Source organism: Paenibacillus sp. XY044 (genome assembly GCF_002257645.1).
Classification (GTDB): domain Bacteria; phylum Bacillota; class Bacilli; order Paenibacillales; family Paenibacillaceae; genus Paenibacillus_AQ.
This window is the reverse complement of record NZ_NQMO01000001.1, coordinates 57,000-172,342: the sequence shown is the minus strand read 5'-3', so window position 1 is coordinate 172,342 and position 115,343 is coordinate 57,000. Positions and strand designations below refer to the sequence as shown.

Below are 115,343 nucleotides of genomic sequence, written 5' to 3'. Positions count from 1 at the left end.
CGGCTCGCTGCTGGCTGCCATTTTTCTAAATTGAAAGTGCATATACATCACTCCAAACAAACAAAAATTATTATACCGATTTCCAGGGAACTTTGTCAATAGTTTCACCTTGACCTTACGTTTCCCCCTTATTGTGACTGAATGCCATTCGTTTTATGATATATTTTATAACAGCCGTTAACCACGGGTGCCCAAAATGAAACGATGGAGCTGAAGACCATGTCCGCAGTCGGCCTGATTGTCGAATATAATCCTTTACATAACGGTCACGTCCACCATTATACCAGAGCCAAGGAAGTAACGGGTGCCGAGCAGGCTGTCGCGGTGCTGAGCGGACCGTTCCTTCAGCGGGGGGAACCGGGGATCGTCAGCAAATACGCCCGCGCCGAAATGGCGCTGGCCATGGGCGCCGACCTGGTGATCGAGCTGCCGGTCGCATATGCCGTTCAGCCCGCCGAATGGTTTGCCTACGGAGCGGTTGCGCTGCTGAACGCCACCGGCATCGTCGACAGCGTCTGCTTCGGAACCGAAAGCGGAACGCTGGAGCTGCTGCAGCCGCTGGCGCACATGCTGGCGCATGAGAGCGAAGAGCTTCAAGGCCATATCGCCCACTATTTGGGCCAAGGGATGAGCTATCCTTCCGCCTACGCGGCGGCCGCCGAATCTTTGGCGGGAAGCGCCGGCTGGAAGGAGGGTATTCTCCAGCTGCTCCATAAGCCGAACCATACGCTCGGCCTGCATTATTTGATCGCGCTTGAGCGCATTGGCAGCCGCATGCGCCCGTACACCATTCCGCGCATCCATGCGGAATATCACGACGAGGTGCCGGGGCATAAGGCGATAGCCAGCGCCACCGCTGTGCGCCGCATGCTGCTCGGCCCGTCCCCCGAAGAGGCCGCGCCGTACGTGCCGGCCTCCACGCTCGCCATTTTGAAGCGGGAATTTGCCGCCGGGCGCGGGCCGATCACCTGGGAGTCGTTCCGTCAGCCGCTTCTGCACCTGCTGCTCACCACGCCTCCGGAGCAGCTCGCAGCCCTGCACGAGGTGACGGAAGGGCTGGAGCACCGCCTGAGCAGGCTTCTCCCGGCACTGACTAGCGTCGGTGTGGCAGGGCTGCTCGCCGCTTTAAAGACGAAGCGCTATACCCATACAAAGCTGCAGCGGATGCTGGTGCACATTTTGCTTCGGCATACCAAGGAGCAGCTTGCTCCTGCGCGTCTTGCGGAGGGTCCCGGCTATTTAAGGGTCCTGGGATTTAATAAGGCGGGACAGGCCCTGCTCAAGCAAATGAAAAAGACGGCCTCCTTACCCGTGGTAATGAAGCCGTCCTCCTTCGTCCATGATCAGCTTGATCTGGACCTTCGGGCGGCGGCAGCGTATGCGAACGCGTACGCTGCGCCGTCGCCGGACGATTGGTACCGCGACTATATGCAGCCGCCGGTCATGATTTAGCCTTCAGCTGGTTCATATAGTCCATCGCCTGCTCGAGGGTGCTGACCTGAACCAGCTTCATTTTTGTTTTAATTTGATCGGCTTTGGCTTTCGCCTCGTTATAGTTATCCTTCGGCACGAAGAAAATGTCCGCCTTCTCCCGGTCCGCCGCGACAATCTTATGCTGAACGCCTCCGATCGCGCCAACGGTTCCATTCTTGTCAATCGTGCCTGTGCCCGCAACACGGTATCCCTTGGTCAGATCGCCAGGCGTCAGCTGGTTCACGATTTCCATCGAGAACATGAGGCCGGCGGACGGCCCTCCGATACGCGTATCCTTGAACTTGACCTGATGGCCCGGGTCCTTGGTCTTGACCGTCTGCATCGTAGCAATGGTCACACCGAGTCCGGCCCGGGTGGCTCCCGTTTTCTGATCCTTGATTGGAATCAGCTTCAGCTTCTCTTCCAGCGGTTTGCCGCTCCGAAGCAGCTTGACGGTGACTTCATCCCCGACGCTCTTCGTTTTCAAAATGTCCGCGAGCAGCGTATTATCGGTGACGGGTTTGCCGTTGATTTCCTCAATGCGGTCCCCGGGCTGGAAGTATTTGTTGTTCACCGAGTCGTCCGGCGTCGAAAACACAAACAAGTACTCGGGAACGATGCTAAACGGCACCTTGGCTTCCCTGTAAGCAGCCTCCATGGCGGAGGATTGGGAATCGCTCATCATGTAGACCTGCTCCGCCGCATATTCATCCTCGCTCAAGTCCCCGAGTCTTGCCTGCTTCTTGTCAACCTCATCGTTCGGATTGAACACGGACATGACGAGCATAGCGATATTGGCGTAACTCGCAGCCACCGTCGTCATCATGAAGGTCCCGCGCTCCTCCGTATCCCCCTTGGCGATCGACAGCATCGGCTTCACCTCGTTGGCGCTTCCCGGCTGATAAATAATATATGGCGTCGGCATATAAACACACACGTACACCATGACCGCCACCACGAAAATGTACAGCAGAAGGCGCATGCCCTCTCTTCTGCGCGGCCGGTTCATATTGTTGCCTTCTTTCATTCCCATCCCTGCTCCCTGGTCTTATGGTTGTCTTCCCCGCATAGATTGGGTACTAGCTATGTTTACTCTTAAGAGGTGAAAATCATGAAAAAAACGACGCATCGTCCTTCTCCCAAAGCCATGACGCTTATACTGGGAACGTGCGCGGCCGCCCTTGTGGCCGGAATCGTCAGTTCTCCCGCCCCCGCGTTTCAGGCTTCCCTTCAAGGTCTGAACCTGTGGTGGAAAATCGTATTTCCCGGGCTCCTGCCTTTTCTCGTCCTGTCGGAAATTCTGATTGCGTATGGCTGGGTGAACGCCCTCGGCGCCTTTCTGGAGCCGCTGATGAAGAAGCTGTTCCGGCTGCCCGGCACCGGCGGATGGGTCATGGCCATGGGGCTGACGACCGGTTTTCCGGGCGGAGCCCAGGCGGTTCAGCAGCTTCATGCCCAGGGCAGCCTTCAGCCCGAAGAAGCGGGCAGGCTCGCGGCCTTATCCCACTTTTGCAATCCGGTGATGATACTCGTTGTCGTCGCTACCGGTCTGATGCACGATCCGGTCATGGGATACGGCTTGATCGCCGTTCACTGGATCGCCGGCATCCTGGCCTATATGACGGTCCAGCGGCGCGGTAAAGCGAAAGGGACCGACCCTGTGTCAGACAAGCCCCGTGAGCGGCTGAAAGGCAGACCTGCCTCCTTGTTCTCCCGCGTGCTTCATGCTGCGGAAGAAGCCCGCGCCAAAGACGGGCGCAGCTTCGGCCGGCTGCTGGGCGATTCCGTCACGCATGCCGTTCAAGTGCTGATGATGATCGGCGGCTACATCATTATTTTCTCCGTTATCATTCAAATTGTCAGCAGGATCACGACCGCTAAGCTTTCGATCCCGGATTACGCGTTGTCCGGCCTGTTCGAGGTCCATTTGGGAGCACGGGACATCAGCGCCGCTGCGTTTGCTTCCGGTGCGCTGCAATGGTCCCTTCTTTCCGCTCTCCTCGGATTCAGCGGCATCAGCGCCCTGATGCAATCGATTTCCCTGATCCGGAAAACCGGCGCTCCGATTGCGCCCATGGTCTGGACCCGGATTCTTCACGGCGTGTATGGCTTTGCGCTTACATGGTTGTCCTGGGCTCCGCTCGCCGCTTTATCGGGCCGGATTCATCCCGTTTATTCCGATAGCGGCCTAGCTAGCGGCAGCCGTGACCCGGTAGAGGACTTCTGGCTGCTGATGCCGCAGGTGCTGAAATGGCAAGGACTCCTTCTCGCCTCCATTCTAGGCGCTTTGGTCGTCCTTTTGATCATCGTTCCCCGGCGCTCCCGAACGGTCCGGCGTTAAAATTTGCTGCGCAGCGCCTTCTCCACTTCCGGCGGAACCAGGTCTGTCACGTCTCCATGATAGGCGGCGATCTCTTTGACGATGCTTGAGCTGAGATAGGAGTACTTCGGATTTGTCATCATAAAAACGGTCTCCGCCTCCGGGTTCAGCTTATGATTGGTCGACGCCATCTGCATCTCATATTCAAAATCGGTGACGGAGCGGATGCCGCGCATAATGGCCTGGGCATTTTTTTGCCGCACATAGTTGGCCGTCAGGTCACGGAAGCTGTCCACTTCGATATTCGGGATATGCCCGGTCACCTGCCGGATCAAATCCATTCGTTCCTCCACCGTAAACAGCGGGTTTTTGCTCCGGTTGTTGAGCACGGCAACGATCAGCACGTCGAACTGCTTCGCGGCACGCTGGATAATGTCGAGATGCCCCATGGTTACCGGATCGAAGCTGCCCGGATATACGGCAATGCGCTGCTTGTTATTTGTTTCACTCATCTTGCCCCTCCTGCCGCGGATCATCATCTGTCGAATCCGCTGTATGGTCTTCGTATCTATAGATGGATACGGCCGTTTCACCGTACACCGCATGCCGGATGCATGTAAATGAGCCAAACTCGGCAGGGTATTCGTACCCCGACTCATGCTCGAGCACCACGACCGCGCGCTGCCGCAGCATTTGCTTGTCCTGCAGATGGAGCATGAGCTCGTCCCCGTTTTTCATCCGGTAAGGCGGATCCAGAAAAACAGCGTCAAGGACCAGCCCCCGCTTTTCCAAAGCTTTCAGCGCACGAACCGCATCGTTCCGGTACACTTCCGCCTGTCCCTCCAGCTTGGTCGCTTTGAGGTTCGCCCGGATCGTCTCTATGCTCTTTGGATCCATGTCAACGAGCACCGCCCGTTCCATCCCCCGGCTGAGCGCCTCGATCGCCAGTCCTCCGGTGCCCGCAAATAAATCGAGAACGGTCCCTCCGTCAAAATAAGGTCCGATCATGCTGAAAATCGCTTCTTTGACCTTGTCGGTCGTCGGCCGGGTACCCATGCCCGGAACCGCCTTCAGCGGCCTGCCCTTTGCGCTTCCCGAAACTACTCTCACTTGCTTTTCACCCATTCTATCGATGAAACCGCGGTTTCACTTGATCTTGTCCATATTCCGCTTTTTTCGCCATCCTTATGAGGTCAAATCGCGACCTAATATCGCGACGGATATCGAATTTTGCGGAATACGCAATTATGACGATATCGTACCACAATCCCCGCAAGTTTGAAAAATGGTGCTTTAGGGATTTCTCATCTTTTTTGGAAAAGCAATGTATAAAAAACCTGTGCCTGGGAATGCTTAAATTATCGACATCAAACGAATGTCGTAGACAACCGCGGAGTAAGCTTACGTTTCCCCATAAGCTCTTCGTCCGGTTTCTCCTCTCCCATGAGGGCGTCCCGCAAGGGGCGCCCAATTTTATTTGACCCAAAGCGCTTATGAATTCCCTTATGGACCTTGACTGCATGTCCATATATTTAAAAAGCACCCCACAGACATATGAATCTGCAAGGGTGCTTATTATCGATAACATGTGAATCTGAAACGCGCTTAAGAATGCTCCCGGTTTCTGCCGCGAAGTCCAATCAATCCAAGCAGACCCAGAAGTCCAAGCCATCCCCAACCTGTGTTGTTGGTGGTGGTTGCTGCGTTGGCACGGATGCCGTTCGTCGTGTACCCGTTGGTACCGTAGGTGCCGTAAGTATTGTTCATACCGTTGGTGCCATAGGTTCCGTTCGTGCTGTTGGTACCATAGGTACCTGTCGTGTTGTATGTTCCTGTAGTTCCCGTCGTTCCGGTTGTTCCATTGACTGTACCGGTGCCATGACCATACGCGAAAGCGGGTACGGAGACACTCATGGAAATACAGGCTGTAAGCAGAGCTGCAGCGATACGCTTCTTCATCGTTTTCACCTCCAGTTATAAGACTTCAATCGTAAGTTTCCCAAATGGGATATCCCCTATGCAGTGTGCAGCCACTCATCTATTTCATCACAAGGAATCTTTTGGTGTTTTTATTGTTGGCAAAAAAAATGACCCTGCCACAGCGCTAGGCCGTCAGGGTCCATTCCGTACTATATATCAAAGGGGGTTATATATATAAATATACAAACCAATTGTGAATGAAACATTAAAACAGCATTATGCCAATATTAATTTTTGATGTCTGTTTGGTTACTGGTTCTGCGCCCATTTCACAGGGCATCTATCACGATTTTCGCCTTCCGGCATACGCTGTTTCCATATTTGAGAATGGGAGGCGTTAGAATGTCTTTTAATACCGGATAGGAACGCGCCCGCAAGCGACCGGTTTCTAATGCTCTGCTGACTGCCGGATGTTAATTTAGGCCGCAGGTCATGATCTGGAATTATTTGCATATGATTTTTACGTATCCTGATGTTGGCAATTTATAACCGGAGGTGTGTGTATGAAGCTCAGAAGCGTAGACAACACGATCGTCGCTCTGATTGGCATTTGGTTTATTATCGCTCCCTGGATTTTCGGATTCTCTGACGACAACGGCGCGTTGTGGACCAGCGTCATTATCGGTGCCGTGCAGCTGATTGCCTCTTTGTGGGCGTTCTCCAGTTCGGGTTGGGGCTCCTGGCAAAATTGGATTTCGCTTCTCGCCGGAGTTTGGTTCATCGTATTCCCTTTCGTTTATTCCGTAGATACAAGTGCATTATGGACCAGTATTATTCTTGGTGCCGTAACGGTGCTTCTCAATTTGATCACGATGGGCGCCAAGGAATAAGCACGAAGCAGGAATGGCGCCTATCAGCCGCATATTCGCAAGCGGAGTACGATAAGCAAGTTATCTTTTCTTCACTCTAAAAAATAGAAGCCAGATCAGCCAACACCAGGCACCATAAGCAATCGCTGCAGCCCAGAGCATTGTAAAGCGCAGGCTTGTCCCATCTAAGCGGGAAAACCTGCGCTTTTTCTTTTTCCGGAACAATCTCCTGAAAAATCCGGACAGTCACGGACGATATTTCTTTTCACTAGAGGATGAATCCTTGGTATGCTCTTTATCCTGCTCATCCTTCATATTTTCAGTTAAATCTTCCACGGGGATCGGATCCACGTTGCGTTCGCTTTCGTAGCGGTCGAACAAGCTTTTTCGGTCGGTGGCATACTGCTCCGGATGGTCCATGCCGGCATGCCTTTCGTTTTCATCACGATTCACAGGCTCCTGCCGATCCTTATACTCCTTCTCCATATTTCATCACCTCTTGGAGTACAAATACCCGGTCACCTGAAAATGAATCATGCGCACTAAAAAGAGGATGTGCAGAAGTTTACAGCCTGAAGAGAATCACCTGTCTCCGGCCTAATGCCAAACACAGGTGAGCAAAGTTTTATTTCTGTTGACGTTATATCCAGAAAGAACGGGTAATGATGACCAACAAAATAAAGAGGACCAGAATTGCACCTGTAGATGCGAAAGGATTTACGCCGTAGCCATAACCTCCAACGACTCCGCTCATTTCATTCCCTCCCTCCGGTTTTCATACTCTTAGGGTATGAAAGCCCGCTCCCGATGGTCTGGTCAAAGACCTATTTTTAAGGCGGGCCGACGCCTATTTTATTGGACGGTTACACCATCAGGGTTGCTTCTTGCCCGAGACATTCTGGGTGTATTTGAGCAGAATGCTGCCCAGCGTCCCGATATCGATCGGATCTTCGGCTTTCCAGTCGGGACTGATTCCCACCTGGTCGATGAGCCATTGTCTTCCCGACTCCTTCCATTGCGGAGTTCCTGTGCCGGTGTTTGGAGTCTGGTTGCTGTATGCTGCCATTATTTCCGCCTCGCTTCCTTTATACTCGTTCAGGTCGACGTCGCCGCTGATTCCCGGCACTTTGCCCTTGTTCGTATACTGGATAAATTCCCAGGCTTTCCAGCCTCCCTTGTCGGCGGGCGTGCCGCTGCTGAAATAGGCATACCACAGCGGGTAAACACCAAGCGACGAATCCAGATAAGAATCGATAAAGCTTGGAAACGTATAGATCATCAAAGTTCTGCCAGTCCGCTGCTTGAACAGGGTTCCCCAGGTGTTCACGATCTGGCTGATCCGCGCCTTGGTCTGGCCTTCCTTCGTTTCGATATCCAACACAAACGGCAGTTTAAACGCAGGCAGCCCCCCGGCACTTTCGATCACCTGAAGGAAATGATCCAATTCGTTCTTGACATCGTCCGGTGTGGCCGCGCGGGTAAAATGGTACGCCCCGACGAGAAGTCCCGCGGATCTGGCGTCCTGCGCGTTGGCCCGAAAGCGGTCGTCGACGATCCGGGATCCCTCCGTTGCTTTAAGAAAAGCAAATGAATATCCCGCGCCGCGGACCTTCTTCCAATCGATGATGCCCTGCCAATGCGACACATCAATGCCTTTGGCGTGCGTTGCGCTCCGGCTTTGCACTGACAACACCTCCATTCGTATTCCCTATGCGGCATATATGGCTGGATGTAAGGTTATTGTATCCATATGTTATCCTTGCACAAACGTATGGACAATCTAGACCCATTTGCAAAATGTACTCCAGCCCGGCCTTTCTCGCAAAAAAAAAAGAAGCTCGTCGAATCAGAGCTTCTTCCCCGAAATTTTATTGCTGAACCGATTCCGCCAAGGGTCGATCGGCTGTCAGCGTTTCCCTTGAGCGGCCTCGTTGATCCATGAGCCCGGATTCCCCGTGCTCGCGGTATTTCCTCATCCATACCTTTAACCGGCCGATGTCGGCGATGCCTAATGCGGCAGCCACTTCTTTCTTGGTCATCCCTTGAAGACGCATATGTACGGCCTTCCGTTTAGTATCCAGGCTGTATGAGCTAAAAACTTGCCCCTTTTTGGCCATCCGTATCACCTCAACCTATTTATCGGAAGGCAGGGCTACTTTTTCAATATTAAATTACCAGCTGAAGCCGACCCCTTTCAAAAATTCCCTGGCCAGCGTCATATGCCCGCGGGATCCCGGGTGAACTCGGTCCCAGTTCGTGGCCAGCGAAGACAGGTAGACATGCTCCGACAAGGCATCGAAAGCGGCCTGCGTGTCGACGTAGATGGCGTCGAATTCCGCGGCGACTTTTTGGACGACAGCGCCATACACGTCCATCGTAGCACGCATCGGATCGTTCACGTTCGGATCGAGGTAGTACGGAGTCATCAAGACGAGTCCCTTCAGCTTTGGCCGTGTTGCCTCAACTAGTTCCCGCAAGGTCGCTTCATATTCGTCCAAATACACATGCTGATCCGGATTCTGCGGGCGATCGAATTGACGCCACACATCGTTGGTTCCGATCATGATCGAGAGCCAGTCCGGCTTCAGGTCAAGCACGTCGCTCTCCCAGCGGTTCTTCAAATGGCGGACGGTATCCCCGCCGATCCCCGTATTCAGCACACGGATGTTGAGCTGCGGGTATACTGCGCTCAGCAGCGCGTCGACCTGTGCAACGTAGCCGCTGCCCAGTTGGCCGAAGCCGCCTTCCCCAACCGGCCGGACGCGGCCGCAATCCGTAATGGAATCTCCAATAAAGAGTAATGTATCATTTTGGCTCAGCTTCATCGCTTTAGTCCCTCTCCTTTTTGCGTTCAGGCAAGTGATATGTAGATAGCAGTTCGCTTAGCAGTTACTACCATTCTATCACAATGGCAGAGACCGTCTATACCGAAAAATCCCTTATTCTTTCAGCATCAGGAGCGGAGATATCCCTGTTTGACCGCGTCGTCGATCAAGTGTTGAACCAGCGAATACAGGTCCGGAAGATCCTCCTGTAAAAAAACGATCCGTGCTAGGACACGGTCCGCGGAAACTCCATGTTCCTGCCACGCTTTTCCCCCGGTAAAGTAATTGTGAAGCAGCGGCTGGATCCGGTCCATGGCTGCCGCATAACGCGATTCCAACGTTTCCCGCTGCTCGAATTCGAGCCACAGGGCCAGCATTTCATCCCGCTGATCCACGGGCAGAAGGCCGAAAATCCGCTTGGCCGCGACCATTTCCCGCTCGAATTTCCCTTCCTGGCCCTGCTCGTCATAAGCAAAGGTGTCCCCTGCGTCGATTTCAACCAAATCGTGCACGAGCAGCATTTTCATTACCCGAAGCAGGTTTACCTTCCGCTGATCCAAATGCTCCTCGAGCAGCCAGGCCATGAGCGTAATATGCCAGGTGTGCTCCGCATCATTTTCGTGCCGGGATTTGTCCATCAGGTATGACTGGCGGTAAATCGTCTTCAGCTTGTCGATTTCCCTGATAAATTCGATCTGCCGGTTCAAACGTTCATTCATGGCTAACTAACCTCCTATATGTTAGCACGAACATATCATATCCTGCAGCCGATGACAAAACGGGCACTAACTTGTTCAAGGGGAGATCCGGTAAACTCTTGCTTCATAAGGCCGCAGCCGGCCGGATTCCATTCCCTCTTCGGGATAGTTGGCGATGATCAGCTCCCGCTTCATGCCGACGTACCCGCCGCCCAGGTCAAAAACCACAGCCGACTCTGAGAAATTCAAAGCGACGAGCCAAATCATCTCGTCCAAAGTACGGGTATACGCATATATTTGCTCATGATCTTCCAGCAGGAGCCGGTAATCCCCGTACACCATCACGGGATTCTGCTTACGCAATGCGATCAGCCGCTGATAATAACGGAAAACCGAATCCGGATCGCTCATCGCCGCTTCCGCATTGATTTCCAGGTAATTGGGATTGACCTGGATCCACGGCGTGCCTGTCGTAAACCCGGCATTGGGCCCGGCGCTCCACTGCATCGGGGTTCTCGCATTGTCCCTTCCCTTGGTATGGATAGCTTCGATAATGGTTCCCGGATCCGCATTTCCCTGCGTGACCCGTTCCTCGTACATGTTTAGAATTTCAATGTCCCGATAGTCATCGATGCTGGAAAATTTGATATTCGTCATGCCCAGCTCCTCACCCTGATAAACGTAAGGCGTGCCTTTAAGGGTGTGCAGCAGGGTGGCCAGCATTTTGGCCGACTCAGCCCGGTATTTCCCGTCATTGCCAAACCTCGACACCATCCGAGGCTGGTCATGATTGTTGAGATACAAGCTGTTCCACCCGTCTTCCGCCAGGCCGGTCTGCCATTTATGCAGCACGTCACGCAGCTTCTGCAGCGTCCAAGGGACCACGGTCCATTTGTCACCGTCCCCTGCATCGACGTCCATGTGCTCAAATTGAAACACCATTTGCAATTCCCGTCTGTCTGTTCCGGTATATTTCAGGGCTTCATCCACCGAGACGCCCGGTGTCTCTCCAACCGTCATCACATCGTATTTCGACAGCACCTGCTCGTTCATCTCCCGCAAATACTCATGCACATGCAGCCCGTTCATAAAATAGGGGCTGCCGTCCCGAAGTCCAGCCTCCCCGTCGTCCGGAAGTCCCGGCGCCTTGGAAATCAGGTTAATGACGTCCATGCGGAAGCCATCCACCCCTTTATCCAGCCAAAAGGCCATCATATCGTACACCGAATGCCGGAGCTTCGGGTTGTCCCAATTCAGATCGGGCTGTTTCTTTGAAAACAGGTGTAAATAATACTCACCGGTCGTTTCGTCATACTTCCAGGCAGAGCCGCTGAAAAAGGACCTCCAGTTGTTCGGCGGTCTATTCTCGTCTTTGCCGGGGTGCCAGATGTAATATTCGCGATAGGGGTTGTCCCGGGATGAACGGGATTCCGCAAACCAGGCATGCTCATCCGAGGAATGGTTAACCACTAGATCCATAAGCAATTTCATTCCGCGCACGTGCAGGCCATCCAGCAGCTGCGTCCAATCGTGCATCGTACCAAATTCGTCCATAATGTCGAAGTAATCGCTGATATCGTAACCGTTATCGTCGTTCGGCGACTTGTAGACCGGAGAGAGCCATATGATGTCCACCCCCAGTTCCTGCAAATAATCCAGCTTCGACACGATTCCTTGAATATCGCCGACCCCGTCGCCGTTGCTGTCTTTAAAGCTGCGTGGATAGATCTGATAAACGACGGCTTCTTTCCACCATAGGCGTTCCATCTTTCGTCATCCTCCCAATTTGCGTTTATACCCCCATTGCCTTTTTCACGTTAACGGTAGGGGAATTCCATCCTTTTATGCTTACCCCAACCAGCGCGGACTATAACGAACGAACACAGCGTATAAACCTTTATTTTGCCGAAATTCATATGGAACAATTTAACAAAAGGGTTTATAGTACGATAGGGGTCTGCCTTATTAATAAGAAGTTCTATACGGACAGCAGCGAAAGGCGGTACAAAAATGGATTCATTGTTTAAAAAATTCAGCTTATGGATCGCTGCCGTCCTGTTAATGGTGGCGGCAGGGGCCACCCCTACTACAGCGGCGGCCGATTCCGGTTGGAATGTCAAGCTGGTGAGCGCTCAACTGGTTGAGAATGAACATGTCGGCAATGAATGGTATTTCAAGGCATCGGTAAACGGCAAGGAAGTGAAGGAAGACGGCTCCGTTACGCTCAAAAACGTGAGTTCGATCAACCTGTACGCCTATGCCGAAGAACAGGACAAGGTTCCCGATCGATCCGAGGCCAAAAAAACGGTTAAAGTCAGTACGCTGACAAAGAAAACTCAGCTCGTGGAGATGAAGGTGACGGTCACGGAAAACCGGGGCAGATACTCGGGGAACCAGGCCGTATGGAAATTCACCTTTCAAATTTCGAAAAAGTAATCCACTAGCTCGTACGGAGCCGATGGATTCGCAAGGAAAAAAACAGCGGTCCGTTTCCCCATGCTATAATAGAGTCACTATAATTCGAAGCATACGGGGTGTCATCAAGCGCTATGACGAATAAAGAAACGAGAAATATCGGCATTTTTGCCCATATTGATGCAGGTAAAACGACCACGACCGAGCATATGCTCTTTGAAAGCGGCACGATCCGCACGCTGGGCAGCGTGGATCAAGGAACGGCGCTGACCGATTCCCTCGAAGTCGAGCGGGAGCGGGGCATCTCCGTGCGTGCCGCGGCGACCACGCTCCAGTGGAATGGCATACATATCAATGTAATCGACACGCCGGGCCACGTCGATTTTCTATCCGAGGTGGAGCGGTCGATGCGCGTCATGGATGGAGCCATCCTCATCGTATCCGCCGCCGAGGGCGTTCAATCCCAGACGGAAACGGTGTGGCACGCGCTCAGATCCTTAAACATCCCGACGTTAATTTACGTGAATAAAATGGACCGGACCGGCGTATCGGCCGCGGCTGTCCTGGATGAAATCAAACGGCTTCTCTCCCCTCATGCCGTCCCGCTCCAAATTCCAGTAGGCGAAGCGGAGAATTTCGCTGGCATGCATCCCATTCTGGACCCGGTCAAGGATGGGGATCCGGAACGTACGGAGTATGTGCAGTTGGTGGAGGCTTGCGCAGATCTCGATGAAGATCTGCTCCTCCGGGTCATTGAAGGAGAGCCGATTTCACCGGAAGAGCTCCGGAGCATGCTCGTCCGGCTGACTCGGCAGGCCCGATTGTTCCCTGTACTCTTCGGCTCATCGCAGAAGGGAATCGGCATCCGGGAGCTGCTGGATCATGCGGTGGCGTATCTGCCCGGGCCAACCGGCGACAGCGAAGGCGAGCTGGCGGGCGTCGTGTTCAAAATCGAGCGGGACAAAACGATGGGACGCACCGCCTACGTCCGGCTCTATAACGGCATCCTAAAAAACAGGGACGCCGTTCGTAATCTGACGCAGGACGTGCAGGAGAAGGTGACCCAAATCCGGAAAATGGACGGACGTAAATTCGCGGATCTGGGGGAGCTGCATGCCGGGGATATCGCCGCGGTATACGGCCTGTCCCAATCGAAGATCGGCGATATTCTGGGCAGCAGCAAGCGCATCCCCCCTTCCCCTTCCATCGCGGTGCCATTGCTAACCGTTCAGGTGCAGGCCGAAGAAGAAGCGCGCTACCAGGACCTGGTGGAGGCGCTTCAGGAGCTGACGGATGAGGATCCGCTGCTCGATCTGCAGTGGCTGCCGAACGAGCGGGAGCTTCATCTTAAAGTGATGGGCTCCATTCAGCTCGAAATTTTGTCTAACCAGTTGGAGAGCCGCTTCGGCCTGAAGGTCCGGTTCGGCCAGCCTTCCGTTATTTATAAGGAAACGCCGAGCCGGATCGGCGAAGGCTTTATCGCTTATACGATGCCCAAGCCTTGCTGGGCCGTGCTCCGGTTCACGATTGAACCGCTCCCCCGCGGGAGCGGTCTCGTATACAGCGCACGGGTACGGAGCGAAGATTTGCTGACGAGCTACCAGAACGAGGTGGAGCGGCGCGTGCCGGAGGCACTGCAGCAGGGGCTTCTCGGATGGGAGGTCACGGACCTTAGGGTAACCCTGGTTGAAGGTGAACATCATGTGTGGCATACGCACCCGCTCGATTTTGTCGTCGCCACCCCGATGGGCATCATGAACGGCTTGGCCGCGACGGGCACGACCTTGCTGGAGCCGATGCTTCGGTTTCGGATCACCACCTCCGAGGAATACGGGGGCAAGATCCTCAGCGACCTGGTGCAGATGCGCGCGGAATTTGAACCGCCCTCCATCCTGCACGGACGCTTTATGGTCGAAGGCATGATCCCGGCGGCAACGTCGCTCGAATTTCCGGTGAAGCTCCGGTCCATGACCGGCGGCCGCGGCGTGATGGCGTCCTCTTTTGCCGGATATCAGGAAGCCCCGCAGGATACCGTCGCCACCCGTCAGAGACGGGGCGTAAATCCGCTGGATCAATCGAAATACATTCTAAGCGTACGCAGCGCACTGTCAAGCCAATAGCCCAAGGCTGCTCCTGCAGCCTAGCCCGGCTTTTTTGATAAAGGAGGCTTTATGTTTATTAAACTCGCCTTGTTTTTTATATTGGCCCGGCTTCTCGGAAACCCCTTCCTGGCCATTATTGTCCTGTTGGTCATCGTCTATTTGCTGGACCGAAAATTTGTCGGTATTTTCCCCAGCGTGACCAAACCTTTTAAACGGATGAGCCGGATCTCCAAGCTGAGATCCCACGTGACGATGAGCCCCAGCGACGTCTCCTCCAAGCATGAGCTCGCCCGCCTGCTGATCGAACGAAAAAAGTATGCCGAAGCGCTCAAACTGCTGGAATCCATCGAAACCCAATCCGAGGAGTCCGCCGAATATTGGGATGACCTCGGAACCGTCAAGCTCAAGCTTGGACGCACCCAGGAGGGCGAGCAGCACATTCTGCGCGCGCTTGAGCTGAACCCCCGGGTCAAATACGGTCGCCCCTATCTGAGGCTGGCGGATATTTATAAGAACACCGACCAGGCCAAAGCCGTGAGCTATGTGCAGGAGTTTCAGCAGATCCAAACTTCCTCCTGTGAAGGGTATTATTTGCTCGGGATGATGTACAAATCCCTGGGCCGGACCCAGGATGCCAAAGCGGCTTTTCAGGAGTCGATCGATCTGTACCGGGCACTGCCCAAGTACAAAAAACGCCAGGAACGGAAGTGGGCGGTCCTCAGCATGCTTCGCAAGTAAGCGTGCGCGGCGGCGGCATTCACCGTGCATCGCAGATAGGTGCGGGAAGCTGCGGTCTTTGGGCGTAAACCTACTAAGAGGTGCGGGAAGCTACGACCTATGGGCGTGTTTTGGGCCGCATAAACCCAACCTATGAGTGAAATAAAAAAACAGACCCGGCAAAACGGGTCTGTTTTTTTGCGCCTCATTGATCGAGTGGCTGGTGCAGATCACCATCAGGTGCAGATCCAATCCTGTCGGTCGAATAAGTGCAGTAGTGCATCTAATTGTGCTCAATTGGCTGACCTCATCGAAATAAATGTAATTACTACAGCTAATATCGCGGAAAAGTACATATTTAGATGAAAATAGATGTACGTTTGCAGCTATTTTTGAACATATGCTGAAGTTTAACGCGGGTTGCTTAAGCCAAAGGGCGGTATCCCAACGCGTTAAGCTGCTCCGCGATCACCCGATACCCCTTGCCGTTTGGATGCAGGTGGTCAATCGACAGCAGTTCCCTCTCCCTTCCCTGAAAAGAGCCGTAAATGTTGGCGACGCCCAGGTTTCCGCCGGTGAATCCGTTTAAAAAACGGTTGTACTGCTGTACCCAGTAACCTGCCTCCTCAACCAGCGGGTACGGGTTGTACAAGCCTACGACGCGGATAATGTACGGACTCTGGCCCCCGCCTTTTAATTGGTTGATCGTGCGAAGAATCCCGGACACATTCGTTTTGCACTGGCTCAGCGCTTGGTTAAAATGCTGGGAAGCCTTCGAGCCGAACGGTGCGCTTTTGGCTGCACGGATCAGATCGTTGCCCCCAATGGAGATCGTAATGATCTCTGCTTGCTTGATCGCCTGCCGTATCGCGCCATTCCGGTTTACGTGATCGTATAGGCCTGACGTCGTCAAACCGTTCACGCCAAAATTTTCGTGGGCTACAAAAGCTCTTACATGCTGTTCCGCCAGTCCCCGATACACTGGAACAAAACCGTTTCCCGGCAAGGCTCCAAACCCGACGGTCAATGAATCCCCTATCGCGGTGTATGAATACACCAAAGCCTTCGCCCCCCTTCTGACTCATAAGCTGTATACTGCAGTATATGTAACCGGGCCGGGGTGCGAAACGGGACCATGCGCGGGATTTTAGGTTTTCCGGGAAATAAGGCTAATAACTTTTCATGTCATTCGTTGTTCAGCAGGGCTTGAATAAATGCAATCATCGCCGGGTAGGGGTGATCCTTCTTCCGCAGCCACGCGCCCAGCAGCTCCTGTTGGTCCTGTACGTACCATCCAAGATACTTGTATAGAGCTTTGTCATAATCAGGATCGGAAGCCGCCTCCTTTTCCATATCGTCCACCATTCGCTCCCAATCATTTGACTCGTTTGAAGCAAGGTCCGGGTACAAAAGGGCTAATTGCTTAGTCGTTTTAAAGGAATGCTCACGGTACAGGCTCAGGGCAAGGTACTGCCCGACCCTTCGATGCGTAGGGTCTTTCTCCATCGACTCAGCCAATAATGCCTCTGCCTGAGTCAGATTTCCCTGTTTCATCATCGCCATCCCATGGGTCGACAGATCGGTATACCACGATTCTCCAGCCGCTGTTTCTTCATAAAGTTTGAAATAGGTATTGTACTCCTGCCAATCTTTTTTCTTATAATACTCATCCGTTAGTCTTGACAAATACCCGGGGGTCGGATGAAGCCGGACCATTTCCTTCAAATATGCCTCTTGCTGTTTTTCGGCGTTTTCTTGGTTGAAGGAAGCCGATGGGTTGGCGCGGTGTTCGGATACTTGTGCATCGATCAAGACAATCAGCATATGAAGACTGTGTGCATCGGCCGGATTTTCCTTATATGCCTGCTGATACTGTTTCATGGCCTGGTCCAGATTTCCCCCGAGGAGCACGCGGTCCGCCGTCGTCAGTTCTCTTTCCTTCAGATAAAAGAAAGGCAGGTTTCCGATCTTATCGCTCCCCACACGATATCCGTCACTTCGGGTCAGCAAATGACCATCCTTGTCATATGCATTTACAGTCCAGAAAAAGCGGTTATCCGGGTTGGAAAATCCGAGCAGGGACAACGGATCCGTTATCATCTTCCCGTCCTGGTCTGAATAGGAAGAAACACCACCGATCAGGTGATAGAGCTCCTCTGTCCTCACCGTTATTCGGGTCGTTTCAATCTTGGACTTTACCGGCTGGCTGAACGAACCGGAATGAATCCGCACCCCCAGGTTCACATCGTAATAATCGGCCTTCGGAACCGGCTCCCAAGCAAAGGTAATGCTATCATCCCGGACCGTCTTCTGGTTAACGGGAGATACCAATTCCAGCAGCGGCTGCAAAACGCAATCCCGGGAAATATCCTGAAGTCCGACATGGACCCAATCATTGGATTCCGTTGGCCAAGTCCATCCGCTGATCTGATCCAATTCGAGACCCAAATACAGCTGGTAACTTCCGGGAAGCACCCCTTTAAACGAATATTCCCCCTTCTCATTGGTCATCGTTTGGTACGGTTCGTCCTGCTGCAGGCTTCCCTGCAGCTGGTCCCGCGTCCGCAAAAAAACGCCCGCATAGGCGATCGGCGAACCATCGCTTCGCTTCAGCGTACCGGATACTTCCGGCAGCCGGTCCGAGCTTGATTCGGCAAGCTCTTGTAGTCCTTGCTTCAGCAGCTTCGGCTGGGCGGAGTTTACCGCCGATTGTTGTCCAGCTCCTTGGACCGAAGATTCCGCCTGTTTTTTTGTCTCCATTACATATTTCTGGATACTTTCATTTCCGCCCAAATATTTGGCCTGGAGCCAGCTGAACTTCTCTTCCATGATGGCATCTTGATTTTGCTTAAAATGGCGGGATAAGTCGGCACTAATCTGCCGAAAAAGTTCCATTTCTCCATGATCTGCCGCGACCTCGGCTTCTCTCAGCTTCACCCTCTGTGCGGCATACAGCTGTGTAGCAGGCAGCCGTTCTTCGGCACGTTTCAGGAGCTCGATCGCCTTTTCCCATTGGCCCGCTCCATCATAATAGTAAGACAGAAGTACAGCCGCCCCGGCCAAATCAAGGTTAGCTGGCCCAGACTCCACATATGCCTCTAAATAGGGGAACTTTTCATTCAGGGGGATCGGGGGCGTCTGCTCCTCTCCCTCAACCGTTACAGAGCTCCATTCCGAAGTCCCGGGCCCGACATACACGTCATAGCTGTTTGTTAACTCAGCCCCCTCTCTGCCGATCAGGTAATCGCGAATAAACGCCCATTTTTGTTCATCCTTCGATTCCCGAATCCGCTGAAAAACCTCTTGTTTGCTTAGAGTGCCCCCCGTCGCCTGATCAACAATGGGGAAGTTAGGGCTTTGGCGGGAAAAGGCCATCAAACTCCCCATCACAAGCAAGAGTAAGACGGCAGCGGACAAAATCAAGTGCTTAACTTTTATGGTCGCCTTCATGTCCATTCACCTTCCGCTCATATTCGTCTTTCCAGTAATAGCTTCCGCCTTCCTCGATCAGTTCATGGCGATGCTGCGGGGACCCGACTGGATGGATTTTAGGCTGGTCGACCACATGATATACGAACGCTGCAGCCAGAAGGAACAACGAGGCTGTTCCCAGCGGCACTAGCGGCAGTTCCAGTTCTTTATTCAAAAAAGCCCGCACCCGATCTCTCCAACTCCGGGGATGGGTCGCTCTCAACACTTCCGCAGCTTGGGTAAAATGAATTTCGGACAACTCCTGCTCCAAAGCCTGTTTAATCAAAAGCTGTTCTTGTTTCGGCATCAGGCTCCTCCTGTTCCAGCATTTGCTGTAATTGTTGGCGTCCGCGGGCTAATCGGGCCTTGACGGTATTTTCGCTAAGCTGCAGGGAACCGGCAATTTCGGACACGCTCATCTCGTTAAAATAGTAAAGCGTAATGCTCTCGCGGTAAATGTATTTCAGCTTGTGAATGGCTTGGCTCAGCCCCTCGTTTCTCCACTTTGTTAGCAGCTTCTCTTCCGGGCCGGGGATGGGCTGCCCGCCTATCATTTCCTCAATCCGCGGTGAGGGCGAAAAGCGGCCCCATGACCAGGCTCGCTGCTTCATTCTGCATCGGTTCACGACAATCCGGATCAGCCAACTTTTCAATTTGCCCTCATCCTGAAGCTGATTGATATGCCGAAAGGCTTGAATAAAACTGTCCTGAACCGCTTCCTCGGCATCATATCTGTCACGGAGCAGAAGAAATGCCGTTCGCAGCATCTCGTCACCGAATTGACGCATAATCCATTGAAGTGCCGCTTCATCTTTTTGCTTCAGTCTTCCGATTACGTCCAGAACGGCTACCTCCCCTCTACTATAAAGATGCATCCAAACCGGTTCAGGTTGCATAAAAAAGGAAAAATGTAAGTTAAACGTCTGTCGCAGTACACTCAAGGTACCTTCTTATAACGTCAAAAAACCGGTCCCTTCCGGGACCGGCTCCAATAGTTTAACCGGTATATAGTTTCACTCTTCTTCCTCTTCAACCTCGTATACGCAGCGGAAGCGTTCAACTCCCGGGAACAATTCACCCAAGCTGTGCACCTCGAATCCGATGCTCCGGTAAAAGTCAACTGCCTCCTCATCCGTCTCCGCTACGACTCGCGCGGGCTTTTCCTGCGCCAGGACCTCCAGGATCATGCCCCGTCCGTACCCAAGCCCCCGGTTTTCCGGGATGACCGCAATATGGCGGATCAACAAGGTATCGTCCATCTTCTCGAAGCCGACCAATCCGACTAAAATTTCTCCATCTTCGAAACCGTACAGCTGCCAAGCGTCGTTTGTTTCGTACTGCTGGATTGCCTGCTCAATCGACCGGTCATCAGGAAAAACCGCATAGGAGATGAGCTCCATCGTTTCCGGTTTGCGTATGTAATTCTTAATATTTAACAGCATGGGTTCTGCCTCCTGTAAGTTCACATTCACTGCCCTATCATGACAAAAAAGAATTCTGTTCCGTTACTGTACCTTGTCTACGTGTAAATTTCAACCGGATTGAAAAGTGCGGAGCGACTCTAATCAGAAGAACATCAAGCTGACGACCTCAGTCGGAACACTCGCCTGCTTCTTCATGCATCGCTCGAATCAGAACAGTATCATTTCCTTCCACACTGCCATGACAAATTTAAGCGAAAAAATAGCCCCGGTAGCCAGGGGGCCGTCGTGGGGCTTAATAGATCTTCTTAGATCTCTTGGATCATATTGGGCTTTCTTGGATCTTTTTAGATCTTCTTAAATATTAGCAGGCCATCCGCTATCCGAGCGGCGACATGAAGTTCAAAGCTGCACGCTCGCCGATTCTAGCGGATTTTCTGTGCGGCAAACGTGATCAGGGAACAGCGGAAGTCGATGCTGCGCCCATCCTTCACTTCCTCGATGCTTTGCGGTACCACCTGTTCGATCAAAATGTTCCACTCCCGGTAGTGCCGCTGAAGCAGCTTCATGGTGTCCTGCTGCGCCAAATTGAGCTCAATCAATCCCTTCCGGATCTCCCCGGTCACCCGGTCGACTTCCTCTACGTCCGTGCTCATCGTGATACAGTGGATTCCGCCGACCCGCGTTCCACGTTTCATCTGATCCAGCACCTTTTCCAGGGCGCTACGGGATGACGTATGCTCGAGTGCAGAGCATGCAATGATGTAATCGTAAGTATCCGCCTCGATGAGGTAATGCTCCACATCGGCTGCTTCAGATTCGACAAGCTCCTGCAAGTCAAATTCCGCCGCATTTTTCTTGAGCTTGGCAGCGGCATCCTCCAAAAGATCCACTCCGATCACCCGGCTCCGGGTTCCCCGCAAACGCTCGGCGACCGGGATCGTATTGCGTCCAATGCCGCAGCCGAGATCCAGCACCTGCGCATCCCGCCGATGCTGGAGCAGCCGTTCCAGCATTTCCATCACGACCGCCCCCGGTTGGGCCATCCAGGTCCCCTGTTCAAACAGATCGTTATCTTCATAAAAGCGCTGGTGATACTCCGCTTCCGAAGCTCTCGCTTCTTCAAAATGCTCCTTTGTCATATGCCAGCCTCCTTGGTTATCAAGCTACTAATAGAGATATACCCAAGGATGAAGCCAATGACCAGGCCGGCTGCCGATTTTCTTTTTAGTAAATGATGGCGTCACCCGTTAAAGGAAGTACTTCACTGCGATCACAACCAGCCCTAGAATCATTAAAAGCTGCCCGGTGATCCGCTTATCCGGGTCTCCTAGAAAGACGGCGACCCCGCCTACGATCAGACCGGCCGGTGGAAAAACCACCGTCGCCAATATTAGCAAAATGATCGTCACCGCGTTTGGTTTAAAATAAGCCGGATCTTCTTCCGGTTCTTCATAAGCCGGCACAGCGGGCTTTTTATAAACCGTCGTCCCGCAATATTTACACTTTCTCGCCCCCGGCTCGAGCAGTTCCCCGCACGCGGGGCAGGCGCCCTCTTCGCGTCCGAGCGATATACCTGCCCGCTTGTCGGCATCCGGAGTCCCGGTCACTTCGGCATTTTGCAATGAACTTCCACAGTGCACGCAAGTCCACGCCTGTTCCGTATTGGATTCCCCGCATTTCGGACAAATTTTTACGGCCAATTCTCATCCCCTCCACTTACGGGTATCTGATTTATGGATATATATCCTCATCATACCATATCGGCCATGAGGGACCAGGCTTCAGGGGATTGGCCGCTAAAGAGAAGCCCGAGAAGGTACCGTAAGTTATCACAAGGGGATTATGAGATTACCACACGTGTAATCCCGAAGGCACCTCAGGAAAATCACGGGATCCACGATGGCATCGAGACACCACGAAGGCACCTTCCAAGACACTAAGAAGGCGCCCTCAAGGCACCATGGAGGCATCTCCGAGGCACCTCCGAGGAAACACGAAAACACCACAAAGGCACCCCCATGCACCACGGAAACATCATGGGCATCAAGGGTGCCTTAGTGGAATATTGAGCAATAGCCTCGATTACTCTTCGAAGCGTTTCATGACGATCACTGCGTTATGGCCGCCAAAACCGAAAGAATTGGACATACCGATTCTTACCTCAGCCTTGCGCGCGGTGTTCGGGACATAATCCAGGTCGCAATCCGGGTCCGATTCCCGCAGATTGATCGTCGGCGGAATGACGCCCTCCAGAAGCATTTGAACCAAAGCGATCGCCTGGGCGCCGCCGGAAGCCCCGAACATGTGCCCGAGCATCGATTTGTTCGCTGTCACCGGCACGCGGTAAGCCGCTTCGCCGAACAAACGCTTGATAGCCTGCGTCTCGGACTTGTCTCCGACTTCCGTACTCGTGGCATGGGCGCTGACCACATCAACTTCCTCCGGGCGGACGCCGGCTTCCTGAAGGGCAAGCCTCATCGCATTATAGGCTCCGATGCCTTCCGGATGCGACGCAACGATGTGATAAGCGTCCGAAGTCGCCCCATACCCGGTTATCTCCGCATAAATACGGGCGTTCCGGCTGCGGGCGTGGGACAGCGACTCCAGCACCACGATGCCCGCGCCTTCGCCCATGACGAACCCGTCGCGTCCCGCATCGAACGGACGGCTTGCCAGCTTCGGATCCCCGTCCCATGCCGACAAGGCCGTGGCGTTGCCGAAGCTCGCCATCGAGATTTCGGAAATGGCCGCTTCCGCGCCGCCGGCGATCACGACGTCCGCCCCGCCGGAGCGGATCAGCCGGAACGCCTCACCGATGCTAGTATTGCCGATCGAACATGCCGTAACCGGCGACATCGTGGGGCCGGTAAAGCCGAACCGGATGCTGATCGTCGCCGCAGCCATGTTCGAGATCATCATCGGGACGAGCAGCGGGCTGACCCGCTCCGGCCCCCGTGAACGAAGAACATCCCCCTGCTCCATCAGCGTCCCGATGCCTCCGATGCCAGAGCCGACGTACACGCCCGTCCGCTCCTTATCCAAGCGGTCCATGTCCAGCTCCGCATCCTGCAGCGCGCTTTCGGCCGCCGCCAATGCAAACTGGCAGAAACGGTCCATCCGCCGGGCTTCCTTGCGGCCAAACCTTGCCTCCGCGTCAAAATCCCGCACGATGCCGGCGATGGAAGCCTTCATGTGGGAAGTATCAAACGAATCGATCCGGGATATTCCCGATTCGCCTCGAACCATGGCATTCCAAAAGTCGGGTACCGTACTGCCCAGCGGCGAAACCAACCCCATCCCTGTAACGACAACCTTTTCCATCTGGTATTCCTCCCAAACTCAAATTATGATATCATCTTTCCATAGCATTTATCCTATTACAAGTAATAGTTTATCCTAGTATAAAGAACACCATCATAAGGAGTACCCTCATAACCACTATGGGAGGGCTTACACAGGGATTTACAAAGGGACCTACAAAAATGGACCTAAAAAGCAACCTACAAAATGACCAAGCGGGATGACTTGGAAGTGAAAAACATATACAGGGTCATAACGGTTTTAACTTTGAAAAGAGGTGTGAGAACTGATGAATCAGCAGGCACGACTTAACGCGCTTTCCGCTTTTCTGAAAAACCAGCGGGCCAAACTGCAGCCGGAAGCGGTCGGACTGCCGCAGGGGACCCGCCGGCGGACGCCCGGACTCCGGCGGGAAGAAGTGGCACAGCTCGCGGGGGTCAGCAGCACCTGGTATACTTGGCTTGAACAGGGACGGGACATCAAAGTGTCCGCGTCGGTACTCGACTGCGTCGCGTCCGCGCTCAGGCTGACTGCGGACGAGCGGAAATATCTATTTTCGCTCGCCCTGGAGAGCGGCTCCGCTGCCGCCCCGATACAGCAGGAGCAGCCGCAGATCAGCCCGGCGCTGCAAAAAATCGTGGACGAGCTCCATTACTGTCCGACGATCATTTCGGATCGGCGCTGCCAAATTGTGGGCTGGAACGAAGCGGCCGCCCACGTGTTTCTCGACTTTACCCAGATTCCGCCCGAGGAGCGGAACCTGATCCGCCTCCTGTTTACCCGCAAGGAGCTGCGCAGGCTGGCGGTTAACTGGGAGCATTTTATTATGGGGTTTCTGTCGATCTTCCGTGCGTATTATGGGCAGTACGTCGATGACGAATGGTATGAGCAGTTTCTGCGGGAAATGGAGGATACGGATCCGGAATTTCTGACGCTGTGGAAGCAGAGCCAGGTCAGCTCGGCGCCGGAGGTGCTGATTGAGTTCAGACATGCCAAAGCCGGGAAAATGCTGTTCGATTTGACTTCGCTGCAGGTTCAAGGCCGCAGCGATTTGCGCTGCAGCATTTATACGCCGTGCGCCGGGTCGCCGACCGAAACCAAGCTGGAGCGTCTGATGCAGCGGACTGCAGGCGCTTAAGTGGTGCAGCCGCAAAGTTCTAAGCAGAATGACTATAATAATAGTCGGACACGCGTGGTTAATACACGAAAACGAATGACGAAATAGATGGGGATGAATACAGGATGGCTTTTGGAATTAATCGCAATGAATTGAACCGGTGGAAGGAGGCGGTCGGCCGGGGGGAAATCGCGTATTTGACGCACTACTGGCTGGACCCGCGTTTTCCCGGGATGACGACGGTCACCAAGGTCGGCTGCTCGGATTTGGGCCGGCTCGCCGACTGGTGCGTCAGCCACGGACTTTCCCCGAAGTATATACACAACCGCTCTCCTTTTCCCCATTTTGACCTGATCGGGCCAAAGCAGCGCGAAATTTTGCACACAGAAAAGCAGTTGGATCAGCTTGAACGGTTTCATCTGTAACCGCCAGGGACAGAGCGGCCGTTGGCATGATCTCTGTGAGGGCCGCATGTACAGCGGGCCTCACGCTTCACACTTCTGACTTCACACGATCATCCGATAAAATAAAGCCTTGCAAGCGATAACGGTCCACAAGACAGAGAAAAACAGCCGCTCCCGCCATTCCGGCGGGCAGCGGCTGTTTTTCTTGCGTCAGCACTTCTGCCTTACTTTTCCCGATTCCAAGCATTTATTGCGTGATGATTTCTTGAACCCGCCCGACCTGTCCGTCGGTCAACCTGACCTTGATACCGTGCGGATGCTGGGCGGAATTGGTCAGGATATCCTTCACGATGCCGCGCGTCCTTTTGCCTGTACGCTGATCCTGCTTCAGCACGATGTCCACTTCAAGGCCGGGACGGATGTTTGCGCGGAGCTGTCCGTTCATATGGCCCCACTCTCCTTGAATTTTCGCTCTGCCGACAATCCGAGCTTGCGCAGCAGCTGAATCGCCTGCTTCTTCTCTTCGCTGTCCAGATCTTCCACCGCGCGGACCAGAACCTCCTGATGCTGTGGAAAAATGCTCTGGAAGAAAGCTCGCCCCTCATCGGTCAGATCTGCGAATATGACCCGCCGGTCATCCGGCGACGCCTTGCGGACAAGCAGGTTCTTTTTCTGCAGCTTGTCCGCCACGTACGTAATATTCCCGCTGGATATCAGTACCTTCTCCCCGATTTTTTGCAGTGGTTGGGGCCCTTTGTGATATAGCAGATCCAGGACTCCGAATTCCGTTGAATTCAAACCGTGGCTTTGAATATCACGTATGGAGTGGGCAACTACTGAATTATAGGCGCGGGCAAGTACAATAAATAAATCCAGGGACAATTCATCGTTGCTAGTTTTTCCAGCCATGTAAAAACCTCCAAACGCGCTATCTTAATGCTAAGATAATCGAAAGACGCGATGATGTCAAACCTTTGTTCCTCTTTCTGTGCCGATCCGGCCCCGCCAAATGCTGGAGATTGTCCATCCGATCCACACGCCAAATGTATTCAGAATCACGTCATCCACGTCAAAGCTTCCTACCCGCAGCAGCATCTGCGCCCTTTCCACGATCAGGATGAACGAAACGAAGACCGCCGTTAGCACAAGCCACGACTGCAGCTTCTTGATCAGCAGCGGCAGCAGGAGGCCGAAAGGGACGAACACCGCCATATTGCCGAACAAATTGATGATCCATATTATCGGGGACATCGTCCAGCCATACTGAATGTACAGCCGGATCGTTCGCAAAGGAATCACATTATAATGAAAGGATGAACCCGGGCGCCGTCCGAATCCCAGGAACATCCAATAGAGGAGAAGAAGCGTATAACCGACGATCAACATGGTCAGCAGGCTCCGCCATTTAGCGGATAACACCGGTTGTTTCATGAATTGCGCCAGACCTACCGGTTCAGCGGACGCTCCATGATTTTAACCGTTCCGTCGCTGCCGGCGATCACCGCACGGTCCGCCATCCCGATGAACAGACCGTTGTCCACCACGCCCGGAATGTATAACAGCTGCTGATGCAGTTTGGCAGGATCGGTAATTTCCCCGAAGCGGCAATCGGCGATATAGTTTCCGTTGTCGGTGACGTACAGCTGGTCGTTATCGGTGCGCAGCTGCGGGCTGCATCCAAGCTTCTTCAGCGACCCCAGCGTCCATTCATGCGCAAACGGGATGATCTCCACCGGGAGGGGAAAAGCGCCCAGCGTATTTACTACTTTGTGCTCGTCGGCAATAATGATCAGCTGCTTGCTATGGTAGGCGACGATTTTTTCCCGGAGCAGCGCTCCGCCCCCGCCTTTAATCAGGCTCAGTTCCGGATTGACTTCGTCTGCACCGTCAATGGTCAGGTCCAGACCGTCCAATTGGTGAAAAGGCACCAGCGGAATCCCTTCCTCAGCCGCCAGCTTCTCCGAAGCCTTGGAGGTCGCCACGGCCTGTATGGTCATCCCTTCCCTGACGCGCTCACCGATTCTCTTGATCGCCCAGTAAGCGGTAGAGCCTGTCCCCAGACCGACGCGCATGCCGTCCTCAACGTATTCAACCGCTTTTTCCGCAGCCATTTTCTTCAGATTCATATTCCTCATCATCTCCTTGGTATAGTGGACGGGCCGATTCGGTTATGGACCTGCCCTTCAAGACTGGTATAATCATCATGGTACCGCAACAACTGCACATGGAGGTATAACAATGAGAACCGAAAACCAGGTTAAATCCAAAATGAACGAACTGCTGATGCAAAAAAAGCCGCTGCTCTCCCGCATCGAATCGGCTGAACCGGGCTCGCCGGTCCATTCCTCGCTGTCCGCCCAGCTGCTCCGCATCGAGGACATGCTGACCATGCTGGAATGGGTTTTAAACGAACCTACGGGCAGTTATCATATGTAGCCTAATCGCCAGACCGGTCGAATACATAAACGATGGAATCCGCCGCAGGCTCGTAGCCGATGTTCATGTAAATATGGTTGGACACCGGATTGCTGAGATCCGTGTACAGGCAGGCGAACTCGTACTCACCGTTCAAGAGCCGCCGGGTCAATTCGGCTACAGACGAACTTGCATAACCCCTGCCGCGCAGCCCACGAGGCGTGTAGACCAGCGTGACCACGATTCCGCGCTTGGTCGGGCGCGATTTTTGGACCATGGAGACAGGTTCCCCGTCATCCCAGATATAGATGGAAGACAAGGCGACTCCCCTCCTGGCGATCCGCTCCGCTTCCTCCTGCGGGATCGGCTCCAGCGCTTCGCGGCTGAAGTCCAGCACCCACTTTATGATGAGCGGAATATCATCCGGTCCCGCTTCCCTCAACTGTCCTTCGCTTTCAGAAATAGGGTTGACTTCCGTGCAGCGGTATATCCGCTGGTTCATCCCGACTTGGTAGGAAATGCCGGTCTTTTCGCGCCAAACCTCTGCAAACATTTGAGCGGTTGATGTCAGCCCGATAATGCTCGGGATCTGGGATACCTCACCCTGACGGATGATATAGTCCACCGCCTCGCCGCAGCAAGCCCGAAGCTGATCCGGTCCGCCGACTTCATCGCTTGCGTACAGAATCAGATGCGATAGCGTCTGGATGAGTACGAGCAGGGGCTGCTCTTCCTTCTGAACCGTTGCCAGAAACAGCCGGCTGCTGCCCTCACCATGCCGCGGAATACCTCCCTCTTCTTTCATGGTGTCCACCAATCGATACAGAATACCGAGCGGGAGATTGTTCAGCAGTTCATTCTCAAGCAGTACCGGCTCCGTATGCTCCAAAAATGCTTCCGGATCCTGAAATGGAACGACGTGCATGTGCCTTCACTCCTTCGCTTTTGGGTTGTATCCTTTGCCTTGGTTTAATCTGCCGATCAGCTCCACCACTTGAAGCGGCGAGGTGAAAACATAATCGGGGACCGGGAGAAGATCCTGACTCTGAACCGTTTCAAACCACATCGCACCGCCGATCCGAGTGCCTGCTGCCCGCCCGGCCGCCATATCGGCATGGCTGTCACCGATAAACAGCGTCTCCTCTGGCGCAACCCCAAGCACGGCCATTGCCCGGTCGATGCCTTCCCGGTCCGGCTTGGGCCGGATAAGCTCATCCCCGGCAAAGCCTACGGTAAAATAAGAACCCATGGCAAGCTTCGCCGAAGAGATGTCGAGCGACCTGCGGCTTTTGCCTGTGATGATACCCATCGAAATGGACATGTCCTGCAGCTGGTTCAGCATGCCGCGGATTTCCCCCGACAGGGAGAGCATCCGGTCGTGATATGCCTCATAGATCCGGTAATAGTCGTCAATGGCTTCCGGCAGTGACTCGTGGGAATTCAAAACCTGGCCGATAATGCCTTCCTCCGTCGGTCCAAACCAAGCCACGATCTCCTCGCGGCTGTACTCCTTCGCGGTGTGCTTTCGGAACACTTCCTGGAAAGCATAAAAAGACAATGGCAAAGTATCCGCCAGCGTCCCGTCGAAATCAAACAACACCGCCCGAATCGGCCGCTTTGTCACGTCATCCATTGACCAATCCCCCTGACGCGTTTAATTTTTGGTTCAAACGGGCGACAGCCTCGTTCTCCTCTTCACCGATGACCGCCTCCATGACAGGAGATGCCGCCTTGAGCCGGCCCTTCGCGAGCACGTCCGCCAGCTTGGTCTCCATGATGCCGGATGCTTCGTTCAGCTTCAGCTCCCTTTCTCCGGTTACCCTGCTTAAGTAAGCATACATCGTTCCTTGCGGATCCTCATACGAGATTCGATAGATCGGGGTGAAGCGGCTGCTCTCCTCTTCATCCAAACGGTTGGTCACATGCACCGTATAGGTGTAGTGAATCGGCCTGGGGCCGGGCTGCTTTTTCTGTTCCGCAATGATTCTGGAATTTTTCCAAGCGAGGACGCCCGCCCCGATCATGATGAGAATACCTATTCCGAATGCAATATACACGAACACTGCCCATTCACCTCTATTTCCTCGGTCTTACAGCTTCTTGAGCATATGAATGTCTTCCGGCTCCAGCTGGTACAGCTCCTCGTCCACTTCCTCGGTGATGTTCCCGCCATTGGCGCGGTAGAAACCGACCGCCGATTCCGTTTCCGTGGAAGATATGTATAAATAGCTTGCTCCGCGCTCCTTGGCCACGCGGCTCAGCTCGTTCATCATCCGGGTAGCCAGCCCTTGTCTCCGGTAAGACCGACTGACATACATCAGGTCTACCTGCAGCTGGTCTTGATTGCGGCCTCTGAACCGGTGTCCGAGCACGCCAAAGCCGGCAAGCACTTCGCCGTCGAACGCTCCGTATGCAGTGCCTCCTTGCTCTAATTCACGCCGAAAGCGGTCGATCGTTTCTTCCGTATGTTCCTCATCCCAGTTCGGACATTCATGTCCCATCGGAACCGTTTCGAGCTGACCGCCGTTCATTTTGTAAATCCGGTCGATCTGTTCGGACCGGTCGATTTGGCGGATCTTTTCCGCTTCGTTCACATGCATTTCCCGTATTACCATTGTGTCTGGATCCCCCTAAATCAATCGTACGTCAACTGCGGACCTTACTAGATTACCTCATTTTGGAAAGCCCGTCACGCCATAATAATCTCATTATACAAAAAAACAGCCCCCGGCAGAATCCGCCGGCGGGCTCAAGTAAGAAGAGATGTCTACACCTGTACATTACCCCGTGCCGTTAGGTCCAATCAGGGGCTGCTTCATCGTCAATCCGCGGCTCCCTGCACAGGCAGCTGCCTTGTGCGGTTGAACCGGAGCTGCGGAACGGCAATGCCGATAAAGATCAGAACAATACCGGCCCATTGCAGATAGCCGACATGTTCATGAACGAGCAGCACCGAAGCAATGACGGCGGCCGGCAGCTCCGCCGCTCCCAGGATGGCGCCGGTTCCCGTGCCTACCTTCGGCATGCCGATCGCGAAGAACAGCACCGGAATCAAAATGCCCAGCAGGCCTAGAATAACGCCGTATACCCACAGCCCTTCTCCTAGCGAACCGTCCCAGAGCAGCGACGGCGAAAAGACGGAGAGGACGATCACCCCGGAGCCGCTCGTGATCAACAGACTTTTGCTGATTGCGGGCACTTCGGTCCCGACCCGTCCGCTGGCAAATATATAGACGGCAAAGGACAGGGCTGCCATGAGACCATAGACGACGCCTGCCGGATCCAAGTTTGCAGGACTCTCAGAGATGACGCCGCCAGCCAGCAGCGTTCCGACAATCAGAAAACAGATCGACACGAGTTTGCTCCGTGCAGGAAACTTACGCTCCCATACCGCCTCGAGCAAAACGCCGATCCAGGTGAACTGGAACAGCAGCACGACCGCGATGGATGCGGGCAGCCGCTCCACCGCCCAGCCGTAAAAAATCGACGTTCCGCTCATAGGAATGCCGACGGCCAGCAGCGAAAGCCACTGCCTCCCTGCCACCCGCTTCCGGGACAGCAGGAGCATGAATATCAGCAAAAACGTCCAGCCGAAAACGTACTGGCCCCCCAGCATTTGCGGGACGGTAAAGCCGTCCTTCATCCCTACCTTCATGATCGAGGACAAGACGCCATAGCTGCAGGCGCCAACCAGTACAATAAGCGAAAATTTAAACTTGTTCAATGAATCCTATCTCCTTCCAGGTTCCTCCGGCAAAATAAAAACCCCCTGTCGCTAGGACAGGGGGCGAACGAAACCGCAGATATACGCCAGCCATAGGCTGCCGCAATCCGCGTTAAAATTCCGCCACTCCCGCGGCGCTCGGCACCGGGGAGTTTATACACATGCATCCGGGATAAATAACATAAGGTCTGAGCAGAGCTTGCCTGCTCTTCTACACGACATCTTAAAGCAAAGGCAGCGCATCCGTCAATGGAAATTGTGGGGGTCCGCCTAAGAACATCCGGCTGACCTCGGGTGGCGCAGCCATGAAGCCGAGCCGGCGGAACACGGACTCGGCCGGGTTTCCCTCCGTGACTCGGAGGCGGAGGAGCGGGTAACCCCGCTGGTTCAGGAGGGTCAGCGCCCTCTTCACCATCGCCGTGGCAATACCCCGGCGCGAATATCCCGGATGCACCATCAAAGAATCAACAAACGGCAATCCCTGCCGCATGGAGATCAGGCACACGCCGGTAAGCGCATGGGTCCGGCGGTCATAAACGAGCGAGGATGCGGCCGCAGTGTCCGTACTGCTCGCTCTCGCGCAGCGCTGAACCTGGGCGACATACTGCGAAAAGGATGCCTGCCTTCCGCGGAGGGCTTCCGTGCGCCTAGTAAGGCTCCTATGCAAAAACAGAGCGATTTCTGTGTCACTTCCGATCCGGATGGACCCGCCTTCCCGGTGCATAACCACCGAAGCCGTCTCGTACGCGTCATCCGGTTCCTGCTCAAACGACGAGGTAGGGCGCTGCATCCACCGGCGGCGTACCCCCGGCCAAAAGCCCGTTCCGGCCAGCAGTTCTGCCAGGTCCGGCAGCATACCGTACGCCGTAACGGGCCGCCCCCGATCCGACCAATGAAGCAGCGTGTCCGCCAGCTGCCGGACGATGCCTTCCCAGTCCGCGAATGGAGGTATAAAAAAGAGCTTCTCCAGCACATTCGGAGCAATCACCACCCCGCCGATTATTTCCTCGTCCCGGCAAATCCAGAACGGGTCGCTGCGCGGCGGGGGCATCGATCCGTCATCCCTAAAAAATCCGGTATACGCCGGATTGCTGTAAACGAAAAAGTAGCGATTCCAATCTGCCAGTTCCGCCTTAAGCAAAATCACCTGCCGCTCAAGCTCATAACGTTCCCTGCTCGCCGACCAAGACTCTACCCTCATCCGCTATACACCTCAAAATGCCGTCGGGTATACAAGGCTCCCTGTATCCCAAACTTTTTCACCGTCTCTCTTTATATAATATGGCTCGTCAGGAAAAACAGAATGGAAAAGAAAGAAATGAAGGCCAGCCCTGCTTATCTGGCCCGTCGTTCTTGGGTGCTAAGATCCCGGCTCATCAAATCAGCCATATAGTTCATCAGCGGTTCACGGAGATCGGCGCGCTGCAGGCCCATTTCCAAAATCGCGTACATGTACCCGAGCCTGTCGCCGATATCGAATCGCCGCCCGGCCAGCTCCAGTGCCAGTACACCCTCGCGACCGCAGACCTGGCGAAGCGCGTCCGTCAGCTGGTATTCGCCGCCGGTTCCCTTCTCCAGCGTCTGCAGCGCCGAGAAGACGGACGGCTTCAAAATATAGCGGCCCATGACCGCAATGTTGGTCGGCGCTGCCTGGGGAGCCGGTTTTTCGACCAGGTCCGTGACTTCGTAAATGCGGTCCTCATAGCCGTTATAAGAGATGATGCCGTATTTTCCGGTTTCGCTGCGGGCAACGGGCTGAACGCCGACGATCTGTTTCTCGAACTTCTCGTATACATGGATCATCTGCTTCAGCGCAGGGGGATCGGATACCATAATGTCGTCTCCCAGCAGCACCGCAAAGGGCTCGTTGTCGATAAACTGCTGCGCGCAGAGGATGGCATGGCCCAAACCCAGCGGTTCCTTCTGCCGGATAAAGTGAATGCTGGCCATATCGCTGATGCGCTCCACCTCTTTCAGCAGATCCCATTTCCCCTTGGCTTCCAGCTGCTGTTCGAGCTCCACAGAGCGGTCGAAGTGGTCCTCAATCGATTTTTTATTCCGTCCCGTCACGATGATGATACTCTCGATTCCGGCCGCGACCGCTTCTTCCACAATATACTGGATGGCCGGCTTATCGACGATGGGAAGCATTTCCTTCGGCTGTGCTTTCGTGGCGGGCAGGAATCGTGTGCCAAGACCCGCCGCCGGTATGACTGCTTTTCTGATTTTCATGGTCCCGCTCCTCTCCGAGCTGCTTGTTTTCTCCGCCCAACCCGACCACATCGTTCACGATGTACAGAGGCCGCTGCTTCACTTCGTCATAGATCCGCCCCAGATACTCACCGATCACGCCCAGAAAAATGAGGATGCAGCCGCTGAAAAACAGCTGAAAGGCAATCATCGACGACCAGCCCGGTATCGTGACGTCGGTAAAAAGCTTCTCGATCAGCACGATAACCAGATAGATGAATGCCGCCGCCGAGATGACTCCGCCGAGGATTCCCGCCGCCTTCAGCGGTTTGGAGGAGAACGAGGTGATGCCGTCCATGGACAGCTTCAGCATTTTTTTGAGCGGATACTTCGATTCGCCTGCATAACGTTCATCACGCACGTATTCAACGGCGGTCTGCTTGAATCCGACCCAGCTGACCAGCCCGCGGACATACCGGTTCTTCTCTGGCAGCCGCTTCATTTCGTCGCATACCTTGCGGTCGATCAGCCGGAAGTCCCCGGTATCGAGCGGAATGTCGATTTCGGTAAGCCTTTTGAGCACCCGATAGAACATGCTGGCGGTCTGCTTCTTGAAGAACGATTCGCCTTTGCGCTCCAGCCTTTTGGCGAAGACGACGTCATAGCCCTCCTTCCATTTGGCGATCATGTCCAGGATCAGCTCCGGAGGGTCCTGAAGGTCGGCGTCGATGACGATGACCGCGTCCCCCCGGGCATAATCCATCCCGGCCGTAATCGCGATTTGATGGCCGAAATTCCTGGCAAAATCGATCAGGACGACCGCGGGGTCGGTCCGGCTGAAGGAAGCAATGATCTCCGCCGTCCGATCACGGCTGCCGTCATTGACAAACAGCAGCTCATAAGGCGCTCCCGCCGTATCCATAACGGTCCGAAGGCGCCAGTACGTTTCCCGAATGACCTCCTCCTCGTTATAGACCGGAATGATGACGGAGTATTTGACTGGCTGTGCCCGCGTTTCTTCCCCCATGCTTATTCCCCTCCTGTCGTGTCCTTTATTTCGTACAGCGTTCCGCCGCCCATGCCACCAAAGCCGCCGCCTGGGAATCCACCGCCCGGGAATCCGCCACGGTTCATGCCGCCTGACATGCCGTCTTGTCCTCCGCCGAATCCGCTGCCGGGCTGATTCGTACCCGCCGTTCCGGAAGGCTTCCGCGGCGCCGAATCGGTTGAGACATCGCCAGCCTGCGCTTGACCGCTCTCATCGGAAGAGGTGGTGTCGTTCCACTCTTCCTCCGGCACTTCCGTTCCGTGCTCCTTGATCCATTCCGTGACATCCGAGCTGTCTCCCCGGCTCATTCCTCCCGACGAAACGAGGAAGAACTTGACTTGATGCTCTGCCACCAGCTTTTCCAGCTTGGCGACCGTCAGGATCGGGTCGGAGCCGGAGTACCCGCCCATGGCCATAACCGGTTTGCCCGTCTCGAGAATATAAGAGGCCGTGGACATCGCGTTGGAAGCGGCAAACAAATACTTCTCTCCGGTATTGTGCTTTGTGACGTAGTCCAGCAGCTGTTCATTGACGGTTTCGTTCATTCGTCCGAAACGGGATTCCCCCGGCCCGGCAGCCGGAAGCTGGCTCGACTGGCCGTAAATGATCGGGGTAGCGGACCAGTAAGCCGGAATGATCAGCAGGATCACCAGGCTGACTGCGGCTAGCGCGAGCTTCCGCCGGTCGCCGCTTCGCAGCGCCGCCAGCGCCACCGCCGCGGCCGCGCCCAGTATAATCACGAGAATCATCAGCCAGCTTCCGATTTGTTCCGTATACGAACGAAGGACAAACGCCTCAAAGGCTGCGGTTACCAGGACAGCCGCAGGCAGCAGCCAGGCGGTCCAGCCGGCCTTGTCGCGGTACATCGACCACATCGTTACCCAGCCGATGGCCACGAGCGCCGCAATCGGCGGTCCAAGCATGACCAGATAGTATTGGTGGAAAAATCCGGCGACGCTGAAGAAACCCATCACCGGGATCAACCAGGCCAGCCAGAACAGGCTCTCCTTCTGCCTGTCCGTCAGCGCCCTGCGCCAGCTCCATCCTGCCAGCAGCCCGATCACGCCGAAAGCGGCGAACGGAAGCATCCAGCTGGCCTGGCCCGACAGCTCGGTCTGGAAGAGACGGAAGACGCCGGGCGTGCCGGTGTTGAACATGCCGCCTCCACCTCCACCGCCGGGGAAGCCCTGCCCGTCCATCCGGCCGGCTCCCCGCCCGCTTCCGTCCCCGGAGTTTTGCCATCCGGCTCCGCTATTGCCTGCGGCCGAACTCTGTCCCTGGGCTTGGTTCTGCGAACCGTCCGGATCCGAAACCGGCGTCTGCCCCTGGCTGCCCGCAGCACCCGAGGTTTCACTGTCCTGTCCGTTCCCGGTGCCTTCATTCATGGAGCCGCCCGGGAAGCCCTGCCTCATTTCGTCCCGGTTAAAGCCGCCCGGCGCGCCGCCACCGGCTCCTCCGGGACTGCGGTCGCCGGTCAGGCGGGATACGCCGTTATAACCGAATGCCAGCTCCAGCACAGAGTTGGTCTGGCTGCTGCCGATATATGGCCGCTGATCCTCCGGAACCGAGTCCACGACGACGGCCCATGACACCGAAACGACCGCCAGGACGAGTGTCGCGCCTGCCAGCGTGACCCATTTTTTCTTCCAGTTCACTTTAAAAGCCAGCAGGTAAAACAGGTAAAATGCCGGAACGACCATGTACGCCTGCAGCATTTTGACGTTAAACCCGACGCCGATCATCGCGAATGCGCCCAGCACCCAGCCCGGCTGCGACCGCCGCACGGCGCGGAACAGCATCCATGTGCCGAGCAGCAGGGTGAACACCAGCAGGCTGTCCACGTTGTTCGTCCGGGCCACGGCCGCCGCAACGGGCGTGCACGCAAGCGTCACGGCTGCAATTCGGGCTGCAGCTAATCCGAATTTGGGCTTGACCAGGAAATAGATCAGGAGGGTCGAGCCTACGCCGGCTAGCGCCTGCGGAAGAATGACGCTCCAGCCGTGCAGGCCGAAGATAGACGCGCTGACCGTCTGCAGCCAGAACGCCACCGGCGGCTTATCGACCGTCACATAACCGCCCGGATCAAAGGATGCGTAGAAGAAATTGTGAAAGCTCTGCAGCATGCTTTTTACAGCCGCGGTGTAGTACGAATTGACGAACTTGTCCTCCCATATGCCGTAAAAATTAAAAAACGCCGATAATAGTGCCGCCAGGATCAGCACGATATCCAGCTTTCTCTTCGCTTGATTCACGCTCATCACGTTCCTCCTCTTCCTATCCGAAATAGGTTGTTTATCTTTTTATAGAGGCTATTATGGAAGGCGATTCTTAACCGAACCTTAAACTGGACCCCGGCATGGCAATTTAGCCCCCCAGAACCGGATCTCTGCTTTGCTGTGGATTCGGATGCTTTGCGTTTAACCAGGAAAGGATGAAAAAAAGGACCGCCCGAAGTATTCTGTACCTCGATACGGTCCTCTTTGTGAAGAAAGCTGTTCTATTTTTGCCCGCTTGCTATGTAATTTTTGATCTGATTCATATGATGGCGGTCATGCCCATAAAAATCGGCCAAATATTCGTCTACGGACAGCTTGCCGCTGCCGGTACTGTATTCGGCGGCATACTCTTCTTCCGGAATCCGCTTCAGCTCTCCGATGATCTGCTCCCGGCAGCGCACCGTCTGATCGATCAACTCCTGCCGTCCTTGGCTGCGCGCATACGCGGCCGCTTCCTGATTGAATTCATCAAACTCTACCTTTGGCATATCCATCGGTTCTTTGGCCGCCATCGGCCGGATCGCGTGCTCCAGGAAATGCTTGTCCCACAGCATGATATGCCCGATGATTTCCTGCGGCGACCACTTGCCCTCGGCAATCGCTCCCGTCCACTGATCTTCCGGAATATCCGCCAGTACCTTCACCTCATCGATCAATTCGCACATCGGCGCGAGTTTCTCCGGCATGTTGTTCATCCTCATCTCTCCCTACCCTAGTCAATGTATCATGGCGCTGGCCCTACCACTCTATGATACCTGCGAATAGCATATGAGACAAGAACAAACATTCGCTTTCTTCCATTATTTGAGCACTCTGTACCAATACGAGTAGACATGTCGATAGCCGAGCTTGTCGTATAACCGGCATGCCGCCTCATTGGCCTGAATGACTTGAAGAAACGACGAATGAGCCCCTTGCTCCCGGGCCCAGGCCTGCATGTGTTGGATCAGCTGAAATCCATAACCCCGCTGCCGGTAACCAGGGTGCGTCACGATATCGTACAGCCCCAGCCATCCATGCTGAATCACGCCGAGTCCGGCGGCTACCGTTTCATCCCCCTGCTGTAACAGAAAAAATCCCTGCCGAAGCGGTGTCGATGCCAGCGTCTGCGCGAGGACCGATTGCCCGCGATCCGATATTTCGTTCATGAGGGACATCTGCTCAAGCCAGCCGGCATCCAGCCGGTCCCTGAATACGACCAGAAGTCCCGGATCTGCCGCCGGCGGCGTCTCTCCCGCAAGATCAACAATTCGTACGCTGGATAGATCCACCTGAATGTACCCCCGCCCGTCGAGACGTTCATCCAGGTCGGACGGCATGACATAAGGAGTCATTTTGAAAATGGCCGACTGACCGGCATCTCGGTAAAACCGTTCGGCGGCAGCGATGCTGCCGTCCACATCGCAGCCCGGGTCCAGGTAGATCGGGCTGACCGAATTCGCCCGCTTTGTGTATCCGTCCGTATAACGAACCAGCCAACCGTTCATCAGAGCGGAATACTTGGCAGGCCACGAGTTGATCGTGATTTCCTCTAAAAACTTATACATGTATATCGCTCCTCTAGCTTATAATGAATAAATATACATGTTTATTTATAAATACTCAATATCCGAACAGCGCTTCATATTTCTCCGTCACCTCGCGGTACGCCTCCGGCGTCCCGATGTCATAGCTGGTACCCCGGGCACGGTAGGCGGCCATCTCCTTGCGTTGGCACAGCCACTGGGGGAAATATCCCGGGGCATCCGGCTGGTTTCCTTCATCCAGATATACGCTGATGAGGGGAATCGTGTCTTTGCGGTAAATATACACGGCGAGCACGCCGAGATTCGTCCGGGGTTGCGCCGGCTTTTCCTCGAAAGACAGGACCGTGTCCGCCTCATCGAGCTGGACGACGCCGACCCGCTGCAAGTCCTCAGTACGATCCATCGTCTGGACGAGGATGCAGTCGCGCTGCCGCTTGTGATAATAGTCGACATAATCCTGCAGGTCGAACGTAAAAACGTTGTCCCCGGCCACGACCAGAACGTCTTCTTCCATCCCCAAATCCTTCACTGCAAACCCCATGTCGCCGACTGCTCCGAGCCGGTTTCCTTCATGCGTGGAACCGTCGTCGAGTACGCGCACCGGTACGTGAAATTCGCGCGAGTCGGCCCATGCCCGAAACGCGGAGGCAAATCTGTGGTTGCTGACCAGTACGATTTCCGAAATCCCGCTGATCCGCTCCACTTTGCGGACGATATGGTCGAGAATGGTGCCTGGCCCCAGGGGGAGCAGGGCTTTGGGCACATCCCGCGTCAGCGGGTACAGCCTCGTGGCGTAGCCAGCCGCCAATATGAGTGCTTTCATCGTGACCTCCTTGATCAGTGTGCCTGCTCCCCCTAGTATAGCTTGATTTACAGCGGTAGGCTTCTTTTTCGGAAAATAATCGTGCCGGCGGCAAAGGCCGCCGCACCCAGGCCGGCCAGAACCGCAACGGACACCGGCCAATCCGCCGTTTTGCCGACGATCTCGCCGGGATCAAATAAGGAAAAGACCGAAATATGCCGCATCCAGCTGAGCTGCCCGCTGATTTTGCCGATCAGGTTCAGGCTAAAAAATCCGATGGTGATCACACCCGAGAGCGTCAGCGCCCGCTTCTCGTCATTGCAGCAGGCGGAAATCAAGTAAGAAATGCCTCCGATGCAGAAGAACAGCAGCAGGGCGCCTGCATTCAGCAGCACAAAGCCGGTGCCGTCAAAATCGGCCAGATCCCCGATAAACCAGGCGTACCCGGCGAATCCCGCCAGGGTCGTGACCGCGGCAATCAGCACCAGTCCGGTGAGCAGCACAGCTGCCTGGGTCAGCGCTACCTTCGTGCGGGTCGTGGGCGCCGACAGCAGGTACGCCATCGAGCCCTGGTCTACGAGCTTGGCGATCAGCTGCGTGGTCACCAGAATGCAAAAGATCGACAGAATCAGCAGGTACAGAAGGCCGTAATACTCGCCGGATATAAATGCGCCGATGCTCCCAAAGCCGTTTTCAAGGCCGAATGCCTTGCCCACGCCCTCCGGCATGGCATCGATCAGCGAATTCAAGCTGCCGCTGTTTTTGGCGATCCCCGGGTAAATCCAAAACATCAATAAGATATAAAAGGCCGATCCAACGGCATAGTTCATGAACATTTTCAGGTTAATCGCAAGCATTTGTCTATACAGCGGCATATTCATGGCGTTTGCCCCTCCCGGTCATAATAGTCCATAAAAATGTCCTCCAGGTTCTGCGTGAATATGTCGATGTTGCGGACGTTAAAGCGGGCGGTTTCCCGGATAAACCGGTCCACGTCTCCCTGAACGGCCACCCGCACGCGGTTGCCTTCCCGGGAATCGATCTTCAGACCGCATTTTATAAAATCGTCCAGCTCCTGCTCCGACTCGAACGTCACTTCGAACAGCTTGCGCTGCATCGATTGCAGCTCATGGATATCCTTGACCGCAATGATCACACCGTCCTTGATAATCGCCGCCCTGTCGCAGGTCCGTTCGATTTCCGGAAAATTATGCGAGGACATCAGGAAAGTCGTCCCCCTCGCCTTCTCCTCCAGCACGAGCTCGATGAACACCTTTTGCATGAGCGGATCCAGCCCTGAAGTCGGCTCATCCAGGATAATGACCTCCGGGCGGTGCATAAAGGCGGCAACGATCCCGACCTTCTGCTTCATCCCCTTGGACATTTTCCGGATCGGCGTCCGGACGTCAAACTGCAGCCGGCGGATGAGCTCGTCGCGCCAAGCCGAATCGACGCCGCCCTGCATGCCTGCCATAAAATCCAGAAACGCCTTGCCGGTCATCCCCTCGATAAACGCAATTTCGCCGGGAAGGTAGCCGATATATTTTTGAAAACGCCCCTGCTCCTTCCACGTGTCGAGACCACATACCTTCACGGATCCCTGATCCGGCTTCAAAAATCCCATGATATGCCGGATCGTCGTCGATTTGCCGGCTCCGTTCGGCCCCAGAAAACCGAATACCTCGCCGCGGCGGACCGAAAAGGTGACGTCCCGGATGCCCCTTCCGTTCGAAAAAATTTTGGTCACATGTTCAACGCTTAGCATGCCAGCGCCTCCAATGCACATATAAATTTATGAAATATTATCACTCTGATATTTCATAAACGGATCATACGCCTGCCGGTTTCCGGCGTCAATACATTTCATGAAATATTTTTATGTTATAATTTCATTAATTAAATCGAATGATCGGAAGTCCTTATCCTTCCTTTCATTCGATGAAGCCGATGACCTATTTTAAAATAGTTAGGATGGATCGAAAGAAATGAACGGATTTGAAAAGCGAGCGCTGCAAATCAAACAAAAAATCAAACATACGGTATTGGAAATGCTGGGCGAATGGGAACCCCGGCAGATCCGCATCAAGGACATCGCGGCCAGAGCGGAAGTGTCCCAGGTCACCATATACAACTATTTCGGCAGCAAGGAGGCGCTGCTTCGCGAAGTGTTCAAAGAATATGTCGCGATGCTGATGGAGGAATATGAAGGCGTCCTGAAGGGCGATGCGCCGCTGAAGGAAAAAATTGAATACATTATTTTTCAGAAAAGCCGCTTAAAACTGCCCTTTACCCCGTCCGTGCTCAAGCAGCTGATTGAAGCCGATCCGGAGATCAACCGGTTTATCCAGCAGCAGTATGAAGAAAGAGCGATTCCACTGATTACCGATTTTGTGCAGAAGGGCAAACAGCGGGGGGAGATTTCGGAGAAAGTGTCCGTCCAAATGGTTCTTCTCTATGTCGGCATGATGACGGAACAGTACGAAAAACTGCTGGATTTAGTCAATCAGAGCGAGGATCCTGAGGCGTTTACAGAAGAAATGATTCATGTGTTCTTTTATGGCATTTGTGGTCCGAAATACCAAAAATGATTAACAGCGTGCCCTTTTTGTGTTAATTTAGTGTTCGCGGTATGTAAAATCGGGTTTATCATGATTATACTTGTAAATACCAACGAACACTGTAAAGAACAGAAAGGAGCAGGTATGATCGACTTCCGTTCCACTTATTCCAGACCGAAAACGCCCTTTATCGCCGTTTTCGTCGTCCTGCTGCTCAAACTGCTGCTCCTGCGGTACTTTTTCTTCCATGATATTCTGTGGAGCCGGATTACCGCCGACGCAGCTGCGTTGCTGGTGCTGCTGGGCATCATTGAGCTGATCACCCCTGCGAAAGCAAAGGGATGGGTCTATTGGATTTTTAACGTTATTTTCTCGATTCTTATGTTTGCGTCGGCGCTGTATTTTCAGCATTTCAATTCGGTGCCGACTTATACGGCGCTGTTTGAGCTGAAGCAGGTGCTGCAGATTAAGGAAAGCGTCCAATCGACGATCGAGACGGTGAACTATTTATTTTTTGTCGACGTCGTGATCGTCGCTCTCCTGTGGCTGGTCGGCCGCTGGATACCGCTGCGGATTTCGCTGCGCACGCCGCTTCGCAAAGTCTGGCCGGCGGTCCTGTGCGTCATCGCCCTGATCGTCTCCGGGCTGTACATCAACGCCGACCGCTCGATCACCAATGAGCTAATGCAGGCGGAGCATCTTGGCTTCCTGGATTACCAGGTGGCCGCCGGGATCCGGGCCAGCCAGGAGAACAGCATTATCGCCTCGGGCAACCTGGACGAGACCGTGCAGAAGATCAATCAGGCCGAGCAATCTTATCCGTATGCCGAAAAAGGAGCCCCTAAAGACAAGCCGGCATCGTTCGGAGCGGCCAAGGGCAAGAACGTCATCGTCATTCAAATGGAGGCGTTCCAGAACTTCCCGATCCATTTGTCGACGGGAGGCCAGGAGCTGACGCCAGTCCTGAACCAGCTGGCTGACGGCGGCTTGTATTTTCCGCATGTCTTCCAGCAGATCGGACAAGGCAATACGTCGGACGCCGAATTTATGAGCAACACATCGATCTATCCGACGGGTAGCGTTGCGATGTCAAGCGGCTTCGGCGACCGGGAGCTCCCGAGCATGCCGCGTCTTTTGGAGCAGCTCGGTTATACGGCCGACACGTTTCACGTCAACGACGTGAAGTTCTGGGACCGTGATCAGCTCTACCCGGCGCTGAACTTTACGAATTATTACGACAAGAAGTCGTACAAGAACGATCACTTCAACGATTTCGGCGCTTCGGACGAAGAGCTGTACCGGGTCGGTCTGGACAAGCTGTCCGAACTGCATGACCAGGGCAAGCCGTTCTATGCCCAGTTCGTCACCGCATCCAGCCATTTTCCGTTCAAGGTGCCAGAGGACCGCAAGAAAATCAAGGTCCCTGATTCCATTCAGGGAACCCAGCTAGGCGACTACCTGACGGCAGTAAATTACACCGACTATGCGATCGGCACCCTGATCGACGGCCTCAAAGCGAAAGGCATGTGGGATGACACCGTGCTCGTCATCTACGGCGACCATTTCGGGCTTCAGCCGCAGGACAACGATCCGGCCGTCATCAAGCAGGCGCTCGGCATCACCTATGACCAGCGGGTCACCCGCTTCAACATCCCGTTGATCATGCATGTCCCTGGAAAACAAGGCAAGGTCGTCGACCAGGTCGGCGGTCAGCTGGACATTATGCCGACGCTTGCGAACCTGCTGGGCATTTCGCTCAAGGACAAGCGTTTCACCGCTTTTGGCCATGACCTGCTCAACATCGACCATAATGTCGTCGGCATGCGGTATTATCTGCCGACAGGCTCTTTCTTCAACAACGACATTTTGTTCGTGCCGGGCAAGGGCTTTGAAGATGGCACTGCCATCTCCCTGAAGACGATGCAGCCCGTCGCCGACTTCTCGAAATACCGCATAGATTACGACTATATTTTGAACCTGATGAAACTGTCGGACGAATACGTAAGGCTGCTTCCAAGACGGTAAAGGCCATTGGCAAAAAGCCGGCTTCTTCCATTCCATGCGGGAAGGGATAAGCCGGCTTTTTTTGTGTTTTTATCTTTTATTTTGAAGCAAAGCCCCTCCGGGACCACTTTCGGTCCAAGAAGGACTTGGTTAAAGCGACGGTTTAATTTGGGGCCGGCGAACCGCCTTCACCCGCCAGACTGATCAATACGCGCAAAATATCCGTTTTGGTTACCCGGCCAATCATGACGCTGTCTCCCTCGCCGGAAACGACGGGCAGGCAGTTCACCTGATGCTTTACCAGCTTGTCAGCCGCATCCAGCACCGTCTCCTCGGGCGTCAAGGCCGCCATGTGCGCCCGGCGGGTCATCGCCAGACCGACGGGAATCGTGCTCAAATCCGCATGCCCCATCGTCAGTTTCAGCACGTCCTTGCGGGAGACGACCCCTTTCAGCTCACCGGACTCGCCGGTCACCATCAGCGTTCCCGTATTCTCGCACAGCAGCTGCACCACGGCATCGTAGGCCGTCGCCTGCTCGGAGATGGTCACGGGGGCGCTGTATATATCCTTCACGTATATTTGCTGCAATCTTTGTTCAAACTCACCATGGGAGCTTGTCGTTTCGCCGGGAAAATACCCTACCTTCGGCTTGGCGTTGACCAAGCCCAGCATCGTGAGCAGGGACAGGTCCGCACGCAGGGTCGGGCGGCTGAGGCCGATCATCTCAGCGATCTGATCGCCTGTAACGGGAGCATGCTCCCGCACAAGTTCCACGATATCCAGCTGTCTCGGAGTTAGTTGAATGGGAATCCTCTCCTTTGAGAAAAATCATCTGAAGCTGCAATTTCATTGTTATACCTCAAGCAGCATGGTTTAAATAATTATTGTGTCATAAATCAGTTATGATACACACTATTATAAAATTTATTTTAACCGATAGCCATATCTTTTCATAATCGAAGGAGGAGGCAGTGACATGAAATTTTTCCTGGACACGGGCAACATCGACGAAATCAGACGGATCTCCCGCCTGGGACTGGTGGACGGGGTGACCACTAATCCGTCCCTGATCGCCAAGGAAGGCCGGGACTTCAAAGAGGTCATTCAGGAGATTTGCAGCATCGTCTCCGGCCCGGTCAGCGCCGAAGTCATCGGCACCAAAGCCGAGGACATGCTGAAGGAAGCGTACGAAATTGCTGAATGGGCACCGAACGTCGTCATCAAGGTGCCGATGACCGAAGACGGGCTGTATGCCTGTCATGAATTAACCAAAAAAGGCATAAAAACGAACGTGACGCTGATCTTTTCCGCCGCGCAGGGCCTGATGGCCGCGAAAGCCGGGGCTACGTACATCAGCCCGTTCATCGGACGCCTGGACGATATCGGCATTGAAGGCATGGAGCTGATTCGCGAGCTGAAGCAAATCCTCGTAAACTACGGCATGACGTCCGAAATTATCGCGGCCAGCATCCGGAATATCAAGCATGTGGAGGACGCGGCGATCGCCGGCGCCCATATCGCGACCATCCCCTGTTCGCTCCTGCCGACCCTGTGGAAGCATCCGCTGACCGACAGCGGAATCGAGCGCTTCCTGGCCGACTGGGAGAAAGTGCCGAAAGCGGCCAAGAGCCAGGCGAAGGCTGGCGAGTAAGTAAGCAGCACACGAATAATCTGCGAACAACCCGGCTGGGGTTTCCCGGCCGGGTTGTTTTTAATAGATGGGCCACAACGATCCGGTCTACGTCCGGCAGGTTATTCGGTGAGTCTCCCCCTGTTTCACCAGGACGGTAACAAATGCGATTTCCCGGCCGTCCGCAGTGATTTCCGTTCTCGGGGAGATCCGTTCGCCATTGTGATAAAAAGCCTCTGCGTTTCCTTGAAACGCTGCTTTCCAGGTAAAGTCCTGCCCTGCTTGAAGCGTGACGCAAGTCTCTTCTCCCCGCTCATGCCGAACCTGGATCGTTCGTCCAAGGACGGGAAGTTCCCCAATTTCCGCCCAAGCAAGCGAATCATCCAGCTGCGGCAGGGTGGAAATCTCATGGGCTCCGTCAGCAGCGATGCCCATCAAGCCCGTCGCAACGGCACCTACGACGCAGAAGGAAACCTCCGGGTATTCCCGGCGCTCGAGCGCAGGATCCACCAATTCCTTCAGTTCACGGAATGCTTGCTGGGCAAGGCCGTACCGGTAAAAAATATCCGGAAGGTAGGTTTTGCCCTCCACATTCGGAGCGCCGTTGGTGTCCAAATCGTGCAGCGCTTTTTGAAGCTGATCGGAGCGGGTGACAGCCCCGTAGTACAGCGGGAGAAAATTGCCTTCTGCACAGTACGGATCGGCGAAGGAGCGGTCCTGCAGCATCATGCCGTAAAAGCGCTGCCGGTTCTCGTTCCACCATGTGCTCCCATACATCCGCTCAAGCGAGTGTGCTTTCGCCGCGTACGTTTCGGAAGCCTGCGGATTCCCCGTCAGATCCGACATGCGTGCGGCGGCCCGGTAGGCGGCAATTTGCACGCCGACCATATCGCCGCCCGCCAAAGGATGCTGGCCGGCTTCATTATACGTCGCCAGTCCCCGGCGCCCGTATTCGGGATAATACTCCAAAACGCCGTCCCTGTCCCTGTCCCACGTGTCAACATAATCCGTCAGGGTTACTTCGTAAAAATGGCGCAGCACGGGATCCTCGATATAATCCCGGTCGCCCGTCCACAAAAACTGCCGCCAGGCCGTTTCAATCAGGTCGAAATTGGCGGGAAGGTTATACCAAAAGTCCTGATCATGGTCATAATCCACCGCAGCAGGCAGATTATCTTTCGTTATTTCCCAAAAGGTACACCAATCCCGCGATGACGCAATTTTCTCGGCAAAACGTTTAATCATGTTTTTCGTATGGGGGCTGAGCCCCAGAGCAGCAGCACCGGCGCTGTGGTGCATCACGTCCCGCATGCAGAACGCTTCCCTTTCGGGCAGGGCCGCCTCATACCATAATCCAACGGCATCCCCACCAAAATGGGCATATGCCAATGCCTGACGCTTCGCCCAGGCAAATCCCTCATTCAATGCATCGTCGTCGGACCTGAACGTCACCGCCCCTGCCTTGGCGCGGATATCATGCACGTCATTCATCCTGCTTCACTCCTTCTTCTAACTCTCTTTTGATCCGGAGAACGTCAGTCCTTCCATGAAGGCCTTTTGCGCGCTGAAGAACAAAATAATGCACGGCAGCGTAATCACGATGGCTGCTGCCATCAACAGATTTGTATCCGTGGAATACGTCCCCTGAAAGCCGGCCAGACCCAGCGTAAGCGTCTTCCAACGGTCGCTGTTGATATAGATCAACGGGCCCATGAAGTTGTTCCAGGCGCCCATAAACATCATGACCCCGACTCCCGTCAGAGCCGGCTTGGACAGCGGCAAAAAGATCGTCCGCCAAATTTTGAAATAACCGCAGCCGTCAATGACTGCCGCTTCCTCTAAACCCACAGGTAACCGCGAATAAAACTGGCGGAACAAAAAGATATAGAACGGCGAGCCGAAGAACGCCGGCACGATAAGCGGATACAAGGTATCCAGCATACCGAGCTTTTTAAATAAAATGAACTGCGGAATCATCGTAACTTCACCCGGCAGCAGCATGGTTGATAATACGAGCAGGAACAGAAACCCGCTTCCTTTAACCCTTAAACGGGCAAAAGCATAACCGACCAAAGAACAGGAAAACACGGTACCAATGATGGGAAGAACGGTGGTGATCAGCGTATTGACCAAATAGCGGCCAAAAGGGAACGCCGTCAACGCTTTCGCGTAATTTTCCCAGCGCCAGTGCTGCGGCCAAATGTTCATGCCGGAAACCGCGATTTCCTCCAGATTGCGGAGCGACGCGGAAATCATCCACACAAACGGATACAGGAACGCCGCTGCGCCCGCCAACAGCACCAGGTAAGCCAGCCACCGGATTCCGGGGGATTTACGCTTCTTTTTTACGGACACGGCGCTTCCTCCCTCCCACTTCATTTTCGTAATACACCCATAATGCGCTGCTGCGGAACACCAACAAGGTGAACAGCAAAATGATCACGAACAGCACCCAGGCCAACGCAGAGCCGTAGCCCATCTTGAACCACATGAACGCGTTTTGATACAAGTAATACGCATAGAACAGCAGCGAATTGTCCGGTCCTCCGTTGACAAGGAAGCCTTGAGTGAAGGTCTGGAACGCCCCGATCATGCTCGTGACGGCATTAAAGAACAGAATGGGCGAAATTTGCGGAAGCGTCACATGCCACAGCCTGCGAAGAACGGTTGCTCCGTCGATTTCGGCCTGCTCATAGAGCGATTGCGGAATATCCGACAATCCGGCCAAGTAAATGATCATATTGCCTCCGACCGTCCACAGGCTCATCAGGATGATGGCCGGCATCGACCAATGCGGATCGGACAGCCAGGCCGGACCGTGAATGCCCGCGAAACGCAGCACCGAATTGATCAGCCCAACGTTCGGGTTGAAAATCCAAATGAACAGCACCATTTGGGCAACCCCCTGCACGAGCGTGGGCAAATAATAAACGGTACGGAATACGTAAATGCCGCGCAGCTTCAAATTCATCAACAGGGCAATCCCGAAAGACAACACCACCTGGAGTGGAACACTGACCAACGTGTAGTAGAACGTCACGGCAAGCGATTTATAAAACATCGTATCCTTAAACAGCATTCGGTAATTGTCCGTCCCTGCCCACACCGGGTCGCTGACCACCTCCCACTGGGTAAAGCTGATATAGAAGGAGAAGACCATCGGCCCCAGCGTAAAGAGCAGGAAACCAATGACCCATACCGACACGAACATGTAAAAGCTGGCTGTCTTCATATGGATCACTTTTTTGCGTACCAGAAACCGCGTGATTAGAAAAAGAAGGGCATACACCACTGCCATGACGGTCAGGAACGGGAAGAGCGGCAGCAATGCCGCTGGAACCCCCATCCCCTGAAAGAAGTTATATATGAGTTCAATAAGTCCGTTCATAGGCTTTCTCCCATTATTTTTGTTTCAAAATATTGTCAATTTTCTCCGCTACCTGAGGGAACACTTCCTTCACATCTTTGCTGCCGATTCCGATGGGGGTTTGATCGTCGATCGCTTTCATTTCATTGCCGATCTCATTCGTCCGTTTTTGCGCTTCCTGCGGATGCTGTTTCTCGGACGCCAAAACAAAAGCTTTCAGGTTTTTGTCAGGATAAATTTGCTCGAACGCCCCGGTTGCGCTTGCCAAAACCGGTACTCCATACGCGCTTTTGTTGCCCCCTATAATTTTTTGCGCCTCCTCATCCTGGGTCAGATGCTGAATGAAGATCTTGGCTGCCTCAGCGTTTTTGCTGTCTTTGCTCAGAGCCAGGCCGTTCACCTCTTTGGAGCCACCGCCACCCGGGAAAGGAACGATATCCCAGTCAAAGCCTTTGACATCCGCCAGCTGCGGGATATACCATGGGCCAAAATCGGTGTACATGGCGATGCGCCCGCTCAGGAACCAGTTCATCATGTTCTGTCCCTGCTTCTCGTTGTCGCTCGGTACGATGCCTTCCTGCTTGGCGGCGACGATATACTCTCCGGCCTTAATTGCTTCCGGGGATCCCAGAAGGGATTGGGCGTGATCGTCGGAGTAAAACGTACCGCCGAACGAATAGATCAGATTCGGCAAATACAAGGGCTCCGAGCCGAAAACTTTGGAGCTGCCCTCACCGGTGGCCACCTTCTTGGCCATTTCATCGAACTGGTCCATTGTCATAGGCTCGGTTGGGCTGGGAAGAGGAATATTGTTTTTCTTGAAAAAATCGAGATTGATGGCCATGACCTTAGGTTTGATAATAAACGGCACGGCATAGGCCTTACCGTCGACTGACAGCGAATCCACCAGAGACGGCGAGCTGAAGGCCGACGGATCCACCTGCTGTTCCTGGAAAGCGCTTGCAAATCCGGGTAAATCCCCGCCCGAAATCAACATCACGTCAGGAGCCGTTCCTCCGGCAATCATGGTCTGCAGTTTCGTGAGATAATCCTGCTGAATCCATTGGCTCTCCACTTTAATATCGGGGTAGGACTTTTCAAAATCAGCAATCACTTGTTTGATGGCGTCGGCTTCCGTCTGCGCGCCCCAGTAAGCAAACGTAATCTTTCCTTTGGCGCCCGAGCCGGTGCTTTCGCCCGCGGCGCCGCCCTCGCTTTGCGTCGAATCCGCAGTTCCGGAGTTTCCGGAACATGCGGTCATTCCGATGACAACAAATAAAGATACTACGAACAACAGCCATTTTTTCATCGTTTAATGCCCCCTAACGATTGTTTGTGCGGCTGCGGCTCTTTCGCTCCCTCTGTCTGTCCTATTTCTGGACAGCCGTTTTGGGAAATCGGCCAGCGCCGCATGAGCTTCTTACGATTAACTTGGACGGAAGTACCACTTTAAGCGGAACCTCCCTGCCGCCAATCCTTTCCAGCAGCATTTTCACGGCGGTTTGACCCATCTGTTCGGTATAAATTTTGACCGTAGTCAGCGGCGGGTCCATATAAGCAGCCATCTCGATATCGTCAATCCCGACGAGCGCCACATCCATCGGCACTTTCACGCCCGCCTCCTTTAACGCTCTGCTTGCCGCGATGGCCATGGGATCCGATCCGATCAAGAAAGCTTCCGGCAGTTTCCCCTTTTTAATGGCGTCCTTCATCAGCTGATATCCGGACGACATGGAGAAATTGCTGCCGATATGGACATGCTCCGGCATATATAAGTTTTTATTTTTCATGTAAGCTTCAAAACTGCTTTGGCGCTGGTCGATGGAATCGATCCCCGTGCTGGAACCGAACCGGTTGATAAAATCGCGGGAGCTGATCAGACCGATTTTGGTATATCCAAGGCCTGTCAAGTGATCCAGCGCCGTCGTGGTCACTTTATTGAAATCGACAACGACGGAATCAAAGCGGTCCTCGTCCGGAGAATAATCCACGAACACGATATTTTGGATCCGGTTAAAGAACAAATTGTAAGGGTCAAATTCAAATTTGCCGATCACGATCAGGCCGTCGAGGCCGGACAGGCTTTCATAAGATTCATGATTGACCCAGCGGATCGTCCGGGTAATATGCAGCCCCATCTGGTTGAATTCCTTCTCGATTTGCATCCGGATGGACAAATAATATGGATCTTCACTTTCGAATTGTTCGGAACAAAAAGTAACCAGACCGATTTTGTAATCTTTTAACGGCATGGACTTGCTGACCGCACGTTTGGAAGCCATGTTATACTGCAGCTGTTCCGCGGCGGAAATGATTTTTCTTCTCGTTTCTTCCAGCACCGATAAAGACGGATCACCGTTTAACACGCGGGAAACCGTGGAAGGAGACACCCCTGCCAAACTTGCAACATCACGAATATTTGCCAACACCAATCACCTTTTCCGTTACATTTTTTGGGAAACACCCCTTACTGTTATTTTAGTACCTTACAGACCATTTGCCAAACGAAACGTCTTTTGTTTACTAAACAAAATCCTGAGATGTTTTTCGTTTTTCAATATAACAGAGAACATCGGCCTTGACAATACTCTAATAAAAAAACATGAAACCGTAGTTTCTAAGCTGCTTCAGTGCATAAGCGCATTCCACATGATACTGTTTGAATTTTGTTGTTTACTATACGTTTCGTAAATTCTATACTATTGTTGGAATGATACGACTAAATTCGGCTTGAATGCGCAGGAGGAGTTTATGAAAAATTTGATGAACGCTTCATCCCCGATCGTCACGTTTCATGATACGAGGCAATTTTTCGATGTCTCGCAGCACATCGAAATCGTGGAAGACAGCGTATGGCTGATTCATTTGAAGCTGCGGGCTGCAGCTGGAACACAGCCCCCCGCCTGTCGGCTGGAGTGGTCCCTGCCGGCCATAGATATCCACTCGATGTGGCACCCGGGAAGCGACCGGAACAAAGCTTTTCAGATCGACTGGGGCGAGGGATTTACATCAAGAAGTACCTCTTCGGCTCCCGTTGCCGCCCTGTTTAATGGGGAAGGAAGAAACCGGATAACCTTTGCGTTTACCGATGCGCTGAATCATTTGACGGTCAAGGCAGGGATTCACGAAGAGGATTCGACGTTCCTCTGCTCGATCACGCTGTTCGAAGAGCCGGTATTGATGAAGGGTGAGTATGAAGCCACACTTCGGATTGACCAGCGTGACGTTCCTTATTACGAGGCTCTGGAGGAGGTTGTCCAGTGGTGGGCTCGGCAGCCTGGAATGACGCCTTCCCCGCCTCCGGCGGAGGCGCTGGATCCTGTCTACTCCACCTGGTATGCCTATCATCAGGACATCACGGCAGATGCGCTGGAGGAGCAGGCCAGGCTGGCCAAAGAACTCGGATGCGATACGATCATCGTGGACGACGGCTGGCAAACCGAAGATAACAGCCGTGGGTATGCGTATACCGGAGACTGGGAGGTTTGCGCGGATAAATTCCCGGATATGGGGGCGCATGTCGCCGCCATTCAGGACCTGGGTATGAAGTACATGCTGTGGTACTCCGTCCCGTTTGTCGGAAAGCACAGCAAAGTATGGGACCAATTTGCGGACAAGCTCCTCGGCATCGACGACAATCTGAATGCCGGGATTCTGGACCCCCGAATTCCGGAAGTGCGGGAGTATTTGATCCGGGTATACGAGCAAGCGGTAACCAACTGGAACATTGACGGGCTCAAGCTCGATTTCGTGGACAGTTTCCGCCTCACGGCGGGCTTGCCAGGTGTGTCCGCTCACGGAAACGGTGGAGATTACGCGTCCGTCCCCGAGGCCGTCGACCGCCTGCTGTCCGACGTCATGGGCCGGCTCAAAGCGCTCAAGCCCGATATTCTGATCGAATTCCGTCAAACGTATATCGGGCCGCTTATGCGAACATACGGAAATATGTTCCGAGCGAATGATTGCCCGAACGATTTTATTCAGAACCGTGTCCGTACGCTGGATCTGCGTCTTCTTTCGGGCCACACGGCGGTCCATTCCGACATGATCATGTTCAATCCCCAGGATACGGCGGAAAATGCGGCGATGCAGATGATCCACGTCATGTTTGCCGTACCGCAAATTTCGGTTCGCTTGGACCGGATCGGAGACCGGCATCTGGCCATGCTCCGGTTTTGGGTCGGCTTTTGCCGCGATCACCGGGATGTGCTGCTGCATGGAAAACTCCAGCCATTTCATCCGGAACTGCTGTATCCTATAGTCACGGCCATCAGCAGGAACAAAACGATCATCGCCGTATACTCCGAGACCGTCGTAGAGCTGGATCACCCTTCCGAACGACTCATCATAGTAAATGGCACGCCAGGGAATCGATTGTACCTCCGTTTCTCCTGTTCATTCCCGGGAAGCTATGCGATGGAGATCAAAGACTGCTGCGGGCAAACCGTGCGCTCACAAACCGTAGAGCTGAATGAAGGTTTGCAAGAGTTGGTCGTCCCGTCGGCAGGAGTGGTCGGTTTGGTGCTGAATCCACTGCATATCGAGCTGGCATGATGAACAAAAAAGTGCTTGCTCCCAACTAAAAAAACCTCCCGCGAAAGCTGTTTTCCAGCCTTCGCGGGAGGTTTCGTCATATGCAAGTCAATGAATCTTCCTGCATTCTTAAATGGACGTCTACCCCGCAATGATCAGCTCGATCGATTTCTCCCGGAGCAGCGACACGTCCTTCTCATCGGCATGGCCGTCAGTGATCAGCACATCCACTTCGGACCAATCGGCCAGATGGGTAAACGCCTGCACGCCGATTTTGCTCGCATCGGCCAGGATGTACACGGACTTCGCTTGCCGGATCATCCGGTGCTTGACCATCGCCTGCAGCTCGTTCGATTCGCTGATCCCCCGGTCCAAATGCACGCCCTTGCAGGAAATAAACGCCTTATCCACATAATAGGATTCCAGGCCGCGTTCGGCGAGCGGGCCGACATAGGACAGCGAATGGGCTGCCAGCATGCCGCCCGTCGAAATGACCTCGATCTTCTCCTTCGAGGACAGCTCCAGGGCTACCTTGATGGAGTTGGTGACCACGGTCAAAGGAATGTCCGGCAGGATCGAAGCCATATACCACGCCGTCGAGCTGGCATCAAGGGCGATGCGGTCGCGCGGCTCGATCCGCCGCACCGCTTCTTCGGCAATCCGCTTCTTCTCGTCCTGATGGATGACCTCCCGCTCGAAATACGGGGTCTCCGCCTGGGTCTCCTTAACGCTAACGGCTCCGCCATGGCTCCGCCGCAGCTTGCCCTGCTGCTCCAGTCGGTCCAGATCACGGCGAATCGTCTCTTCGGTTACGCCGCACAGCTCGCTCAGCTCGGATACCCGGATGCTGCCGCGCTCATTGACCAGCCGCACGATGGTATCATAACGTTCCGCAACTAACATAGCTTCCCTCTTTCGTTCTATCGTACACCCATTATATAGATTTGCCTGTTCCCGGACAACGTGTCATCCACTTGCCCCCTATAAGCGGGGAGTCTCCGGATTCGGATTATCCGACAATCAAAGCGTAGGCGATCCCCGGTCCGTGAACGCCGATGGTCAGGTCGTTCTCGATGTCCGAAGAGCGGCTCGGCCCCGAGATGAAATGCACTCCTGCCGGCAGCCCACCCTCGGCGCTGAGGGGCAGGCGGCCCATAACCTCGCCGAGCCGCGTCTTCATGCGTTCCGCAGGAACGATGGCGATCAGCAGGTTGGGCAGGAGGGACACGGACCGGCCTTTCTCTGCCGAAGACGTGACCACCAGCGAGCCGGTATATGCCACGGCGTCGTCCACGAGCGCAATCCCCGCATCCGTATAGGCCGCAGCAGTTAGAGAGTCGTCCGCCTCCCGTCCGTTCCATACCCGATGCGCAAGCTCCGGCAAATGCTGTTCCAGCCGGAGCTCAGCCAACTCGGGGAGATCGTGGCGGATCGTGGACTGCGCCCCGTGCTCCTGCAGAATCCGGATCACGACACCGGACAAGTCCTCCCAGCCGGTAATGCGCTCGGTATGGCCGCCGGCGGCGCGCCAGTTCGCCATAAAGCGGTCGATCCGCTCTTCCTGAGTCAGCTCGTAGCGGTTCCAAAAATCCGGTGCGCCCCGATACGGGTGCTCCGGCTTGCGGGAATCCGCCGCGCCCCCATGCCCGAGGCGGCTGGCAATATGACCGATGAACCGCTTCTGCTGCTCACGCGATTCCTGCTCCATTTTCGCCAAAAATGACGGATCGGATGTGCTCATCGCTTCATCCCCCTTTCCTTCCGGCCCGCGACGATGCTTTCCATGCGGGACTTCATCGCCTCAGACATCGGCGGGAGGCTGGCCCCGACCTCGGCGTCCAGCTGCGGCCAGCGTTCCCGGAACGATCTGCTAGGCAGCGCCGGAATGTGCCGGTATGCCGTCCAACCCTTAAGCGGACCGATTTGGGAGCGGATATATCCGTCCCGGACCAGCAGCTTCTGGCCCGTCTGGCCGAGCTTCACCGCCTGCTTAAAGCGGCCGGAACTCTTCATCAGCATCTTGAAGCCCTTCATCGCCAGCTTCTCGCCGGCTGCGGTATACCCCCGCTCCACCTTCCGGTTGCGCAAATAGACGAGCATGTCGTGCAGCGGAATCTTGACCGGACAGGCTTCATAGCAGGCGCCGCATAGACTGGAGGCGTTCGCGATGTCCTGCCACTCCTCGGCATTCTTGTTCAGCGCCGGCGTCAGCACCGCGCCGATCGGCCCGCTGTACGTTCCGGGATACGAATGTCCCCCGATATGGCGGTACACCGGGCAGGCATTCAGACATGCCCCGCAGCGGATGCAGTTCAAGAGCTCCTGGAAATCCGGATCGCCGAGCTGCAGCGAGCGGCCGTTGTCGACGATGATCAGGTGCATCTCTTCCGGGCCGTCTCCATCCGCCGTCCGGCGCGGTCCGGTGATGCCCGACATGTACACGGTCAGCTTCTGGCCGGTCGCCGAGCGCGGCAGGAGCGTCGCCATCACTTCGAGGTCATCCCAGGTCGGAATAAGCCGCTCCATCCCCATCAGCGTAATTTGCGTTTTCGGTACCGTGCTCACCATGCGGGCGTTGCCCTCGTTTTCAAAAATGACGATCGATCCGCTCTCAGCAATCCCGAAGTTGGCCCCGGTTAACCCGATGTCGGCTTCCAGAAACTTGTCGCGGAGCTTACGCCTTGCGAATCCGGCCAATATTTTCGTGTCCGGCGCCAGCGTCTCTCCGGCTTCCTTCGACAGCAGCTCGGCGATTTGATAGCGGTTTTTATGAATGGCCGGAATAATGATATGGGAAGGCGGTTCGTTCGCCAGCTGGATGATGTATTCACCCAGATCGCTTTCAATGGATTCGATGCCGATGCCCTCAAACGCTTCGTTGATATGCACTTCCTCGGAAACCATCGATTTGGACTTGACGACCGACTTGGCCTGCTTGTGCTTGGCAATCTCAACAGCGATTCGGGCGGCGTCCTTCGCCTCGGGGGCAAAATGCACATGTACTCCCTGCGCCCGGGCATTATCCACAAACTGGTTCAAATAGTAGTCGAGGTGGGCGATGGTATGGGCCCGGATCTGCCTGCCCCGCTCCCTCCACTCTTCCCAGTTACCGTGTTCCGCCGTCGCCGCTTTCTTCCCGTTCTTCAGCTTTTCGGTCGTAAACTTGACGGCATTGACGAGAAATTCGTCCTTCAGAGCGGTCTCCGCCCGTTCCTTTACGCTAGACCCCTGCGGCTTGCTCACGATGCATCACTCCCTCATACAGCAGTTCAGCCAGATGCATGACCCGGACCGGCTTGCCCTGAAAATGCAGATTGCCGCCGATGTTGAGCAGGCAGCCCATGTCCAGCCCGACCAGCACCTCGGCCTCCGTTTCCAGCACATGCTGGGTTTTCTCCTCGACCATTGCTCCCGAAATGTCGCTCATTTTGATGGCGAACGTCCCGCCGAAGCCGCAGCAGTCTTCCGCATAAGGAAGCGGAATCAGCTCCATACCCTGCACGCTGGCCATCAGCTGCATCGGCTCGTCTTTGATCCCGAGCAGCCGTGAGCCGTGGCAGGATGGATGATAGGTGACTCTATGGGGGAAAACGGCCCCCACATCCGTTACACCCAGCACCTGGACGAGAAATTGCGTGAACTCGTAGGTCTTCTCCTTAAGTGCCAGCGCTTTCTCCAGAAACAGAGGCTCATGTTCAAACAGCTTGGGGTAATAATGATGGATCATGCCGGTGCAGGAGCCCGAAGGGGCGATCACAAAATCGCTGTCGTCAAACGCTTCCAAAATCGTCCGCGCCGAAGCTCTGGCTTCATCCCAATAGCCGCTGTTAAAGGCCGGCTGGCCGCAGCAGGTCTGTACTTGCGGAAAATCAAGCCGGACGCCGTACCGCGCCAGCAAACGGGCCATCGCTTCACCGATGGGCGGAAACAGCGCGTCGCTGATGCAGGTAATGAATAGCGAAACCTTCACGGTGTAGTACCTCCTTTGCGGTTTAACATTCAAAATGTCTGACAGGGCGCCGGCAATCCGCCGGTGTCTGCCGTGTGTTATGGCAAGAGAGGGAGCGGCCCCTGCCAAACATGCTTGTTCAGCCGGATCCTGCTCCCCTTATCAGACGTTCAATCTGCGCCAGTTTCCCGTAAAACCGCTTGCCTACCGGGTAAATGCCGCCGGTACGCCGCCGTCGATCGTCAGCATGCAGCCGGTCGTCTTCTCCGACTTGGAAGAGGCGAAGTAGGCGATCCCTTCGGCCACATCCTTCGGATAAATGTTGACCAGCAGCGTCGTTCTCTTGCGGTAATGCTCTTCCAGCTGATCAGGCTCGATGCCGTAGGCAGCGGCCCGTTCGTTCCGCCAGTTGGAGTTCCAGATGGCCGATCCCTGCAGAATCGCATCCGGCAGAATCGTGTTGACACGGATGCCGTATTCTCCGCCCTCAGCCGCAATGCAGCGGGCCAGGTGGGCTTCCAGCGCCTTGACGGAACTGTAAGCCGTAACGTTCTTGCCGGCATAGACCGAATTTTTGGAGCCGACAAAAACCATGCTGCCGCCGATTCCCTGCTCCTTCATCTGCTTGAACGCTTCTCTGGCCACAAGGAAGTAACCCGTGCCGAGGACGTTGATGTTCAGATTCCATTCCTTCAGGGAGGTTTCGTCAAACGGACTCGAGGTCGCCAGACCGGCATTGTTGACGATGATGTCCACGCCGCCATAGGTCAATGCCGTTTCGGCTAGGGCATCCCTGACCATGTCCTCCTGGGTCACGTCCATCTTCACGGCCTTAGCCCGGCCTGCACCGTACTGGGCGTTGATTTCGGCTGCTACCTTCTCCGCGCCTTCCAGGTTCAGGTCGGCCAGAACGACATGAGCTCCTTCCGACACGAAGCGGCGCGCCGTTTCGCTGCCGATGCCGCCTGCGCCGCCGGTAATGAAGGCGACCTTGCGGGAGAACTCCGCTTCCGCCGGTGCCAAGGACAGCTTGTAAAGCTCAAGCGGCCAATATTCCACGTTGTAGGATTCGTTCTCGCTTAAGGATACGAATTGTCCCAGCGCCGTAGAACCTTTCATGACCGCGATCGCCCGGTGGTACAGCGCGCCGCTGACTCCCGCCATATCCAGGCTCTTGCCGGTGTTGACCATGCCGATCCCCGGAATGAGGATGACGCGCGGAGCCGCTTCGGACATGACATCTCCGTCGTTTTTGTTCCGTTCAAAATAGGCTTTGTATTCTTCCTTATACGCTTCGACCCCTTGACGCACCGCCGCTTTGAGGGATTCGACATCACCGCTTGCCGGATCCCAGTCGATATACAGCGGAACCCGCTTCGTATGCACCAGGTGATCCGGACAGGCTGCTCCCACCTGGGAGAGTTCCTTCGCGTCACGGCTGTTCACGAACTCCAGCACGTCTTCGGCATCGTCGTAAGTAACGATCATTTTTTTGCTGTCGCTGACCGCTCCGCGAATGACAGGCAGCACTTCGGACAGTAGGGATTTGCGCTTCTCCGGCGCCAAAGGCGCGTTCTTTTGCCCGCCGAAAACCTCGTCCTCCTGTACCTTTGCGGCAATATACGCTTCCGCTTTTTGGATCATGGCGATCGTCTGGTTGTAGGATTCCTCGGACGTCTGGCCCCATGTCACCAGACCGTGCTTCTCCATCAGCACCAGCTGTGCATTCGGATTGTTCCGGACGCCTTCGGCGATCATTTTCGACAGCGTAAATCCTGGACGGATATACGGCACCCATACGAAGGAATCCCCGTAGATCTCTTCGGCGATTTCTTTGCCGTTATCCGCGCAGCACAAGCTGATAATCGCATCCGGATGGGTATGGTCGACATGCGGATACGGAAGGAACGCGTGCAGCAGCGTCTCGATCGATGCTCTCGGATGCTTGCTGTCGATCATGCAGTGCGACAGGTAAGCCACCATCTCCTCATCCGACATTTCGTCACGCTCGATCAAAGGACGAATATCTTCAATCCGCAGGCCGGTAAAATGCTGCGCCTTCATCGTGGCCAGGTCCGAACCGCTCCCTTTTACCCACATGACCTCCACGTCACGGCCGCGAAAATCCTGCTCCACCGTCTTGAGCGACGTATTGCCTCCGCCCCAGTTGCATACGCTGCGGTCACTGCCGATCAGATTGGACCGGTACACCAGCTGGTCGACGCCGGCTTTCTGCCGGGAAGCTTCATCGGAATTCCATCGATTTTGTACCATTGTAAGGACGACCTCCAATAAGTTCTTTGTTTTTGTTTGTTTATATTTGTATTGGTTTGATTATAGCAGATTAACCTTTGCTTTTATACCCCTTTTTTATGTAAAGACAAATAAAAACGCAGCAGATCCGAAAAATCCAAACATTTTTCGAACCCGCCGCGTTTGCTTCGCCAGGCATGAACCCTATTTAATTTTAAAAATTTCAACCGGTTCCTCAGCGCGCCCTTATCCTTCTTCTCATCCCGATTCCCCGCCGTCCCGTGCCCCGGGTTCTGCGGCTCGAATCCTCCGGTTTGCTCGTGTTTTCCTTCGGTTTCACGGCCAGCAGCGTAAGCAGGACGCCAATCGCCCCCACCACCGCCATCGTCCCGAAGAGAATCCAGTGGGAGCTTTTCATCAGCAGGGATACGACCGGCGGGCCAAGCGACACCCCGATGTACCTCATGCTGCTGTACAGGGAGGTGATCGTTCCGCGCTGTTTTTGTTCAATGCCTTCCGTGATCAGGGCATCCATGCATGGAAGCGCGGTGCCGATGCCTGCTCCACTGATTGCGAAGAATGTTATGAGAAAAACGATCTGGCTGCTGAATCCCGCGATGACCAGACCGGCTGTCAGCAGCACCATGCCCGCAAAACCGGTCCATTTCATCCGCTTTTTGTTTTTGCCGATCACTTTGCCGGCGATAAACGATGCGAGGCATAACACCGCGAGTGGTATTGCGAGTACCAGACCTTTCACGATTCCATGCATGCCGTACTTGCTCTCCAGCGTCTCCGACAAATAAAACAGCACGCCGAACGTTATGAACATGCTGATTCCGCCAATCGCGAAAATGGCATACAACCATCGGCCTTTTTCATGCAAAATATCTTTGGTGTCCGACAAAAAATCTTTGATTGAAGTTTTGTTCTCGTTTTTCTTCTTTGGGGTCTTCACTAAAAAAGCTACCATGATCAACGAAATGATGCAGAGAACGGGAATCGCGAGAAAAGGAAGAAACCACACCATCAGAGCCAGCGCAGAACCGAGAATCGGACTGACCACCTTGCCGAATGTATTCGAGGTTTCAATGATCCCCAAGCTTTTGCTGACATCGTCTTCATCATCAAACATATCGCCCACAAGCGGAAGCACGATGGGGAAAGCCCCCGCTGCCCCGATGCCTTGCAGGAACCTGCCCCCGAGAATGATCCAGTACGCGGTGCCTCCGCTCGTCCACCAGGCGGCTGCCCCCGAAATCGCTCCTCCCGCTGCGGCAATGATCAAGCTGGGAATAATGACGGTTTTGCGTCCGAACCGGTCTGATAAATACCCGGCAATCGGAATCAGCAGGATCGCCACAACGCCAAACACCGTGATCAGCATACTGACCTGAAAAGCGCCGACGTGAAGCTTTTGCGATATCTCCGGCAAAATGGGAATTAACATGGAGTTGCCAAGCGTCATAATGAGCGGTATCGAGGCAAGCGCCACCAGATCCCATTTTTTGTCTTCCATGACGAGACCACCTTTACGTTCGATGATAATCACGTTATATTGTGGTTCTTTTCATCCATGGATATGCATGCGCTCCCAGTTCAGGCATGGTAATTCCATCCCGCTGACTCGACTTAAAGATTCTGCCCCGGCTCAAAAGAAAATCGGCTGATGCGGACAGTGCCTTCCAGGCACAAATAAATGGAATGAACCCCGGATGGGATCCGTACCGAAACCGCGGCGTTGTCGAAGCGCTGGGAATCTCCGGCTTGAACCGCCAATTTGGCGGTATCCATTCCTTCCGGCGATCCGATTCGGATCGAGATGCCCCCGCCATTCGTTCCCCCGCTAACCCGCAGCAGCGCACTGTACGCCTCCCTATTGAATTCCGCATCATGAAAAGCAATCCACCCCTGCTTTCCTTGAGCTGTCCGGACCGCAGTTCTTCCCTCCAGGCATTCATCCAGAACGATGCCTTCATAATCGTCGTAATTTTCGGCAAACGTAGTCAGGCTGAGATCCCGGTTAGGAATCGTTTCCCCGTCGACCCGAATAACCGACGCAAGCCGGATGTCATCGGAGGAGGCTCCCACCATGAGCTCATACGTGCCGGATTGGACGCAGAACCGGTCGCGAGTTACGTCCCATACCGCAAGCTCCGAGACCGGCAGCTCAAAGCTGACCGTTTGGCTCTCCCCGGGAGCAAGCGTGATGCGCTTAAACCCTTGCAGCTGTTTTCTAGGCATCTTCACGCGCGATGATCCGCTTTTAACATACAACTGTACCACTTCATCGCCAGTGACGCTTCCCGTATTAGTCACCTGCACGCTGGCCTGAATCAAGCCGCCGGCCTGAACCTCAGCGGATACAAGCGAAAGATCGCTGTATTTAAAGTCTGTATACGAAAGGCCATGTCCGAAAGGATACAACGGCTTGCCTTCAAAGTACATATAGGTGCGGCGGCCCTTGATAATGTCGTAGTCCAGAAAATCAGGCAGCTGGTCTTCGCTTTCATACCAGGTCATATTCAAACGCCCGCCCGGGTTCTCGTCGCCGAACAGCACGTCGGCGAGCGCATTGCCGAGCTCCTGTCCGGCATGGGAAGTGAACAGGATCGCTGGAGCGATGTCGGCGATGTCGCCGAGCGCAAACGGATAACTGCCCACGATGACGACGACCGTTCGCGGATTGGCCCGGCAAACTTCCCGGACCAGTCTGCCCTGGGCCTCAGGGAGCCCGATTCCCGGGCGGTCCACCTCTTCTTTGCCGTTGACGAACGGATTGTTGCCGATGATGACGATGGCCGTATCACTTTCTTTCGCTATTCGAACCGCTTCATCCAGTCCATCCTTGACGGTTTCTTTGGCAAAAGGCTGCGCTTCGTCCGCCGATGTGTCTTCCTCGCTTTGAAGAACAGCCTGTCCCCACTCGTCCGTCACTACTCCGACATAACGGTCGTTCCAGGTTTTCAAAGCAAAGGTGCCGTCTTTCCGGTCGCCGAGACGCAGCACTTCTTTGACGAACCAGCCCCATATCCGCTCCGAAGAAGCCCGCAGCATATGGTTCTCGTCTTCGGTCACATACAAACCACTGTTCACCGATTGAAACGTATGGCTGCCGTATCCCCAGTCCCTGTGGCGGAACAGCTGGTCTTCTTCCCGTTCTCCCTGCGGCACCGTCGTCAGCAGCCGATCCGAATCCGCACCCGGCACGACGCTCCATCCATTGCCTGCCTGCTTGAGCTTGACGACATCATCACCGTCGGCATACGGAACGACCTGTTCCGGCAATTTGGCGGCAATACCCTGATAAGGCGTGACGGCATAAGGAAGCGTTCCGCTGTACCAATCCGTATAGACGGCATTGCCGAGCGGTCCAATCACGGATACTTTCCGTTTCTTGTCCAGGGGAAGCAGGTTCCCTTCATTTTTCAGCAGAACTACGGATTTCTTAGCCGCCTGAAGCGACAGTTCCGCGTGGTCCGGCGACATCAGCGCCTCTTTCGGAATGGAAGCGTAAGGATTCAGCTCAGGCGGATCAAACTGCCCCAGCTTCATCCGCACTCTGAAAATGTTGCGAATGGCCAGATCCAGATCCGCTTCAGCGATAAGCCCTTGCCCCAACGCTTCCCGGACGGCTCCGATGACCAGATCCACTTCGTCAGTCAAGCAGTCGACGCCGGCCTTGAGCGCCCCCGCCACGGACTGGGCGTGGGTTTGATGATACTTGTGATAGTCGACCGTCTGGGACAGGTCGCCACCATCGCACACGATAAACCCGGGCATTTTCCACTCGCCTTTGACAAACCGCTTGACGTAAGGGCTTTCAATCGCCGGGGTACCGTTGATCGAGTTGTATGCCGTCATCATGGAGTAAGCGCCGCCTTCGGTAAACGGCTTTTCAAAAGCTTTCAAATAATATTCATGCATGTTGCGCGGATCGATGCTGGAGGAGAACGTCAGCCGGTCCACTTCGTTATTGTTGGCAAAAAAATGCTTCAAGGTCGCCACCATCTTCAGGTAAAACGGATGGTCGCCCTGCATCCCGCGAACCAGCGATGAAGCCAGTTTGCCCGTTAAATGCGGATCTTCCCCGTAGGCTTCCTCGGTCCGTCCCCATCTCGGGTCGCGCTCCAAATCCACGGTTGGAGCCCACAAGGTCAGGCCGTGCCGCTGCGGGTGCCGGTGGTGAAACACTCGCGCTTCATCCCCGATGGCCGAACCGACTTTCTGCATCAACGCCTCATCCCAGCTGCAAGCCAGCCCAATGGGCTGCGGGAACACCGTGGCTTCGCCGATCCAGGCGACGCCATGGGCAGCTTCCCCGCCCACGTTATAAGCCGGGATGCCCAAACGCTCCACGGCGGCCTGCCGGGTAGGTATCAGCGCTATCTTTTCCTCCGTGGTCAGACGGGAGACGAGATCGGCCACCCGCTCCTCCAGTGGAAGGCTGTGATCCCAAAAAGGTAAAGATGTAAAGGATGTCTGCATCGGTAGAGCCTCCTTAGTATGTACAGATTGATGAAGTAAACAGGGACAGACCGCCCCGTTATGTCCCATGACATGAATACAAAGAACGGACCGCAGTACCTGCGGTCCGGTTTCAATCCACAAGCTGCTTTCAGCAGCCGGTTACTTTAACGTGATGGTGACGGAAGAAGCGCCGGCAGCAGGTGTAATAACTGCGCCGTGTTCGCCGCTTGCCGCCGTTCCCTGATCCACGGACGCCACTTCACCGATGCCGCGGAGCACAAACGTCCAGGGCTTGCCAGCACCCGAGGCCTTCACTTCAATGACATTGCCGCTGCGGGATGCCGTTACGCTGAGTTCTTGTTCGGCCAGCGTATTCACGAGGTCGGCCTGCGCCGCAGCACCGTCGCCGAGCTCGAACAGATGCAGCGAGACGCCGTCGGCATAATCGTAGTCCGGTCTGCCATCTTCCTTGCCTACCGCAAGAAGGGTGTTCGGCTTGATCATCATCGGCAGGGTCATGTATCCATGGTTCTCGCTGTACCAGCGGTTTCCTTCCAGCACCTCGCCTGTCAGGTAGTTCGTCCACTTGCCTTCCGGCAGGTAGTACTGAACGTCGCCTTCTTTATTGAAGATCGGCGCCACCAGAATCGAATCCCCCAGCATGTACTGCGTGTCCAGCGTGAAGCAGGTCGGATCCTGCGGATATTCCAGCATCATCGCTCTCATCATCGGCAGTCCGCGTTCCGTGGATTCCACCGCCGAGTTGTACAGGTAAGGCATAATGCTGCATTTCAGCTTCGTAAACTTGCGCACCACGTCGACCGCCTCTTCGTCAAACAGCCAAGGCACCCGGTACGACGTGCTGCCGTGCAGGCGGCTGTGGGATGAGAGCAGGCCAAACTGCACCCAGCGCTTGTAAATATCCGGCGGAGCCGTATTTTCAAAACCGCTGATGTCATGGCTCCAGAAGCCGAAGCCGGACAGGCCTAGCGACAGGCCGCCGCGGACGGTCTCCGCCATCGATTCGTACGTCGCGGAGCAGTCGCCGCCCCAGTGAACCGGGAACTGCTGGCCGCCGACCGTGGCCGAACGGGCGAACAGAGCCGCTTCCCCTTTGCCCAGCTTGTCTTCCAGCACTTCAAATACCGCCTTGTTGTACAGGAAGGTATAGTAGTTGTGCATTTTCTGCGGATCGGATCCGTCGAAATAGACGACGTTGGTCGGGATTCTTTCACCGAAGTCGGTTTTAAAGCAGTCGACGCCCTGGTCGATCAGCACTTCTAGCTTGCTCTTGTACCATTTCACCGCATCGGGATTCGTGAAGTCCACCAGACCCATGCCGGCCTGCCACAAATCCCACTGCCACACGGAACCGTCTGGCGTTTTCACCAGGTAACCGTTCTCCATGCCCTCATTGAACAAATACGATTTTTCCGCAATGTACGGGTTGATCCAGGCACAGATTTTCAGTCCCTTGTCTTTCAGCCGTCTCAGCATGCCTTCCGGATCCGGGAACATATCCTTGTCCCATTCAAAATCGCACCACTGGTATTCCTTCATCCAGAAGCAGTCGAAATGGAAAACGGACAGCGGCAGATCGCGCTCGGCCATGCCGTCCACGAAATGGTTGACGGTTGCTTCATCGTAATCCGTCGTAAAGGATGTCGTCAGCCACAGACCGAACGTCCAGGCCGGCGGAAGCGCAGGCTTACCCGTCAGCTTCGTGTAGTTGTCCAGCACGTCCTTCGGCGTGGCGCCGCCGATAATGAAGTATTCCAGATATTCGCCTTCGACACTGAACTGCACCCTGGATACGTTTTCAGAAGCAATCTCGTAGGATACCTTTTCCGGATGGTTGACGAACACGCCATAGCCTTTGTTGGACAGGTAAAAAGGAATGTTCTTGTACGACTGCTCGCTGCTTGTCCCCCCGTCCTCGTTCCAGATTTCGACCACCTGGCCATTTTTCACAAACGGGGTGAAGCGTTCGCCAAGGCCGTAGATGTATTCGCCCACGCCCAAGTCAAGCTGCTCGCGGTAGTACGCTTTTTTATCCGGATCCTGAATATAGGCAGGCGCTCTCCAGCCGCTGCCGGTAATCCGCTTGCCGGCATAATTGAAATCAACGTTCCAGCCCTGCTTGCGGTTGACTTGAACGCTCAGTTGGCCGCTGGTCAGCACCGCGGTTTCCTCGTCTACCGAAATTTGCACGTCGGTATCGCTTGGGAACAATTCGAACGCAGGTCCTTTATTTACCTTGCCTTTATGATGAAACAGCTTGACGCGGATGACATCCGGCATCGGGGAGCTGAAATCGGCCTTCAGAAGCGTTCCGTTCAGCGTGTCGCCCTTTGTCGCAATGATCTTCGTTGCCGCGAAAACCGTCATGGAGTCGCTTGTATGGGTAATATCGCGGATATCCGCAGGATTTTGCACGTTGTAGCCTTCCCGGATCATCCAGTAACCGTCCGTGAATTTCATGTATCGTCCCTCCTAGAGTTTATATTATAATAATATTGATCTAATGAAGAGATTTCTTACGTTATTTTGACCAAATATATTAATATATTGATATTTGCTAGGAATGGAAGTGACGACTTATGAACCGAGAAATGCTCAGGGAGAACCGCGTGCACGGACATCCCCTGTATCCCGTCAGCATCTACCCCAGAGTGGAGCAGCTCAACGGACAGAGCATTCTGGACTGCCACTGGCATGACGAAATGGAATTTATCGTACTGCACCAAGGCAGCGCCATGTTTCAGCTCGATATGACGTATGTCGAGGTCCGCGCAGGCGAGGCCGTATTCGTCAACAGCGGGGAGATTCACTCCGGGATGCTCGCCTCGGAAGAACCATGCGTCTTCTCAGCGGTCGTGTTCAGCGCCGATCTGCTCGGCAGCCCGGACTTTGACATTATTCAGGAGAAATATATTGATCCATTGATGAAAAAGACCTTTCTGCCCCGTCAGCACATCACCGGAAATACGGGATGGGAAAAAGACATTCTGGATGCGCTGCACCGGATTATCCGCGAAAATGAAGCCAAGGTACCGGCTTACGAGCTGTCGACGAAAGCGCATCTGCTCCGAATCTTCGCCCTGCTGTCGGCCCAAGCGCCGCTGGGCGAAGATAACAAAAGCCGCCCCACCGGAAGCCATGACAAGGTGGAGCGGCTGAAGACCGCGCTTCATTATATACATGATCATTACGCCGAGCCGCTTAAGCTCAAAGAGCTGGCGGGACAGATCAACATGAGCGAAGGGCATTTCTGTCGTTTTTTCAAACAGATGACCCAGAAGAGCCCCGTGGAGTACGTCAATCACTACCGGGTGCTCAAGGCATGCAAACTGCTGGAGAACACCGACAAAAAAATCGTCGAGGTCGCCATGGATGTCGGTTTTGACAACCTCAGCTACTTCATTACCGTCTTCAAGCAGCACAAAGGCTGTACTCCGTCCAAATACCGCAAGCCGTTCGAGGAACAGGCCTACGTGCTGACGGAGCCCGTGTAAATCCCCTCAAACTTGGCAGGACGATCGAAGCCCTTCTAGGCCAACACGTATTTATCATCCGCCACATCCGTGATGAAGCGGCTCGGCCCGCCGAGGCTGTACACATGGAGCTGGTGCATCGCCCGGGTACAAGCCGTATAGAACAGCTTCCGCTCGGACTCCCGGCCATATTCGCGCGCCGACGCGTCATAGATGATGACTGCATCAAACTCGACCCCTTTCGCCAAATAAGACGGGATGACCAACGTCCCGTTGGCGAAGGAAGGGGTCGTTTTTGTGATCTTTTTCAGCGGAAGGCGACCCTTCAGCGCTTCGTATACCGCCTCGGACTGCTCCGCCGTTTTGCAGATGATGGCCGTATGCTCGTAGCCTTTCGCGTTCAGCTCCCGGATATCACAGGCGATCCGGTCGTGAAGCTCTTCGCGATCCTGCTGCACCCGCACGAGCGGTTTCTCCCCGTTCCGGTTAAACGGCACGATCGCTTCCCCGCCCGGCATCATACTCCGGGTAAAATCCACGATCTCATAAGTCGAGCGGTAGCTGCGGGTAAGCGATATGACCTCCGTTTCTTCCGGACCGTACAGTTCCTGCAGGGACGCCAGGCTGCCGCCGAGCACGCCGGTGTGCGGGTAAATTCCCTGGTTGAGGTCGCCCAGCGCCGTCATGCGCGCCCGCGGGAACAGACGCTTGAGGTATTCCAGCTGAAACGGAGAGTAATCCTGAACTTCATCGATGAACACGTGCCGGATCATGCTGTTGACCTGGAATCCTTTCATCAGCTCCTGCATGTACAGATAAGGCGTCGCATCCTCGTAAGACAGCCTTCCTTCCATTAAATCTGTAACCGTCCGGGCGCCAATCTCATGATACCGCTCCGGCAAATCACCTCTGCCGCTGACGCGGGCAAACAGCTCCTCATTGACGAACAGCTCGCGGTACAGCGCCTTGACGTCGACGAACCGCTTCCGCTTGATCCATTTGCGCACCGGCTTCAGCCACTCGTTGACGATCATTTTGGCCAGCAGGTTCCGTTCGCGCTCGTGATCGTCAAAGGTGTCTTTCTTGGACGCGAGCTTTCTTCGGACATGGGTGTACGCTTTCTGATATTCCTCCGCGCTGAGCAGCTCAATCTGGTCATCGACCCATGCCGCTTTCCGCTCCTGCTTCGCAAAGGAAGCAAGCTCCTTCTGCAGCCACTCTCGCATCAGCTCGATCCGGTTGGCCAGGCGAACCGCCGGGTCATAGCTGTAGAATTTCTCCTTCATCGCTTCAGCCGAAACGATGAGATGCCCCTTGAAACGGATCGGCTTAAAGATCATGCCGTCATGCTCAAGATAATCCTTGTAGCTGCGGATGATGTTCAGGAACGCCGGCGAGGCCTTAAAGGCGATGGACGCCTTTTTATTCTCAAGCCACTCCCCTTCCTCCGCATTCAGAATCGACTCCATCTGCGAAAACACGTCTTCCACATCGAATTCCTTGCTGAGGCGGTGTTCCAGATAAGCCTGGAACGTCGTCTGCATCATGTTCTCTTCGCCCAGCTCCGGCAGGACGGTGGAGACATAACTGTTAAACAACGGGTTGGGGGAGAACAGAAGCACCTGATCGGCCTTCAGAATCTCCCTGTATTTATAGAGCAGATAGGCGACGCGCTGCAGGGCCGCAGACGTTTTGCCGCTTCCGGCCGCCCCCTGCACGACCAGCATCCGGCTCTTGTCGTTGCGGATGACGGCGTTCTGCTCCTTCTGGATCGTCGCCACGATGCTCTTCATCTGACTGTCGGAGCTGTGGCTGAGCACCTGCTGCAGCAGCTCGTCACCGATCGTAACGCCGGTGTCGAACATGACGTCGATCCTGCCATCTCTGATAACGAACTGGCGCTTCAGCTCCATCGTCCCATCAATTTCGCCCCCGGGTGTCTGGTAGGAAGCCGGCCCGGGTGCGCCATCATAGTACAAGCTGGATACGGGAGCCCGCCAGTCATACACGAGGAAGGTCTCCTGGTCGTCATCCAGGAACGAAGCGATGCCAAGGTAAATCTGCTCTGTTTGCTTCTGTCCCTTTTCCGTAAAATCAATCCGTCCGAAGTACGGCGATTTCTCCAGCAGCCGCAGCTTCTTCAAGGATTCAAAGGCCTGCAAATGGCTGCGCTCGCGCTCCGACAGCACCTGGGACTGCTGCCGCAAACTGGTCGAAGTCTCTCCGAGGTCGTCGGCACTGCTGAAATTGACGCGGACCTCGTCCCAGAAATCTTTTCTGAGTTCCACGACGTCCACTCGGACCGTTCCAACCTCCGCTTCAAGCGCTTTTTTGCGGCGGGCGATTTTTCCGGTGACATGAGTGACCCGCTGCTGCTCCTGCTGCCAGTCCTGATCGTTTAAATCCATGCCGATATCCATCCCCTTTTAAATGTTTGACAAACTCATCCCATTGTGATAAAATCCATGTAGGATTATTATTTTTATTTGTACCCTTTTAAAGTCACAAGATCTATATTACCAACTTTTGAATTGTAAATCAATGCAGTATAAGGGGGGCCTCCGGCTCCCCTTTTTGGTATCCTCAGAACTTCCGGGAGGGCCGTAGTGACGCTCCGGTTTTCTTCGCGGCTCAAGCTTCATCTTATTATTATTCGCGGACGCCCGTCCGTTTCCTTTACCGATCCCAATCTTTGCACCCTTCAAAAAAACCGGCGGGGCCTATAGTCCCCGCCGGTGGTTTTTTTTGAAGAAGTCTGTCGTTTCCTCCGCCCCTGCTTAACTCCGGAACAGCGGCACGATCTCTATGCCTTCGGCCGAGATCCGGACCAACCCTTTATCGGACAGGCGCAGCTCCGGAATGACGACCAGCGCCAAAAGCGACAACGTCATGAAGGCGTTGTTCACCAGGCAGCCGGACTGAATCAGTGCCTGGCTGATCGCTTCCGACTGGCTCGCGACCGTTTCAAACGGCTGATCGGACATCAGGCCGCCAACCGGCAGCGGAAACTCCGTCTGGGCTGTGTTCGTGAGCATCACGACGCCGCCCTGCATTTCGGTCACCCTGTTTCCCGCTTTTGCCATCAGCCGGTCATCATTGCCGATGACCGTTACGTTATGGCTGTCATGAGCTACGGTCATTGCGATGGCGGCCGGTTCCTCAAAGCCGATCCCGGCCACGATACCAAGCGCATGGCCTCCACCTTGACCGTGGCGTTCAAACACCGCCATTTTGCACAAGCCGCTCTCCGGCGTAATGCGAAGCGCCGAATCCTCCACCGGCACGCTCACCAGAGTTTCCTTCGTCTCCACATGATTCTCCACGACCCCGATGGCCCGGGCCTCAACCGTTCCGCCCGTTTGCGGTGCGGCGATAACAAAATCCCGTTCTTCAATCGGGCGCCCCAGCTTGACCGTGCCGTACGCCTCGGCCGGTATGGCATAGGGTTCCCACTCGGCGGTCATCCGGCCTTCTTCCGCCACGACTTGTCCGGCAGCGACCGTCATCGTGACGTTCACGTCGGCCAAATTCCCGTCCAGCAGAATGATATCCGCGCATAGCCCGGGCGCGATCGCCCCGATGTCTCTGGCCACCCCGAACCGTTCGGCCGTGTTAATCGTGGCCATCTGGAAAGCCGTAACCGGCTTGACGCCCTGCGCGATGGCGTGGCGGACGACAAAATTCATATGCCCTTCGTTCATCAGCGACTCCGAGCTCCGGTCATCCGTGACCAGGATCATGCGCCGGGTATCCAAACCGCCTTCGGTATGCGCCTTGATGGTGGCCGCAACATCATGCCACGCCGAGCCTTGCCGCATCTTGGCGTATATGCCGAGCCGGACGCGCTCGATGACATCCTCCGCCGTCACGCATTCATGGTCTCCGTCAATGCCGCTCGCCGCATACACCGGAAGCCTCCAATCACTTGAGCTCCAAGTAAAATGGCCGTCCGCGTATTTTCCGGCCCGCAGCGTCGCCTCGATTTCCCCGATCATTTTGTCGTCGCCGTACACGACGCCGGGAAAGTTCATCACTTCGCCCAATCCGATCATATCCGGGCCCCAGCTGAGCGCTTCCGCCACTTCTTCAGGACCGATGTAAGCCCCGGTCGTTTCGAGTCCGGGATGGGTCGACGGCACACAGGAAGCGACCTGCATATAGGCGGCCAGAGGCGTCGTTCTGGCTTCCTCCAGCATGAAGCGCAGGCCCGGCAGCCCGAGGACGTTCGAAATTTCGTGCGCATCGAAAAATCCGCCTGTCGTGCCCAGCGGAAGCACCGCTCTGGCGAATTCGGTTGCCGTAAGCTGCGTGCTTTCGATATGGCAGTGCCCGTCCAGCAGCCCCGGAGCCGCGTATTTGCCTGCGGCATCAATCACCACGGTCTCTTCGCCGATCGTGTGGCTCACGTCCTTGCCGACATAAGCGATTCGCGATCCTTGTACCGCAATGGACATATCCGGCACGATTTCGCCTGACAAGACGTTCACCAGTTTCGCGTTCAGGATGACGAGGCTTGCTTTCCGGTCTCCCCGGGCAGTGGCGACCAAATCCCGGACGCAATCGGCCATCGGGAGTCTCTTCCAAGTGTTGGTTTGCATTGTAAACCCTCCAGTCTCTCTATCTCTTGATTGATGTCTGTAATTTTTCCATGCTGCCGGGCGGCATTAGGTTAGTCATATTATATATCCGAACAGGGACGGAAACTTTACATTTCTTAAGATTTTCTTGTAAGGCAATTAAAGTTTGATGGTTAGACTGGTAAAAGATATAAGGTATTCAAAACGAATAAAACGAGGTATGGTGCAATGAAATCAAAGGAAAAGAAAAAAAGAAGACTGATCGCACTGGCTTTGCTGTCGAGCTTGACGGTCGCAGCAGCCGTCAGCCTGATTCGTTTTCCCATGATCACGATCAAGGCAGAGTCAGCCGTTCTTATGGATGTGGAGAGCGGAAAAGTATATTATGAGCATAACGGATCACAAGCACTCCCGCCGGCCAGCATGTCCAAAATGATGACGGAGCTGCTCGTGCTGGACAGCATCCATCAAGGGCAGAGCTCTTGGGATGATCCGGTTACTGCCAGCCGGTATGCCGCGAACGTGACAGGCTCCGAAATCGGACTCCACGAGGGCGAGACGTTGACGCTGCGCCAGCTGTTCGAAGCGATGGTCGTGCACTCCGCAAACGATGCGGCGTTGGCCATTTCCGAGCATATCGGCGGCAGCGAGAAGGACTTCGTCAAACGAATGAACGCCAGGGCCAAGGACATCGGTCTGTCTCCCCAAGCCGTTTTCGCCAATGCGACGGGACTGACCTCAAGCGATCTGCGGCAGTTCAAGTCGGCCGCTTCGCGGGGAGAGACGATGCTGAGCGCGCAGGATGTGGCCAAGCTGGCGAAGTGCCTGATTCAATCCTACCCCGAAATTTTAAATATTACGCAAAAGGCCGATGTCAGCATACCCGAGAAACGAATTACGCTGCATACGACCAATGCGATGCTCCCCGGCGAACCTTATGCCTATCCGGGAAACGACGGTTTCAAAACCGGGTATACGGAGCGGGCCGGATACTGCTTTACCGGAACGACCGAAAAGGACGGCAAGCGGGTCATTGCCGTAGTCATGGGAGCGCCCGACACCGAGACCCGGTTCCAGGACGCCGCGACCATGTTCGATTACGCCTTCGAGCATGAGGACAATCCTGCCCGCAGTTGGCTGACCCGTACGGTCCGTGCCGTCTCGAACTTATAGACATGCACTAATGGAGGTTTATGAATGCGCAACATTATGGTCGTCGACGACGACAAGGAAATCGCCAATCTCATCTCGATTTATTTGCAAAATGAAGGTTTTCACGTCATCTGCGCTTATCATGGCGAAGAAGCGCTTGAGCTGCTGAATCAGCATCCGGTGGATCTCATCGTGCTGGATGTGATGATGCCCAAACTGAACGGTCTTGAGGTCTGCCGCCAGGTTCGGGAAAACGAGTCGACCATTCCGATTCTGATGCTCAGCGCGAAGACCGAGGATATGGACAAAATCCTGGGACTGATGACGGGTGCCGACGATTACATGATCAAGCCATTTAATCCGCTGGAGCTGACCGTGAGGGTCAAAACGCTCCTCCGGCGTTCTTTTCAATATAACGAACCGAAAGAGCAGACGGATTCCACCCTTCGGATTCACGACGTGGAGATCAACCGGACATCCCATAAGGTGACCGCCCGGGGGACCGACGTACAGCTCACCGGCCGGGAATTCGATATTCTGCATCTGCTCGCCTCCCATCCGGGAAGAGTGTTCAGCGCCGAGGAAATCTTCCAGCGGGTCTGGAAGGAAAAATATTACGTCTCCAACAATACGGTCATGGTTCACATCAGCAACCTCCGGGACAAGCTGGAGAAGGAACTGGGCTACAAGCTGATCCAAACCATGTGGGGAGTAGGTTATAAAATCGATGCGTAGTTTATTCAACAAGCTGCAGTGGAAAATCGTCACGTTATTTTTCCTCAGTGTCGCCCTGACATTCGCCACGCTGATGATCGTCAAGCCGATCCTGCAGTCGGTGTACGACAATCATTTCAAACTGCTGTATCCCTTTGTGGAAGCGGTCATCCGGGTGAACCGGATTTTCGGGTTTTCCGTGTGGCAGGCCGTTGTCGTCATTATGCTGTTCATTTTTTACTGCATGATTCTAAGCTGGGGGACGACCCGGAATTTGACCAATATTATCCGTGGGGTTCAGCGAATGTCTTCCGGCAATACGAATGTCCAGATTCCGGTTCGATCCAAGGATGAGCTCGGGCTGCTGGCCGGGCAGATCAACGCGCTGGTCTCCCAGCTGGAAGCCTCCAGGGAGGAAGAGCGGCTGGCGACCCAGGCCAAAAACGATCTGATCACCAACGTGTCCCACGACCTCCGCACGCCGCTGACGTCCATCATCGGTTATCTCCGGCTGATTGAGGAGGACAAATACAAGGACGAGGTGGAGCTGCGGTACTACGTCGATATCGCCTACGAAAAATCCAAACGGATGAATCGGCTCGTAAATGATCTGTTCGACTATACCCGCATGGGCTTCGGCCAAATCACACTGCACCGCACCCCCATCGATCTCGTGCAGCTGATCGGCCAGCTGACCGCGGAATTTTCGCTGCAGCTGCGCAACCAGGACATGGAGATCGTCTTTTCGCCGCCGCAGGAGAAGCTGATGATCCAGGCCGATGGCGACAAGATCATGCAAGCGTTCGAGAACCTCATTACGAATGCGATGCGCTATGGCAATGACGGGAAGCAGATCCGGGTCGAAGCCAAGAAGACGGAGCAGGAAGCCGAGGTCCGGGTCATCAACTACGGACCGCCGATCCCGCCGATGGACCTCCCCTATATTTTCGAACGCTTTTACCGCGTCGAGAAATCCCGTTCCCTGGACACCGGCGGCGCCGGTTTGGGGCTGGCCATCGTCAAGAGCATCATCGAACTGCATGACGGGCAGATTTATGCCTCGAGCAACACGGCGGAAACAGCGTTTATCGCAAAGCTGCCGCTGATCGATCTAAAGGCTTGAACCTTAAAACCCCGATCAACTGCGTTTGCCGCAGGTGGCCGGGGTTTATGCGTTCCTTCTATTTTTTTATCCACGATGCCCAGAATCCGGACTCATCCTCATCGGTTTTGTGATAATGCTCGACCAATCGGTTAAGCCGCTCCAGCTGATAGCCGTAATCGTACATCGTGGCCCCCACGATCGACAAACGCAGCCTGCCTTCGGGTTCCTCGATGGCTAGGCTCAGCACGCCTTGGATAAACGCGGTGTTTTCCTGGTCCAGCACCGAAGCTTCCAGGCAGTTCGGCTTGAGCTTCTCTTCAAACTTGAGCAGAATGTGCTCGTGGAACTTGATCAGCCGCTCCAGCTGTTCGTCAAAGATCCGGTCGGTGCCGGCTTCGCGATCCGACTGGAAATAATGCTCCTCTACCGCGTCCAGCACCTCGCGGCCTTTCCGGAGCGCGTTCAGCATTTGCTTATAGACGACCAGGAGCCGGGTCTGGCTGAAGGAGGCCCGCTTCATCTTCTTCTGCTCCTCCTCGAACAGCTGATACTTGCTCGACAGCGATTTGATGGCATCCTCCAGCTCGCGCTTTTTATCACGGAACACGTTTTCCTTGATTTCATCCGAAATGGCGGTCCGCATGAGCAGCGACATCCGGTCGAACGTGTTCTGAATCTGCCCGATAAACTGCTGCTTCGGCTTCGGCGGAAACAGTAAAATATTAATCAAAAAGGCCGATACGATGCCGATCAAGCTGAGTGAAAACCGGGTCAGCGCAAACTGCCATTGCCCGGAAGCCTCCATGACGGCAATGACCGTGACCAGTGTCAGGCCGATCGTATCCCCCATCTTCAGCTTCAGGCAAATCATGATGACCAAAATACATACCAGGCCGACGGCAATCGGTTCGTTCGAGAACACCAGGCCTGCGAGCAGCGCCAGCACGGCTCCCAGCGTATTGGTCTGGAGCTGATCCAGAAAGTACCGCCATGAGCGGTAAATCGACGGCTGCATCGCAAATATAGCCGCCACGGCCGCCATCACCGGCGAAGACAAGTGAAGCCAAATACTGATATATAAAGCGAGGGTAACCGCGATTCCCGTCTTTAACATCCTCGCGCCAAAAGTCACGCTCACCCCTCCTAATCCGTTCGTTATATAGATTGAACTAAAGTATTCATTGAACTTCCTATTATAGCGGCCCAATACGGTCTATTACATTTCTTTAGTTCATTCTATATAGTACATATTGTATCGTCTTCCCGAATAATTACCCGGTGAAGCCCCCTGTGATACCAAACCAAATATTTCAGACCGGACCTGACAATACATCTTTGGGAAATACATGTATGTTTTTCCAAATTGGGCGCATAATAGGACAGAATAAATGAAGAATGACCCAATTCAACCAAGAGGTGAACTTACATGAACCCAATCAAAAACGTGCTGATGGCCGGCGCGCTGGCCGGCATCGTGTTCGCCGGATCGCACGGCATGGCATACGCCGACCCGGCTCCCGTCTCTCCCCCAACGGACGACTCTCCATCTGCCCATATAGCTACACCGGATCAGGACCGAAAGGAGAACGGCCATCACATCCGCCATGAACACCACGGCCGAAAATACATCCTGCTTAAAGACGCCGCGGATCTTCTCGGCATGAACGTCCAGGATCTCAGCAAGGAATGGAAGCAGGGCAAAACGCTGCAGCAGATCGCCAAGGAGAAAAAAGGCTGGAGCGGCGACGAGCTCGTCAAGAAAATGACGGCCGTCCAAAGCTCCAAAATCGATGCCGCGGTCAAATCCGGAAAAATGACCCAGGAGCGCGCCGATCAGCTCAAGCAGAAGCTGCCCGCTTCCCTGAAACGGTTTACCGAACGGACCTACCGCCCGCACTCGGACCGCCGCCAGCCGGGTTCTTACTCGCATATTTAATGGTACGGATATCCGCACAATAAAATCCTAACATCAACCGTTAGGATTTATTGTGCGGTATTTTTTTTTTCGGCTTAGGGGATCTCGCGGGTTCTTCCTTCTGCCCGTTGACCGGCACCTCCAGCAGATCGAGCAGGAACATGAACACCGGTACGCCAAGAATGAGTCCCCACACCCCAAAGAAATGTTCGGAGATAATCAGCACGGCAAACGTATAAAAAATCGGCAGATGCGTTTTATCTGACATAAACTTCGGGTTCATAACGTAGGCCTCGAACGCGTGGAGGACGGCGACCATGATCAGGACGTAAATGACCTTCATAACACCGCCGATGCTGAATGCGATGGCACACAGCGGCACCAGGGAGACGATCACCCCCATGACCGGTATGAGACCGAGCAGGAAAATCATCAGCCCGAGGGCGAACAGGTTCGGAAATCCGAGGATCCATAAAAACAGCGTAGAGGCCGTCGCATTGATAATGGAAATCAGAAACTGAACCTCGATCACTTTTCCGAAAGAAAACGTAAACTTTTTCCCGAAGTAAGACAATTCTTCATAAAAGTAGGCGAATTTGCTGCTTCTGAACTTATCCGTGAAATGGGTTACCTTCTCCTTCTCCAGCATGAAGAACAAGCTCATGATGATCGCGATGGCAAAGTTGAGGCCGAACTTGCCGATGTTGGAGATCGTTCCGGTCAGCAGGTTATAACCCTGCTTGAGATACTGCGAAATGTCGATCTTATGAATATACTCCAGCACGTAGTCCATGACTTTATTGTCGGTGAGCTCCAGCGGCTTACTGTAAAACGAGATGACCTGATTAATCAGCACGTTCAGCTCTCCCAGCAGCTTGGGAGCGTATTGGTAGGTTCCGATCGAAAGGGCTCCTAGAAAGATGGCATAAATTAATAATGCGGCGATCTTCTTGCTGATTCCCATTCGGTTCGTAAACCGCCGGGTGATCGACGAATGAATCCGGTTTACCAGGTACGTAATGATGAAGGTGATCAGAATGAGGTTCATCATGCTCCGGAAAACATACAAAAACAGCACGAGCAGAATGAGAACCATCACTTTTTTAACGGCAGGCAGTTGAACAAACTCTCTTAACGACGTCATCGGACCGAAGCCATACACCCTTTCCTTTGAAAAGATCTTTATGCAATCATATTACGCGAGCGAGGCGTTTTCATGCAAGTTTCTGCCGCATGATTTACCGCCATCAATTACAGGTGCCTACGCCCTTGGCTTCCAGTACTTTTCAAAAACATAAATAGACAGCATCAGCCACGTTGCGCTCGCCAAATATCCGCCGAAGACATCGCTCGGATAGTGCACCCCGAGATAGATCCGGCTGATCCCAATGAAGAGTGTCAGAACCACCCCGATGACGATCATCACAAGCCTTCCGGCCAGTGCTGGAATATGCCTCCACAGCAAATAGGTCAGTGTGCCGTATAGGGCGAATGCAGCCATCGAGTGACCGCTCGGAAAGCTGAATCCGCTGATTTCGATCAGCCGGTGCGTATTTGGCCTTTGCCGATGCATCCAATTTTTGATGATGATATTCCATATTTCCGAGCCGCCCACCGACAGAATAAACATCAGCAATTCCTTGCGGTGCCGCAAAACCAGCCACAGAAACAGGAACGCAATCACGCTAAGCAGTGTAGCCACGAGCGACGACCCCAGAAAGGTGAAGCCCTTCATGACGCGGGTCAGCCCCTCACTTTCCATTCCTTGAACCGCGTTGATGATGGATTTGTCGAACCAGACGATCCGGTCCGCTCCGACCAGGATCATCATGATGATGAACAGCACTCCTAGTACAAGGCTTGTAACTAACAGCTTATTCAGCCGTGCTTGATTTGCTCTCATTTCTATATGTACCCCCTCTATATATAACCCCCCGCTTCCGTCCGGCGGTATGACTTTAATATTATCCATGAAGACCATGTCTTTGTCACGCTTATCCCATGCAGAACGTTATAAGCTCCCTTGGATATGTGAAAAAAGCACCGGTGGAAACCGGTGCTTTAGGCAAAGCATTGTTGGTCAGAAGCGGCATCGCCTGTAAAAAGGCGTTCCGGTTAGAAACCTTTATATTGAGGTTCCTCGTTTTCAAGCTGTTGTACCCGGCTTTCTACTTGCTGCACGATTTGCTGCGTTTGCTGAGCTGCTTGGGTAAACAAGTTTTTGGCTTCCTGGTTTTGCGTACCGAGAGCAAACGTCTCCAAGCTGGCTTGAGCGCTTTTCAGGGAAGCGAGTGTCGTTTTAACTTGGGATGCAACGGTCATTGTTACTTTCACCTCCTTTACAGGATAAGTACGAAACATAATCTAACCTGCCTGTATTCAAAAAATTCATAAAACGAGAAGATGCTGCAAATAATTTTGTTATCCGCGATTTAAGCAAAGATCTGGAATGGAGGAATTTATAGATATGCCGGATTGGATAGAGGTTATCGTACGGACATTGGCTTCTGTTGTCTTTCTGTTTGGCTTGACCCGTCTCTTGGGCAAAAGACAAATATCCCAGCTGTCCTTCTTCGAGTACATTACGGGCATCACGATCGGTGACCTGGCTGCCTCCATCTCGCTTGATTTGAAAGCCACTTGGTACCTTGGCGTCATTTCCCTCGCGGTTTGGGTGGCCGTATCGCTCATCATTGAATTTTTGCAATTAAAGAGCAAGAAAGCCCGCGATTTCATTGACAGCACCAGCACCGTGCTGATCAAGGACGGCAAGGTCATGGAGGACAATCTGAAGAAAGAGCGGCTGACGAACGAAGAGCTCATGGAACAGCTCCGCGGTAAAAACGCCTTTAAAGTGGCGGAAGTCGAATTTGCAATCATGGAGCCAAACGGGCAAGTCAACGTGCTGATGAAAAAAGAAAATCAACCGCTGACCCCAACCCATCTTGGCATCAAGGTCGGGCCGGAGAGCGAACCGCAGACGGTCATCCTGGATGGCAAAATCATGGACGAGCCGCTGGCCACCCGCGGACTGAACCGCCGCTGGATACATACCGAGCTCGAGAAGCTGGGCGTATCGCTGGATAACGTCTTTATCGGGCAGGTGGATGCGTACGGACAGCTGTACGTCGACCTGTTCGACGATCAGATCAAGGTTCCCGAACCGCAGCAAAAAGCGATGCTGTATGCGGATCTCAAAAAATGCCAGGCGGACCTGGAGATGTTCGGGCTTTCGAGCAAAAACGAACAAAACAAAGTGATGTACGAGCAGGTATCCGTCCAACTGGAGAAGGTCATCTCGGATGTTAAACCATTATTAACCCGTTAGGAGAGAAGCATTATGGTCAGCAAAAAGAAGAAGAAACTGACGCCTGTCCAGCAGGAATACCAGGCTTTGGCCAAAAAGCGCGAGCCCAGCAAGTTTACGTTCAAAAATTTGTACAGGGCCTTTCTGGTCGGCGGTCTCATCTGCCTGCTCGGGCAGGCGGTGCAGCAGATGTTTATCCACTGGTGGGGATTTGAGGAGAAGGCGGCATCGAGTCCGACCGTGGGCGTCATGATCATCATCTCTGTCATTCTCACGAGTTTAGGCGTGTACGATAAAATCGCCCAGTGGGCAGGAGCGGGAACCGCCGTCCCGGTGACCGGCTTCGCCAACGCCATGGCTTCAGCGGCGATCGAGTATCGCAGGGAAGGACTCGTGCTCGGAGTCGGCGGCAGCATCTTCAAGGTAGCCGGACCGGTCATCGTGTTCGGTTCGCTTGCGGCTTTTTGCGTTGGCATCGCCTACATCATTTTTGATCCTAATATTGTAGGGGGGTAAGGATTCACATGCTGAAAGGCCATCAAAGCTGGGTGTTCGAGAACAAGCCATCCATCAAGTCGAAAGCGGCGATCGTCGGCCCGTTCGAAGGTCAGGGTCCGCTGGCCGACGACTTCGACATCATCCACGGCGACATGTACCTGGGACAGGACAGCTGGGAAAAAGCCGAAAAGGCTTTTATGGAGGAAACAGCCAAAATGGCGGTGCAGCACGCCGGACTGACCGAAGGACAAATCCAGTTCTTTCTCGCCGGCGACTTGATGAACCAGATTATCAGCAGCAGCTTCTCCGCGAGAACGCTGAACATCCCTTATCTCGGCCTGTTCGGCGCATGTTCCACATCGATGGAAAGCCTCGCGCTGGCCTCGTACATCGTTAATTCGGGAGGCGCAAAATACGTGCTCTCCGGGACGTGCAGCCATAATGCCAGCGTGGAGAAGCAGTTCCGGTACCCGACCGAGTACGGTTCCCAGAAACCGCCGACGGCACAGTATACGGTGACTGGCGCCGGCGCGGTCGTTCTGTCGCAGGACGGCGACGGGCCCTATGTCACGTCCGCCACGATCGGCCGGGTGGTCGACATGGGCATCAGCGATCCGTTCAATATGGGCGCCGCTATGGCGCCGGCAGCCGTGGATACAATGGAAGCCCATTTCCGCGACCTGCAGATCGAGCCGGGGTATTACGACCTGATCGTCACCGGCGACCTGTCCAAGGTCGGCTATCAAATCGCCAACGATCTGCTGAAGAAGCACAACATTCCGATCCATCAAACGACGTATTCGGACTGCGGCATGATGATTTACGATTACGGCAAACAGAATGTCCAGGCCGGGGCCAGCGGCTGCGGCTGCTCGGCGGTCGTGACTTACGGCCACCTGCTGAACCGGATGCAGCGCGGCGAGCTGAACCGCATCCTCGTCGTGGCGACAGGTGCCCTGCTCTCCCCCCTCTCCTATCAGCAGAAGGAGAGCATCCCTTGCATTGCGCACGCCGTATCGATCGAACGGCAAAAATAAAGCATTCGGCCGCTCCCGGGACATTCCCGTTCGGAGCGGTTTTTATTTGGGCCAATTTCCCGCCTCCTGATTAAAATCGCCGCAAACAGCCGAATCTTAAAACAGGATTAAAAAAAATTCGTCACAATTTATGTCTTCTTAAGGATTATTTCCGACAAATCTGGTAAAGTGAACCCATAATCGTTTTGCATATATTAAAGGAGGACAAGATTTAATGACAGACAAAGAAAGAGAATCGTTAAACAACGAAGAGCTGAACAATACCGAAACTGCGGGGGAATCATCTGAACGGACCAGCGAACCGGCTGCCCCTTCCGAGAGCGGCGCACCGGTTCTCAGCGAAATGAAACGCGACGGCGAAACGCCGGCCAAGCCCAATAAAGAGAAGAAGCCAGCAGCGGCTGCAGCGGCGCCCGGTCCAGCACCGAAGGCATGGTCCAACGGAAGCAGCAAGGTATGGATGGCCATAGCGCTCGTGCTTGCCGTCATTCTCGTCATTGTGCTGATCAAGCCTCCTTTTAATTCGGGAAGCAACCCGGCGGTAGCAACGGTCAACGGCACGGACATTAAAAAGGACAAGCTTTATGACGCACTTGTGGAAGCCGGCGGAACGCAAACGCTGGACAGCCTGATTACGGAAGAGCTGGTGACTCAAGAAGCCGACAAGAAAGGCATTAAAGTGACCGATGCCGATATCACCAAAGAAATGGACGATATCAAGAAGGGCTTCAGCAGCGAAGAGGAATTCCAAATGGCTCTGCAGCAGTCGGGCATGACGGAAGCGGACCTGAAGAAGCAAATGAACATGCAGGTGCAACTCCGCAAACTGCTCGAACCGGAAGTGAAAGTAACCGACGACGATATCAAGAAATATTTTGATGAAAATAAAGATTCCTTCAACACGCCGGAAGAAGTCAAAGCTTCCCACATTCTGGTGAAAACGAAGGAAGAAGCCGAAAGTATCCTGAAGCAGCTTAAGGATGGCGCCGATTTCGCCACACTGGCGAAAGAGAAGTCGATCGATCCGGGCTCCAAGGACAACGGCGGCGACCTTGGCTTCTTTGCCAAAGGCGTAATGGAAGCACCGTTTGAAGAAGCGGCTTTCAAACTGCAAAAAGGCGAAATGAGCGGCATCGTTCAGTCCAGCAACGGGTACCACATCATCAAGGTCACCGACCGCAAAGCGGCGCACACGGCAACGCTTGACGAGAAGAAGGCCGACATCAAGGAGACACTGATCACGCAAGGCATTTCTACGAAAGCGTCGACCTGGATTGCCGACCTCAAGTCCAAGGCCAAAATCACCAACTCGTTGGACGATTCGGCTAACGCGGCAACCGATTCGACTGCAAGCGCAGGTACAGCCGATACAGCAGCAAATACAACGAAATAATAGCTAGTTAAAGAAGAAGCCCGAGGATGTTCACCTCGGGCTTCTTCTTTGTTTCTAAATAGCGGCTTGCATGGGCACTGCGTTAGGAGTTTGGTCCGTAGCTTAACCCTGGGTCATGACCCATGATCACCCCGTTACCAACTGCTCCTCCGATTAGAACCGGAGCGATACATATTTGACCTCCAGGTATTCCTCGATGCCGAAATGGCCGCCTTCCCGTCCGATCCCGCTCTGCTTGAATCCGCCGAACGGAGCCTGCGCTGTGGAAGGCAGAGGATCGTTCACCCCGACGATCCCGTATTCAAGTGCTTCGGCGGCGTACAGCGCCTCCTGGATCCGTTCCGTAAACACGTAGGCCGCCAGCCCGTATGGACTGTGGTTGGCCCGCCGAACGGCTTCCTCCAGCGTGCGAAAGGTCGTAATCGGAGCAAGCGGTCCAAACGTCTCGTTTACCATACATTCCATGTCGTCCGTCGCCTGACTAATCACAGTCGGCTGCACAAAGTGTCCTGCGGAATGCTGCAGCACCTCACCGCCTGTCACGATGACCGCGCCTTTGGCTTTGGCGTCCTCGATCTGCCGCAGCACTTTGTCCACCGCTTTGGCATTGATGAGCGGACCGATGTCCACGCCTTCTTCCATGCCGTTGCCTACTTTGAGCGCAGCCGTTCGTTCCGCCGCTTTGCGGGTGAACTCGTCTGCGATCCGTTCATCCACGTACACCCGGTTCGTGCAGACGCAGGTTTGGCCGCCGTTGCGGAACTTGGACTTGATCAGACCGTCCACCGCTTTGTCCAGATCCGCTGCGGCGGTCACGATGAACGGGGCATGTCCGCCCAGCTCGAGGGAAATTTTCTTGACGGTTTCAGCCGCCCCCTTCATCAACTCCTTGCCGACGGCGGTCGAACCGGTGAAGGAAACTTTGCGCACCCGCTCGTCCTGCTGCCAGCGGCTGGCGATCGCTGCCGCCTCGCCGGTCACAACGTTGATCACGCCGGCTGGTATTCCTGCTCGGTGTGCGAGTTCGGCGAGCTTCAAGGCCGTGTACGGCGTTTCCTCGGACGGCTTGATCACGACGGTGCAGCCCGCGGCCAGCGCCGGCGCGACCTTACGGGTAATCATCGACGCCGGGAAATTCCACGGCGTGATCGCCGCCACGACGCCGACCGGCTGCTTCTGCACCCAGAGCCGCTGCGAAGCGGACGAAGCCGGTATGCTCTGCCCGTAGACGCGCTTGCCTTCCTCCGCGTACCAGGAAATGAAGCTGTTCGCGTAGGCGATTTCGCCTGCGGCTTCTTTCAACGGCTTGCCCTGCTCCTTCGTCATGATCCGGGCGAGCTCATCCGTATGCTCGGCAATCAGGCCGTGCCATTTCATCAGCAGCGCCCCCCGCCCGTCTGCCGTCAGCGAGGACCACGCCGGGAACGCTTCGTACGCTGCATCTGCGGCCTCCCCGGCTTCCTTCGCCCCGCCGTTCGGTACGATGCCGATCACCTCACCGGTGGCCGGGTTCAAGACGTCGATGTATTCCGCTGCGTCCTTCCAGCCCCCATTTATATACATTTGGTTGATAAACATAAATGATTCCTCCCCACTGCTAAATTCAGCTCTACTTATTCATTATACCCCCAATCGGAAGATTCACGCGAAAGGCCGGACGTCGCTCCGGGCTTTGTGGAGCCTACTTAGCGGTTGTGAGACGTTTATCTGGAGCTCTGTGGTTGGCGGTTGCGAGGACGCTCCGCGATCAAATCCTTCCTTCAATCTCTGTTGCCCCCGAATATCCTTGAATCTATTTTAAAGGAGGATATGTCGGGGACAAAGGCGACCGCTTCGCTTTTCCGGAATGGCTTCGATCTCTCCGCTGCTTCGTGCATCCGCATAGCTTAAAGCAACAACAAAACCTCCCTGAAGCAGATGGAATCTTCATTTGCCATCTGCTTCAGGGAGGTTCGCTCCGCCATATCGCATTCAAATTGATTATAATCGATAAGCAGTTCTATAAATTCGCACGGCCTCGGAATGTCTACAACCCACTCCTCTTTCTCGAGCCCTCAAGAATTTCGCAGAATCCTCCGCCCGAGACTGACCGTCAGCAGCAGCATGCAGAAGCCGACGACGATCTGCACGCCATAGATCCGGGTCCATTCCGGCCAATGTCCGATCAACTCGTATAGATTACCTCCGATCAGCGGGCCAAAGAACGCCGCGACGCCCGTAATGGCTGCGTACATCGCCATATACATCGGGCGCTCCGCCTTAGGCGTGTCGCCGATCATAAAATTAAACGCAAGCTGGTTGAATCCACCAACGCCGATGCCGAAAATCATGTGCGCCGCGATCAGCACGGGCAGCATCGGCATTACCGATAGCAGCCCCCAGCAGAGGCAGGACAACGCAATAATCGGCAGCGTCCAAAACAGCAGCCTGCGGTTGCTGTGCCGAACGTTCAGGTTGCCCCACACATAGAAGCTGGCCATCATGGACACCGTTTGCAGCACGTTCAGCACCGACAACGTCCGGTAGTTGATGTGCAGTATTTCCAGCATGACATACGAATACAGCGGCACCACCAAGTTTTGCAGAAACAGGAATCCGGCCAGGAAGAGCGTCGCCTTTAGAAAGGAGGCGTCGCGCAGCGGTCTTTTTAGCATCGGGATAAAACGCTTCTCCGAAGACCGTTCAAACGGGATGTCCGGATAGAAGAAGAACACGGCGATATTCGCCGCAATGCAGACCCAGACGATGATATAGAGCAGCAGGAATCCCTTTCCACCCGGCTCATGATCGAGGATGACGCCTCCCCCGTACATCATCAGTGTTCCGAGCGCATTCAGGATCGTGTTCCGGATGCCGAAGTACTTTCCCCTGACTTTGGGGTGGACCATATCGCTGATAAGCGAGTTCCAGAGGATCCCGCCTAGCGTATTGAACATAAACGCCACCGTGTACAACACGATAAACGCAGGCACCCAGTAAGGCTTCGGAACAATAAACGGCACGAGCCCGGTGCTTCCCCAAATGACCCGGTGCACGGCAACGAACAGCACCAACGTCCACTTCCGGCTGCGCAGTCTCTGGATCAGGTACGCAGCAAAAATTTGGACGATATTGACAAAGGTCGTGATCGCCAGCACGAATCCAATCTCGCCCGAGCTTGCGCCCAGGTACAGCAGGTAACCGGTCAAAAACTGCCCGCCAAGCAAGGTCATAAACATTACGGCGGGGATGCCCTCCAGGCTGGCAACCCTCAGGTTTCTGCGCTGCATGGAAGTCTTGCGGCGGTGCTGCGGCCGCGTCTTGAATGATATCATCGGGTACTCTCCTCCGGTGCCTTCAAACCGAATGTATTCGTTTTTTCACTTCGTCTTTGCTCCCATTCTACTCGGAAGGCAAGGCAAGTCAATATGCGCCGGATCACCTTCGATTACAAAAATAATTGTGGGAAATCACGTGGAAAAAGCGTCGCGAAAGCGTTATATTGGAATGTCGCACGGCTGCATACGCATGTCGTCAGGCAGGCGCAGCATTCGCATCCACCCGAAAAATCCCCCTTGTCGTGCCATCCTATATTTGGTATGATGGAAATCCTTCTCACTCACCCGCCTTGACTGAAGTTGACGGTTCTCGTCGCCACAAAACTTATCGGAGGTGTGTAATGCTTTATTTCTCACTGGCTTCAAAAGCGTATGCGCGCAACCTGCAATACCGCGGGGCCCATATGCTGCACAACGTTGCAAGTGCTCTGTTCGGCTACCTGTATGCCTGTATCTGGATCGGCATCGGCCAGGATAGGCCGCTCGGCGAATACGGCGTGCACGGCATGATCGGCTACATCGCTTTTACCCAGGCGTCACTGTGGATTTCCGGATTTACGACCAACGGGCTGGGCATTCCCCAATCGGTCAGGACAGGCCAGATCTCATTGGATCTGATGCGGCCGGTTCATCTGTTCGTTCATTTGATGTGCCGGGAATGGGGTCAAATCGCGTATCAGTTTGTGTACAAGTCCATTCCGATCTATCTGCTGTACGTCCTCGTATTTTCCCTGTCGCTTCCGCATCAAGTCACCACCCTGCTTCTGACGTTGGCCGGTCTGGCCGCAGCCTCCTATTTATCGATTTGTATCAATTACATGATCGGGGCTACGGCGCTGTGGACCACGGAATCCAGCTGGTTGTATTGGATGAACCATGCCCTGATCAATCTGCTGGCAGGTTTCTTTATTCCGGTGGAATGGCTGCCGCATTGGCTGCAAACGGTTTCCTGGTACTCCCCCTATCCTTACCTCCTGTATGTGCCGACCCGGATTTATCTCGGGTTTGAGGATGCCTCCCGGCTGCTGGGCTCCCTGGTATGGTGCGTACTGATGACTTTGGCTTGTCTTGGTATAACGGCGGTCGTTCGCCGCAAGGTGGAGGTGCAGGGCGGATGAGAATCCGGTATTGGCTTCACCTGTATTTCGTATTGATCCGCTCCAGCATCCGCAGCGGGATGCAGTATAAGATGAACTTTCTGCTCGGGACATTCCTGGCTGCCGCGATCCAGATCGCCGAATTTCTCATGATCGCCATCGTGCTGAACAAGTTCGGTGCGGTGAAGGGGTGGTCGCTCCATGAAGTCGCCTACCTGTTCGCCGTCATGACGCTGTCCAAGGCACTGTACCGCAGCTTTGCAAACGACGTTCACCATCTCGAGAACTACCTGACGTCAGGCGACCTGGATCAGCTCCTGACCCGGCCGGTCCCGGTTCTGCTCGCCCTCATGTCGCAAAACTTCCGGATGATGCCGGGGGAACTGCTGCAGGGCGGATTTATTCTGACATGGGCGCTTCACGGGCTGATGCAGGGCGGGCAAATTACGTGGATTGCGGTTCCCTTCACTTTTCTGGTGATCCTTACCGGAGCAGCCATCCTGTTCGCCATCGGTCTCGCCACCGCTACCGCCGGGTTCTGGCTGACCCGGATCAACGAGCTGCAGACGCTGACGGAGGACGCCTCCCAGACCGCGGTCCGTTACCCGCTGGTCTTATATCCAGTCTGGCTCCGGTCCATCCTGCTCGTCGTGATTCCCGTCGGTTTCGTCAATTATGTGCCTTCGCTGTTTATCCTGCGCGGGGAGCTGGGCGCCTGGGTTCTGCTCGGCACCGCCCTAGTGGCGGCAATCTGCCTCTTCGCCAGCATGAAATTGTGGACATTCGGGATGTCCCGATACCAAAGTACCGGAAGCTAGAAAGGAGAATATCGATATGGGAATCATGACAGATGCAGCCGTACATACGGAGGTTGACTTGTCGGCCGGCAAAGATCGGCCCAAGCCGATGATTGAAGCCAGAGGCCTGCACAAGCAGTTTAAAACGCCTGTGGTCAAGGAAGGAAGCTTCGCGGGCATCCGCACCTTGTTTACGAGGGAATACCGCATCAAGGAAGCGGTAAACGATATCAGCTTTACGATCAATGAGGGGGATTTTATCGGCTATATCGGGCCGAACGGTGCGGGAAAATCGACGACAATCAAAATGCTGACCGGCATCCTTCATCCGTCATCGGGGGAAGTCCGGATCGGCGGGGTCGATCCTCATAGGCACAGGCGCCGAGTCGTGAGCCGGCTTGGCGTCGTCTTCGGGCAGCGAAGCCAGTTGTGGTGGGATCTGCCGGTCAAGGATTCGTACGAAATACTGGCCCATATGTACAAGGTTGGAGACAAGGAACGGGACCTGCGTCTCGGACAGCTATCCGAACTGCTCGGCCTGGGAGAATTTTGGACGACGCCGGTGCGCAAGCTGTCCCTTGGACAGCGGATGCGGGCAGACATCGCCGCCTCGATGCTGCATGACCCGGACGTCCTGTTCATGGATGAGCCGACGATCGGCCTCGACGTCACCGCCAAACGCAGCATCCGCGAATTTCTGAAGACGCTCAATTCCGAGTTCGGCAAGACCATCCTGCTAACTACCCATGATATGGACGACATCGAGCAGCTCTGCGAGCGTGTCATGGTCATCAATCACGGGCAGCTCAGTTATGATGGGACCATCGAAGAACTCCGGGAGAAAATCGGTCTTCCGACGATGATCCGGGTGACTTTCGCTGGTGCCTGGACCATTCCTCTTCCACCAGGCGAAGAGAGCCTCCGGCTCCCGCTAGAAGTGCGCCTGCCCTCTGGAGAAGCGTTCCGCGTCGTGGAGACCGGACCCGATTACGTCCGGGTTGAAGCGAACCGCCAGCAGATCCGGGCGGTGGACATTCTGCGCGAAATGGCCGCATGGGGCGAAGCAGCCGACATCCATACGGAAGAGCCGGCGTTTGAGGACGTTATCCATAAAGTTTACTGAGGAAGCAAGAACAAAGAACAGCTGCTGAGCCTGTTCTCCCATTCACAGCCGCCCCTCTGCCGCAGAGGCGCCGGCTTTTTGGTTGTATCCAGCCCTCCATCATTGATAGATGGCCTGGACGTTACCGGCGGCAAGCTGCATCAGATAGGCTCCATAAGCGTTTTTGCTCATTCGCTGGGCCAGCAGTGTCAACTGCTCCCGGTTGATATATCCTTTGGAATAAGAGATTTCCTCCAAACAGGCCACCTTCAGACTTTGCCTCTTCTCAATCGTTTCGATATATTGGGATGCCTCCAACAGCGACTCATGCGTTCCCGAATCAAACCACGAAAACCCGCGGCCCAATATTTCCACCCGCAGCTGTCCACGCTCCAAATACATCCGGTTAATATCGGTAATTTCAAGCTCGCCTCGGTCCGAGGGTACGATTTGCTTGGCGTAATCCACGACGTTCCGGTCATAGAAATACAGTCCGGTTACCGCGTAATTGGACCGCGGCACTGCCGGCTTCTCCTGAATGGAAACCGCCCGCCCGTCTTTATCAAACTCCACCACGCCGAATCGGCCGGGATCCTGCACATGGTAGCCGAAGATCGTCGCCCCTCGCTCCCGCCGTACCGCCGACTGCAGCATTTCCGTCAGTCCATGGCCGTGGAACAAATTATCCCCCAGGATCAGTGCCACGCTGTCGCCGCTGATAAACTCTTCGCCGATGATGAACGACTCCGCAAGCCCGTTCGGCTGTTCCTGCACCGCGTAGGACAGCCGGATTCCAAGCTGCTCGCCCGTGCCGAACAATTCCTCAAACCGGGGGGTGTCCTGCGGCGTCGATATGATCAGAATATCCCGGATTCCCGCAAGCATAAGAACGGATAACGGGTAGTAAATCATCGGTTTGTCATAAATCGGCAGCAGCTGCTTGGAAATGATTCTGGTGAGCGGGTACAGCCTGGTCCCGCTGCCTCCTGCCAAAATAATGCCCTTCACTTGCGAACAACTCCTCTCTTTACCCTCATAGATCTACATACCGCAGGACATCCCCTGTTTATGGGTTCACGCTGACGATGTTGCCGCTGAAATCTCTCCAATTTGCGCCGTCGTAATAAACCGGCTTTTTTCGTACGGTATCATAATACGTGTCGCCTTCCACCGGAGTTTTCGACACTTCGGTGCTTCGCTTCAAATTGATGAACTTATCCTTAAGCACAACTTCCATATACTTGCCGTTCGAGTTATTCGGTTTGCCCCGGTAAAATAGTCTTCCCGTTTGGGTCTGATAGCTGAAAAATCCCGGCGCGTAGTCTCCGGACGGAAACCCGGAGGTGCTCTTCTCATCCAGGACCAGCGGGGTCAGCATCGTTTTATCGAATCCTTTGTAAAAGAACGCAAGCTTGCTGTGGTTATACCATAGTGTTCCGGGATCCACTCCTGTCATGACGCCATTGTTGACGTCGCCCGGCAGCGAGGAAAAGCGCACGTAAGGGGACCGTTCGGCAATTTGGTGACCGGCCCACGACAGATCGGCTTCCACGTGGTCGTCAATCAATAAATTTTGGGGATTGATGTTGCCCCGGATCAGATGGCGGCCTTCCACCACGGAGATGGCCTTTACGACATTTTTTCGACCGGGTCTCGTATCCATCAGCAGATTCCCTTGAATCAAGCAGTAGTCGGCATTGAACAAGTTAATCCCGCAGATTTGGTCATGATTGGTCGCGGGGCTTAAGTCAAGGTTGTTCCAGTTCAGAATCCGGTTGCTCGTGATGACGATATTTTGGCACCGGGATTCGGCATATTTCGGTCCGTTTACCAGCGCAATCCCGGACGTAGGCACATTCTCGATCGAATTGCCGTCGATGATGACGTCCTTCGCCGCGAAAATGTTGATCGCCCCGAAGCTGTACTCCTTCATCGCGGGGGCGCTGATGCTGTTCCCTTCGATCACGCCTTGTCTAACGCCCCAAAATTCGATTCCGTTATACCGGTTATTGATGCAAATATTGTTTACGACCGTTATATCATAGGTTTCGTATTGTTTGGATGCAAACGCCGTGATTCCTTCCTGTCCGTTCCCGATCACGATATTGCCTGCGGCAATGTTGCTGAAGCAGGCCCGGGAGGCGGCATCCGCAATCCCTGTATTAGTGTCGAAGCAGATGCCCTGACCACCGCAGTTTTCCACATAGTTATTGACAATCTGACAGTAGCTGGAGGAGGAAATATTGATTCCCGTATTGCTGTTCGGATCTGTGCCGTTGAACAAGGTCAGATTTCGAATCTGGTTGCCCTGCACGAGCATTCGGGTGCAATCATTAAGATACATGAACCGTTCGTCCTTATTGGCGGATTCCACAATGCGGTTATCCACGAGTTGTCCGTCGGCGGACTGGTAAATATGCCATCCCTCCACATTTTGACGAACCCGGAGATTCCGGATGACGAAATCCGAACTGGACAAAATATTCAGGCTGATGCGGCCCTCAAGATCGGCCACCTCGAAATCGGTTACGCCGGAAGCCGTTAGTTTTGCATCCTGACCCGCGGTATACGGCTCCAGAACAGCCCCCTTCTCTCCTCTCAGCATCATACGATTCTGAAGCTTGATTTCCTTGATCTTGTACGTTCCTGCAGGCAGCACCACGGTCGCCCCCGACCCGTTCGCGGCGTTGACGGCGGCCTGAATGCCGGCTGAATCGTCCGCGTTCCCGTCGCCGGCGGCCCCAAACCACTGCGGATAATATTCAGCCATCGTACCTCTCACGCTTCCCGAACCTGCAAAAATGGGGTACATTCCGGCCTCCACGCCGCCGTTTATGGTCAGCACCTTTCCTTGCGCGATGTTCAGCTGGGCTCCGTTCATCAAGCGAAGGGTAATGCTCGGATCCACCACCGTATCTGCCGCGATCGGGTAGCTTCCGGCGGGGAGCACGAGCACGCCGCCCCCCTGGGCTTTTAGGCGGCTCAGGGCATCAGCGAAGCCTGCAGCGGCAGGGACGCTCAGCCAGGATAAACCGAGCTTGTCGGCGGTGACCGAATGTTCGGCGATTTTGGTCGTCACCACCGCTCCGTCCACCAGGTTGGAAGTCCCCACCGAGTTCAGCGGAAGATTTCCGCCGGTCGCTTCAGCCGCCGATATGGCAGCTATTTTATTATCCGGCTTGGCGCGGCGCGCTTTCCCCCACTGCCCTTTTCCCTTCTTAAGCCGATGACTATTGAAAAGACGACCCATAGGCAAAACCTCCCCATCAACGAATGTCAAGTCCAATGCTATTGTATTCGGGGCAGACTTGCTTAGCTTTGGACATTTTCCTAGGGCCGCTTGCCTATTTTGCCTGCCGCAGGTTCCGTTTAGCGAAGGACTGTGCCATAGCGATTGGGTTCAAGTTACTTTACAACGGCGTTGTCGTGCCCTTAGTGTGTGCCAATTGGCGGCCACCCGCCTGCTTCGCCGGCACATAATCGTTCCCCTGAAACAGCGTTTCGTAAGATTGAACGATTTGCTCCCACGAATATAAGCTCCGGATCCGGTGCTTCGCCTGTTCACCGAGCTCCTCCAGTTGTCCGTGACTCCACGTTTCGGCCTCATCGATCAGCCTGCTTAACGCTCCGGATTCCTTCGAGAAATATTGACAGCTCTCCCCGCCGACTTCCCGGTTGAACACGACGTCAAACAGCAGATTCAACCGGGTCGATGCAAGCGACTCCAAGAGAGAGGGGTTCGTTCCGCCGACTTCATGACCATGGCAGTATCCGTATGCCTTCTCCCTGATCTTCTTCAGGAGCGGCTGATCATAGACGGTTCCTACAAACTTGATCCTTGGATCCGAATCGAATCCCGTTGTTCGCCTCAGCTCGTCATAAAACGGCTGCCGCTCGGTCCCCGTCACAATGACCAGGTCCTTGGCGGTGCCAGACTTCATGAACTCGCGTATAATCAACTCATAGTTGTTCTCCGGAACAAAGCGGCCGATGATCAAATAATATCCGTATTTGGACAACCCGAACCGCTCCATCCAATCCGTAAACCGGCGGTCCTCATCGTCCAGCGGCGATGGCGTTACATCCGCCCCGTAAGCGATGAAAGTTGTGTTCGGCTCATACCGGGCATACATTTCATGAATGTATTGCTCGATCCCGCGGGAATCGCAAACGAGAAGATCCGCGTGCTTCACCATCAGTCTCTCGGACCACTTCCAGTAGCGTTTGACGGGTGCGCTCCATTTCCCCCTTTTCCATTCATGACCGTCTGGATTGACAAATACAGACACCCCCAGCTTTTCGAGCTGCCTTTTTAGAACGTAGAAAAAAGGACCGATCCGGCAGGCCAATACATAAACGATGCAGTTCTGAAGCCGATGAGTTTTGATATATTTCAGGCACTCCAGCAGGCTGAGCAAATCGTAGACGACCGCCCTTGCACTTCCCATCTTCGGCGTATGTACGGGAAAACAGCGCGCATCCTGATATACAAATTCCTCGGCTTTGCGGTCGGACAGGCAGGCGACATGATATTGGGTATCCCCGTCGGTTTTTCTTCCGGTCAGCTGGTCGACGAAAGTCTCAAACCCGCCGTACTTCGCCGGTATTCCTTTCGAGCCAACGATAAACACATGCTTCATTTGACCACGACCTCTTCTCCGATTTGAAGATACCATTCATAGATATCCTGGGCATGCCGCTGCATGGACAAATCCAGCTCGCTGTTCACGATGCTGCGGTTCGCCGCGGCCAGCAAATGCCGGTTTGCCAACAGATGCCCCAGACGCTGTGCCAGATCCGCCGGATCGGGCTCAAAAATCCATCCATTGACTCCGTCTTCGATCATATCCTTCACGCCCGCTTCTCTGGATACCAGCACCGGCACCCCGTGCGACAGCCCTTCCAGCCCGACGAAACCGAAGGTTTCCTTCCATACGCTGGGAACGATCAGCAGATCGGTTTCCGCAAAAATGCCGGCTAACCGCTGCGGTTCGTAGCGGCCATGAAAGGTGCAGTATTCGGCAGGCGGAGCAGGCTCCGGGATGCCGTCATTTCCGTAGACGTGAAGATGCCAACCGCCCGAATGGCTATCAAGCAGCTGAGCCAGCGCCTCCTGCAGCAGGAAAAATCCCTTATAGCGGTCAACCGGCCCTAAATAAGCGATGCGCAGGGGTTCCTCCCCGGCAGGGAATGATTTTAAGACTCTCTGGTCGGCAATATGCCGGTGGCGGATGGAGAGGACTTTGCCCTTCACGTTCAGGTAAGCCGTAAAGATCTCCTTGGCCACCTGACTGTTGAAATGAAATTCGTCGATCATTTGATACATTTCCAGATAATAGCTTCTGAGTTCTTTGTATTCGTTGGCCCGCTCCGGATGAATCATAGGTTTTGAATCCCCCGCTTTCATTGGCTTATGGCTGGAAGTGCGTCCTTTGACGGCCCTGCGGGCCTTTTGCAGAATCCGGCTGTTTTTCAAGCGCTTGTAGCTGTGGGACTGCATCACGTAGATCATTTGCGGCGAATAAGCATGCTGGTTGCAGGATATGCAGCTCTTTCCCTGATCATAATCGTCGCAGTGGACTCCCTCCGCATTCAGGAGGTTGACCTTGGGACAGATGCCGAAGTAGTCGTGCGACGTATACACCGTCCGGATCCGCAGCGCCTTGGCGGCCTCCAGGAGCTCCTTATGGATCCCCATCAAGGTGTGAAAATGGATCAAATCCGGCTGAATTTCCCGGAGCAGCTCAAGGAAAACCGCCGGATCACCAGCTCTGGAAAAAGCGGCCGGACGGCCGATCCCTCCGAGCAGGGGAACCGGAAGCGGATTGATGATCTCGTATACGCCGATGCCCTCAAACGGAGGGTTGGGCTTTGTTTTCATTTTTCCGGACAAAGTAAAACGCCCCGGATACAGCAAGCTGACTTCATGACCTTGCTGCTTTTGGGCCAGCATTAGATCGACGCTGTATTTCGTCAGTCCGCCTGTTCGGTAGGGGGGCAATCCGAGGGTGACATGCAGCAATCTCATCGCTTCAACTCCAAGGTCCCCGTGCTGTGAACGCCTGCGGGCAGACTCGCAGAAGGGGCGGGATTTGGGCTGCGGCTGTGCCGAAGCAAATAGGGATTCGCTATGATTCCATAGACGATCCAATTGACCGGGTTCGTAAAATATCCGCCGGCGATTTGGTAGCTCACAATAAAAAGGAGCAGCGCGAACTTCAATATTTTTTCTTCCGGGCGAACCGGAAGGATCAGCGACAGGAAAAAGGCAACGAGGAGTACGAGCATCAGCCATCCTCCTTCGGCCAAGGCGTACATAAAGGAATTGGAGATGACATCCACCAGTCCGACGCCCGCATACATGTTTCGAATCGTTTCCGTATTCAGGTTGCCGAATCCGATGCCGAAATAATGAGTATCCATCAGCATCTGTTTCATGACGCGAAAGCTGACGTTGAACCGGTATACGACCGATCCGTCATTTCCGTTCACGATATCGTTGAAGCGAAGATAGAAGCTGTTATTGCTGTACACGACCGCCAGCACGCCAAGCACCGCCATAAAGGTCAATGCAATGAGTCCGAGTACCCGAACCACGCTGAAGTTTTCCTTCAAATAGAACAGGTACATCACGACGCAGGCCAACGACAGGCTGAACATCCCGCCCATGCCGGCCGAGAGCACCACGATGACCAGGTTCGCGCCGATCAGCGCCAAGTGGAGAAGGTTCTTTGACCCTGATTTTTCCCGCAGGGTAAAGAAGACCAGCAGCAGTACAAGCAGGGCAGCATGAAAAGAGGCCTCGCTCGGTTCAAAGTACAGCAGCGACAGCCTCGTCTTTTGATAAATATTGACGGTTTCGTCCAATCTCCACAGCCATTCCGTTTTGAACACCAGACTGACGGCAAGAAGGATGAAGTGAAGCAAAGAGGAATAAACGGTCATCTTCCTCCATACCGGCAAAGGGATTTTTGATTCCTTGATTTGAATAAATAAAAAGACATTCAGAAAGATTTTAGCGACATTAATCACCAGTCTTGGAATCTCCACCTGGTCGTTCAGCACGATCTGCAGCAGCGCATACAGGACGATGAGGTAGATGTAGCCCAATGATTTGACCGTCAGCCGCTTGTTTTTATATATATCCACGAGAATCAGGACAAGGCTGAGGAAATACAGCAGGTCCAAGTTGGCGGACAGCATTTCATGCAGCACATAGAAACAGGACAAAATCAGCGCCATTTTATACCCTCTCTACTTTTTTTTGCTTCGCACCATGTACATGCTCTCCGATCATGGCCAGCAGCTGCTTCGCCTGGTTCGTACGGGAAAAGGTTGACCGGCCGGAGAAGTCGAATTCCTTGCCGATCAAGTCAGTCAAGCCATCGGCCACGCTGTCCCGGTGATGTCCAGCGCAGATGCCGTATCGGCCATGGACCAATTCCATCAGCTCCCGGTCGGCCGTAACGGCCAAGATCGGTTTACACGCGCCGATATATTCAAAGGTTTTACCCGGGATGGCATAATCGCTGCCTTTGGTATGCGTAAGAATGACCGCTACGTCCGCTTCTCTCAGCAGTGACGCCGCCGCTTCATGCTTGACGCTTCCTACGATCTCCACCGTAACCCCGTCACCTGTCATGTTCATATTGGATAGATCCCTGGCGGCCTGCTGGTCAAGCAGCCCTACGACTTTCAGCTTGATCCGGATGCCGGACCTCTCATGGAACAGCTGCAGCCCCTCGATCAATGCGCGAATGTTCCGCCCTTTATAGATGGAGCCTATATGAGCCAATGTCAGCTCGCAAATTTTGTCGGAAATACGTTGAAATGCGCAGTTTCGAAATAGTTCCTCGTCGTACCCGTTACGGATCAGCCGTATGGACGGCCTTTCACGCCCGAGGTCATAATGCTGCCGGATCCCCTGAGACACGGCCACAATTTCGTCCGCCAGCCGGGGAATCATCCTCTCTGCCCTGCGGTAAGCCTGGCGAGGCTGACCCTCACCGATGTCATGGTTAATAATGTCTCTGATCTCGATCATAATCGGAATTTCCGGCGCTTTGCGCTTCAGGTATTCTAGGATGTACAATCCGTACACATCCGGAATCGTCAAAAAAACGGCTGATACGTCATTCTGCTCCAAACATGCATCCAGCTCGCGGAAGAGGCGGATGTTCATGCGCCTGAAAGCATAGGAGCTGTATTTAAAGTTCCTCCATGCCGTGATCGTCCATTTGTTTCTGAGCACGCCTTCGAGCCGCTGTTTCAACCCTCGGCCGGACGGCTCTCCGCCATCCATCGTCTGCGTAAAGGTACTGCTGGGCGTATCGTATTTGTAATTGACGGTGGCATACCGGCTCGGCATCGGTCCGCATTTCCGGTCGCTCACGACGATGAGGCGGTATTGTTCCATGAAATGCTTCATCAACCCGGCATACCGGACCGATGCGACCACGGGTGCGTCTTCGATATAATCCGAGATGACGATCATCGTCTTCTTCATCTGGTTTCACCTTCCCGAATGAAATATTCCCCTTTCATCAACGGAAGGTTCGCAATCCCGTCCGCCGCCCGGACCGTCGTGCCGTCAGGAAGCAGGATGCTTGCGGGATGGGGCTGGTCCAGTTTCAGCGAGAGAATGCCGTTTCCGTACCTGGATTCGTGTTCCAGCGTAAACACACTTTCCTCATCCGGATAGGTCACGACCTGCACGTGATCCCGGAGATTTACATAATCGGCAAGCTCCGATCCGGTGCAGTACCACACATTTTTACCGTCCAAATAACGAAAGATCGCCTGCAGGCTGCCGCAGTCGTCAAAAATGTTGGGTGACTGCCTCTTCCCATCGTCTCGCGCGGGCGAAATATGTTCCTGTATGCCGATGACCAGCCTGTTCTCCAGCAAATAATCCAGCTCGCGGAGCTTCCAGCGGCTGAAAGATGTCTTCAAGAGCCGTTTGGCCATCCCCTTCAAGGAAGCATCGGGCCGGTAAATCCCATTCAGCAGCCCTCCATCCACCGTCGAAGGAATGTCAATGACGCCGCTTTCGCCAAAGCGTTTAATATCGTAGTTGGTCAGCGGATCCGGATCCCCGCCGCTGATCCGGCTCATCGCAGGATCTCCCGCCCCCCGGTTCCAGTATCTGCACCACCAGGTGAAGCCGGCCCGTTCAATGCTTTCATCCGAGAAAGCGTTGCCGGCGTAACCGCAGTATTTGCCCCCTCTCGGCCTTTCACCGACGGCATCGGCATAGACCGATACCCCTTCCCCGATGCGCTTCATCGCTTCTTCGGGACTTCCGAACAGCTCCCATTCCTGTATAAAATCCTCTGGAGTCGGGCCCGTTCTGCCATGGGTCGTTCCATGATAGGCGAGTTCATAGCTCGGGTGCTGATGGACGCCTTGGAAGAAAGCCTTGCTCTCCTCATCGGCGTTGATCGGTAGGGAGATCTGCCTGCATACCGGGTGATCGGACATGCCTGCCCGGGCGCCCACCGGGACGAAGAAGGTGACCTTGACCTGCGGAAAATGCCGCAGAATGTGCTCATTCAAGTACCGGAAGGAGGAGGCTTCGCCATTTTTGCAATATCCCCAATCCTCTTCCAAGTCGGGGACTCCGTTATGGTTGACGTCCACCCACGTATTGGCCAGGTCATCAATCATAAAAAAAACGGGCGAATCGGCGCCGTTAAACCATTTGCATTTCTCCATGTGCATGATGTTGTCCCCTTATCCCTTTCCTTCCGTCAGGCGCCTCAGGAATGCAAAGCGGCTTTTCGGTTCAGGTACTTCAAGATCCCCTTCCCCTTTACCAGCATCCGGTACAGCCTGGTGTGAAGGCGGTCATTGTTCCACAGTTGCAGCGAATACATGACGGTAAATTGATTGGTCCACCGAAACTTCCACGGGTACGTACCGGCACCCAGATCGATGTCCGTCACCTGCCCCAGCTCGATCATCCGGCGGATCGTTTCCAGCATCAGCACGTCGAAGACGCCGTATTTGGCATAGTCGGGCGAATATCCGGTATTCCAGCCATACAGCTTTCCCCTGTGCAGAAAAAACAGCTGGTACGCGATCATCACACTCGAATCCTGAAGCTCAAGGAAGGATGCGATCACCTTGTCGTTATTCATGAAAACCCGCTTGTAAAACTCCTCATTCATCCGGTCCTCAAACAAGCTCCTGCGGTCAAACCTCCCCCTCTGCTCGTGCAGATACGCCTTCTCCTGCTTGTGAACATCGGAGATCCGGTCGTAAATATCCCCGCTTTGCCGGCAATCGACCATTTTGAATTGATACCCGGTCTCCTGCTGTAGCTTCCTCAGCTTCTTTCTCGCCTTGGCATTAATTCCGGTCGTCTCCCATCCGGCTTCGATATCCAATCCGCCGATTTGAATGCTCGGGCAGGAGGTGAGGTACTTGATGCTCGGGTTGTACTTGTCATGGCGCAGTAAAAAGTGAAGCAGCGACGTGTCGGTTGCCAGGTGCGTCAATTCAATTTTATCCCACAGGTCCGAATGGTCCTCGATGGCTTTGAAGATTTCCTTGATGATCGCAGCCGGACTGCCTTTTTGGGAATTGAGAATGAAATTGAAATAATCGCCCTTGCCCATAAAGCCGAGCACATGGCATTTCACAATTTTTTTATCCACCGTACGGATGACAAGCGGAGCGATGCCGACCATTTCGTTATCCCTGCTGCAGCAAATAATAAACAGCCTATTGTTCGGGTCCTGACCAAAGGTCAGCCACCACGCATAGTTGTATTGAAAGGTGCTGTAGTAGGTTAATTCTTCGTCCAGCTCCTGCAAGCGCTCCCAATCCTCTTGAATGCCAAGGAATCCATCGGTATCGTTAACAATTTTTATACTCATGATTCCAGTTAAACTCCTTTATCCTTGAGTCAACTCGGCTGCCGATCAGGCATTACAGCATGATCTCAATCATTCCGGTCATGATGAAGGCGGTCTGAAGCATCGTCTTGAATCCGGACAAAAACCGGTACAACCGTCCTCTGGCTTTCAGCAGATTCCACATTTTGAAGGTATAGTTCACGTTGAATCGACTGGTCCATTTAAACTTCCAGGCATAGCTGCCCGCTCCGCAGTCTAGCCGCTTGCCGAGCTTCTCCTTGAACAAATGCTCCAGCGTCTCAACCATGAGCACGTTGGCTAAACCATGAAAAGACGAATACTCGGGGGCGTAACCCGAATTCCAATCATACAGAATATCCTTGTAAAGATAACAGATGCTGTAGTTGATAATTTCCCCGTGTTCATCCTCCAGCAGAAAGACGACCACCTGATCGTTATTCTGGAAAAGGCGTCTGAGAAACTCGTCGGTGTATTGGTTTTCAAACAGGCTTCGTCTTTCGGACCTGCCTTTTTCGGACTGCAAATACTCCTTGAGCAGCAGGTGCACACGGGCTACCCGGTCATAAATTTCCGCGTTCTGCTGGCCGGTGACGACCCTGAAGCGGTAGTTCACCTGTTTGCGCAATTTGTCCCGGGTCTTTTTCATTTTGATAAAATCCTTCGTTTGGCTAAGCCGCTCGTAGGTCTCATGCTCCCTGATCGGGATGACCGGACAGGAAGTGAGGTACTGTACATGTTCGTTATATTGCTCATGGCGAAGCAGGTAATGAAGCAGCTGCGACTCCTGCGTCAGGTGGGTCAGCTCAAATTTGTCCCAGAGGCTGTCGTTAGCGTGAATCGAGCCAAACAGCTCCTTCAGGATTTTGAGCTCGCTTCCGCTCCCCCTTTGGAGCAGGAAGGTGAAATAATCACCCTGTCCGATAAAGCAAAGCGTGCTGCAGCTGAACAGCTTGCTGCGGTCACGGCGAATCATGAGCGGGGCGATCCCCACAATCCTGTTGTCCAGGAGGCAGCACACGATAAAGAGCCGTTTGCTCGGGTCCTTGCTGTGGGTTTTCCACCAGAAATAATTGAACTGAAACGTACTGTAATAGGTTGCATCCGGATCCTGAAGCTCCAACCGCTCCCAGTCTTCCTGAAGGCTTTGAAATTCCTCCATATCGGTCACAATTCGGATATTCATAGCTCGGATTGGACTCCTTTCATGGACATATTCGACTTCTGTTTGAGCACCTGCCGGATCATCCCGCCCAGCTCCGCCCTGGACACCAGCTTGCACAGCAGGCATAAGTAAACGAAGGCGCAGCAGAGAATTCCATTGAACAGAATCTCCAGCAGCACGGAATGGATCACCTGCATCAAGACGAAATAAATGCCGTAAATCGGCAAGGTAACGGACAAGTACTTGTACGGAAACAGCAGGCCGAGCCCAATGGAATAATACTTGGTGCCAAATCGGTAAAACAAATAATTCGAAGCCATATAAGCGATCACGGTGGATATGGCCGAACCGTACAGCCCGAGAAGCGGAATGAGCATCACATTGCAGCCGACGTTGATCAGGGCGGCCGTAATGATAATGATCGAGTACAGCTTCATTTTCCTGGCGATATGGAGCCCCAGCGCATAGAAGTCAGCCGCACCGGCTAAAAAATACGAAATCGCCACGATCGGGATGATGTAGTTCGCATCCCGGTATTCCTCGGTGGCGACCAGTTGGGTGGCTATATTGGCAAACAGCGATAGCCCCAGCACACACAACCAGCCCACGAAGTTGTACAGCCTGAACATTTTCCGGATCTGCTCCGGCCCGGCCGATTCCTTGTACATCGCGTATTTGAACGGCGTGAACACGGACATGAACGGGTTGATGAACACCGGATTGATCAGCATGCCGATTTTGTAACCGATGGAATACACCGCCACCGAAGACAGATTCATAAAACCCTTGATCAGAAAACGGTCGCTGAGGGACAGAACCCATGCGGATACATCGCCAGCGATCAGCCCCGTCCCGTAGCTGAGCATCATCCGCAGCTGCCGGATATTCAGCCTGAAGCGGTACTGCCGGATATGAATCAGGAAGAGCAGGGCGAACACCGTCAAATGGCCGAACAGCTGGGCCTGCAAAATGCCGAGAACCCCCATCTTCAGCACCAGAAAAAAGTACAGCGCGTACAGCAGCGTAAATGCCATCGTGGCGATTTGAATGCTGCTGGCGAGCAGCGCCTTAAACTGCATCGTGTAGTAGCTGGAGTAGATCAAATTATGGCAGGCCAGCACGGAACTCATCACGACATAAGGGATAAACAGATGGGTGGAATCCGAGAAATGAACGAACACATGGGGATAGATCCAAGGATTCACGGCCCAAGCGATGAGAATAAATGCCAGCCCCCACAGCAGGGAGAAATTCACCGCCGTGTTTCTCAGCTCCAGCTTGTTGTCGTATTCGTGGTAAAACCGGACCATTCCCGAAAATACGCCCAACGTAATGCCAAGTGCCAGCAGCTGCTGAATGCTGAGAATGATGTCATACTGTCCGTACTGCTGCTGGCTTAAGTTTCGGGTGTACAGCGGGATGAGGATCAGGTTTACCAATTGGGTCATCAGGGAGGAGCAGAAATAGGCGACGCCGTTGGAGAAAATTTTTTTATTTTCCATAGACCTCCACAGCCGGCTTGCCATTCGGCGCCCCATGCCCCGCGATTCTGGAGTAGACCTGGATGAGCTCCGATGCATAATCCTCGACCTGCAGGTTCCGCAGCTGGTCCTTGTACCGCGAATAGTGGTCGATGATATCGCTCACTTTGGCGGTAAGATCCGCCAGGTCTCGGGAACGGAACATGACCGTCCCCTCCGGCCGTCTGCATACGTCACTCGCCGCACAAGGAATGCGTCCGTGCAGCGACTCTGCAATGGACATGCCGTAACCGTCCGTGTTGGTCGGCCGGATAAATAAGTGGCTTTTCTTCAGGATCGGATAAAATTCCGTATCGTCCACTTCATAGAACATGACGTCGCTGTTCAGTCCGCACTCATCAAGCTCCCGTTTAAGCCTCAAATAGTGGCTTCGTTCCTCCCCGGTTTGAACGGAGACCCCCATGACCGCAATCAACAGCCGGATCCGGATGCCGCGGCCGCGCAGCTCCCTCATCAGTTGGATCAACAAATCGAAGCCGTACAGATCCTCCCCGCGGTAAAAGCGGACATAGCCGTTCGCACAAATCGCAAAATCCGCTTCTTCCAAAAACTTGTACACCCCGGCAGGAATGGCGCTAGCCTCTTCCGCTTGATCCAGCGGATGAATGTATGCCGGAATGGTGACGACCCGGTCATGACGAAATCCCTGCTCCCGCAAAAACCGGGTGGTGTCTTCATTGACGCAGATGATCAGGTCGATGCTCTTCAGGCTGCGGAGGAGAATCCATCGCCTGAACGGACCGGAATGCCGGATCTGATCTTCAAGATTGACCCCGTGAACCGTCAGGATGATTTTTTGGCCAAGCCGTTTATACAGCCCAAGCAGGCTGCGAAGCCTCGGATCGATGGTGTGAAAATGTAGAACATCCCCCTTCAGGAAAGGGATCTTGAACAGAAACCGCCGGTACCGGTTCAAGGGATGGACGTGCGGCTTGCGGCTTGCGCCCTTGGCTTCGTTATAAATCTCATAACCGATGCCCTGCCGCTCCATGACGGCTGACAGTCGGCTGAGATGGACGGATACACCTCCGCGCGGAGGCGGTAGCGGACCGATGAATACGACTTTCATGGAAGGATCACCTCGTTCACTTGAGCTGCTGCGTTTGTTTACTAAGTCAACATGTGCATCTGCTGCGATTTCATTTCCAACGGATGCGGGTACGAAGCCCTCCCGGTTGACTGCTGCGGACCCGGATCAGCCGGCTTGCACGCCGCACGCCGTAGCGGTCCGAAACCCACGAATCTTCCATTTGAATGGCGGACGCGCCCTCAAAACTCATATGTATCGTAACTCCGGCTATTCGAATGAGGACTTTATCGTCCGATTCGGCTGCAGCCGCTCCTGGCGCCAGCATGAATGATGCCGTAAATTCCCGGATCTCCTCCGGCCCCGGTAAAGCCGGATCCAGCCGGTCCGTTAGCGTAAGCTCACCCTCCCGAAAATCAAACTCGCGTCGATGGATGACGCTGCACTTGCCGGCATATCCCGAGTGGCTGCCGGCGAAGAAGCCTTCCCTGAAGGCATCGCAGCACGCAAACGTCTGCTCCCGCATCAGAAACAGCTCATGTTCATCGAAATCGTTTTGTTCATACCCGCCGACTTGAACGGTGTTATGCATTCCCGTACTTCGGAACAGGTTGCGCAGCCGGTAATCGGCAGAGTATACATAGGCACCTGGGTCGACAAAGACATCTTGGCCGGACACCTGAAGCTCAAAACTCAGCTGGTCGTTGTGGCTGTGGGCCCCATGGCCGTGAAAAGACAGTTCCCCGCAGCGCACCAGGCAGTACGCCATGCTGCTGCGCAGCACATAATAGCCGCCATCCGGATACGCCGCGCAAGGCCGGCCCGAGGGCGCTCGTTCAGGCTCGGCATAGGGCCGGTGCGAGGGCAGCCCTGCAATCCACATCGCTTCCTCGCGGTGCAGACGGCCGGCGGCGCGAAACTCGTCGCGGTCGAACAGCTCGCCGGCAACGGCCAGCATATGGCGGCAATCCACCGGCGCCCACCGGCCGTAATTGGACGCGATCATCACGCGTCCGTCGTCCGCATCGCCGATGACCGGCGTTCGCCCGTCGGGCTTCATGAGGTCCAGCATGAACTCGTGCATCTTCTCGAGCCGCTTCATATATTCCGGCGTGAATCCGATCCCGTTGTTGCGGCACCAGACCACGGGCAGGACAAACAGCTCGGTGACGAGCCGGTGATAGGAGGTGGAAGCCTCATAGTTCGATCCGTCCCCGTTCACCTGCACGAACATTTCCCGCTCGGTTTCCCGGATGCCGTAAGCAAGCCACTCCTTGGGGGCAGAGCCGCTTATTCCTTTGCCGCGCACCTCCATATCCCCAAAATAAAGGCCCAGTCCGATCAACCCGGCGAGATCGGATAAATAGTGATTTCCCGTATGCTCGCCCATGTTCTCCAAATTGTTCATAATAAACCCGCCGTGCCTGTACAGCGAGGCATGAACCCGGTCCCAGAACGCTTCTCGGAGCGAAGGGCTTTCCCGGAAAAAATAGATGCCCGCAATCCAATTGACGGCACGGATCGCCACATCCATCGCGCAGGTCCAGTTTATCGACATTTCGGGGGGATTCTCCCGCATCCAGTCGTCCAGCTCGGCTTGAAATTCAAGCGCGTAGGCTTCCCTGCCCGTCAGCCAGTAAGCTTTCCCCAACGTAAAGACATGCTGAAAACGCGAAAGCTCCCAGGGAACCTTCACGTCAGCCCGGTTCGATAAATCGACCGTTCGGATTCGTTTATAATATCGGGGCTCCCACCGGTATCCCGACTTGAAATCTTCATGCCAGGGAAGCCGCTGCCCGAGGGACACCGGACCCGATCCCAGCAGATCGAACTCATGGGCGCAAATGCGGTCCGCCTGCCGGATGATTTCCGTTTCGGCGCCATCATCGCGCAGCAGTCCGGTATACCGCTCCTTGTCCTGCGGATCGAACAGGAACCGGGCGCGGCTCCGGAATCCGCTGAACAGGCTCGGTTCCAGCACGGCCGGAGCCAGTCTGTGCCGAATGCTGTGATAGGCGGTACGCGTTTCCTCAAGGGCTTTTCCCGCGACCTTGGCGGCCGCCGCATGCAGCGGCATCGTGCGAAGCTTTTTCACTTTCATCATCAGCGTGGACATCACTGCACCCCGACCCGTTCCCGGGGCAGCTCGCTGAAGAAGCCTCTTGTGTCGATCACGATTTTTTCCTGAAGCAGATTGCGGTCAATATGGGAGAAAGCGTCGTGGTTCACGAGCAGCAGTACGATATCCGCTTTACGGACCGCCTCTGCCGCTTCCAACAGCTGAACCCCGGTTGCCGTGAGCGAAGCCGGCAGATGCTGGATATGCGGCTCCACCGCATAAATATCCCCGATCCGCGCTTTGGCCAAATGCTCCACGATCGCAAGCGCCGGGCTTTCCCTCAGGTCGTCGATGTTCGCCTTAAAAGAAAGTCCCAGGCAAGCAATGACGGGCGATTTCAAACGTTTAGCCCGCTCCGTAACCTTATTCACGACGTAACCGGGCTTATAGTCGTTAACGATTCTGGCGGTATGAATCAGCTTGGCCTGTTCCGGTGCAGCGTTGACGAGAAACCATGGATCGACCGCGATACAGTGCCCTCCCACCCCCGGCCCCGGCTGAAGAATGTTCACCCGCGGATGGTGGTTCGCCAGCCGGATCAATTCCCACACGTTGATGTCCAAATGGTCGCAGATGAGCGACAGCTCGTTGGCGAAAGCGATGTTGACATCACGGAAGGAATTTTCGGTCAACTTGGCCATCTCCGCCGTTTTGGCGTTGGTTTCGAGTATTTTTCCGCTGACGAACTGCTTGTAAAAGGCCACGGTCCGCTGAGTCGACTCATTATCGATCCCCCCGATAATCCGGTCGTTTTCCACAAGCTCTCGGAGGATTTGCCCCGGCATCACCCTCTCAGGACAATGGGCGACATAGATCCGCCGGGCAGCATGCTGCGGGGCTCCAGATACCGTCAAGTCGGTCCGGACGTCCAGAATCGAGCGTGCAACCATCTCGGTCGTCCCCACCGGACTCGTGGATTCCAGGATGACGATATTGCCCGGCCGAAGGAAAGGAGCCACGGAAGCAGCCGCCTGTCTGACGTAGGATAGATCCGGCTTCTGGTCCTCCTCAAAGGGAGTGGGAACGGCCAGGATAAATACATCGGCCTCCTCCGGTTCTTCCGAAACGTGCAGTTGGCCGCTTTGAACGGCCGCCTTCACCATAATGTCCAAATCCGGTTCCACGATGTGGACTTCGCCTTGGTTAATCAACTCTACCGCATGCCGGTTCGTGTCCACGCCATGCACTTCAAAGCCTTTAATCGCAAGCAGGCTGGCTGTCGGCAGTCCGATATAACCCAGCCCCACGACGCAAATTTTTCTGACCATAAGTCCGCCCCTGCCTTCATTTCATAGGATTATGAAATTCCTTTTACCGTTTCATACTGCAACCAGGCGCTCACATCCCGGTCAAAGCTTCGGCTCCACATTCTCCGTCTGCAGAATTCGGTCCAGTTCCCTTAAGAGGGGCATCCGGAGTTCTCCCTGGCGAAGCGCAAACTGAATGGTCGTCAGGATGTACCCGAGCTTCTCGCCGACGTCGAAACGTTCACCTTCGAATTCATAAGCCAGGCAGCGATGTTTAACGATCAGCTGCTGGATGGCATCCGTAAGCTGGATCTCTCCGCCATAACCGGCCTCCTGATGTTCCAGAAGGCTGAATATTTCCGGGGTAAGCACGTAACGGCCCATAATGGCCAAATTCGACGGCGCCTCTCCCGCAGCGGGCTTTTCCACCACTTTGCGCAGCTCAAAGGTCCGCTTGTCCGTGTCGTGGATGGCACTTGGATCGATGATGCCGTACCGTGATGTGTGCTCGTACGGCACCTGCCCGACCCCGACGACGGAGCAGCCGTGCTTTTCGTACTGCCGGACCAGCTGCCCGATGCAAGGTGCTTGCGCGCGGACGATGTCATCTCCGAGAAGCACTGCGAAGGGCTCGTCGCCGATAAAATTCCGCGCGCACCATATGGCATGGCCGAGACCTTTGGCTTCCTTTTGCCGGATATAATGGATCTCTACGGCCGACGAACGCCGGACCATTTCAAGTACGTCCAGCTTCCCTTTTTCCAGCAGGCTAAGCTCAAGCTCGAAGGAGTAATCGAAATGATCCTCAATCGACCGTTTTCCCTTACCGGTGACAATGATAATGTCCTCAATTCCCGCCTCAATCGCTTCCTCCACAATGTATTGAATGGTCGGCTTGTCGACGATGGGCAGCATTTCTTTGGGCATGGCTTTGGTCGCCGGCAGGAAACGGGTACCGAGTCCGGCGGCCGGTATAATGGCCTTTTTCACTTTTTTCACTTGAATAAACCCCCAGCTTATATATTGTTGTATCCTTGGATTGTATGTTTTTTCTGTTCATCTGGATGAAAGGATGAGCTATACTGACCACGAGCAGCATAGCTCATGCTTCCATCCGAAGCATGAGTGTTTCCGGGCATTGAACCCGACCTCACATCACGCTCTCGACGATGAACGTCTAAGGTATCCGCATACCCACAGCATGACCGAGTGCCTACCCGTGATAAAGGTGCAGTAGACATGACCTGAAGATGTGCCTTGCGTTCAGGTGTTTCTTGATGTCCGAAATGTCCAAAAAACTCTATTGATGACCGTAATAACGGTACTGGTTCGCCTCTGATTTACTGTACTTTTTCTGATTCAGAACGACGCCGAGAATCGTTGCCTTCGCAAGCTCCAGCTTCTCTTTCGTTTTCTGAATATACTCGCGCTTGACTTTCCCCGACAGGACGACAAGGATCACACCGTCGCACACGGATGAGACGATCAAGCCGTCGGCGACGGCCATCACCGGTGAAGTATCGATCAGGATCACGTCGTAGACGGACTTCCAGCCGTCGATCACTTCCTGCAGCCGGTCGGATGATAACAGCTCGGTCGGATTTGGGGGAACCGGACCGGCGGTCACCAGTGTAAGGTTATCCACTACGGTCGTTTGCACGACATCGCCGAAAGCGCATTGTTCCGCGAGAAGGTTCGAGAGCCCGAGCCGGTTCGGCACGTTAAAAATGCTCTGAAGCGAAGGATGCCTGAGATCCGCGTCGATCAGCAGCACGTTTTTTCCTTCCTGGGCATAAGCCACCGCCAGATTGCTGATCGTCGTCGATTTCCCTTCCCCCGCCTGAGTCGAGGTCACGGCCAGCACCTGCAGCTTTTGATTCCAGCCGGAAAATTGGATATTGGTCCGGATGTTGCGGTACCCTTCCGAGATCGACGATCCGCGGTTGACGTTCATGATCAGCTTGTTTCTATTGGCTGACTGACGCATACTTTTCACCTGCCTGTTGTTTGGACTGGGCGGCCGCCCGCGTTCGCAGGTCCCGCTTCTTCATTTTCCGGATCGCTCCCAGCGTCGTCAGCTCAAGATACCGCTCCACGTCCTCTTCGGACTTGATCGTGTCATCCAAATACTCCATTAACAGGACTACGCCGACGATGATCATGAACGATGCGGCAAAAGCGATGACGATATTGAGGAGGACATTCGGACTGACCGGATCGGGTACATTCGTCGACAAGGCATTGTCCAAAATCGAAATATTGTCCACTTTCATGATTTGGGGAATTTCATGCTTGAACACGAGCGACACGGCGTCCACAATCTCTTTGGCATGCTTGTAGGAAGCGTCACGAATTTTGAGCTCGATGATTTGCGAATTTTGGGTCGTGACAACCTCGATCCGGTTCATCAAGTCCTGTGCGGTCTCATGCAGACCAGGATACTGGCTCACGACCTTTTCCATAATCGAAGCGGAGCTGATGATGACCTTATAGGAATTGATCAGCATAATATTAGAATTGATTTCATTAATATCGAGCGTCGGCTTTCCTCCGTTGTCCAGATTCGACTTATTGACGATCATCGTGCTGCTTGCCTCATATACCGGCTTCATGACATAGATGCTGTAGGCACCGGTGCCCGCCGAACACACAACCACCACGAGTACGATCAGCCAAAGGCGCTTCCTTAACATTTGCAGCAGCAGCTTAAATTCCATAAATTATTCCCCCAAATTTCATCTAATGGTTGCCGTCCACTCTAGACGGTAGGTTGATGAAACGTTACGATCTCCTTTCCGCTGACGAGCTGCACCGCATGGTCCTCCAAGCTCTTCCGGAACCCTGCTCCACACAGCTTGTCGATGATCCCGATTCCTTCCTGCGCATAAAATTTCCTTCGGACCGTATTGTGCGCATCCGTTCCAATCAGATGGACCAGCCGCTGCTTGCACAAGTACGCAGCCGTGCTCTGCACCGATTCCCCAAAAAAACCGGCAAGCGACTGTGTAGTAACCTGCAGCAGGACGCCAAAGTCCCGGATCCATCCCGATACCTGGTCGGGCTGATCGATAATCCCCAGATTCCGTTCGGGATGAGCAATGACGACCCGAATGCCTTGCCGCTTCATGAAGGCAAGAAAGTCAGCAAAATAACCGGGTACCTTGCGGGACGGAAGCTCTACGAGTAAATAGCGGCTGCCGGCAAGCGTCTGGATCCGGCCGAGCCGGAATTCTTTGGGATAGTTTTCGGTAAGGTGATATTCCTGACCCGGGAGCACCTTCAAGGGGATGCCGCGGCGCTTGAGCTTGGCGTTGAACAGCTTCACGCGGCGGTTGATTTTTTTGGCGGAGTTCAGATAGTGTCTCTCTCGGTGATGCGGGGTAGCGATAATCGTGGTAATCCCCTCTTCCACCGCAGCCGAAGCCATGCGCAGTGCCCCATCGATCGTTTTCGGGCCATCGTCCACAGCCGGCAGGATATGGCAGTGTGTATCGATCATACGTATCAGCATCCATCTCATTGATTTTTGAAACACTACGCAACATTATGTATCATTAAATCAGGAAGCTCGACAGAATGTGAACTGGTTCTTGCTTCCTGGTGTAACCGATTGTGACAAAATGCGTCTTTATTCCTGGATTTGGCATAAACTATGAATAAAGATTGACTTTCCAAGAGGAGAACGAACCTGTTTTTTTGGGTAAATCGGTTCAAAAACGGCTTACACTATTGACGACACTGTTAATTTACGATACATTTTGTATCATGTCAAGCGTTATTTAGCAGGACCAATTGCTTACGCATACCCGGGTATTCAAGGGGGGGAAAGAAATGAATTACGGCAACCGAATATCAGAGCTTAGGGAGCAGAAGGGATTGACTCAGGAGGCATTGTCCATAACCCTGGGGATCAGCCGTGCGGCCTTGTCCCACTATGAGAAAAACCGTAGGAAACCGGATTTTGATACGCTGTCGCGGCTGGCTGATTATTTTCAGGTCTCCGTTGATTATTTGCTTGGACGCACGGAGGCTTCCACGGCGGGAGCGAAATCGGAAGCAGCGAATTCGGCCGATTAACCCGCTGATGACTACGATCTTTTGCCCCTTCCTCTTAGACAGGCATGTACACATGACGCCAAAACGTGTATAATACGTTAGCAAACATATGTTTGCCTGCAATCATCCATATGTCAGTCAGAGGAGGAGAAATGAAGGGTTCGACACATCTCGCAATAGGCGTAGTGATCGGCGCTGCCGCCGCAGCCCATTATCCGTTTACGCTGAAGCATGCAGCGATGTATATCGCGGTTTCCGCCTTATCGGCGCTCAGCGCAGATCTCGACGGCCCCAGCATGCTCAGTTCTACCCTCGGCCGGTTCTCGAAATGGCTCAGAGAGTGGCTGTACTGGTCCGGGCTGCTGCTCGTGATCGTCCTGGGGTACCTGTATATCGCCAAGGGGAGCTTTTATCTCGAATATTCCATCTTGGCGCTCGTCCTGTTTCTGCTCGGACTGATCATTAAGGACGGCATGATCCGTAACGTGCTCGTCAGCCTGATCGGCTGCATTTTGATTTACGCCGGAATACATAACGCCATGGTCTGGATGTCCGGACTGGGCGCATTTGTGGGTATCGCTCCTTGGCTGAAGCACCGCGGCATGACCCATACCGTCTGGGCGGTTTGGCTCTGGGCATGGATCAGCTCCGGACTGCAGGCATACCTTGATCTGGAAGGAATCATGCTTGTATCCACCGCAGGGTACCTGTCCCATCTGATCGCCGATTCGATGACGCCAAGCGGTGTGAAGTGGCTGTATCCGCTCTACAGGAAATCCTTTAAACTTCCGTTTAAATAGCCGCGGCTGTCTCAGACGATCCATCCCTTGAACCAAGGAAGCCGAACAAGTTTCCTGAACCACGTCAATATTGAACTCATAACAGGCATAAGCCTCCTGTCAATTGCCCAACCTTTTGCACCAACTTGTGTGCGGAGAAGGCAAATGCCATGGGAGGCTTTTGTTCTGTGGCTTGATCCGGAAAATGGGAATATGATGTATATGATTCCACCTTTTTCCGAATACTTTTAACTCGGAGGACTCCCGGGCCGCAGTATTGTCGTGTCATGCCAGGGTCACCTTGTCCACGATTCATGTTTTTAAGTCATAGGAATCGTTTATTTTTTGGTTATATAGAATGAACTAAAGAAATGAATGTTATAGACCTCTATCGGGCCGTTGTAACAGGAAGTTCAATGCAAAAGTTTAGTTCAATCTATTTATAGATGGAATAAACCCAGGAATGGAGCGAGGAGACTGGAATCCGTGGCCAGCAAATCAATATTGGCGGTATGGGTCAGCCTCGTCAGCAATGTGCTGCTGACCCTTCTCAAAATCTTCGTCGGGCTGTTATTCGGCAGTAAGGTTCTCGTAGCCGACGGAATTCATAATGCAGGCGATGTCGTGGCGACGGTTGCGGCACTCACCTCGGCCATGGTATCGCGAAAGCCGGCGGATGAAGATCATCCCTACGGACATGGGAAAGCGGAAGCCATCGCATCGGGCATCGTAGCGATTATTCTCGTCATGGCGGCGCTGTTGATGGTGTATAAATCGATCGAGTCGCTGTTCGTTCCCCCGGCAGAAGCCAGCTGGATCGCGCTCGCGGCCGCGCTGATTTCCCTGATCTGGAAGCAGATTCTGTACATGTACTGCATCCGGATCGGCAAGGCCGAGAACAGCCGCAGCCTGATCGCCACGGCCTACGACCATATCGCGGACGTCTACGCTTCCGCGGCTGCATCCATCGGGATCGGCATCTCGCTGATTGGTGAAGCCTATCATATCCCTTACACGGAATACGGCGACCCAGTGGCCGGGATTATCGTATCCTACCTGGTGATCCGTCTCGGGTACAAAATGGGACGGGAGTCCGTCGATATTCTGATGGACAAGAACATCACGAACGAGCAGCTGGCCATGCTGAGCTCGATCATTTACTCCGTTCCCAATGTGAAGCGCGTCGACAGCATTCGTGCCCGTGAGCTCGGCAATGCCATTATCGTTGATGTCAAAGTCAGCGTCCCCAACCATCTCACCGTACAGGAGGGGCATGATGTCAGCCGGGAAGTGAAAAAGACGATCATGGAGCGCATGAAGCATGTGGCCGACGTTATGGTTCACCTGAACCCGTGGTACGAAGACGGACAAGAGGCTGTCCCCGCCAGGCCGAAATAACCTGGAGGACAGCCTCTTCGTGTTTGAACAAATCCTACTTTGAAATTGGGCTGCTTAATGCCCAAGCGCGTGGTCGATTCGGCCATGCCCGCCGCCCCAAATCCGTTTGGAGGTCCACTCGGCTTCGCCCTGCCAGAACGGATCGCTCTCCGGCAGCGCGAGGGGCAGCAGAACGGTCGCGCATAAATACAAGCTGCCCGTTGAGATATACCCCTCGCCCAGCTCCGGCTGGTGTCCGCTAAGGCCAATCCGCAGCCAGCCCTCGGCGTCGTACGTCCCGGCCGGCTCGAAGCAGCGCTTCATGACGGCCGTCAGCGCGGCTCTCGCCTGGGCCGCTTCCAGCCCTTCCGGCAGCCGCCGCTGCCAGGCCAACTGGGCCAGCAGATGAAAGGCGCCCGTCCGGTAGCTGATGGACCGGCCGAGCACCGGGAAGCTGCCGTCCGGAGCGACCATGCGCTCCAGCTGCTCCGCGTACCGCTGCGCCCGGACCAGCGCCGGGCCCTTGTGCGCCTCCCAGTCCGGCTGCAGCGCTCCGGCGTGATCCAGCACGTCCAGCAGCATCGGGTGGATGACGAAGCTGTTGTAGTAATCGGCGTGGTAAGCAGGCCCGTCGCCGTACACCCCGTCGCCCGCGTACCACTGCTCCAGCTGCTTCAAGGCGTAATCGATCCGCATCGGATCCCAGTCCCGGTCGCCAAACCGGGCCAGAGCCGTCTCGATCACCGCCGAAAACAGCAGCCAGTTGTTAAAGAACGGCTTGCGCGTGCGGGTCAGCTTCCAGGTGGAGAGCCATCTTTGCTTCTGCTCGTCCGTTAACGGATCCCATAAAACATGGGGCGCACGAAGAAAAGCCTGGCACAAGAAGGCTGTGTCCACAATGGGCTGATGCCCCTCGCCAAAGTTCAGCACGTCCGGGGATGCCGGGTCGCAGGCATGCTCCAGCGCTTGATGCGTCAGCTCCAGCAGCTCGGAGCGCAGCCGCTGCTCCTCCGCGCTTCCTCCCTCGGCCCCGAGCCAGGGGGCGATGCCGTCCAGAAGGCGGCCGAAGGCTTCCAGATGGGTGTAAGCCTCCCGGCCTTCCCCGCTGCTCTCCACCGGCATCTCCGCGCGCAGCCTCCCTTCCGCAAGCCGCGCCAGCATCGGACGCGCCCAGCGTTCCAAATGATGCAGCCAGTACAGCCGATCTTCCCTGCCTGCTTGTTCTGTTTGTCCCGACATTTCGGTGTCTCCTCTCCCGGCTTCACAGCCGGCTACGTTGATGAATCCCCGCAATCCCCTCGGCTTCGAGAGTCCTTCTCCGCTTATTCCTGGCAGCGGTTCATGAACTCCACCATACGGGTGTACGCGATTTTTTCGTTGGCCTTTTTGGTCATGCCATGCCCCTCGTCCTCAAACACGATATACTCGACGTCGCGACCCTTGGCCTGCAGCGCCTCCACGATCTGGTCGGATTCCGCCTTGACCACCCGGGGATCGTTGGCCCCTTGAATGATCAGCATCGGATTGACCATCTGGTCCAGATACGTAATCGGCGAATCCTTGACGAACCGTTCGCGGTCGCGTTCCGGATCACCGAGCCAGCGCTCCATGATCGACTTCCAATGGTCCGGCACGGAATGGTAGAACGTGAACAGATTGCTTACGCCGAAAATATCCACGGCCGCCCGGAAATAGTCGGGATTGCGCCCGGCCAGCAGCAGGGTCATATATCCTCCGTAACTGCCGCCGACCACGAACAGTTTGTCTCGGGAGGAGATACCCTGCTCGAACAGCCACTCCATGCCCGCCAGGCAGTCCTTGCGCGGCCCTTCGCCCCAGTCCTGCTCCA

The 115,343-nt window shown here is 54.5% G+C and carries 106 protein-coding genes and 1 pseudogene (2 of these 107 cut by a window edge); 28 read left to right on the top strand and 79 right to left on the bottom strand.

The genetic code is table 11. The annotated features are described in order from the left end of the window. A protein-coding gene (locus CJP46_RS00800; protein WP_094593720.1) for a YceD family protein crosses the window boundary here: on the bottom strand, positions 1 to 42 show its start. 468 nt of this gene lie to the left of the window's left edge; only the first 42 of its 510 coding nucleotides appear in the window; the start codon lies at positions 40 to 42; the stop codon falls past the left edge of the window. Between the two features lie 177 nt (positions 43 to 219). Between CJP46_RS00800 and CJP46_RS00795 the strand changes: the two genes are divergently transcribed. Further along, entirely contained in the window at positions 220 to 1,452 is a 1,233-nt protein-coding gene (locus tag CJP46_RS00795) for a nucleotidyltransferase (protein ID WP_094593719.1), read from the top strand. On the opposite strand, the gene CJP46_RS00790 is transcribed toward CJP46_RS00795, so the two are convergent. Beyond that, positions 1,442 to 2,482 carry a SepM family pheromone-processing serine protease gene (locus CJP46_RS00790; protein WP_094595004.1) on the bottom strand — a complete coding sequence of 347 codons (1,041 nt, stop codon included), beginning with the start codon at positions 2,480 to 2,482 and terminating at the stop codon, positions 1,442 to 1,444. The two genes, CJP46_RS00795 and CJP46_RS00790, sit on opposite strands and share 11 nt — an antisense overlap. 102 nt (positions 2,483 to 2,584) lie before the next feature. Here CJP46_RS00790 and CJP46_RS00785 point away from each other — a divergent pair, with 102 nt between their 5' ends. Beyond that, complete coding sequence (locus CJP46_RS00785) at positions 2,585 to 3,814, top strand: nucleoside recognition domain-containing protein (RefSeq protein ID WP_094593718.1); 1,230 nt, start codon at positions 2,585 to 2,587, stop codon at positions 3,812 to 3,814. Here the strand turns inward: CJP46_RS00785 and coaD are convergent. From coaD to CJP46_RS00770, 3 genes are all read right to left on the bottom strand, one after another. After that, a complete protein-coding gene (coaD, locus tag CJP46_RS00780) occupies positions 3,811 to 4,305 on the bottom strand; it encodes a pantetheine-phosphate adenylyltransferase (protein ID WP_094593717.1) in 495 nt (164 codons plus the stop codon). The genes CJP46_RS00785 and coaD overlap by 4 nt on opposite strands. Then, positions 4,298 to 4,903 (bottom strand): 16S rRNA (guanine(966)-N(2))-methyltransferase RsmD, encoded by a 606-nt coding sequence (rsmD, locus tag CJP46_RS00775; protein ID WP_094593716.1) that lies wholly within the window; start codon positions 4,901 to 4,903, stop codon positions 4,298 to 4,300. Before rsmD ends, coaD begins: the two co-directional genes overlap by 8 nt. A gap of 495 nt (positions 4,904 to 5,398) precedes the next feature. After that, positions 5,399 to 5,752, bottom strand: a complete 354-nt coding sequence (locus tag CJP46_RS00770) for a WGxxGxxG family protein (protein WP_094593715.1) — start codon at positions 5,750 to 5,752, stop codon at positions 5,399 to 5,401. 524 nt (positions 5,753 to 6,276) lie between these two features. On the opposite strand from CJP46_RS00770, the gene CJP46_RS00765 reads away from it, so the two are divergent. Further along, on the top strand, positions 6,277 to 6,603 hold the full coding sequence (locus tag CJP46_RS00765; RefSeq protein WP_094593714.1) for an SPW repeat protein: 327 nt from the start codon (positions 6,277 to 6,279) through the stop codon (positions 6,601 to 6,603). Between the two features lie 225 nt (positions 6,604 to 6,828). On the opposite strand, the gene CJP46_RS00760 is transcribed toward CJP46_RS00765, so the two are convergent. The 7 genes from CJP46_RS00760 to CJP46_RS00735 all read right to left on the bottom strand — a co-directional run bounded on the left by CJP46_RS00760 (position 6,829) and on the right by CJP46_RS00735 (position 11,872). Further along, on the bottom strand, positions 6,829 to 7,068 hold the full coding sequence (locus CJP46_RS00760) for a hypothetical protein (RefSeq protein ID WP_094593713.1): 240 nt from the start codon (positions 7,066 to 7,068) through the stop codon (positions 6,829 to 6,831). Between the two features lie 154 nt (positions 7,069 to 7,222). Beyond that, entirely contained in the window at positions 7,223 to 7,336 is a 114-nt protein-coding gene (locus CJP46_RS36820; protein WP_218831019.1) for a YjcZ family sporulation protein, read from the bottom strand. A 117-nt stretch (positions 7,337 to 7,453) separates the two neighbouring features. Beyond that, positions 7,454 to 8,266: a glycoside hydrolase family 25 protein gene (locus CJP46_RS00755; RefSeq protein WP_179280981.1), complete on the bottom strand. Its 813-nt coding sequence runs from the start codon at positions 8,264 to 8,266 to the stop codon at positions 7,454 to 7,456. 184 nt (positions 8,267 to 8,450) lie between these two features. After that, a complete protein-coding gene (locus tag CJP46_RS00750; RefSeq protein WP_094593711.1) occupies positions 8,451 to 8,699 on the bottom strand; it encodes a helix-turn-helix domain-containing protein in 249 nt (82 codons plus the stop codon). Positions 8,700 to 8,753: 54 nt separating this feature from the next. After that, entirely contained in the window at positions 8,754 to 9,407 is a 654-nt protein-coding gene (locus CJP46_RS00745) for an SGNH/GDSL hydrolase family protein (RefSeq protein WP_094593710.1), read from the bottom strand. 128 nt (positions 9,408 to 9,535) lie between these two features. After that, positions 9,536 to 10,126: an HD domain-containing protein gene (locus CJP46_RS00740; RefSeq protein ID WP_094593709.1), complete on the bottom strand. Its 591-nt coding sequence runs from the start codon at positions 10,124 to 10,126 to the stop codon at positions 9,536 to 9,538. A 75-nt stretch (positions 10,127 to 10,201) separates the two neighbouring features. After that, positions 10,202 to 11,872: a glycoside hydrolase family 13 protein gene (locus CJP46_RS00735; RefSeq protein ID WP_094593708.1), complete on the bottom strand. Its 1,671-nt coding sequence runs from the start codon at positions 11,870 to 11,872 to the stop codon at positions 10,202 to 10,204. Positions 11,873 to 12,115: 243 nt separating this feature from the next. Here CJP46_RS00735 and CJP46_RS00725 point away from each other — a divergent pair, with 243 nt between their 5' ends. The 3 genes from CJP46_RS00725 (at position 12,116) to CJP46_RS00715 (ending at position 15,360) form a co-directional block, all read left to right on the top strand. Beyond that, positions 12,116 to 12,541, top strand: a complete 426-nt coding sequence (locus CJP46_RS00725; RefSeq protein WP_094593706.1) for a hypothetical protein — start codon at positions 12,116 to 12,118, stop codon at positions 12,539 to 12,541. 113 nt (positions 12,542 to 12,654) lie between these two features. Beyond that, on the top strand, positions 12,655 to 14,640 hold the full coding sequence (locus tag CJP46_RS00720; protein ID WP_094593705.1) for a GTP-binding protein: 1,986 nt from the start codon (positions 12,655 to 12,657) through the stop codon (positions 14,638 to 14,640). 51 nt (positions 14,641 to 14,691) lie between these two features. Then, complete coding sequence (locus CJP46_RS00715; protein ID WP_094593704.1) at positions 14,692 to 15,360, top strand: tetratricopeptide repeat protein; 669 nt, start codon at positions 14,692 to 14,694, stop codon at positions 15,358 to 15,360. A gap of 403 nt (positions 15,361 to 15,763) precedes the next feature. Here the strand turns inward: CJP46_RS00715 and CJP46_RS00710 are convergent, their stop codons facing one another. From CJP46_RS00710 to fabF, 8 genes are all read right to left on the bottom strand, one after another. Beyond that, positions 15,764 to 16,396, bottom strand: coding sequence for an SGNH/GDSL hydrolase family protein (locus CJP46_RS00710; protein WP_306431034.1), 633 nt, complete (start codon positions 16,394 to 16,396; stop codon positions 15,764 to 15,766). 128 nt (positions 16,397 to 16,524) lie between these two features. After that, on the bottom strand, positions 16,525 to 18,789 hold the full coding sequence (locus tag CJP46_RS00705) for a carboxypeptidase-like regulatory domain-containing protein (protein ID WP_094593702.1): 2,265 nt from the start codon (positions 18,787 to 18,789) through the stop codon (positions 16,525 to 16,527). After that, complete coding sequence (locus CJP46_RS00700; RefSeq protein ID WP_094593701.1) at positions 18,767 to 19,117, bottom strand: hypothetical protein; 351 nt, start codon at positions 19,115 to 19,117, stop codon at positions 18,767 to 18,769. Before CJP46_RS00700 ends, CJP46_RS00705 begins: the two co-directional genes overlap by 23 nt. Next, positions 19,089 to 19,751, bottom strand: coding sequence for an RNA polymerase sigma factor (locus tag CJP46_RS00695; protein ID WP_256992141.1), 663 nt, complete (start codon positions 19,749 to 19,751; stop codon positions 19,089 to 19,091). Before CJP46_RS00695 ends, CJP46_RS00700 begins: the two co-directional genes overlap by 29 nt. 72 nt (positions 19,752 to 19,823) lie before the next feature. After that, the gene (locus CJP46_RS00690; RefSeq protein WP_094593700.1) at positions 19,824 to 20,252 is read right to left on the bottom strand and encodes a GNAT family N-acetyltransferase; all 429 of its coding nucleotides are present in this window, start codon (positions 20,250 to 20,252) and stop codon (positions 19,824 to 19,826) included. A 404-nt stretch (positions 20,253 to 20,656) separates the two neighbouring features. After that, positions 20,657 to 21,373: a class I SAM-dependent methyltransferase gene (locus CJP46_RS00685; RefSeq protein ID WP_094593699.1), complete on the bottom strand. Its 717-nt coding sequence runs from the start codon at positions 21,371 to 21,373 to the stop codon at positions 20,657 to 20,659. Positions 21,374 to 21,481: 108 nt separating this feature from the next. Then, the gene (locus CJP46_RS00680; protein WP_094593698.1) at positions 21,482 to 21,934 is read right to left on the bottom strand and encodes a zinc ribbon domain-containing protein; all 453 of its coding nucleotides are present in this window, start codon (positions 21,932 to 21,934) and stop codon (positions 21,482 to 21,484) included. A 382-nt stretch (positions 21,935 to 22,316) separates the two neighbouring features. Further along, entirely contained in the window at positions 22,317 to 23,555 is a 1,239-nt protein-coding gene (gene fabF / locus CJP46_RS00675) for a beta-ketoacyl-ACP synthase II (RefSeq protein WP_094593697.1), read from the bottom strand. A 268-nt stretch (positions 23,556 to 23,823) separates the two neighbouring features. On the opposite strand from fabF, the gene CJP46_RS00670 reads away from it, so the two are divergent. Beyond that, positions 23,824 to 24,672, top strand: a complete 849-nt coding sequence (locus CJP46_RS00670; protein WP_094593696.1) for a helix-turn-helix transcriptional regulator — start codon at positions 23,824 to 23,826, stop codon at positions 24,670 to 24,672. Between the two features lie 104 nt (positions 24,673 to 24,776). Next, on the top strand, positions 24,777 to 25,076 hold the full coding sequence (locus CJP46_RS00665) for a hypothetical protein (RefSeq protein ID WP_094593695.1): 300 nt from the start codon (positions 24,777 to 24,779) through the stop codon (positions 25,074 to 25,076). 226 nt (positions 25,077 to 25,302) lie between these two features. Here CJP46_RS00665 and CJP46_RS00660 read toward each other — a convergent pair whose 3' ends face one another. From CJP46_RS00660 to rpiA, 4 genes are read right to left on the bottom strand one after another with little or no spacing between them, the layout of a single operon-like run. Continuing rightward, complete coding sequence (locus CJP46_RS00660) at positions 25,303 to 25,500, bottom strand: YwbE family protein (protein ID WP_094593694.1); 198 nt, start codon at positions 25,498 to 25,500, stop codon at positions 25,303 to 25,305. Next, on the bottom strand, positions 25,497 to 25,964 hold the full coding sequence (locus CJP46_RS00655) for a MarR family winged helix-turn-helix transcriptional regulator (RefSeq protein WP_094593693.1): 468 nt from the start codon (positions 25,962 to 25,964) through the stop codon (positions 25,497 to 25,499). The genes CJP46_RS00660 and CJP46_RS00655 overlap by 4 nt, the downstream gene beginning before the upstream one ends. A 57-nt stretch (positions 25,965 to 26,021) precedes the next feature. Beyond that, positions 26,022 to 26,486 (bottom strand): VanZ family protein, encoded by a 465-nt coding sequence (locus CJP46_RS00650; protein ID WP_256992140.1) that lies wholly within the window; start codon positions 26,484 to 26,486, stop codon positions 26,022 to 26,024. A gap of 14 nt (positions 26,487 to 26,500) precedes the next feature. Continuing rightward, the gene (rpiA, locus tag CJP46_RS00645; protein WP_179280980.1) at positions 26,501 to 27,181 is read right to left on the bottom strand and encodes a ribose-5-phosphate isomerase RpiA; all 681 of its coding nucleotides are present in this window, start codon (positions 27,179 to 27,181) and stop codon (positions 26,501 to 26,503) included. A gap of 112 nt (positions 27,182 to 27,293) precedes the next feature. Between rpiA and CJP46_RS00640 the strand changes: the two genes are divergently transcribed. Continuing rightward, the gene (locus CJP46_RS00640) at positions 27,294 to 27,491 is read left to right on the top strand and encodes a hypothetical protein (protein WP_094593691.1); all 198 of its coding nucleotides are present in this window, start codon (positions 27,294 to 27,296) and stop codon (positions 27,489 to 27,491) included. A 1-nt stretch (position 27,492) separates the two neighbouring features. Here the strand turns inward: CJP46_RS00640 and CJP46_RS00635 are convergent, their stop codons facing one another. The 14 genes from CJP46_RS00635 to CJP46_RS00570 form a co-directional block, all read right to left on the bottom strand. After that, positions 27,493 to 28,395: a GNAT family N-acetyltransferase gene (locus tag CJP46_RS00635; RefSeq protein WP_094593690.1), complete on the bottom strand. Its 903-nt coding sequence runs from the start codon at positions 28,393 to 28,395 to the stop codon at positions 27,493 to 27,495. A 6-nt stretch (positions 28,396 to 28,401) separates the two neighbouring features. Then, a complete protein-coding gene (locus CJP46_RS00630) occupies positions 28,402 to 29,103 on the bottom strand; it encodes an HAD family hydrolase (RefSeq protein WP_094593689.1) in 702 nt (233 codons plus the stop codon). Further along, positions 29,096 to 29,533 carry a hypothetical protein gene (locus CJP46_RS00625; protein ID WP_094593688.1) on the bottom strand — a complete coding sequence of 146 codons (438 nt, stop codon included), beginning with the start codon at positions 29,531 to 29,533 and terminating at the stop codon, positions 29,096 to 29,098. Before CJP46_RS00625 ends, CJP46_RS00630 begins: the two co-directional genes overlap by 8 nt. A gap of 27 nt (positions 29,534 to 29,560) precedes the next feature. After that, a complete protein-coding gene (locus CJP46_RS00620; RefSeq protein WP_094593687.1) occupies positions 29,561 to 30,085 on the bottom strand; it encodes a GNAT family N-acetyltransferase in 525 nt (174 codons plus the stop codon). Between the two features lie 206 nt (positions 30,086 to 30,291). Beyond that, entirely contained in the window at positions 30,292 to 31,194 is a 903-nt protein-coding gene (locus CJP46_RS00615; RefSeq protein ID WP_094593686.1) for an EamA family transporter, read from the bottom strand. 223 nt (positions 31,195 to 31,417) lie between these two features. After that, on the bottom strand, positions 31,418 to 32,395 hold the full coding sequence (locus CJP46_RS00610; protein ID WP_094593685.1) for a GNAT family N-acetyltransferase: 978 nt from the start codon (positions 32,393 to 32,395) through the stop codon (positions 31,418 to 31,420). A gap of 134 nt (positions 32,396 to 32,529) precedes the next feature. After that, a complete protein-coding gene (galU, locus tag CJP46_RS00605; RefSeq protein ID WP_094593684.1) occupies positions 32,530 to 33,426 on the bottom strand; it encodes a UTP--glucose-1-phosphate uridylyltransferase GalU in 897 nt (298 codons plus the stop codon). Beyond that, positions 33,326 to 34,411: a glycosyltransferase family 2 protein gene (locus CJP46_RS00600; protein WP_094593683.1), complete on the bottom strand. Its 1,086-nt coding sequence runs from the start codon at positions 34,409 to 34,411 to the stop codon at positions 33,326 to 33,328. Before CJP46_RS00600 ends, galU (CJP46_RS00605) begins: the two co-directional genes overlap by 101 nt. Before the next feature lie 2 nt (positions 34,412 to 34,413). Beyond that, positions 34,414 to 36,690, bottom strand: a complete 2,277-nt coding sequence (locus tag CJP46_RS00595; RefSeq protein ID WP_094593682.1) for a glycosyltransferase family 39 protein — start codon at positions 36,688 to 36,690, stop codon at positions 34,414 to 34,416. 239 nt (positions 36,691 to 36,929) lie between these two features. After that, complete coding sequence (locus CJP46_RS00590) at positions 36,930 to 37,403, bottom strand: DinB family protein (protein ID WP_179280979.1); 474 nt, start codon at positions 37,401 to 37,403, stop codon at positions 36,930 to 36,932. Between the two features lie 105 nt (positions 37,404 to 37,508). Then, the gene (locus CJP46_RS00585) at positions 37,509 to 38,255 is read right to left on the bottom strand and encodes a GNAT family N-acetyltransferase (protein WP_094593680.1); all 747 of its coding nucleotides are present in this window, start codon (positions 38,253 to 38,255) and stop codon (positions 37,509 to 37,511) included. A gap of 55 nt (positions 38,256 to 38,310) precedes the next feature. After that, on the bottom strand, positions 38,311 to 39,057 hold the full coding sequence (locus CJP46_RS00580) for a nucleotidyltransferase family protein (protein ID WP_094593679.1): 747 nt from the start codon (positions 39,055 to 39,057) through the stop codon (positions 38,311 to 38,313). A 47-nt stretch (positions 39,058 to 39,104) separates the two neighbouring features. After that, the gene (locus tag CJP46_RS00575; protein WP_094593678.1) at positions 39,105 to 39,917 is read right to left on the bottom strand and encodes an ABC transporter permease subunit; all 813 of its coding nucleotides are present in this window, start codon (positions 39,915 to 39,917) and stop codon (positions 39,105 to 39,107) included. After that, on the bottom strand, positions 39,914 to 40,801 hold the full coding sequence (locus CJP46_RS00570; protein WP_094593677.1) for an ABC transporter ATP-binding protein: 888 nt from the start codon (positions 40,799 to 40,801) through the stop codon (positions 39,914 to 39,916). Before CJP46_RS00570 ends, CJP46_RS00575 begins: the two co-directional genes overlap by 4 nt. A 220-nt stretch (positions 40,802 to 41,021) precedes the next feature. Here CJP46_RS00570 and CJP46_RS00565 point away from each other — a divergent pair, with 220 nt between their 5' ends. Beyond that, positions 41,022 to 41,624 carry a TetR/AcrR family transcriptional regulator gene (locus CJP46_RS00565; RefSeq protein WP_094593676.1) on the top strand — a complete coding sequence of 201 codons (603 nt, stop codon included), beginning with the start codon at positions 41,022 to 41,024 and terminating at the stop codon, positions 41,622 to 41,624. A gap of 114 nt (positions 41,625 to 41,738) precedes the next feature. Then, positions 41,739 to 43,619 carry an LTA synthase family protein gene (locus CJP46_RS00560; RefSeq protein WP_094593675.1) on the top strand — a complete coding sequence of 627 codons (1,881 nt, stop codon included), beginning with the start codon at positions 41,739 to 41,741 and terminating at the stop codon, positions 43,617 to 43,619. Positions 43,620 to 43,761: 142 nt separating this feature from the next. On the opposite strand, the gene CJP46_RS00555 is transcribed toward CJP46_RS00560, so the two are convergent. Continuing rightward, on the bottom strand, positions 43,762 to 44,409 hold the full coding sequence (locus CJP46_RS00555; RefSeq protein WP_094593674.1) for a CBS domain-containing protein: 648 nt from the start codon (positions 44,407 to 44,409) through the stop codon (positions 43,762 to 43,764). Between the two features lie 166 nt (positions 44,410 to 44,575). Between CJP46_RS00555 and fsa the strand changes: the two genes are divergently transcribed. Continuing rightward, positions 44,576 to 45,250: a fructose-6-phosphate aldolase gene (gene fsa / locus CJP46_RS00550; RefSeq protein WP_094593673.1), complete on the top strand. Its 675-nt coding sequence runs from the start codon at positions 44,576 to 44,578 to the stop codon at positions 45,248 to 45,250. A gap of 87 nt (positions 45,251 to 45,337) precedes the next feature. On the opposite strand, the gene CJP46_RS00545 is transcribed toward fsa, so the two are convergent. The 5 genes from CJP46_RS00545 to CJP46_RS00525 form a co-directional block, all read right to left on the bottom strand. Next, positions 45,338 to 46,720, bottom strand: a complete 1,383-nt coding sequence (locus CJP46_RS00545) for an MGH1-like glycoside hydrolase domain-containing protein (protein WP_094593672.1) — start codon at positions 46,718 to 46,720, stop codon at positions 45,338 to 45,340. An 18-nt stretch (positions 46,721 to 46,738) separates the two neighbouring features. Then, positions 46,739 to 47,584, bottom strand: coding sequence for a carbohydrate ABC transporter permease (locus CJP46_RS00540; protein ID WP_179280978.1), 846 nt, complete (start codon positions 47,582 to 47,584; stop codon positions 46,739 to 46,741). Beyond that, the gene (locus CJP46_RS00535) at positions 47,562 to 48,617 is read right to left on the bottom strand and encodes a carbohydrate ABC transporter permease (RefSeq protein WP_256992139.1); all 1,056 of its coding nucleotides are present in this window, start codon (positions 48,615 to 48,617) and stop codon (positions 47,562 to 47,564) included. Before CJP46_RS00535 ends, CJP46_RS00540 begins: the two co-directional genes overlap by 23 nt. A 13-nt stretch (positions 48,618 to 48,630) precedes the next feature. Then, entirely contained in the window at positions 48,631 to 49,905 is a 1,275-nt protein-coding gene (locus CJP46_RS00530) for an ABC transporter substrate-binding protein (protein ID WP_094593670.1), read from the bottom strand. A gap of 61 nt (positions 49,906 to 49,966) precedes the next feature. Then, on the bottom strand, positions 49,967 to 51,022 hold the full coding sequence (locus CJP46_RS00525) for a LacI family DNA-binding transcriptional regulator (RefSeq protein WP_179280977.1): 1,056 nt from the start codon (positions 51,020 to 51,022) through the stop codon (positions 49,967 to 49,969). A 325-nt stretch (positions 51,023 to 51,347) separates the two neighbouring features. Here CJP46_RS00525 and CJP46_RS00520 point away from each other — a divergent pair, with 325 nt between their 5' ends. Next, positions 51,348 to 53,150, top strand: a complete 1,803-nt coding sequence (locus CJP46_RS00520) for a glycoside hydrolase family 36 protein (protein ID WP_094593668.1) — start codon at positions 51,348 to 51,350, stop codon at positions 53,148 to 53,150. A gap of 120 nt (positions 53,151 to 53,270) precedes the next feature. On the opposite strand, the gene CJP46_RS00515 is transcribed toward CJP46_RS00520, so the two are convergent. The 8 genes from CJP46_RS00515 to yicI form a co-directional block, all read right to left on the bottom strand. After that, positions 53,271 to 54,032: a DeoR/GlpR family DNA-binding transcription regulator gene (locus CJP46_RS00515; RefSeq protein WP_094593667.1), complete on the bottom strand. Its 762-nt coding sequence runs from the start codon at positions 54,030 to 54,032 to the stop codon at positions 53,271 to 53,273. Between the two features lie 106 nt (positions 54,033 to 54,138). Beyond that, positions 54,139 to 54,870, bottom strand: a complete 732-nt coding sequence (locus CJP46_RS00510) for a LutC/YkgG family protein (RefSeq protein ID WP_094593666.1) — start codon at positions 54,868 to 54,870, stop codon at positions 54,139 to 54,141. Further along, the gene (locus CJP46_RS00505) at positions 54,867 to 56,372 is read right to left on the bottom strand and encodes a LutB/LldF family L-lactate oxidation iron-sulfur protein (RefSeq protein ID WP_094593665.1); all 1,506 of its coding nucleotides are present in this window, start codon (positions 56,370 to 56,372) and stop codon (positions 54,867 to 54,869) included. The genes CJP46_RS00510 and CJP46_RS00505 overlap by 4 nt, the downstream gene beginning before the upstream one ends. Then, positions 56,350 to 57,099, bottom strand: coding sequence for a (Fe-S)-binding protein (locus CJP46_RS00500; RefSeq protein WP_094593664.1), 750 nt, complete (start codon positions 57,097 to 57,099; stop codon positions 56,350 to 56,352). Before CJP46_RS00500 ends, CJP46_RS00505 begins: the two co-directional genes overlap by 23 nt. A gap of 183 nt (positions 57,100 to 57,282) precedes the next feature. Beyond that, positions 57,283 to 59,352, bottom strand: a complete 2,070-nt coding sequence (locus CJP46_RS00495) for a bifunctional aldolase/short-chain dehydrogenase (RefSeq protein WP_094593663.1) — start codon at positions 59,350 to 59,352, stop codon at positions 57,283 to 57,285. 214 nt (positions 59,353 to 59,566) lie between these two features. Further along, entirely contained in the window at positions 59,567 to 60,850 is a 1,284-nt protein-coding gene (bcbE, locus tag CJP46_RS00490; protein WP_094593662.1) for a bacillibactin exporter BcbE, read from the bottom strand. Between the two features lie 113 nt (positions 60,851 to 60,963). Then, entirely contained in the window at positions 60,964 to 63,819 is a 2,856-nt protein-coding gene (locus tag CJP46_RS00485; protein WP_094593661.1) for a glycoside hydrolase family 3 protein, read from the bottom strand. 141 nt (positions 63,820 to 63,960) lie between these two features. Then, positions 63,961 to 66,282 carry an alpha-xylosidase gene (gene yicI / locus CJP46_RS00480; protein WP_094593660.1) on the bottom strand — a complete coding sequence of 774 codons (2,322 nt, stop codon included), beginning with the start codon at positions 66,280 to 66,282 and terminating at the stop codon, positions 63,961 to 63,963. A gap of 119 nt (positions 66,283 to 66,401) precedes the next feature. On the opposite strand from yicI, the gene CJP46_RS00475 reads away from it, so the two are divergent. Continuing rightward, entirely contained in the window at positions 66,402 to 67,316 is a 915-nt protein-coding gene (locus CJP46_RS00475) for an AraC family transcriptional regulator (RefSeq protein ID WP_094593659.1), read from the top strand. A 35-nt stretch (positions 67,317 to 67,351) separates the two neighbouring features. Here the strand turns inward: CJP46_RS00475 and helD are convergent, their stop codons facing one another. Both helD and CJP46_RS00465 read right to left on the bottom strand, forming a co-directional pair. Next, positions 67,352 to 69,703: an RNA polymerase recycling motor HelD gene (gene helD / locus CJP46_RS00470; RefSeq protein WP_094593658.1), complete on the bottom strand. Its 2,352-nt coding sequence runs from the start codon at positions 69,701 to 69,703 to the stop codon at positions 67,352 to 67,354. Between the two features lie 369 nt (positions 69,704 to 70,072). Beyond that, positions 70,073 to 71,893 carry an adenine deaminase gene (locus CJP46_RS00465; protein WP_094593657.1) on the bottom strand — a complete coding sequence of 607 codons (1,821 nt, stop codon included), beginning with the start codon at positions 71,891 to 71,893 and terminating at the stop codon, positions 70,073 to 70,075. A gap of 207 nt (positions 71,894 to 72,100) precedes the next feature. Here CJP46_RS00465 and CJP46_RS00460 point away from each other — a divergent pair, with 207 nt between their 5' ends. The 3 genes from CJP46_RS00460 to CJP46_RS00450 are packed head-to-tail and all read left to right on the top strand — an operon-like array spanning position 72,101 to position 74,861. Beyond that, positions 72,101 to 73,045, top strand: coding sequence for a D-alanyl-D-alanine carboxypeptidase family protein (locus tag CJP46_RS00460; RefSeq protein ID WP_094593656.1), 945 nt, complete (start codon positions 72,101 to 72,103; stop codon positions 73,043 to 73,045). Positions 73,046 to 73,069: 24 nt separating this feature from the next. Continuing rightward, positions 73,070 to 73,759 (top strand): response regulator transcription factor, encoded by a 690-nt coding sequence (locus CJP46_RS00455; protein WP_094593655.1) that lies wholly within the window; start codon positions 73,070 to 73,072, stop codon positions 73,757 to 73,759. Continuing rightward, positions 73,752 to 74,861: a sensor histidine kinase gene (locus CJP46_RS00450; RefSeq protein WP_094593654.1), complete on the top strand. Its 1,110-nt coding sequence runs from the start codon at positions 73,752 to 73,754 to the stop codon at positions 74,859 to 74,861. Before CJP46_RS00455 ends, CJP46_RS00450 begins: the two co-directional genes overlap by 8 nt. Before the next feature lie 58 nt (positions 74,862 to 74,919). Here CJP46_RS00450 and CJP46_RS00445 read toward each other — a convergent pair whose 3' ends face one another. Continuing rightward, positions 74,920 to 75,975: an FUSC family protein gene (locus CJP46_RS00445; RefSeq protein WP_094593653.1), complete on the bottom strand. Its 1,056-nt coding sequence runs from the start codon at positions 75,973 to 75,975 to the stop codon at positions 74,920 to 74,922. A 294-nt stretch (positions 75,976 to 76,269) separates the two neighbouring features. Here CJP46_RS00445 and CJP46_RS00440 point away from each other — a divergent pair, with 294 nt between their 5' ends. Next, on the top strand, positions 76,270 to 76,779 hold the full coding sequence (locus CJP46_RS00440) for a hypothetical protein (RefSeq protein WP_094593652.1): 510 nt from the start codon (positions 76,270 to 76,272) through the stop codon (positions 76,777 to 76,779). A 40-nt stretch (positions 76,780 to 76,819) separates the two neighbouring features. Here the strand turns inward: CJP46_RS00440 and CJP46_RS00435 are convergent, their stop codons facing one another. From CJP46_RS00435 to CJP46_RS00425, 3 genes are all read right to left on the bottom strand, one after another. Continuing rightward, positions 76,820 to 77,902, bottom strand: coding sequence for an AI-2E family transporter (locus CJP46_RS00435; protein ID WP_094595000.1), 1,083 nt, complete (start codon positions 77,900 to 77,902; stop codon positions 76,820 to 76,822). Positions 77,903 to 78,019: 117 nt separating this feature from the next. Then, complete coding sequence (locus CJP46_RS00430; protein WP_094593651.1) at positions 78,020 to 78,661, bottom strand: phosphatase PAP2 family protein; 642 nt, start codon at positions 78,659 to 78,661, stop codon at positions 78,020 to 78,022. Between the two features lie 212 nt (positions 78,662 to 78,873). After that, positions 78,874 to 79,080: a DUF1657 domain-containing protein gene (locus CJP46_RS00425; RefSeq protein WP_094593650.1), complete on the bottom strand. Its 207-nt coding sequence runs from the start codon at positions 79,078 to 79,080 to the stop codon at positions 78,874 to 78,876. A gap of 145 nt (positions 79,081 to 79,225) precedes the next feature. Between CJP46_RS00425 and CJP46_RS00420 the strand changes: the two genes are divergently transcribed. The 4 genes from CJP46_RS00420 (at position 79,226) to CJP46_RS00405 (ending at position 82,993) form a co-directional block, all read left to right on the top strand. Then, the gene (locus tag CJP46_RS00420; RefSeq protein WP_094593649.1) at positions 79,226 to 80,086 is read left to right on the top strand and encodes a DUF421 domain-containing protein; all 861 of its coding nucleotides are present in this window, start codon (positions 79,226 to 79,228) and stop codon (positions 80,084 to 80,086) included. A 12-nt stretch (positions 80,087 to 80,098) separates the two neighbouring features. After that, positions 80,099 to 80,581: a stage V sporulation protein AC gene (gene spoVAC / locus CJP46_RS00415; protein ID WP_094593648.1), complete on the top strand. Its 483-nt coding sequence runs from the start codon at positions 80,099 to 80,101 to the stop codon at positions 80,579 to 80,581. Positions 80,582 to 80,589: 8 nt separating this feature from the next. Beyond that, on the top strand, positions 80,590 to 81,600 hold the full coding sequence (gene spoVAD, locus CJP46_RS00410; protein WP_094593647.1) for a stage V sporulation protein AD: 1,011 nt from the start codon (positions 80,590 to 80,592) through the stop codon (positions 81,598 to 81,600). A gap of 214 nt (positions 81,601 to 81,814) precedes the next feature. After that, positions 81,815 to 82,993, top strand: coding sequence for a peptidylprolyl isomerase (locus CJP46_RS00405; protein ID WP_094593646.1), 1,179 nt, complete (start codon positions 81,815 to 81,817; stop codon positions 82,991 to 82,993). Positions 82,994 to 83,146: 153 nt separating this feature from the next. Here the strand turns inward: CJP46_RS00405 and CJP46_RS00400 are convergent, their stop codons facing one another. Together CJP46_RS00400 and CJP46_RS00395 are read right to left on the bottom strand one after the other, a co-directional pair. Continuing rightward, positions 83,147 to 84,571: an NAD-dependent succinate-semialdehyde dehydrogenase gene (locus CJP46_RS00400; protein ID WP_094593645.1), complete on the bottom strand. Its 1,425-nt coding sequence runs from the start codon at positions 84,569 to 84,571 to the stop codon at positions 83,147 to 83,149. Between the two features lie 476 nt (positions 84,572 to 85,047). Next, the gene (locus CJP46_RS00395; protein ID WP_094593644.1) at positions 85,048 to 86,307 is read right to left on the bottom strand and encodes an MFS transporter; all 1,260 of its coding nucleotides are present in this window, start codon (positions 86,305 to 86,307) and stop codon (positions 85,048 to 85,050) included. 344 nt (positions 86,308 to 86,651) lie between these two features. On the opposite strand from CJP46_RS00395, the gene CJP46_RS00390 reads away from it, so the two are divergent. The 3 genes from CJP46_RS00390 (at position 86,652) to CJP46_RS00380 (ending at position 89,327) form a co-directional block, all read left to right on the top strand. Continuing rightward, positions 86,652 to 87,428: an ABC transporter permease gene (locus CJP46_RS00390; protein ID WP_094593643.1), complete on the top strand. Its 777-nt coding sequence runs from the start codon at positions 86,652 to 86,654 to the stop codon at positions 87,426 to 87,428. Continuing rightward, a complete protein-coding gene (locus CJP46_RS00385; RefSeq protein WP_094593642.1) occupies positions 87,425 to 88,225 on the top strand; it encodes an ABC transporter permease in 801 nt (266 codons plus the stop codon). Before CJP46_RS00390 ends, CJP46_RS00385 begins: the two co-directional genes overlap by 4 nt. Positions 88,226 to 88,313: 88 nt before the next feature. After that, positions 88,314 to 89,327 carry an ABC transporter ATP-binding protein gene (locus CJP46_RS00380; protein ID WP_094594999.1) on the top strand — a complete coding sequence of 338 codons (1,014 nt, stop codon included), beginning with the start codon at positions 88,314 to 88,316 and terminating at the stop codon, positions 89,325 to 89,327. Between the two features lie 99 nt (positions 89,328 to 89,426). On the opposite strand, the gene rfbA is transcribed toward CJP46_RS00380, so the two are convergent. The 17 genes from rfbA to CJP46_RS00300 form a co-directional block, all read right to left on the bottom strand. Continuing rightward, positions 89,427 to 90,314, bottom strand: a complete 888-nt coding sequence (rfbA, locus tag CJP46_RS00375) for a glucose-1-phosphate thymidylyltransferase RfbA (RefSeq protein WP_094593641.1) — start codon at positions 90,312 to 90,314, stop codon at positions 89,427 to 89,429. A gap of 58 nt (positions 90,315 to 90,372) precedes the next feature. Then, on the bottom strand, positions 90,373 to 92,556 hold the full coding sequence (locus CJP46_RS00370) for a right-handed parallel beta-helix repeat-containing protein (protein WP_094593640.1): 2,184 nt from the start codon (positions 92,554 to 92,556) through the stop codon (positions 90,373 to 90,375). Positions 92,557 to 92,716: 160 nt separating this feature from the next. Next, positions 92,717 to 93,946 (bottom strand): beta 1-4 rhamnosyltransferase Cps2T, encoded by a 1,230-nt coding sequence (gene cps2T, locus CJP46_RS00365; RefSeq protein ID WP_094593639.1) that lies wholly within the window; start codon positions 93,944 to 93,946, stop codon positions 92,717 to 92,719. Further along, positions 93,943 to 95,334, bottom strand: a complete 1,392-nt coding sequence (locus tag CJP46_RS00360) for a glycosyltransferase (protein ID WP_179280976.1) — start codon at positions 95,332 to 95,334, stop codon at positions 93,943 to 93,945. The genes cps2T and CJP46_RS00360 overlap by 4 nt, the downstream gene beginning before the upstream one ends. Then, entirely contained in the window at positions 95,331 to 96,548 is a 1,218-nt protein-coding gene (locus CJP46_RS36370; RefSeq protein ID WP_179280975.1) for an O-antigen ligase family protein, read from the bottom strand. Before CJP46_RS36370 ends, CJP46_RS00360 begins: the two co-directional genes overlap by 4 nt. Before the next feature lies 1 nt (position 96,549). Next, entirely contained in the window at positions 96,550 to 97,812 is a 1,263-nt protein-coding gene (locus tag CJP46_RS00355) for a glycosyltransferase family protein (RefSeq protein WP_094593637.1), read from the bottom strand. Beyond that, on the bottom strand, positions 97,809 to 99,026 hold the full coding sequence (locus CJP46_RS00350; protein ID WP_256992138.1) for a polysaccharide deacetylase family protein: 1,218 nt from the start codon (positions 99,024 to 99,026) through the stop codon (positions 97,809 to 97,811). Before CJP46_RS00350 ends, CJP46_RS00355 begins: the two co-directional genes overlap by 4 nt. Positions 99,027 to 99,064: 38 nt before the next feature. Then, positions 99,065 to 100,186, bottom strand: coding sequence for a GNAT family N-acetyltransferase (locus tag CJP46_RS00345; protein WP_094593635.1), 1,122 nt, complete (start codon positions 100,184 to 100,186; stop codon positions 99,065 to 99,067). 52 nt (positions 100,187 to 100,238) lie between these two features. Further along, positions 100,239 to 101,369 carry a GNAT family N-acetyltransferase gene (locus CJP46_RS00340; RefSeq protein ID WP_179280974.1) on the bottom strand — a complete coding sequence of 377 codons (1,131 nt, stop codon included), beginning with the start codon at positions 101,367 to 101,369 and terminating at the stop codon, positions 100,239 to 100,241. Next, the gene (locus tag CJP46_RS00335; protein ID WP_179280973.1) at positions 101,366 to 102,850 is read right to left on the bottom strand and encodes a lipopolysaccharide biosynthesis protein; all 1,485 of its coding nucleotides are present in this window, start codon (positions 102,848 to 102,850) and stop codon (positions 101,366 to 101,368) included. The genes CJP46_RS00340 and CJP46_RS00335 overlap by 4 nt, the downstream gene beginning before the upstream one ends. Next, positions 102,840 to 103,958, bottom strand: coding sequence for a glycosyltransferase family 4 protein (locus CJP46_RS00330; protein WP_094593632.1), 1,119 nt, complete (start codon positions 103,956 to 103,958; stop codon positions 102,840 to 102,842). Before CJP46_RS00330 ends, CJP46_RS00335 begins: the two co-directional genes overlap by 11 nt. 70 nt (positions 103,959 to 104,028) lie before the next feature. Then, positions 104,029 to 106,032: a heparinase II/III family protein gene (locus tag CJP46_RS00325; RefSeq protein WP_094593631.1), complete on the bottom strand. Its 2,004-nt coding sequence runs from the start codon at positions 106,030 to 106,032 to the stop codon at positions 104,029 to 104,031. Further along, positions 106,032 to 107,303, bottom strand: coding sequence for a UDP-N-acetyl-D-mannosamine dehydrogenase (gene wecC, locus CJP46_RS00320; RefSeq protein WP_094593630.1), 1,272 nt, complete (start codon positions 107,301 to 107,303; stop codon positions 106,032 to 106,034). Before wecC ends, CJP46_RS00325 begins: the two co-directional genes overlap by 1 nt. Before the next feature lie 81 nt (positions 107,304 to 107,384). Then, the gene (galU, locus tag CJP46_RS00315) at positions 107,385 to 108,281 is read right to left on the bottom strand and encodes a UTP--glucose-1-phosphate uridylyltransferase GalU (RefSeq protein WP_094593629.1); all 897 of its coding nucleotides are present in this window, start codon (positions 108,279 to 108,281) and stop codon (positions 107,385 to 107,387) included. Positions 108,282 to 108,582: 301 nt separating this feature from the next. Then, complete coding sequence (locus tag CJP46_RS00310) at positions 108,583 to 109,269, bottom strand: CpsD/CapB family tyrosine-protein kinase (protein ID WP_094593628.1); 687 nt, start codon at positions 109,267 to 109,269, stop codon at positions 108,583 to 108,585. After that, entirely contained in the window at positions 109,250 to 109,999 is a 750-nt protein-coding gene (locus CJP46_RS00305) for a YveK family protein (protein WP_094593627.1), read from the bottom strand. Before CJP46_RS00305 ends, CJP46_RS00310 begins: the two co-directional genes overlap by 20 nt. A 41-nt stretch (positions 110,000 to 110,040) precedes the next feature. Continuing rightward, positions 110,041 to 110,781, bottom strand: coding sequence for a tyrosine-protein phosphatase (locus tag CJP46_RS00300; RefSeq protein WP_179280972.1), 741 nt, complete (start codon positions 110,779 to 110,781; stop codon positions 110,041 to 110,043). A gap of 332 nt (positions 110,782 to 111,113) precedes the next feature. On the opposite strand from CJP46_RS00300, the pseudogene CJP46_RS00295 reads away from it, so the two are divergent. The 3 genes and pseudogenes from CJP46_RS00295 to CJP46_RS00285 all read left to right on the top strand — a co-directional run. Beyond that, a pseudogene (locus CJP46_RS00295) lies at positions 111,114 to 111,356 on the top strand (helix-turn-helix domain-containing protein); the annotation flags it as partial. Between the two features lie 134 nt (positions 111,357 to 111,490). Further along, complete coding sequence (locus CJP46_RS00290; protein WP_094593625.1) at positions 111,491 to 112,138, top strand: metal-dependent hydrolase; 648 nt, start codon at positions 111,491 to 111,493, stop codon at positions 112,136 to 112,138. A 456-nt stretch (positions 112,139 to 112,594) separates the two neighbouring features. After that, the gene (locus CJP46_RS00285) at positions 112,595 to 113,515 is read left to right on the top strand and encodes a cation diffusion facilitator family transporter (protein WP_094593624.1); all 921 of its coding nucleotides are present in this window, start codon (positions 112,595 to 112,597) and stop codon (positions 113,513 to 113,515) included. 54 nt (positions 113,516 to 113,569) lie between these two features. Here the strand turns inward: CJP46_RS00285 and CJP46_RS00280 are convergent, their stop codons facing one another. After that, entirely contained in the window at positions 113,570 to 114,733 is a 1,164-nt protein-coding gene (locus CJP46_RS00280; protein ID WP_094593623.1) for a DUF2264 domain-containing protein, read from the bottom strand. A gap of 83 nt (positions 114,734 to 114,816) precedes the next feature. Continuing rightward, positions 114,817 to 115,343, bottom strand: partial view of a S9 family peptidase gene (locus tag CJP46_RS00275; RefSeq protein ID WP_094593622.1) — the end only. It continues 1,276 nt past the right edge of the window; 527 of the gene's 1,803 nt are visible here — the last part of the coding sequence; its start codon lies beyond the right edge, outside the window — the gene reads right to left on this strand; its stop codon occupies positions 114,817 to 114,819.

Bases quoted from the DNA above. Each gene is read 5' to 3' on its own strand.
- cps2T (WP_094593639.1), bottom strand. From the start codon at position 93,946: ATGAAGCATGTGTTTATCGTTGGCTCGAAAGGAATACCGGCGAAGTAC.
- CJP46_RS00405 (WP_094593646.1), top strand. From the start codon at position 81,815: ATGACAGACAAAGAAAGAGAATCGTTAAACAACGAAGAGCTGAACAAT.
- CJP46_RS00720 (WP_094593705.1), top strand. From the start codon at position 12,655: ATGACGAATAAAGAAACGAGAAATATCGGCATTTTTGCCCATATTGAT.
- CJP46_RS36370 (WP_179280975.1), bottom strand. From the start codon at position 96,548: ATGGCGCTGATTTTGTCCTGTTTCTATGTGCTGCATGAAATGCTGTCC.
- CJP46_RS00390 (WP_094593643.1), top strand. From the start codon at position 86,652: ATGCTTTATTTCTCACTGGCTTCAAAAGCGTATGCGCGCAACCTGCAA.
- CJP46_RS00290 (WP_094593625.1), top strand. From the start codon at position 111,491: ATGAAGGGTTCGACACATCTCGCAATAGGCGTAGTGATCGGCGCTGCC.
- CJP46_RS00580 (WP_094593679.1), bottom strand. From the start codon at position 39,057: ATGAAAGCACTCATATTGGCGGCTGGCTACGCCACGAGGCTGTACCCG.
- CJP46_RS00350 (WP_256992138.1), bottom strand. From the start codon at position 99,026: ATGCACATGGAGAAATGCAAATGGTTTAACGGCGCCGATTCGCCCGTT.
- CJP46_RS00385 (WP_094593642.1), top strand. From the start codon at position 87,425: ATGAGAATCCGGTATTGGCTTCACCTGTATTTCGTATTGATCCGCTCC.
- CJP46_RS00395 (WP_094593644.1), bottom strand. From the start codon at position 86,307: ATGATATCATTCAAGACGCGGCCGCAGCACCGCCGCAAGACTTCCATG.
- CJP46_RS00635 (WP_094593690.1), bottom strand. From the start codon at position 28,395: ATGCACGTCGTTCCATTTCAGGATCCGGAAGCATTTTTGGAGCATACG.
- CJP46_RS00530 (WP_094593670.1), bottom strand. From the start codon at position 49,905: ATGAAAAAATGGCTGTTGTTCGTAGTATCTTTATTTGTTGTCATCGGA.
- CJP46_RS00475 (WP_094593659.1), top strand. From the start codon at position 66,402: ATGAACCGAGAAATGCTCAGGGAGAACCGCGTGCACGGACATCCCCTG.
- CJP46_RS00650 (WP_256992140.1), bottom strand. From the start codon at position 26,486: ATGAAACAACCGGTGTTATCCGCTAAATGGCGGAGCCTGCTGACCATG.
- CJP46_RS00795 (WP_094593719.1), top strand. From the start codon at position 220: ATGTCCGCAGTCGGCCTGATTGTCGAATATAATCCTTTACATAACGGT.
- CJP46_RS00345 (WP_094593635.1), bottom strand. From the start codon at position 100,186: ATGAGTATAAAAATTGTTAACGATACCGATGGATTCCTTGGCATTCAA.
- fsa (WP_094593673.1), top strand. From the start codon at position 44,576: ATGAAATTTTTCCTGGACACGGGCAACATCGACGAAATCAGACGGATC.
- CJP46_RS00660 (WP_094593694.1), bottom strand. From the start codon at position 25,500: ATGAACGGACAGCTCCGCGCAAACATCCGTCCCGGCCTTGAAGTGGAC.
- yicI (WP_094593660.1), bottom strand. From the start codon at position 66,282: ATGAAATTCACGGACGGTTACTGGATGATCCGGGAAGGCTACAACGTG.
- CJP46_RS00785 (WP_094593718.1), top strand. From the start codon at position 2,585: ATGAAAAAAACGACGCATCGTCCTTCTCCCAAAGCCATGACGCTTATA.
- CJP46_RS00760 (WP_094593713.1), bottom strand. From the start codon at position 7,068: ATGGAGAAGGAGTATAAGGATCGGCAGGAGCCTGTGAATCGTGATGAA.
- CJP46_RS00590 (WP_179280979.1), bottom strand. From the start codon at position 37,403: ATGAACAACATGCCGGAGAAACTCGCGCCGATGTGCGAATTGATCGAT.
- rpiA (WP_179280980.1), bottom strand. From the start codon at position 27,181: ATGAATCTGAAGAAAATGGCTGCGGAAAAAGCGGTTGAATACGTTGAG.
- CJP46_RS00575 (WP_094593678.1), bottom strand. From the start codon at position 39,917: ATGAATATGCCGCTGTATAGACAAATGCTTGCGATTAACCTGAAAATG.
- CJP46_RS00425 (WP_094593650.1), bottom strand. From the start codon at position 79,080: ATGACCGTTGCATCCCAAGTTAAAACGACACTCGCTTCCCTGAAAAGC.
- CJP46_RS00565 (WP_094593676.1), top strand. From the start codon at position 41,022: ATGAACGGATTTGAAAAGCGAGCGCTGCAAATCAAACAAAAAATCAAA.
- CJP46_RS00515 (WP_094593667.1), bottom strand. From the start codon at position 54,032: ATGTTAGTTGCGGAACGTTATGATACCATCGTGCGGCTGGTCAATGAG.
- CJP46_RS00335 (WP_179280973.1), bottom strand. From the start codon at position 102,850: ATGGAAAATAAAAAAATTTTCTCCAACGGCGTCGCCTATTTCTGCTCC.
- CJP46_RS00715 (WP_094593704.1), top strand. From the start codon at position 14,692: ATGTTTATTAAACTCGCCTTGTTTTTTATATTGGCCCGGCTTCTCGGA.
- wecC (WP_094593630.1), bottom strand. From the start codon at position 107,303: ATGGTCAGAAAAATTTGCGTCGTGGGGCTGGGTTATATCGGACTGCCG.
- CJP46_RS00595 (WP_094593682.1), bottom strand. From the start codon at position 36,690: ATGAGCGTGAATCAAGCGAAGAGAAAGCTGGATATCGTGCTGATCCTG.
- coaD (WP_094593717.1), bottom strand. From the start codon at position 4,305: ATGAGTGAAACAAATAACAAGCAGCGCATTGCCGTATATCCGGGCAGC.
- CJP46_RS00670 (WP_094593696.1), top strand. From the start codon at position 23,824: ATGAATCAGCAGGCACGACTTAACGCGCTTTCCGCTTTTCTGAAAAAC.
- spoVAC (WP_094593648.1), top strand. From the start codon at position 80,099: ATGGTCAGCAAAAAGAAGAAGAAACTGACGCCTGTCCAGCAGGAATAC.
- CJP46_RS00450 (WP_094593654.1), top strand. From the start codon at position 73,752: ATGCGTAGTTTATTCAACAAGCTGCAGTGGAAAATCGTCACGTTATTT.
- CJP46_RS00520 (WP_094593668.1), top strand. From the start codon at position 51,348: ATGAAAAATTTGATGAACGCTTCATCCCCGATCGTCACGTTTCATGAT.
- CJP46_RS00685 (WP_094593699.1), bottom strand. From the start codon at position 21,373: ATGACAAAGGAGCATTTTGAAGAAGCGAGAGCTTCGGAAGCGGAGTAT.
- CJP46_RS00400 (WP_094593645.1), bottom strand. From the start codon at position 84,571: ATGTTTATCAACCAAATGTATATAAATGGGGGCTGGAAGGACGCAGCG.
- CJP46_RS00330 (WP_094593632.1), bottom strand. From the start codon at position 103,958: ATGAAAGTCGTATTCATCGGTCCGCTACCGCCTCCGCGCGGAGGTGTA.
- fabF (WP_094593697.1), bottom strand. From the start codon at position 23,555: ATGGAAAAGGTTGTCGTTACAGGGATGGGGTTGGTTTCGCCGCTGGGC.
- bcbE (WP_094593662.1), bottom strand. From the start codon at position 60,850: ATGGAAGACAAAAAATGGGATCTGGTGGCGCTTGCCTCGATACCGCTC.
- CJP46_RS00460 (WP_094593656.1), top strand. From the start codon at position 72,101: ATGAAATCAAAGGAAAAGAAAAAAAGAAGACTGATCGCACTGGCTTTG.
- CJP46_RS00655 (WP_094593693.1), bottom strand. From the start codon at position 25,964: ATGGCTGGAAAAACTAGCAACGATGAATTGTCCCTGGATTTATTTATT.
- spoVAD (WP_094593647.1), top strand. From the start codon at position 80,590: ATGCTGAAAGGCCATCAAAGCTGGGTGTTCGAGAACAAGCCATCCATC.
- CJP46_RS00640 (WP_094593691.1), top strand. From the start codon at position 27,294: ATGAGAACCGAAAACCAGGTTAAATCCAAAATGAACGAACTGCTGATG.
- helD (WP_094593658.1), bottom strand. From the start codon at position 69,703: ATGGATTTAAACGATCAGGACTGGCAGCAGGAGCAGCAGCGGGTCACT.
- CJP46_RS00560 (WP_094593675.1), top strand. From the start codon at position 41,739: ATGATCGACTTCCGTTCCACTTATTCCAGACCGAAAACGCCCTTTATC.
- CJP46_RS00610 (WP_094593685.1), bottom strand. From the start codon at position 32,395: ATGAGGGTAGAGTCTTGGTCGGCGAGCAGGGAACGTTATGAGCTTGAG.
- CJP46_RS00620 (WP_094593687.1), bottom strand. From the start codon at position 30,085: ATGGTAATACGGGAAATGCATGTGAACGAAGCGGAAAAGATCCGCCAA.
- CJP46_RS00700 (WP_094593701.1), bottom strand. From the start codon at position 19,117: ATGCCGAAACAAGAACAGCTTTTGATTAAACAGGCTTTGGAGCAGGAG.
- CJP46_RS00495 (WP_094593663.1), bottom strand. From the start codon at position 59,352: ATGGTACAAAATCGATGGAATTCCGATGAAGCTTCCCGGCAGAAAGCC.
- CJP46_RS00735 (WP_094593708.1), bottom strand. From the start codon at position 11,872: ATGGAACGCCTATGGTGGAAAGAAGCCGTCGTTTATCAGATCTATCCA.
- CJP46_RS00340 (WP_179280974.1), bottom strand. From the start codon at position 101,369: ATGAATATCCGAATTGTGACCGATATGGAGGAATTTCAAAGCCTTCAG.
- CJP46_RS00570 (WP_094593677.1), bottom strand. From the start codon at position 40,801: ATGCTAAGCGTTGAACATGTGACCAAAATTTTTTCGAACGGAAGGGGC.
- CJP46_RS00630 (WP_094593689.1), bottom strand. From the start codon at position 29,103: ATGGATGACGTGACAAAGCGGCCGATTCGGGCGGTGTTGTTTGATTTC.
- CJP46_RS00585 (WP_094593680.1), bottom strand. From the start codon at position 38,255: ATGTATAAGTTTTTAGAGGAAATCACGATCAACTCGTGGCCTGCCAAG.
- CJP46_RS00440 (WP_094593652.1), top strand. From the start codon at position 76,270: ATGAACCCAATCAAAAACGTGCTGATGGCCGGCGCGCTGGCCGGCATC.
- CJP46_RS00435 (WP_094595000.1), bottom strand. From the start codon at position 77,902: ATGACGTCGTTAAGAGAGTTTGTTCAACTGCCTGCCGTTAAAAAAGTG.
- CJP46_RS00705 (WP_094593702.1), bottom strand. From the start codon at position 18,789: ATGAAGGCGACCATAAAAGTTAAGCACTTGATTTTGTCCGCTGCCGTC.
- CJP46_RS00770 (WP_094593715.1), bottom strand. From the start codon at position 5,752: ATGAAGAAGCGTATCGCTGCAGCTCTGCTTACAGCCTGTATTTCCATG.
- CJP46_RS00325 (WP_094593631.1), bottom strand. From the start codon at position 106,032: ATGTCCACGCTGATGATGAAAGTGAAAAAGCTTCGCACGATGCCGCTG.
- CJP46_RS00545 (WP_094593672.1), bottom strand. From the start codon at position 46,720: ATGAATGACGTGCATGATATCCGCGCCAAGGCAGGGGCGGTGACGTTC.
- CJP46_RS00370 (WP_094593640.1), bottom strand. From the start codon at position 92,556: ATGGGTCGTCTTTTCAATAGTCATCGGCTTAAGAAGGGAAAAGGGCAG.
- CJP46_RS00300 (WP_179280972.1), bottom strand. From the start codon at position 110,781: ATGATCGATACACACTGCCATATCCTGCCGGCTGTGGACGATGGCCCG.
- CJP46_RS00455 (WP_094593655.1), top strand. From the start codon at position 73,070: ATGCGCAACATTATGGTCGTCGACGACGACAAGGAAATCGCCAATCTC.
- CJP46_RS36820 (WP_218831019.1), bottom strand. From the start codon at position 7,336: ATGAGCGGAGTCGTTGGAGGTTATGGCTACGGCGTAAATCCTTTCGCA.
- CJP46_RS00790 (WP_094595004.1), bottom strand. From the start codon at position 2,482: ATGAACCGGCCGCGCAGAAGAGAGGGCATGCGCCTTCTGCTGTACATT.
- CJP46_RS00430 (WP_094593651.1), bottom strand. From the start codon at position 78,661: ATGAGAGCAAATCAAGCACGGCTGAATAAGCTGTTAGTTACAAGCCTT.
- CJP46_RS00665 (WP_094593695.1), top strand. From the start codon at position 24,777: ATGGCTTTTGGAATTAATCGCAATGAATTGAACCGGTGGAAGGAGGCG.
- CJP46_RS00485 (WP_094593661.1), bottom strand. From the start codon at position 63,819: ATGCAGACATCCTTTACATCTTTACCTTTTTGGGATCACAGCCTTCCA.
- CJP46_RS00765 (WP_094593714.1), top strand. From the start codon at position 6,277: ATGAAGCTCAGAAGCGTAGACAACACGATCGTCGCTCTGATTGGCATT.
- CJP46_RS00725 (WP_094593706.1), top strand. From the start codon at position 12,116: ATGGATTCATTGTTTAAAAAATTCAGCTTATGGATCGCTGCCGTCCTG.
- CJP46_RS00420 (WP_094593649.1), top strand. From the start codon at position 79,226: ATGCCGGATTGGATAGAGGTTATCGTACGGACATTGGCTTCTGTTGTC.
- CJP46_RS00310 (WP_094593628.1), bottom strand. From the start codon at position 109,269: ATGCGTCAGTCAGCCAATAGAAACAAGCTGATCATGAACGTCAACCGC.
- CJP46_RS00280 (WP_094593623.1), bottom strand. From the start codon at position 114,733: ATGTCGGGACAAACAGAACAAGCAGGCAGGGAAGATCGGCTGTACTGG.
- CJP46_RS00535 (WP_256992139.1), bottom strand. From the start codon at position 48,617: ATGAACGGACTTATTGAACTCATATATAACTTCTTTCAGGGGATGGGG.
- CJP46_RS00690 (WP_094593700.1), bottom strand. From the start codon at position 20,252: ATGCTGTTAAATATTAAGAATTACATACGCAAACCGGAAACGATGGAG.
- galU (WP_094593684.1), bottom strand. From the start codon at position 33,426: ATGAAAATCAGAAAAGCAGTCATACCGGCGGCGGGTCTTGGCACACGA.
- CJP46_RS00750 (WP_094593711.1), bottom strand. From the start codon at position 8,699: ATGGCCAAAAAGGGGCAAGTTTTTAGCTCATACAGCCTGGATACTAAA.
- CJP46_RS00600 (WP_094593683.1), bottom strand. From the start codon at position 34,411: ATGGGGGAAGAAACGCGGGCACAGCCAGTCAAATACTCCGTCATCATT.
- CJP46_RS00380 (WP_094594999.1), top strand. From the start codon at position 88,314: ATGATTGAAGCCAGAGGCCTGCACAAGCAGTTTAAAACGCCTGTGGTC.
- CJP46_RS00360 (WP_179280976.1), bottom strand. From the start codon at position 95,334: ATGAGATTGCTGCATGTCACCCTCGGATTGCCCCCCTACCGAACAGGC.
- CJP46_RS00510 (WP_094593666.1), bottom strand. From the start codon at position 54,870: ATGAGCACATCCGATCCGTCATTTTTGGCGAAAATGGAGCAGGAATCG.
- CJP46_RS00355 (WP_094593637.1), bottom strand. From the start codon at position 97,812: ATGAAGAAGACGATGATCGTCATCTCGGATTATATCGAAGACGCACCC.
- CJP46_RS00305 (WP_094593627.1), bottom strand. From the start codon at position 109,999: ATGGAATTTAAGCTGCTGCTGCAAATGTTAAGGAAGCGCCTTTGGCTG.
- CJP46_RS00465 (WP_094593657.1), bottom strand. From the start codon at position 71,893: ATGCAAACCAACACTTGGAAGAGACTCCCGATGGCCGATTGCGTCCGG.
- CJP46_RS00745 (WP_094593710.1), bottom strand. From the start codon at position 9,407: ATGAAGCTGAGCCAAAATGATACATTACTCTTTATTGGAGATTCCATT.
- CJP46_RS00740 (WP_094593709.1), bottom strand. From the start codon at position 10,126: ATGAATGAACGTTTGAACCGGCAGATCGAATTTATCAGGGAAATCGAC.